Origin of the sequence: Jiangella gansuensis DSM 44835 (assembly GCF_000515395.1) — a bacterium.
GTDB classification, from domain to species: domain Bacteria; phylum Actinomycetota; class Actinomycetes; order Jiangellales; family Jiangellaceae; genus Jiangella; species Jiangella gansuensis.
The window spans coordinates 1,788,729-1,902,523 of the sequence record NZ_KI911782.1; the positions used below are offsets into that span (position 1 = coordinate 1,788,729).

The 113,795-nt window shown below is 71.5% G+C and carries 106 protein-coding genes, 1 pseudogene and 1 riboswitch (2 of these 108 cut by a window edge); of the genes and pseudogenes, 57 read left to right on the forward strand and 50 right to left on the reverse strand.

What is annotated here, in order from left to right:
* Positions 1-173, reverse strand: the 5' end (the start) of a protein-coding gene (locus JIAGA_RS0108720) for a TetR/AcrR family transcriptional regulator (protein WP_026875361.1). 457 nt of this gene lie to the left of the window's left edge; the window shows 173 of its 630 coding nt (coding positions 1-173); the start codon lies at positions 171-173; its stop codon lies beyond the left edge, outside the window.
* 64 nt (positions 174-237) lie between these two features.
* Positions 238-951, reverse strand: a complete 714-nt coding sequence (locus tag JIAGA_RS0108725) for a VIT1/CCC1 transporter family protein (protein WP_026875362.1) — start codon at positions 949-951, stop codon at positions 238-240.
* Positions 952-1,097: 146 nt separating this feature from the next.
* On the opposite strand from JIAGA_RS0108725, the gene JIAGA_RS0108730 reads away from it, so the two are divergent.
* A complete protein-coding gene (locus tag JIAGA_RS0108730) occupies positions 1,098-2,120 on the forward strand; it encodes a DUF6454 family protein (protein ID WP_211239577.1) in 1,023 nt (340 codons plus the stop codon).
* On the opposite strand, the gene JIAGA_RS0108735 is transcribed toward JIAGA_RS0108730, so the two are convergent.
* Genes JIAGA_RS0108735 through JIAGA_RS0108750 form a run of 4 tightly spaced genes read right to left on the reverse strand, consistent with a single transcriptional unit; the run spans position 2,106 to position 5,917 of the window.
* Positions 2,106-2,924, reverse strand: coding sequence for a carbohydrate ABC transporter permease (locus JIAGA_RS0108735; protein ID WP_026875364.1), 819 nt, complete (start codon positions 2,922-2,924; stop codon positions 2,106-2,108). The genes JIAGA_RS0108730 and JIAGA_RS0108735 overlap by 15 nt on opposite strands.
* Entirely contained in the window at positions 2,921-3,781 is an 861-nt protein-coding gene (locus tag JIAGA_RS28510) for a carbohydrate ABC transporter permease (RefSeq protein ID WP_051425882.1), read from the reverse strand. The genes JIAGA_RS0108735 and JIAGA_RS28510 overlap by 4 nt, the downstream gene beginning before the upstream one ends.
* Positions 3,778-5,082, reverse strand: a complete 1,305-nt coding sequence (locus JIAGA_RS28515; RefSeq protein ID WP_035812287.1) for an ABC transporter substrate-binding protein — start codon at positions 5,080-5,082, stop codon at positions 3,778-3,780. Before JIAGA_RS28515 ends, JIAGA_RS28510 begins: the two co-directional genes overlap by 4 nt.
* A 1-nt stretch (position 5,083) precedes the next feature.
* The gene (locus JIAGA_RS0108750; protein ID WP_211239578.1) at positions 5,084-5,917 is read right to left on the reverse strand and encodes an MBL fold metallo-hydrolase; all 834 of its coding nucleotides are present in this window, start codon (positions 5,915-5,917) and stop codon (positions 5,084-5,086) included.
* 170 nt (positions 5,918-6,087) lie between these two features.
* Between JIAGA_RS0108750 and JIAGA_RS0108755 the strand changes: the two genes are divergently transcribed.
* The 6 genes from JIAGA_RS0108755 to JIAGA_RS0108775 all read left to right on the forward strand — a co-directional run bounded on the left by JIAGA_RS0108755 (position 6,088) and on the right by JIAGA_RS0108775 (position 13,762).
* Positions 6,088-6,945 carry a LysR family transcriptional regulator gene (locus JIAGA_RS0108755; RefSeq protein ID WP_026875366.1) on the forward strand — a complete coding sequence of 286 codons (858 nt, stop codon included), beginning with the start codon at positions 6,088-6,090 and terminating at the stop codon, positions 6,943-6,945.
* Positions 6,946-7,013: 68 nt separating this feature from the next.
* The gene (locus JIAGA_RS28520) at positions 7,014-8,024 is read left to right on the forward strand and encodes a methionine synthase (RefSeq protein WP_035812288.1); all 1,011 of its coding nucleotides are present in this window, start codon (positions 7,014-7,016) and stop codon (positions 8,022-8,024) included.
* 180 nt (positions 8,025-8,204) lie between these two features.
* Positions 8,205-8,351: a DUF433 domain-containing protein gene (locus JIAGA_RS36090; RefSeq protein ID WP_425402781.1), complete on the forward strand. Its 147-nt coding sequence runs from the start codon at positions 8,205-8,207 to the stop codon at positions 8,349-8,351.
* A 34-nt stretch (positions 8,352-8,385) separates the two neighbouring features.
* Positions 8,386-8,745 (forward strand): DUF5615 family PIN-like protein, encoded by a 360-nt coding sequence (locus tag JIAGA_RS0108765; RefSeq protein ID WP_026875367.1) that lies wholly within the window; start codon positions 8,386-8,388, stop codon positions 8,743-8,745.
* 66 nt (positions 8,746-8,811) lie between these two features.
* On the forward strand, positions 8,812-11,034 hold the full coding sequence (gene ligA, locus JIAGA_RS0108770; RefSeq protein ID WP_026875368.1) for an NAD-dependent DNA ligase LigA: 2,223 nt from the start codon (positions 8,812-8,814) through the stop codon (positions 11,032-11,034).
* Positions 11,035-11,650: 616 nt separating this feature from the next.
* Positions 11,651-13,762 carry a RecQ family ATP-dependent DNA helicase gene (locus JIAGA_RS0108775; RefSeq protein ID WP_035812292.1) on the forward strand — a complete coding sequence of 704 codons (2,112 nt, stop codon included), beginning with the start codon at positions 11,651-11,653 and terminating at the stop codon, positions 13,760-13,762.
* Here the strand turns inward: JIAGA_RS0108775 and JIAGA_RS28525 are convergent.
* From JIAGA_RS28525 to JIAGA_RS28530, 3 genes are read right to left on the reverse strand one after another with little or no spacing between them, the layout of a single operon-like run.
* On the reverse strand, positions 13,751-14,464 hold the full coding sequence (locus JIAGA_RS28525; protein ID WP_157552909.1) for an ACT domain-containing protein: 714 nt from the start codon (positions 14,462-14,464) through the stop codon (positions 13,751-13,753). The two genes, JIAGA_RS0108775 and JIAGA_RS28525, sit on opposite strands and share 12 nt — an antisense overlap.
* A 46-nt stretch (positions 14,465-14,510) precedes the next feature.
* Complete coding sequence (locus tag JIAGA_RS0108785; RefSeq protein ID WP_026875370.1) at positions 14,511-15,158, reverse strand: response regulator transcription factor; 648 nt, start codon at positions 15,156-15,158, stop codon at positions 14,511-14,513.
* A gap of 45 nt (positions 15,159-15,203) precedes the next feature.
* Positions 15,204-15,764 (reverse strand): PadR family transcriptional regulator, encoded by a 561-nt coding sequence (locus JIAGA_RS28530; protein ID WP_169738840.1) that lies wholly within the window; start codon positions 15,762-15,764, stop codon positions 15,204-15,206.
* Positions 15,765-16,137: 373 nt separating this feature from the next.
* On the opposite strand from JIAGA_RS28530, the gene JIAGA_RS0108795 reads away from it, so the two are divergent.
* Positions 16,138-17,955 (forward strand): LamG-like jellyroll fold domain-containing protein, encoded by a 1,818-nt coding sequence (locus tag JIAGA_RS0108795; protein WP_245597137.1) that lies wholly within the window; start codon positions 16,138-16,140, stop codon positions 17,953-17,955.
* 131 nt (positions 17,956-18,086) lie between these two features.
* A complete protein-coding gene (locus JIAGA_RS0108800) occupies positions 18,087-19,244 on the forward strand; it encodes a lysylphosphatidylglycerol synthase domain-containing protein (protein WP_169738841.1) in 1,158 nt (385 codons plus the stop codon).
* Positions 19,245-19,368: 124 nt separating this feature from the next.
* On the opposite strand, the gene JIAGA_RS28535 is transcribed toward JIAGA_RS0108800, so the two are convergent.
* From JIAGA_RS28535 to JIAGA_RS0108815, 3 genes are read right to left on the reverse strand one after another with little or no spacing between them, the layout of a single operon-like run.
* Positions 19,369-20,580, reverse strand: a complete 1,212-nt coding sequence (locus JIAGA_RS28535) for a sensor histidine kinase (protein WP_051425884.1) — start codon at positions 20,578-20,580, stop codon at positions 19,369-19,371.
* Positions 20,577-21,863 (reverse strand): sensor histidine kinase, encoded by a 1,287-nt coding sequence (locus JIAGA_RS28540; protein WP_035812296.1) that lies wholly within the window; start codon positions 21,861-21,863, stop codon positions 20,577-20,579. The genes JIAGA_RS28535 and JIAGA_RS28540 overlap by 4 nt, the downstream gene beginning before the upstream one ends.
* A complete protein-coding gene (locus JIAGA_RS0108815) occupies positions 21,860-23,029 on the reverse strand; it encodes a hypothetical protein (RefSeq protein WP_026875373.1) in 1,170 nt (389 codons plus the stop codon). The genes JIAGA_RS28540 and JIAGA_RS0108815 overlap by 4 nt, the downstream gene beginning before the upstream one ends.
* 235 nt (positions 23,030-23,264) lie before the next feature.
* On the opposite strand from JIAGA_RS0108815, the gene gatC reads away from it, so the two are divergent.
* The 8 genes from gatC (at position 23,265) to JIAGA_RS0108855 (ending at position 30,531) form a co-directional block, all read left to right on the forward strand.
* Positions 23,265-23,564, forward strand: coding sequence for an Asp-tRNA(Asn)/Glu-tRNA(Gln) amidotransferase subunit GatC (gene gatC, locus JIAGA_RS0108820; RefSeq protein ID WP_026875374.1), 300 nt, complete (start codon positions 23,265-23,267; stop codon positions 23,562-23,564).
* Positions 23,561-25,120: an Asp-tRNA(Asn)/Glu-tRNA(Gln) amidotransferase subunit GatA gene (gene gatA / locus JIAGA_RS28545; protein ID WP_051425885.1), complete on the forward strand. Its 1,560-nt coding sequence runs from the start codon at positions 23,561-23,563 to the stop codon at positions 25,118-25,120. The genes gatC and gatA overlap by 4 nt, the downstream gene beginning before the upstream one ends.
* Positions 25,117-25,335, forward strand: coding sequence for a hypothetical protein (locus JIAGA_RS28550; protein WP_035812297.1), 219 nt, complete (start codon positions 25,117-25,119; stop codon positions 25,333-25,335). The genes gatA and JIAGA_RS28550 overlap by 4 nt, the downstream gene beginning before the upstream one ends.
* Positions 25,336-26,835 (forward strand): Asp-tRNA(Asn)/Glu-tRNA(Gln) amidotransferase subunit GatB, encoded by a 1,500-nt coding sequence (gene gatB / locus JIAGA_RS0108835; RefSeq protein ID WP_026875375.1) that lies wholly within the window; start codon positions 25,336-25,338, stop codon positions 26,833-26,835.
* Between the two features lie 80 nt (positions 26,836-26,915).
* The gene (locus JIAGA_RS28555) at positions 26,916-27,647 is read left to right on the forward strand and encodes a M50 family metallopeptidase (RefSeq protein WP_051425886.1); all 732 of its coding nucleotides are present in this window, start codon (positions 26,916-26,918) and stop codon (positions 27,645-27,647) included.
* A gap of 90 nt (positions 27,648-27,737) precedes the next feature.
* Complete coding sequence (locus tag JIAGA_RS0108845) at positions 27,738-28,829, forward strand: FAD-dependent oxidoreductase (protein WP_051426625.1); 1,092 nt, start codon at positions 27,738-27,740, stop codon at positions 28,827-28,829.
* Positions 28,830-28,858: 29 nt separating this feature from the next.
* Positions 28,859-29,701, forward strand: a complete 843-nt coding sequence (locus tag JIAGA_RS0108850) for an LLM class F420-dependent oxidoreductase (protein WP_051425887.1) — start codon at positions 28,859-28,861, stop codon at positions 29,699-29,701.
* The gene (locus JIAGA_RS0108855) at positions 29,698-30,531 is read left to right on the forward strand and encodes a helix-turn-helix transcriptional regulator (protein ID WP_026875378.1); all 834 of its coding nucleotides are present in this window, start codon (positions 29,698-29,700) and stop codon (positions 30,529-30,531) included. The genes JIAGA_RS0108850 and JIAGA_RS0108855 overlap by 4 nt, the downstream gene beginning before the upstream one ends.
* On the opposite strand, the gene JIAGA_RS0108860 is transcribed toward JIAGA_RS0108855, so the two are convergent.
* Positions 30,515-31,195 carry an NADPH-dependent F420 reductase gene (locus JIAGA_RS0108860; RefSeq protein ID WP_026875379.1) on the reverse strand — a complete coding sequence of 227 codons (681 nt, stop codon included), beginning with the start codon at positions 31,193-31,195 and terminating at the stop codon, positions 30,515-30,517. The two genes, JIAGA_RS0108855 and JIAGA_RS0108860, sit on opposite strands and share 17 nt — an antisense overlap.
* Before the next feature lie 174 nt (positions 31,196-31,369).
* On the opposite strand from JIAGA_RS0108860, the gene JIAGA_RS0108865 reads away from it, so the two are divergent.
* From JIAGA_RS0108865 to JIAGA_RS0108875, 3 genes are all read left to right on the forward strand, one after another.
* The gene (locus tag JIAGA_RS0108865) at positions 31,370-31,762 is read left to right on the forward strand and encodes a hypothetical protein (RefSeq protein WP_157552915.1); all 393 of its coding nucleotides are present in this window, start codon (positions 31,370-31,372) and stop codon (positions 31,760-31,762) included.
* Between the two features lie 490 nt (positions 31,763-32,252).
* On the forward strand, positions 32,253-32,894 hold the full coding sequence (locus JIAGA_RS0108870; RefSeq protein WP_157552918.1) for a hypothetical protein: 642 nt from the start codon (positions 32,253-32,255) through the stop codon (positions 32,892-32,894).
* A 404-nt stretch (positions 32,895-33,298) separates the two neighbouring features.
* Entirely contained in the window at positions 33,299-33,844 is a 546-nt protein-coding gene (locus tag JIAGA_RS0108875; protein ID WP_051425888.1) for a hypothetical protein, read from the forward strand.
* 103 nt (positions 33,845-33,947) lie between these two features.
* Here the strand turns inward: JIAGA_RS0108875 and JIAGA_RS0108880 are convergent, their stop codons facing one another.
* Positions 33,948-34,760, reverse strand: coding sequence for a DUF4097 family beta strand repeat-containing protein (locus JIAGA_RS0108880; RefSeq protein WP_026875383.1), 813 nt, complete (start codon positions 34,758-34,760; stop codon positions 33,948-33,950).
* A 154-nt stretch (positions 34,761-34,914) separates the two neighbouring features.
* The gene (locus JIAGA_RS0108885) at positions 34,915-36,072 is read right to left on the reverse strand and encodes a PQQ-dependent sugar dehydrogenase (RefSeq protein ID WP_026875384.1); all 1,158 of its coding nucleotides are present in this window, start codon (positions 36,070-36,072) and stop codon (positions 34,915-34,917) included.
* 40 nt (positions 36,073-36,112) lie between these two features.
* Between JIAGA_RS0108885 and JIAGA_RS0108890 the strand changes: the two genes are divergently transcribed.
* Together JIAGA_RS0108890 and JIAGA_RS0108895 are read left to right on the forward strand one after the other, a co-directional pair.
* Positions 36,113-37,084 (forward strand): 2-hydroxyacid dehydrogenase, encoded by a 972-nt coding sequence (locus JIAGA_RS0108890; protein ID WP_026875385.1) that lies wholly within the window; start codon positions 36,113-36,115, stop codon positions 37,082-37,084.
* Between the two features lie 50 nt (positions 37,085-37,134).
* A complete protein-coding gene (locus JIAGA_RS0108895; RefSeq protein WP_211239580.1) occupies positions 37,135-38,226 on the forward strand; it encodes a WD40/YVTN/BNR-like repeat-containing protein in 1,092 nt (363 codons plus the stop codon).
* A gap of 57 nt (positions 38,227-38,283) precedes the next feature.
* Here JIAGA_RS0108895 and JIAGA_RS34440 read toward each other — a convergent pair whose 3' ends face one another.
* The 9 genes from JIAGA_RS34440 to JIAGA_RS0108935 all read right to left on the reverse strand — a co-directional run bounded on the left by JIAGA_RS34440 (position 38,284) and on the right by JIAGA_RS0108935 (position 47,697).
* Positions 38,284-38,433, reverse strand: a complete 150-nt coding sequence (locus JIAGA_RS34440) for a hypothetical protein (RefSeq protein WP_157552921.1) — start codon at positions 38,431-38,433, stop codon at positions 38,284-38,286.
* A 285-nt stretch (positions 38,434-38,718) separates the two neighbouring features.
* A complete protein-coding gene (locus JIAGA_RS28560; RefSeq protein ID WP_051425890.1) occupies positions 38,719-40,869 on the reverse strand; it encodes an MGH1-like glycoside hydrolase domain-containing protein in 2,151 nt (716 codons plus the stop codon).
* Between the two features lie 7 nt (positions 40,870-40,876).
* Positions 40,877-41,668, reverse strand: a complete 792-nt coding sequence (locus JIAGA_RS0108905; RefSeq protein WP_051425891.1) for an HpcH/HpaI aldolase family protein — start codon at positions 41,666-41,668, stop codon at positions 40,877-40,879.
* Between the two features lie 14 nt (positions 41,669-41,682).
* On the reverse strand, positions 41,683-42,600 hold the full coding sequence (locus tag JIAGA_RS0108910) for an aldo/keto reductase (RefSeq protein WP_051426626.1): 918 nt from the start codon (positions 42,598-42,600) through the stop codon (positions 41,683-41,685).
* A gap of 26 nt (positions 42,601-42,626) precedes the next feature.
* Positions 42,627-43,457: an ATP-binding cassette domain-containing protein gene (locus tag JIAGA_RS28565; RefSeq protein WP_051425892.1), complete on the reverse strand. Its 831-nt coding sequence runs from the start codon at positions 43,455-43,457 to the stop codon at positions 42,627-42,629.
* A gap of 12 nt (positions 43,458-43,469) precedes the next feature.
* Positions 43,470-44,273: an ABC transporter ATP-binding protein gene (locus JIAGA_RS28570; RefSeq protein ID WP_035813779.1), complete on the reverse strand. Its 804-nt coding sequence runs from the start codon at positions 44,271-44,273 to the stop codon at positions 43,470-43,472.
* Complete coding sequence (locus tag JIAGA_RS0108925) at positions 44,270-45,178, reverse strand: ABC transporter permease (protein WP_026875389.1); 909 nt, start codon at positions 45,176-45,178, stop codon at positions 44,270-44,272. The genes JIAGA_RS28570 and JIAGA_RS0108925 overlap by 4 nt, the downstream gene beginning before the upstream one ends.
* Positions 45,175-46,110 carry an ABC transporter permease gene (locus JIAGA_RS0108930; protein ID WP_026875390.1) on the reverse strand — a complete coding sequence of 312 codons (936 nt, stop codon included), beginning with the start codon at positions 46,108-46,110 and terminating at the stop codon, positions 45,175-45,177. The genes JIAGA_RS0108925 and JIAGA_RS0108930 overlap by 4 nt, the downstream gene beginning before the upstream one ends.
* 3 nt (positions 46,111-46,113) lie before the next feature.
* On the reverse strand, positions 46,114-47,697 hold the full coding sequence (locus tag JIAGA_RS0108935; RefSeq protein WP_026875391.1) for an ABC transporter substrate-binding protein: 1,584 nt from the start codon (positions 47,695-47,697) through the stop codon (positions 46,114-46,116).
* Between the two features lie 155 nt (positions 47,698-47,852).
* On the opposite strand from JIAGA_RS0108935, the gene JIAGA_RS28575 reads away from it, so the two are divergent.
* Genes JIAGA_RS28575 through JIAGA_RS0108950 form a run of 3 tightly spaced genes read left to right on the forward strand, consistent with a single transcriptional unit; the run spans position 47,853 to position 50,963 of the window.
* Entirely contained in the window at positions 47,853-49,091 is a 1,239-nt protein-coding gene (locus JIAGA_RS28575; RefSeq protein ID WP_084469578.1) for a four-carbon acid sugar kinase family protein, read from the forward strand.
* Positions 49,088-50,089, forward strand: coding sequence for a 4-hydroxythreonine-4-phosphate dehydrogenase PdxA (pdxA, locus tag JIAGA_RS0108945; protein WP_026875392.1), 1,002 nt, complete (start codon positions 49,088-49,090; stop codon positions 50,087-50,089). The genes JIAGA_RS28575 and pdxA overlap by 4 nt, the downstream gene beginning before the upstream one ends.
* Positions 50,090-50,102: 13 nt before the next feature.
* On the forward strand, positions 50,103-50,963 hold the full coding sequence (locus JIAGA_RS0108950; RefSeq protein WP_084469579.1) for a DeoR/GlpR family DNA-binding transcription regulator: 861 nt from the start codon (positions 50,103-50,105) through the stop codon (positions 50,961-50,963).
* Here the strand turns inward: JIAGA_RS0108950 and JIAGA_RS0108955 are convergent.
* The 4 genes from JIAGA_RS0108955 to JIAGA_RS32960 form a co-directional block, all read right to left on the reverse strand.
* Positions 50,956-52,023 carry a hypothetical protein gene (locus tag JIAGA_RS0108955; RefSeq protein ID WP_026875394.1) on the reverse strand — a complete coding sequence of 356 codons (1,068 nt, stop codon included), beginning with the start codon at positions 52,021-52,023 and terminating at the stop codon, positions 50,956-50,958. The genes JIAGA_RS0108950 and JIAGA_RS0108955 overlap by 8 nt on opposite strands.
* 69 nt (positions 52,024-52,092) lie before the next feature.
* On the reverse strand, positions 52,093-52,800 hold the full coding sequence (locus tag JIAGA_RS0108960; RefSeq protein WP_026875395.1) for an SDR family NAD(P)-dependent oxidoreductase: 708 nt from the start codon (positions 52,798-52,800) through the stop codon (positions 52,093-52,095).
* A complete protein-coding gene (locus JIAGA_RS0108965; RefSeq protein WP_084469580.1) occupies positions 52,797-53,267 on the reverse strand; it encodes a nuclear transport factor 2 family protein in 471 nt (156 codons plus the stop codon). The genes JIAGA_RS0108960 and JIAGA_RS0108965 overlap by 4 nt, the downstream gene beginning before the upstream one ends.
* A complete protein-coding gene (locus tag JIAGA_RS32960; protein ID WP_084469581.1) occupies positions 53,264-54,196 on the reverse strand; it encodes a helix-turn-helix domain-containing protein in 933 nt (310 codons plus the stop codon). Before JIAGA_RS32960 ends, JIAGA_RS0108965 begins: the two co-directional genes overlap by 4 nt.
* A 213-nt stretch (positions 54,197-54,409) precedes the next feature.
* On the opposite strand from JIAGA_RS32960, the gene ilvD reads away from it, so the two are divergent.
* Complete coding sequence (ilvD, locus tag JIAGA_RS0108980) at positions 54,410-56,101, forward strand: dihydroxy-acid dehydratase (protein ID WP_026875397.1); 1,692 nt, start codon at positions 54,410-54,412, stop codon at positions 56,099-56,101.
* Between the two features lie 66 nt (positions 56,102-56,167).
* On the opposite strand, the gene JIAGA_RS0108985 is transcribed toward ilvD, so the two are convergent.
* The 7 genes from JIAGA_RS0108985 to JIAGA_RS0109015 all read right to left on the reverse strand — a co-directional run bounded on the left by JIAGA_RS0108985 (position 56,168) and on the right by JIAGA_RS0109015 (position 63,349).
* On the reverse strand, positions 56,168-57,046 hold the full coding sequence (locus JIAGA_RS0108985) for an NAD(P)-dependent oxidoreductase (RefSeq protein ID WP_026875398.1): 879 nt from the start codon (positions 57,044-57,046) through the stop codon (positions 56,168-56,170).
* 8 nt (positions 57,047-57,054) lie between these two features.
* Entirely contained in the window at positions 57,055-57,750 is a 696-nt protein-coding gene (locus JIAGA_RS0108990; RefSeq protein ID WP_026875399.1) for an SDR family oxidoreductase, read from the reverse strand.
* Positions 57,743-58,645 carry a cupin domain-containing protein gene (locus tag JIAGA_RS0108995; protein WP_026875400.1) on the reverse strand — a complete coding sequence of 301 codons (903 nt, stop codon included), beginning with the start codon at positions 58,643-58,645 and terminating at the stop codon, positions 57,743-57,745. The genes JIAGA_RS0108990 and JIAGA_RS0108995 overlap by 8 nt, the downstream gene beginning before the upstream one ends.
* Positions 58,642-60,009: an amidohydrolase family protein gene (locus tag JIAGA_RS0109000; RefSeq protein ID WP_026875401.1), complete on the reverse strand. Its 1,368-nt coding sequence runs from the start codon at positions 60,007-60,009 to the stop codon at positions 58,642-58,644. The genes JIAGA_RS0108995 and JIAGA_RS0109000 overlap by 4 nt, the downstream gene beginning before the upstream one ends.
* A gap of 63 nt (positions 60,010-60,072) precedes the next feature.
* A complete protein-coding gene (locus JIAGA_RS0109005) occupies positions 60,073-61,053 on the reverse strand; it encodes an alpha-ketoacid dehydrogenase subunit beta (protein ID WP_026875402.1) in 981 nt (326 codons plus the stop codon).
* Complete coding sequence (locus JIAGA_RS0109010) at positions 61,041-62,021, reverse strand: thiamine pyrophosphate-dependent dehydrogenase E1 component subunit alpha (RefSeq protein ID WP_026875403.1); 981 nt, start codon at positions 62,019-62,021, stop codon at positions 61,041-61,043. Before JIAGA_RS0109010 ends, JIAGA_RS0109005 begins: the two co-directional genes overlap by 13 nt.
* Positions 62,018-63,349, reverse strand: coding sequence for a M24 family metallopeptidase (locus JIAGA_RS0109015; RefSeq protein ID WP_026875404.1), 1,332 nt, complete (start codon positions 63,347-63,349; stop codon positions 62,018-62,020). The genes JIAGA_RS0109010 and JIAGA_RS0109015 overlap by 4 nt, the downstream gene beginning before the upstream one ends.
* Positions 63,350-63,488: 139 nt before the next feature.
* Between JIAGA_RS0109015 and JIAGA_RS0109020 the strand changes: the two genes are divergently transcribed.
* The 8 genes from JIAGA_RS0109020 to JIAGA_RS0109055 all read left to right on the forward strand — a co-directional run bounded on the left by JIAGA_RS0109020 (position 63,489) and on the right by JIAGA_RS0109055 (position 70,627).
* Positions 63,489-64,187, forward strand: coding sequence for a helix-turn-helix domain-containing protein (locus tag JIAGA_RS0109020; protein WP_026875405.1), 699 nt, complete (start codon positions 63,489-63,491; stop codon positions 64,185-64,187).
* 77 nt (positions 64,188-64,264) lie between these two features.
* Positions 64,265-64,822: a pyridoxamine 5'-phosphate oxidase family protein gene (locus JIAGA_RS0109025; RefSeq protein WP_026875406.1), complete on the forward strand. Its 558-nt coding sequence runs from the start codon at positions 64,265-64,267 to the stop codon at positions 64,820-64,822.
* A 211-nt stretch (positions 64,823-65,033) separates the two neighbouring features.
* A complete protein-coding gene (locus JIAGA_RS0109030; protein WP_084469582.1) occupies positions 65,034-66,866 on the forward strand; it encodes an acetolactate synthase large subunit in 1,833 nt (610 codons plus the stop codon).
* A 25-nt stretch (positions 66,867-66,891) separates the two neighbouring features.
* Entirely contained in the window at positions 66,892-67,416 is a 525-nt protein-coding gene (ilvN, locus tag JIAGA_RS0109035; protein WP_026875408.1) for an acetolactate synthase small subunit, read from the forward strand.
* Positions 67,417-67,517: 101 nt separating this feature from the next.
* Entirely contained in the window at positions 67,518-68,546 is a 1,029-nt protein-coding gene (gene ilvC / locus JIAGA_RS0109040) for a ketol-acid reductoisomerase (protein ID WP_026875409.1), read from the forward strand.
* 87 nt (positions 68,547-68,633) lie between these two features.
* A complete protein-coding gene (locus JIAGA_RS0109045; RefSeq protein ID WP_026875410.1) occupies positions 68,634-69,272 on the forward strand; it encodes a LysE family translocator in 639 nt (212 codons plus the stop codon).
* A gap of 30 nt (positions 69,273-69,302) precedes the next feature.
* Positions 69,303-70,205 carry a helix-turn-helix domain-containing protein gene (locus tag JIAGA_RS28585; protein ID WP_169738842.1) on the forward strand — a complete coding sequence of 301 codons (903 nt, stop codon included), beginning with the start codon at positions 69,303-69,305 and terminating at the stop codon, positions 70,203-70,205.
* Positions 70,202-70,627 (forward strand): VOC family protein, encoded by a 426-nt coding sequence (locus JIAGA_RS0109055; protein ID WP_026875411.1) that lies wholly within the window; start codon positions 70,202-70,204, stop codon positions 70,625-70,627. Before JIAGA_RS28585 ends, JIAGA_RS0109055 begins: the two co-directional genes overlap by 4 nt.
* Positions 70,628-70,633: 6 nt before the next feature.
* On the opposite strand, the gene JIAGA_RS0109060 is transcribed toward JIAGA_RS0109055, so the two are convergent.
* The 3 genes from JIAGA_RS0109060 to JIAGA_RS0109070 form a co-directional block, all read right to left on the reverse strand.
* Positions 70,634-71,152 carry a hypothetical protein gene (locus JIAGA_RS0109060; RefSeq protein ID WP_026875412.1) on the reverse strand — a complete coding sequence of 173 codons (519 nt, stop codon included), beginning with the start codon at positions 71,150-71,152 and terminating at the stop codon, positions 70,634-70,636.
* A gap of 24 nt (positions 71,153-71,176) precedes the next feature.
* A complete protein-coding gene (locus JIAGA_RS0109065) occupies positions 71,177-73,123 on the reverse strand; it encodes an anthranilate synthase family protein (protein ID WP_051425895.1) in 1,947 nt (648 codons plus the stop codon).
* 197 nt (positions 73,124-73,320) lie between these two features.
* Positions 73,321-74,229, reverse strand: a complete 909-nt coding sequence (locus tag JIAGA_RS0109070) for a slipin family protein (protein WP_035813785.1) — start codon at positions 74,227-74,229, stop codon at positions 73,321-73,323.
* A 169-nt stretch (positions 74,230-74,398) separates the two neighbouring features.
* Here JIAGA_RS0109070 and JIAGA_RS0109075 point away from each other — a divergent pair, with 169 nt between their 5' ends.
* From JIAGA_RS0109075 to JIAGA_RS0109085, 3 genes are read left to right on the forward strand one after another with little or no spacing between them, the layout of a single operon-like run.
* Positions 74,399-75,004 carry a TetR/AcrR family transcriptional regulator gene (locus JIAGA_RS0109075; RefSeq protein ID WP_169738843.1) on the forward strand — a complete coding sequence of 202 codons (606 nt, stop codon included), beginning with the start codon at positions 74,399-74,401 and terminating at the stop codon, positions 75,002-75,004.
* A 1-nt stretch (position 75,005) separates the two neighbouring features.
* On the forward strand, positions 75,006-76,739 hold the full coding sequence (locus tag JIAGA_RS0109080; RefSeq protein ID WP_026875416.1) for an ABC transporter ATP-binding protein: 1,734 nt from the start codon (positions 75,006-75,008) through the stop codon (positions 76,737-76,739).
* Positions 76,736-78,727 (forward strand): ABC transporter ATP-binding protein, encoded by a 1,992-nt coding sequence (locus tag JIAGA_RS0109085; protein WP_026875417.1) that lies wholly within the window; start codon positions 76,736-76,738, stop codon positions 78,725-78,727. Before JIAGA_RS0109080 ends, JIAGA_RS0109085 begins: the two co-directional genes overlap by 4 nt.
* An 87-nt stretch (positions 78,728-78,814) precedes the next feature.
* Here the strand turns inward: JIAGA_RS0109085 and JIAGA_RS0109090 are convergent, their stop codons facing one another.
* On the reverse strand, positions 78,815-80,401 hold the full coding sequence (locus tag JIAGA_RS0109090) for an ankyrin repeat domain-containing protein (RefSeq protein WP_026875418.1): 1,587 nt from the start codon (positions 80,399-80,401) through the stop codon (positions 78,815-78,817).
* A gap of 269 nt (positions 80,402-80,670) precedes the next feature.
* On the opposite strand from JIAGA_RS0109090, the gene JIAGA_RS28590 reads away from it, so the two are divergent.
* The gene (locus JIAGA_RS28590) at positions 80,671-82,899 is read left to right on the forward strand and encodes an outer membrane protein assembly factor BamB family protein (protein WP_084469583.1); all 2,229 of its coding nucleotides are present in this window, start codon (positions 80,671-80,673) and stop codon (positions 82,897-82,899) included.
* Positions 82,900-82,959: 60 nt separating this feature from the next.
* On the opposite strand, the gene JIAGA_RS0109100 is transcribed toward JIAGA_RS28590, so the two are convergent.
* The 4 genes from JIAGA_RS0109100 to JIAGA_RS0109115 all read right to left on the reverse strand — a co-directional run bounded on the left by JIAGA_RS0109100 (position 82,960) and on the right by JIAGA_RS0109115 (position 85,949).
* Positions 82,960-83,979 (reverse strand): iron-siderophore ABC transporter substrate-binding protein, encoded by a 1,020-nt coding sequence (locus JIAGA_RS0109100; RefSeq protein ID WP_026875419.1) that lies wholly within the window; start codon positions 83,977-83,979, stop codon positions 82,960-82,962.
* A gap of 67 nt (positions 83,980-84,046) precedes the next feature.
* Positions 84,047-84,745 carry a hypothetical protein gene (locus JIAGA_RS0109105; RefSeq protein WP_026875420.1) on the reverse strand — a complete coding sequence of 233 codons (699 nt, stop codon included), beginning with the start codon at positions 84,743-84,745 and terminating at the stop codon, positions 84,047-84,049.
* A gap of 225 nt (positions 84,746-84,970) precedes the next feature.
* Positions 84,971-85,450 carry a phosphotransferase gene (locus JIAGA_RS28595; protein ID WP_051425896.1) on the reverse strand — a complete coding sequence of 160 codons (480 nt, stop codon included), beginning with the start codon at positions 85,448-85,450 and terminating at the stop codon, positions 84,971-84,973.
* 76 nt (positions 85,451-85,526) lie between these two features.
* A complete protein-coding gene (locus JIAGA_RS0109115; protein ID WP_026875421.1) occupies positions 85,527-85,949 on the reverse strand; it encodes a TIGR03667 family PPOX class F420-dependent oxidoreductase in 423 nt (140 codons plus the stop codon).
* A gap of 102 nt (positions 85,950-86,051) precedes the next feature.
* Between JIAGA_RS0109115 and JIAGA_RS0109120 the strand changes: the two genes are divergently transcribed.
* Together JIAGA_RS0109120 and JIAGA_RS35910 are read left to right on the forward strand one after the other, a co-directional pair.
* Positions 86,052-86,276 carry a hypothetical protein gene (locus JIAGA_RS0109120; RefSeq protein ID WP_026875422.1) on the forward strand — a complete coding sequence of 75 codons (225 nt, stop codon included), beginning with the start codon at positions 86,052-86,054 and terminating at the stop codon, positions 86,274-86,276.
* A 4-nt stretch (positions 86,277-86,280) separates the two neighbouring features.
* Positions 86,281-86,892, forward strand: a complete 612-nt coding sequence (locus JIAGA_RS35910; protein ID WP_026875423.1) for a Clp protease N-terminal domain-containing protein — start codon at positions 86,281-86,283, stop codon at positions 86,890-86,892.
* An 86-nt stretch (positions 86,893-86,978) separates the two neighbouring features.
* Here JIAGA_RS35910 and JIAGA_RS0109130 read toward each other — a convergent pair whose 3' ends face one another.
* Together JIAGA_RS0109130 and JIAGA_RS0109135 are read right to left on the reverse strand one after the other, a co-directional pair.
* Positions 86,979-87,419, reverse strand: coding sequence for a nitroreductase family deazaflavin-dependent oxidoreductase (locus JIAGA_RS0109130; RefSeq protein WP_026875424.1), 441 nt, complete (start codon positions 87,417-87,419; stop codon positions 86,979-86,981).
* 45 nt (positions 87,420-87,464) lie between these two features.
* Complete coding sequence (locus JIAGA_RS0109135) at positions 87,465-88,427, reverse strand: GntR family transcriptional regulator (RefSeq protein ID WP_026875425.1); 963 nt, start codon at positions 88,425-88,427, stop codon at positions 87,465-87,467.
* Positions 88,428-88,543: 116 nt separating this feature from the next.
* Between JIAGA_RS0109135 and JIAGA_RS0109140 the strand changes: the two genes are divergently transcribed.
* Positions 88,544-89,155, forward strand: a complete 612-nt coding sequence (locus JIAGA_RS0109140) for a GNAT family N-acetyltransferase (protein ID WP_051425897.1) — start codon at positions 88,544-88,546, stop codon at positions 89,153-89,155.
* A gap of 71 nt (positions 89,156-89,226) precedes the next feature.
* The gene (locus JIAGA_RS0109145) at positions 89,227-90,117 is read left to right on the forward strand and encodes an alpha/beta fold hydrolase (RefSeq protein WP_051425898.1); all 891 of its coding nucleotides are present in this window, start codon (positions 89,227-89,229) and stop codon (positions 90,115-90,117) included.
* 61 nt (positions 90,118-90,178) lie between these two features.
* Here the strand turns inward: JIAGA_RS0109145 and JIAGA_RS0109150 are convergent, their stop codons facing one another.
* Positions 90,179-91,015: an alpha/beta fold hydrolase gene (locus JIAGA_RS0109150; protein ID WP_026875428.1), complete on the reverse strand. Its 837-nt coding sequence runs from the start codon at positions 91,013-91,015 to the stop codon at positions 90,179-90,181.
* A 26-nt stretch (positions 91,016-91,041) separates the two neighbouring features.
* Positions 91,042-91,134: riboswitch (TPP riboswitch) on the forward strand.
* A gap of 87 nt (positions 91,135-91,221) precedes the next feature.
* Here JIAGA_RS0109150 and thiD point away from each other — a divergent pair.
* From thiD to cimA, 9 genes are all read left to right on the forward strand, one after another.
* Positions 91,222-92,043, forward strand: a complete 822-nt coding sequence (thiD, locus tag JIAGA_RS0109155; RefSeq protein WP_026875429.1) for a bifunctional hydroxymethylpyrimidine kinase/phosphomethylpyrimidine kinase — start codon at positions 91,222-91,224, stop codon at positions 92,041-92,043.
* Positions 92,040-92,741, forward strand: a complete 702-nt coding sequence (locus JIAGA_RS28600) for a TenA family protein (protein ID WP_051425899.1) — start codon at positions 92,040-92,042, stop codon at positions 92,739-92,741. Before thiD ends, JIAGA_RS28600 begins: the two co-directional genes overlap by 4 nt.
* Before the next feature lie 97 nt (positions 92,742-92,838).
* Positions 92,839-94,440 (forward strand): phosphoglycerate dehydrogenase, encoded by a 1,602-nt coding sequence (gene serA, locus JIAGA_RS0109165; protein ID WP_026875430.1) that lies wholly within the window; start codon positions 92,839-92,841, stop codon positions 94,438-94,440.
* A 494-nt stretch (positions 94,441-94,934) separates the two neighbouring features.
* Positions 94,935-95,981 (forward strand): 3-isopropylmalate dehydrogenase, encoded by a 1,047-nt coding sequence (locus JIAGA_RS0109175; RefSeq protein WP_026875431.1) that lies wholly within the window; start codon positions 94,935-94,937, stop codon positions 95,979-95,981.
* A 156-nt stretch (positions 95,982-96,137) separates the two neighbouring features.
* Positions 96,138-98,054 carry a Xaa-Pro dipeptidyl-peptidase gene (locus JIAGA_RS0109180; RefSeq protein ID WP_035812311.1) on the forward strand — a complete coding sequence of 639 codons (1,917 nt, stop codon included), beginning with the start codon at positions 96,138-96,140 and terminating at the stop codon, positions 98,052-98,054.
* 225 nt (positions 98,055-98,279) lie between these two features.
* Complete coding sequence (locus JIAGA_RS0109185) at positions 98,280-99,851, forward strand: D-glucuronyl C5-epimerase family protein (RefSeq protein ID WP_026875433.1); 1,572 nt, start codon at positions 98,280-98,282, stop codon at positions 99,849-99,851.
* 107 nt (positions 99,852-99,958) lie between these two features.
* Positions 99,959-100,753 (forward strand): glycerophosphodiester phosphodiesterase family protein, encoded by a 795-nt coding sequence (locus JIAGA_RS28605; protein WP_035813791.1) that lies wholly within the window; start codon positions 99,959-99,961, stop codon positions 100,751-100,753.
* A gap of 45 nt (positions 100,754-100,798) precedes the next feature.
* Positions 100,799-101,893, forward strand: a complete 1,095-nt coding sequence (locus tag JIAGA_RS0109195; RefSeq protein WP_035812313.1) for a branched-chain amino acid aminotransferase — start codon at positions 100,799-100,801, stop codon at positions 101,891-101,893.
* A gap of 368 nt (positions 101,894-102,261) precedes the next feature.
* Positions 102,262-103,854 (forward strand): citramalate synthase, encoded by a 1,593-nt coding sequence (cimA, locus tag JIAGA_RS0109200; RefSeq protein WP_026875435.1) that lies wholly within the window; start codon positions 102,262-102,264, stop codon positions 103,852-103,854.
* Between the two features lie 15 nt (positions 103,855-103,869).
* On the opposite strand, the gene JIAGA_RS34445 is transcribed toward cimA, so the two are convergent.
* Complete coding sequence (locus tag JIAGA_RS34445; RefSeq protein ID WP_157552930.1) at positions 103,870-104,025, reverse strand: hypothetical protein; 156 nt, start codon at positions 104,023-104,025, stop codon at positions 103,870-103,872.
* 232 nt (positions 104,026-104,257) lie between these two features.
* Here JIAGA_RS34445 and JIAGA_RS34450 point away from each other — a divergent pair, with 232 nt between their 5' ends.
* Both JIAGA_RS34450 and JIAGA_RS0109215 read left to right on the forward strand, forming a co-directional pair.
* Positions 104,258-104,479, forward strand: coding sequence for a ribbon-helix-helix domain-containing protein (locus JIAGA_RS34450; RefSeq protein WP_035813793.1), 222 nt, complete (start codon positions 104,258-104,260; stop codon positions 104,477-104,479).
* Positions 104,472-104,819 (forward strand): type II toxin-antitoxin system VapC family toxin, encoded by a 348-nt coding sequence (locus JIAGA_RS0109215; protein WP_035812315.1) that lies wholly within the window; start codon positions 104,472-104,474, stop codon positions 104,817-104,819. Before JIAGA_RS34450 ends, JIAGA_RS0109215 begins: the two co-directional genes overlap by 8 nt.
* Positions 104,820-105,519: 700 nt before the next feature.
* Here the strand turns inward: JIAGA_RS0109215 and JIAGA_RS0109220 are convergent.
* Together JIAGA_RS0109220 and JIAGA_RS0109225 are read right to left on the reverse strand one after the other, a co-directional pair.
* Entirely contained in the window at positions 105,520-108,060 is a 2,541-nt protein-coding gene (locus JIAGA_RS0109220) for a DEAD/DEAH box helicase (protein ID WP_245597139.1), read from the reverse strand.
* A complete protein-coding gene (locus JIAGA_RS0109225; protein WP_026875438.1) occupies positions 108,011-108,712 on the reverse strand; it encodes a Pr6Pr family membrane protein in 702 nt (233 codons plus the stop codon). The genes JIAGA_RS0109220 and JIAGA_RS0109225 overlap by 50 nt, the downstream gene beginning before the upstream one ends.
* A gap of 51 nt (positions 108,713-108,763) precedes the next feature.
* On the opposite strand from JIAGA_RS0109225, the gene lplAB reads away from it, so the two are divergent.
* Positions 108,764-109,813 (forward strand): lipoate-protein ligase LplAB, encoded by a 1,050-nt coding sequence (gene lplAB, locus JIAGA_RS0109230; protein ID WP_026875439.1) that lies wholly within the window; start codon positions 108,764-108,766, stop codon positions 109,811-109,813.
* Between the two features lie 36 nt (positions 109,814-109,849).
* Here the strand turns inward: lplAB and JIAGA_RS0109235 are convergent, their stop codons facing one another.
* Positions 109,850-110,713 (reverse strand): hypothetical protein, encoded by an 864-nt coding sequence (locus JIAGA_RS0109235; protein ID WP_026875440.1) that lies wholly within the window; start codon positions 110,711-110,713, stop codon positions 109,850-109,852.
* Between the two features lie 392 nt (positions 110,714-111,105).
* On the opposite strand from JIAGA_RS0109235, the pseudogene JIAGA_RS28615 reads away from it, so the two are divergent.
* From JIAGA_RS28615 to gltX, 3 genes and pseudogenes are all read left to right on the forward strand, one after another.
* A pseudogene (locus JIAGA_RS28615) lies at positions 111,106-111,750 on the forward strand (serine hydrolase domain-containing protein); the annotation flags it as partial.
* An 85-nt stretch (positions 111,751-111,835) separates the two neighbouring features.
* Complete coding sequence (locus JIAGA_RS0109245) at positions 111,836-112,618, forward strand: fumarylacetoacetate hydrolase family protein (protein WP_026875441.1); 783 nt, start codon at positions 111,836-111,838, stop codon at positions 112,616-112,618.
* A gap of 53 nt (positions 112,619-112,671) precedes the next feature.
* Positions 112,672-113,795: the 5' portion of a glutamate--tRNA ligase gene (gltX, locus tag JIAGA_RS0109250; protein WP_026875442.1), read on the forward strand. The gene runs 412 nt beyond the window's last position; the window shows 1,124 of its 1,536 coding nt (coding positions 1-1,124); the start codon lies at positions 112,672-112,674; the stop codon falls past the right edge of the window.

Genomic DNA, 113,795 nt, shown 5'->3' on the forward strand with positions numbered 1-113,795 from the left:
AACACCTCGAGCTGCAGCACCTCCTTGGACCGGAAGTGCGCGAAGAGACCGCTCTTGGACATGCCGGTGGCCGCGGCGAGGTGCCCGATGGTGAGACCGCCCAGCCCGACGCGATAGGCCGTCTCCACCCCGTGGTGGAGGATGGCCTGCCGGGTCTCGGCACCCTTGGTCATGTCCGCAAAAATAGCACGACCGTTCGGTCGGCTCAACGGCAGGGCCGCGGCGCCGGTGCGCGAGTCACGAGATGCTGACGCCCAGCGCGGAACCGACCGCGTACGTGACCGCCATGGTGAGCAGCCCGACGACGACGGCGCGGGTCGCGGCCCGCGTGCGGTGGGCCTGACCGAGCCGGGCACCGACGTAGCCGGTCAGGGCCAGCGCCAGCACCACCGTCACCATGGTGACCGGGACCCGCGCGGTCGCCGGCGGCAGGACGATCGCCAGCAACGGCAGCACCGCGCCCAGCGCGAACGACACGAACGACGAGAACGCGGCCACCCAGGGGCTGGTCTGCTCGTCCACGTCGATGCCCAGCTCGACCTCGGCGTGCGCGGCCAGCGCGTCCTCACGGGTGAGTTCCTCGGCGACCTGGGCCGCCAGCTGCGGCGTCAGCCCCTTCCGCTCGTAGAAATCAGCCAGCTCCGCCAGTTCCTGCGACGGCATGGTCTCCAGTTCCCAGCGTTCCTTCGCCAGCGCGGCCCGTTCGGTGTCACGCTGGGCGCTGACGGAGGTGTACTCGCCGCCGGCCATGGAGAACGCGCCCGCGACCAGGCCGGCCAGCCCCGTCACCAGGAGCCAGGTGCGGTCGGTGGTCGCGCCGGCCACGCCGACGACCAGTCCGGCAGTGGAGATGATGCCGTCGTTGGCCCCGAGGATGCCGGCTCGCAGCCAGTTGAGCCTCCCGGCCAGCCGCTGGTCGTGCTGCTCACCGGTGTGCGGGGCGTCGCTCATGCCCCGCAGCGTAATGCCCGGGCACAAGCGTCGCCCGATGACCAGCGGCTCTTCACCGAACGCTCGACACCCGGCAACCTGGGTGGGCAACGGTCACCACCAGCGCCGGCGGCACGCGTCGAGCCGGCCCGAACCGAGGAGGACCCATGCCCCTGGTGAGATCGATGCGCCGGCGCGGTGCCGGCCGAGCCATGGTCGCTGCCGCAGCCGTCCTGCTGGCCGCCGGCCCGGCCTGGGTGGCGGCCGGCGCGGCGTCCGACGGGTCACCTGCCGCGACCGGCGACGCATCCGCCGCCCGCCAGGCCGGCAGGCCCGCCAGCCCGGTTCTGGCCGCGGTCGAGAACCTCGACCGGTCCGCCACGTGGACCGTCGTGAACGAGCTGTCGTTGGAGTTCGAGACCCATCACCCGCAGGGGCTGGCCCGCGTCGGTGACAAGCTGTACCTGTCCAGCGTCGAGGTCATCGAGCCGCCCGTGCGCTACCCGGAGCCCGTCGACGGCTACGACCGCAGCCCGGGGCGGGGCGTGGGTCACCTGTTCGAGCTGGACCTGACCGGGCGCCTGCTGCGGCACGTCACCCTCGGCGAGGGCACCATGTACCACCCGGGCGGCATCGACTTCGACGGCCGCGATCTGTGGGTCCCGGTCGCGGAGTACCGGCCGAACTCACGCTCGATCGTCTACGCCGTCGACCCGCGGACGCTGCGGGCGCGGCCGGCGTTCCGCTCGGACGACCACGTGGGCGGGGTCGTCCGCGACGCCGACACCGGCCACGTGCACGGGGTCTCCTGGGGTTCGCGCCGGTTCTACACCTGGACCGCCCGCGGGCAGGTGCTGGACCGCGTCGACAACGAGAGCCACTACGTCGACTTCCAGGACTGCGCGGCCGTCGGTGCCGGTAGCGCGGTGTGCACCGGCCTGGTCGAGTACCGCAACCCTGACGGTGTCCGCTTCGACCTCGGCGGCATCGCCGTCGTCGACCTGCGCGAGGGCACCGTCGGCCACGAGGTCCCGGTGACGACGGTGTCGGCGAACCGGCACGTCGTCACCCGCAACCCCGTGCACCTCGAGGTCGACGGAGACGTCCTGCGGATGTGGGCGGCGCCCGACGACGGCGGCGAGCCCGGCGGGACGACGCTCATGGTGCTGGAGACCTCAGCCGAGTCCTGAGCGCACGAACGCGTCGGTCACCCGGCGCTGAGCGACGACGTAGGCGGCCACCACGGGCGCGGCGACGAGCGTGGTGGCCGCCATCAACGGGCCCCACGCCGTGCCCTGCTCGGTCTCGAAGATCCGCAGCCCGACCTGGACGGTGGCCCGCGACGTCCCGCTGGTCGCCAGCAGCGGCCAGAGGTACTCGTTCCAGGTCTGGATGAACACGACGATGCCGACGGCGGTGACGACCGGCCGCAGGTTGGGCAGCACGATGCGTAGCAGGATCAGCCGGTCCGGGGCGCCGGCCAGTCGGGCGGATTCGATGAGCTCGGCCGGGAACCCCGCGAGGTGCTGGCGCAGCAGGAAGATCGCCAGCGCCGACGATGCGAGCTGCGGCAGCACCAGGCCCGCGTAGGAGTCGAGCAGGCCCAGCCGCGAGACCAGGAGATAGTGCGGCACGACGAGCGCCTGCTGCGGCACCAGCGCGGTGCCGATCAGGGCGGCGAACGCGAAGCGTCGGGCGCGCAACCGGTACTGCGTGAGTGCCCACGCCGCCAGCGTCGCGACCGTCACCTGTCCGAGCGCCACGGCCGCGGACATGATCGCGGTGTTGGCGATCAACCGTACGACCGGCATCGACTCGATAGCGCCGCGGTAATGATCCAGGGTCGGCGCGGCGGCGAACGGGTTGACGTCGTACAGCACCGCGGTCGGCTTGACCGACGTGACCACCGCCCAGACAACGGGGAAGGCGACGGCGACGGCGACGAGCATCAGGGGCAGATGCGCGGCGAACCGCAGCGCGCGACGCCGGCTCATCGCGTCGCTCGCAGCCGAAGGGCGACGACGGCGCCGAAGCCGACGGTGATCAGCACCGACAGGGCCGCCGCCGGACCGCCGTCGAAGAAGCTGAACGCCTGCTGGTAGAGCAGGTAGTAGACGTTCGACGTGGCGCCGGCCGGTCCGCCCTGCGTCAGGACGTCGATGACGCCGAACGTCCAGGGCCCGGCGAACACCACCGTCGCGAACACGACGACTGTCGTCACCGGCCGCAGCAGCGGCAGCACGATGTGACGCAGCAGCCGCCACTCGCCGGCCCGGTCCAGCCGGGCGGCGTCCATGACGTCGGCGTCGATCGTGGCGAGCCCTGCGGTGAAGAGGATGAAGCTGAGGCCGAACACTTTCCAGCCGCTCACCACGGTCACCGCGGCGAAGGCGGTGGCCGGCTCGGTCAGCCAGGCGACCGGTCCGAGGCCGAGCAACGCGAGCGGCTCGTCGGTGATGCCGAGCACCGGGTTGAGGAGCCACTCCCACATCACCGCCCCCACCGCCGGCGGGATGAGCACCGGAAGGAAGAACACCGTCCGGTAGAAGCCGGTCAGCGGGCCGCCGAGCCGCCACACCGCGACCGCGGCGACCAGCGGGGCCAGCACCGACAGCGGCAGGATCGCGACCATGTAGCCGACGGTGTTCCACAGCGCCCGGCCCGCGCCGGGGCTGGTCAGGACCTCGCCGTAGTTGGCCAGCCCGGTCCACGCCGGCGGTCGCGTGGTGAGGTTGAAGTCGAACAGGCTGAGGAGCATGACCGCGACGAGCGGGCCGTACACGGTGAGCCCGACGGCCAGCATGGCCGGGGCCAGGTACGGCCCCGGCCGGGCGCGGGTGGCGGCGGTCATGATCCGAGCAGCTCCCGCATCTGCTCCGCGACGGTGCGCAGGGTCGGCTCGACCTGCGCACCGGACATCATGATGGGCGCGACCGCCTGGTCCTGCATGAGCTCCAGCGCCTGCTGGCCCTGCTGGCCCGGGAGCACCTGGTACGGCACCAGCGAGTCCAACTGCTCGACGGTCGGCAGCAGCCGGTCGTCCTGGGCGAAGAACTCACCGAGGTACTCCGGGTCGTCGATCAGCGCGGGACGCAGCGGCAGGTAGCCGATCACCGAGGCCAGGACGGTGAACCCGCGCTCGCCCGTCAGGAACCTCACGAACTCCCAGGCCGCGCGCTGCTTCTCGGGGTCGTCGGAGAAGACGAACAGGCCGGCACCGGACACCGTCGGTGCGACGTCGTGTCCATCGAACGCGGGCAGACCCGCCGTCTCCAGCTCGAAGACACCCTCGGACGCGGCCGCGAACCCGCCGAGCAGAGCCGTGCTGGAGACCAGCATGCCCAGGTGCCCGGCCTCGAACATGGCCACGGCCTCGGCCTCGCCGACCTGAGGCTGCAAGCCGTCCGCGCTCAACTCGCCCAGCATGCCCAGCGCCTCGACGGCGGCCGGCTGGTCCAACTGCAGCGAGTCGTCGTCGCCGAGCAGGCGTCCGCCGTTGGAGTTGATCAGCGACTGGGTGAGGAAGTCGGACTTGGCCTCACCGGCCGCGTCGACGTAGACGCCCTGGGCGCCGGTGGCGACGATGGCCGCTGCGGCGTCACGGACCTCGGTCCACGTGGCCGGTGGCTGTTGCGGGTCGAGCCCGGCGGCGGTGAAGAGGTCCGCGTTGATGAACAGCGTCGGCGTCGAGACGCTGTACGGGATGCCGGCCAGCTCGCCGTCTCGGCGGCCCAGCTCGACCGAGGCCGGGTACATCCCGTCCAGGTGCGCCTCCAGTTCGCCGGCCGGCGCGATCTCCTCCAACGGCACGTACGGCAGGTTCTCCAGCAGGAAGCCGAACTTGCTCCAGCCGATCTGGGCGACGTCCGGCGGGTTCCCCGCCGCAGCCTGCGCATGGACGCTGCTGTGAATCTCGCCGGCCGGCGTGCCCTTGGGCTCGATGCGGATGTCCGGGTGCTCGGCTTCGAACTCGTCGATGAGCTGCTGGGTGCCCTCCCCGCCGAGGCCCTCCGTCCCGTAGTTGTACGACTCGAACACGATGGTGACGGGCTCGCCGTCGCCGGACGCGGGTGCGCCGTCGGATCCTGCGGTGCCGCAGGCAGCGGCGACGAGGCCGGTGGCGAGCACGATGCCGATCAGGGTGGTGCGCATGTCAGGACTCCTGGAGGTCGGATGCGTGGAACGTGTGGTCGGGGACGGCGACGTCGATGCGTCCGGCGAAATGCCGTGCGGCCCGGCCGGACTGTGCCTCCAGCCAGCCGGGAGTGGTGTGGGCCCAGTGGGTGAGCAGCAGCGCCGACGCACCGTGGCGGGTGGCGAGCTGACCCGCTTCGGTGGCGCTGAGATGTCCGTGGCCGGTACGGTCCGGCTCCTCGAGCGTCGCCTCGCAGACCAGCAGGTCGACACCGCCGGCCAGCCGCTCGAACGCCGGCGTCGCCATCGTGTCGCCGGTGTAGGCGAGTGACCGCGTTCCGGACGTGACACGAAAGCCGCAGCACGGCCGCCGGTGCCGCATCGACACCGGCTCCACCGTCGCCGCGCCCACCGTGACCGGCCGGCCGGGCTCGTACTCGACGACGTCGAACACCTCGCGGAACACGTGGTCGGTCGGGTGGTCGCCGGGTCCGTCGGCGTCCAGCGGGAACAGCTCGTTGAAGTGGCGCAGCGTCCGCGCTGCCCCCGCCGGCACGTACAGCGGCAGCTTGGCCGGCGGCAGCTCGCCCTGGGTCAGCGCTTTGCCCAGGACGAGCAGGTCGAGGCAGTGGTCTGTGTGCATGTGGCTGACGAAGACGGCCGACAGCTCCGCCGCCCGCGCCGCGGCCTTCGCAGCCACCCCCGGGCCGCAGTCGAGCAGGATGTCGCCGTCGGGCAGGTGCACGAGATAGCCGGAGCTGGGCCAGCCGGGCTCCGGCATGCCGGCGCGGCAGCCGAGGACGGTGAGGCGCAGGCCCGCGTCATGGGAACGGTCGTGTGGGTTGGTCGTCACGCGGACGAACGTAGGTAGCGCCGGCATGAACGATCTGACCGAACGTCGACCAGCGCCTGAACGATCGTGCCGGCTTCGGCGAGGATCGTCCCGCGGCCGTTCACGATGACCGTCCGGGCGTCTAGAGTCGGCCCTGCCGAACGTGAGGGATGTCGCCGATGGACCCCAGAATGAGCTGGCTGACCTCGTTCATCGCCGTCGCCGAAGAGCTCCACTTCGGCCGGGCGGCCGATCGGCTGCACCTCAGCACCTCGGCGGTGAGCCGGCACGTGCGCCTGCTGGAGGAGGAGTTCGGTGCGCCGCTGTTCGAACGGACCAGCCGGTCGGTCCTGCTGACCGCCGACGGCCGGCGAGTGTACGGCGAGATCGCGGTACCGGTGGCAGCGCTGCGTGAGGCGTTCGGCCGGGACCGCGCGGGGGTCATGCTGTGCGTCGCGTACGTCAGCGCGCCCGGAGAGCGGATGGTCCCGGCCGCGGCGGCCCGGTTCGGCGCCGACCCGCTCGGCCTGCCGCTGCGGCTGCTGCCCGCCAGCTCCAGCGAGCAGCGAACGGCGCTGGTGGACGGGCGCGTCGACCTCGGCATCCAGTGGGTGCTGCCCGGCGCGCCGGTACCGCCGGACCTGGAGATGACGCCGATCCGCGACGAGCCGCTCACCGTCGCGCTGCCGGCCGGCCACCGGTTCGCCTCCAGCACCTCGCTGCGCCTCGGCGATCTGGCCGACGAGGACTGGCTGATGGCGGTCGACTCCTCGGACCTGGCGCTGCGGCAGGGGTTCGTCGCCGCCTGCCAGCGGGCCGGCTTCCTGCCCCGCGTGCGCGGCGAGGCGACCGGCTTCAAAGCCCAGCTCAGCCTGGTCGCGGCCGGCCGCGGGGTGTGCTTCGCCCCGGCCGTGGCCCAGGATTCCGGTGGGTTTCCGGTCGCGTTCGTCCGGATCCACGACCTGTCGGTGAACCTGGTCGCCATGACCCGGCCGGCACCGGACCGTCATCTGCGCCGCTTCATCGAGTTGCTGCGCGCGGTCGCGTGACGGAGGCGCCGTCGCGTGGCGGGACACGCGGCCGGTCCTGGGGCGGGTCGTCGCCTAGAGTCGGCGGCGTGGCATTTCCATGGGCATCCGCGACGGCGACCGGCATCGGCTCCCTGCCGTACGACGACCGCGACGAGGCCGCCCGCGTCGTCGTCGGCGAGCTGCCGGACCTCCCGCACCTGCCGGAGCTTCCCGAGCGGGGAGCCGGCGCCGACCTCGTCGGCCGGGCCGCGACGCTCCTGGTCGACCTGCACGTCGACCTCCAGCCGTCCGGGTGGCGGCTGATCGACCGGCCGGGCGCGGACGAGCGGCGCGCCGCGTCCCTGCTCGGCGCCGACCTCGATGCGCTCGAGATCGCCGCCTACGGTTACGAGGGGCCGCTGAAGGTGCAGGTGGCGGGGCCATTGACGCTCGCCGCGACGGTCGAGCTCAACCGCGGCGGGCGGGCCGTGGGCGACTACGGGGCCCGCCGTGACCTCGCCGAGTCGCTGGCCGAGGGCGTGCGCGCGCACGTGGCCGACGTGGCCCGGCGGGTGCCCGGTGCCACGGTGGTGCTGCAGCTCGACGAACCGGGGCTGCCGGCGGTGCTGGCGGGTTCCATCCCGACCGTCAGCGGGTTCGGCCGGCTGCGCGCGGTCGATGCCGTCGAGGCGGAGACTCTGCTGGGGACGGTGATCGGTGCTGCCGGTGCTCCCGTCGTCGTGCACAGCTGCGCCGCCGACGCCCCGGTCGGGCTGCTGCACGGGGCCGGCGCCGTCGCCGTATCCCTCGACGTGGACCGGCTGGGGGGTGGCGTTCTCGAGCAGCTCGCCGCGGCCGTTGACGCGGGGTTGGCGCTGTGGCCCGGCGTCGTGCCGGCGCTGCCGCCGTCGACGCCACCGTCGGACCGTGAACTGGCCCAACGCGTCGTCGGGCTCTGGCGGCGCCTGGACCAAGACCCGGCCGCGATGGCCGCGCGCACCGTCGTGACCCCGACCTGCGGCCTGGCCGGAGCCGGCCCCGGCTGGGCGCGGCGCGCCTACGTCCTGGCCCGCACCACCGCGCGAGCCTTCGCCGACGTCGCCGCCGGGAGCGGATGAGCGCACCGGTCACGATGTCGCACCGATGCGACGGCGAAGATGCTGCGGCCGCAGGCACGCACCCGTGATGTGCCATCCGTGGCACACTGGAGGTGTGAACGGTTTTGATCGAATCACCATCGAACAGGCAAGACGGGTGGCCAACCCTGCATCCGCGGGCACCGCTTCACCGTCGAACACCTGCTTCGGCTGATTGGCGCGGGCTGGTCGCTGGAGCAGGTCCAAGAGGAATTCCCGTTCATCGAGGCGGCGGACGTCCAACAGGCCATCGCCTACGCCTCGTTCTCCGTGCGTGAGTGCCACTTGCCGGTGACGCAGTCTGCATGAAGGTCCTGCTGGACGAGAACATCTCCCATCGGCTGTGCCCCTATTTGAAGGCCCGGGCCACGACGCCGTTCACGTCAGCGAGATCGGGCTGGCCAGCACGGACGACAGCATCATCGTCGCCCGGGCCGCGGCTGATGACCGGACCGTCGTGTCGTGTGATCATGATTTCGTCCAGCTCCTCTATGCGTCCGGTGGCACCAAACCGTCACTTCTGCTGACGCGCAAGGTGGACACTTTGACGTCGACGGAGCTCGCCGAGCTCGTCCTGGCTGCCCTCTCACGCGAGCTCATGGATTTCTTGGATGCCGGGGTGATCGCGACGCTCACCCCGGATCGTGTCCGAGTTCGTCCATCGCCGCTCAGACCGACCACGAGCAGCGTTCACAAGAAATGAACGGCGCCCAGAAATGAACGCAGCGCATGCCGGACGTCGTCGGTGGTGGGCAGTACCGTCTGTGCTGTGACCGAGCAAGCCGACATCAACGACGTCCCGGCGGACATCCGCGAGCGCCACGCGACGCTCTCGCAGGAGATCGAGGAGCACCGCCAGCGCTACTACTTCGCCACGCCTACCGTCAGCGACGCGCAGTTCGACGAGCTGATGCGCGAGCTGGAGGGCATCGAGGAGCAGTACACGTCGCTGCGCACGCCGGAGTCGCCCACCCAGCAGGTCGGTGCGCCGGTGGCCGAGCCGGGCGCCGGGGCCGAAGCGTCGTGGCCGCCGGTCGAGCATCTGGAGCGCATGCTCAGCCTCGACAACGCCTTCAATGCCGACGACCTCGCCGAGTGGGCCACCCGGGTCGAGCGTGAGGTCGGCACCGGGGCGCGGTACCTGTGCGAGCCGAAGGTCGACGGCCTGGCGGTCGACATCGTCTTCCGGGACGGGAAGCTGGCCACGCTCGCCACCCGTGGTGACGGACGCACCGGTGAGGACATCACGTACAACGCGCAGTTCGTCGACGCCATCCCGGACCGGCTCACCGGCACTGACGACTACCCGGTGCCGGCGGTGGTCGAGATCCGCGGCGAGGCCGTCTTCCCCAGTGCCGAGTTCGAGGCCATCAACGCCGAACGGACCGACCTCGGCCTCCCGCTGTTCGCCAACGCCCGCAACTCCGGCGCCGGCGTGCTGCGCCAGCGCATGGACCGGCGCAAGGAGAAGCTCGACGCCGCGAAGGCCAAGGCCGACGCCGCCGGCAACGAAGGCCGAGCCCAGGCCACGTACGAGCGCGTGCGTGAGGAGTACGAGCGCGCCCGGCGCAACCTCAACCGGCTCACCCTGGTGTGTCACGGCATCGGCCGCCGCGACGGCTTCGACATCCGGTTCCAGTCACAGGGCTACGAGGCGCTGCAGGCGTGGGGGCTGCCGGTCAGCGACCGGCCGAAGGTCGTCCCCGACCTCGACGAGGTCCAGGCCTTCATCGACCACTACGGCCGGCACCGGCACGACGTCGAGTTCGAGATCGACGGCGTCGTGGTCAAGGTCGACCAGGTCGACCTGCAGCGCCAGTTGGGTTCCACGTCGCGCGCGCCGCGGTGGGCCATCGCGTTCAAGTACCCGCCGGAGGAAGTCACCACCAAGCTCATCGACATCCGGGTGAACGTCGGGCGCACCGGCCGGGTCACGCCGTACGGCGTCATGGAGCCGGTCAAGGTCGCCGGCTCCACGGTCGAGAACGCCACGCTGCACAACGCCTCGGAGGTCAAGCGTAAGGGCGTGCTCATCGGCGACACCGTCGTCCTGCGCAAGGCCGGCGACGTCATCCCCGAAATCCTCGGCCCGGTGCTCGAGCTGCGCGACGGCGACGAGCGCGAGTTCGTCATGCCCACCGAGTGCCCGGCGTGCGGGACTCCATTGGCTCCATCGAAAGAGGGCGACGTCGACATCCGCTGCCCCAACACCCGCTCGTGTCCGTCGCAGCTGCGCGAGCGGCTGTTCTACCTGGCCGGCCGCAGCGGTTTCGACATCGAGGCGATGGGCTGGGAGGCCGGCATCGCGCTGGTCGACGCCGGCGTCGTCGTCGACGAGGGCGACGTGTTCTCGCTCGACGCGGAACAGCTGAAGCGGGTCCCGCTGTTCACCAACGCCGCGGGCGAGCTCACCGTCAACGGCCGCCGGCTGCTGGACAACCTGGAGAAGGCCAAGCAGCAGCCCCTGTGGCGGGTGCTGGTGTCGCTGTCCATCCGGCACGTCGGTCCGACGGCGGCGCGGGCGCTTGCGGGCGCGCTGGGCTCCATGGACGCCATCGTCGAGGCGAGTGAGGAGCAGCTGGCCGCCGCCGACGGCGTTGGGCCCACCATCGCGGCGTCGGTGAAGGAATGGTTCGCCGTCGACTGGCACAAGGCGATCGTCGACAAGTGGGCCGCGGCGGGCGTCAGAATGCGCGACGACCCGTCCACGTCCATGCCCCGCACGCTCGAGGGCCTGACCATCGTCGTCACCGGCTCGCTGCAGGAGTTCTCCCGCGACGACGCAAAGGAAGCCATCCTGGCCCGTGGCGGTAAGGCCTCCGGCTCGGTGTCCAAGAAGACCTCGTTCGTTGTGGCGGGCGAGAACGCCGGCTCGAAACACGACAAGGCCATCGAGCTGAAGGTGCCGGTGCTCGACGAGGCCGGCTTCCGGGTGCTGCTGGAGTCCGGCCCGGATGAGGCCGCGAAGCTCGCCCAGGTCGAGGCGCCATGATCAGGCGGCACGGGGTCCGGACACGCGCGAAGGGCCCGGCAGAAGCCGAACCCTTCGTGTCCAGAAGACTCGTTCGCCGCCGTCGTGGGCGCCGGGCGAGCTGCTCGCTGGATTACCGGAGACCGAAGAGACCTCGGCCGGGGTGTCGCGGGCGTCAGGCCCGGGACAGGAACCGACCGGTGACGGCCGCGTAGGCCTGGACCCGCAGTCTCGCGAGGTACCAGCCGATGTGCAGCCGATTGAGGTGTCTCCGACCGTGATCACGACTCATGGGGGTCCTCTTTCGCTACCTTCGAGGTTCCGGCGAGCCGTCACACGACCACTCGGGAACCTGACGACGTGCCGGTGCCCCGAGTGGGACTCCAGTATTGAGTTGTGCCTCCATGATCGTTCCGGCCGCGACAGCGGTCAAGGGCTTCGCCCGTATGCGTGTTATACCCCGTTCGACCTGGTAGTTCACTGCGTCGAAGGTTCGGCCCAGCGGAACCTCCGCTCGTGATCGGCACCGAGCCGCGCCCTTGGTGGGAACCCGGCGGTCTGTCGATCACCGTGGGTTGTCCACAGCCCGGCGGCAGGCAGTAGCGGGTTATCGGTGCCGCGGGTTACGGTCGCCGGCATGGACCTACGCGACGAGGCCGAGGCGCTGCTGCGGCGCCTGGTCGGTTCCGACACGGCCGAGTTCCGCGACGGGCAGTGGGACGCGGTGCGCGACCTCGTCGAACACCGGCGCCGGGTGCTGGTGGTCCAGCGCACCGGCTGGGGCAAGTCGGCGGTGTACTTCGTCGCCACCGGGCTGCAGCGCGCCCGCGGCGCGGGCCCGACGGTCATCGTCTCGCCGCTGCTGGCGCTGATGCGCGACCAAGTGGCCGCGGCCGGCCGGGCCGGCGTCCGCGCCGTCACCATCAACTCCGCCAACGCCGAGGAATGGGGCGACATCAGCAAGGCGCTGGCCGACGACGCGGTCGACGTGCTCCTGGTCAGCCCCGAACGGCTCAACAACCCCCGCTTCCGCGAGGAACAGTTGCCGGCGCTCGCGGCCAGTGCCGGCCTGGTGGTGGTCGACGAGGCGCACTGCATCTCCGACTGGGGCCACGACTTCCGGCCCGACTACCGACGCATCCGCGACCTGCTGGCCACGCTGCCGGCCGGCACCCCGGTGCTGGCCACCACGGCCACGGCCAACGCCCGCGTGGTGGCCGACGTCGCCGAGCAGTTGGGCAGCGGGGGAGCGGAGGTCACCACCATCCGTGGCTCACTGGCCCGCGAGAGCCTGCGGCTGGGCGTCCTCGCCCTCGACGACGCCGAGCATCGGCTGGCCTGGCTCACCGCGCACCTGGGTGAGCTGCCCGGCAGCGGCATCGTCTACGCGCTGACCGTGTCGGCGGCCGAGGACACCGCGGCACTGTTGCGCGAGGCCGGGCACCGGGTCATCGCCTACACCGGCCGTACCGACCCGGCCGACCGAGTCGAGGCCGAACGTGCCCTGCTGAACAACGAGGTCAAAGCGCTGGTGGCCACTAGCGCGCTGGGCATGGGCTTCGACAAACCCGACCTCGGCTTCGTGGTGCACCTCGGCGCACCGTCGTCGCCGGTCGCCTACTACCAGCAGGTCGGCCGCGCCGGCCGGGCCACCGAACGCGCCGACGTCCTGCTGCTCCCGGCGGCCGAGGACCAAGCCATCTGGCAGTACTTCGCCACCGTCTCGATGCCGCGGCAGGAGCAGGCGGCGGCGGTCATCCGGGCGCTGTCCGCGGCCGGCGACGCCATGTCCACCGCGGCGCTGGAGACGGTGGTCGACGTCCGGCGTACCCGGCTGGAGCTGCTTCTCAAGGTGCTCGACGTCGACGGCGCGGTGCAGCGTGTCCGCGGCGGCTGGCAGGCCACCGGGCAGGACTGGGTGTACGACGCCGAGCGGTACCAGCGGGTGGCCGCGGCTCGCGACGCCGAGGCCCGCTCCATGCTCGCGTACCAGCGCGGCGAGCAGTGCCGCATGTCGTTCCTGCAGGCCGCCCTCGACGACCCCAGCGCCGCGCCGTGCGGGCGGTGCGACGTCTGCGCCGGGCCCTGGTACACCGACGACGTTCCGGCCACGGCGCGAGCGGCGGCGCGCACCACACTCGCCCGGTCCGGGGTGCTGCTGGAGCCGCGGGTGCAGTGGCCGTCCGGAATGGGCCGGCTGGGCATCGACGTGAAGGGCAAGATCGGCCCGGCCGAGAAGCTCGAACCCGGCCGGGTGGTCGCGCGGCTCACCGACCTCGGTTGGGGTCAGCGGCTGCGGTCGCTGCTCGACGGCCCGGACGCGCCGGCACCCGACGCCCTGCTGGCCGCCTGCGTCGACGTGCTGCGCGAGTGGCAGTGGGACCGCCGGCCGCAGGCCGTGCTCACCGTGCCGTCGCGGCGGCACCCGCAACTGGTCGGCTCGGTGGGCCGGCACCTCGCGAGTGTCGGGCGGCTGGTCGACCTCGGCGAGCTGGAGCCGGCCGATGCCGATGCCGGCAGCGGTGGTGAATCCGGCGGCAACAGCGCGTTCCGGCTGGCCTCGGTCTGGAACGGCTGGCGGGTCGGGCCGGCCGCGCGCGAGTCGCTGGCGGAGCTGGGCCCGGAGCCGGTGGTGCTGCTGGTCGACGACGTCGCCGACTCTCGCTGGACTCTCACCGTCGCCGGCCGTGAGGTGCGCCTCGCCGGCGCCGCCCAGGTGTTGCCGTTCGCGCTGGCGTCAGTGGGCTGAGCCCGCCGCGGAAGCGCCGTCGGTCCTCGAGGGCGCGGGGGAGCCGGCCGGTGCGTTGCGGCGGCGGATCACCTGTGCGAGGTCCACCAGATGCACCAGCCGGGCCAGCTCGGAGTCGAGGATGCTCGGGCCGCCGTCCCGGCCGAACACGATGAGCTGGTCGGTGTCGGCCACCGGTACCCCGACGGCCACCACGTCCTGCCAGGCGGTGGGCGCGTCTGCGCCGGTGACGATCCGGCCCGCCTCCGCCATGGGCAGCCACGGCGCGTCGTAGCCGTCCTCCTCCGGGGCCCCGCCGCTGGCACGCAGCACCGTCAGCGTCGACCCGTTCTGCGGCAGCAGCAGCGCCCAACCGGAGCGGAAGATGCCCGGCACCAGGTCGACGAGGATCTCCTCGGCCCGGCTCGGCTCGTCGGTCATCGCCTCGACCGCCTCCAGATCGCGGTGCAGGCCCGCGCCCTGGCTGTAGCGGCCGATGAACTCGACCGTCACGTCCGGCACCGTGCGGCACGCCGTGACCAGGGAGTCGGGCAGTCGTCCGCCGGGCAGGTCCACGAGGAAGTCGTCGACGACGTACCCGTCGCCACGGTGCTCGACGACGTCCACCCCGACGATGTCACCGCCGGCCGCGCCCACCGCCGACGCGACCGCGCCGAGTGAGCCGGGACGGTCCGGAACCACGACACGCAGGAGAAACGACACCAGGACAGGGTGGCACAGAACTGTCACGCGCAGGTTGCCGCGTGGGTCAATGCTCGGCGCGCAGCCAGGCGAGCACGGCCAGGACGCGGCGGTGGTCGTCGTCGGACGGCGGGAGGTCGAGCTTGGTGAGGATCGAGGAGATGTGCTTCTCGACCGCGCCCTGCGTCACCACCAGGAGCCGGGCGATCGCGACGTTGGTGCGACCCTCGGCCATCAGGCCCAGCACCTCTCGCTCCCGCGCGGTCAGTGTCTCCAGCGGGTCGCGGCGGCGGCGGGCGAACAGCTGCGCCACCACCTCCGGGTCGAGCACGGTGCCGCCGGAGGCGACCCGCTCCAGGGCGTCGGACAGGTCCGCCAGCGCGGACACGCGGTCCTTGAGCAGGTAGCCGACCCCGCCGGCGCCGTCGGCGAGCAGGTCGCCGGCGTAGGACTCCTCGACGTACTGCGACAGCACCAACACCCCGGTGCCGGGGACGGAGGCCCGGGCGGCCAGCGCGGCACGTAGCCCTTCGTCGGTGAAGGTCGGCGGCATCCGGACGTCGACGATGGCGACGTCGGGCCGGTGCTCGGCCACCGACTTGACCAGCGCATCGCCGTCGCCGACCGCGTCGACGACCTCGGCGCCCGCCTCACCCAACAGGCGGACGAGGCCTTCTCGCAGCAGCAGGGAATCCTCAGCCAGAACGACGCGCACCCGCATAGCTTGCCAGGTCGCCCGGCCCGCACCGACGTGGCCGTCTCAGGAGGCGGGCTGGGCGGCGTCGCCGGTGGCCGTCGTGGTGCCGAACTCGCCGGCCCTGGCCTCGACGGACTCGACCAGCTTCAGGTCGGCCTGGGTGTGCAGGATGGCCGCCTCGACCGTGAGAGTCGCCAGCGTTCCCGACTGCTGGCCGCGGCGGCTGGCCCGCAACAGTTGCAGGTCGGTCTGCCGGGCCTCGTGCTCGACGCGGCAGACCGCGCGGATGGCTTCTGGCCCGCGGTGGGCGGCGGCGAGCACCTTCAGCAGGAAGTCGTCTCGGTAGCCCGACGCGCGCGCGGTCGGCTTGGCCAGCCACTGGTCCAGGTCGCTGCGTCCGGCGGAGGTGATGAGGTACACGGTCCGGTCCGGGCGGGACTCCTGCGGCACCGTGTGAGAGCTGACCATGTTGTCGCGGTGCAGCCGGTCGAGGATCTGGTAGACGTGCCCGATGTTCAGGCCGCCCCACTGCGGCCCGACGGCCTTCTCGAAGTTGGCCTTGAGCTCGTACCCGTAGCTCGGCCCCTCGGCCAGTAGGGCGAGAACAGCATGCTGAAGCGGCACTCTCACACTGTACGGGCGATCTGCGCCTTTATACGGCATTCGTCAGGCGTGATCGAAGGTCGCGCACATTGTCATGCGGGTAGGCGCGAGTAGCCGGACTCTGGGTGCGTGAGCGTGCTCGCGAGTTCGCCGGGTCGATCGCGCCCCGTCACGTGTTCGCCGTCCGTCGGCCACCTCCGATTGATCCGATATGTCCTGCCCAGCACTGTCACCGGAGGTCCGCATGTCCGAGTCCCGCCCGTCGTCGTCCCCGGGAGAGGGTCCTGTGCCGGAAACGGCCGCGCCGGGGGTGCGTGTTCGTCGTGCCGACGGGCGTGGTGTCGCCCGACGTCGTCTCCTTCAAGGTGCGCTGGCGGCGCCCGCGGCGATCGCCGTGCCCGGTATCGTCGCGGCGTCGACCGGCACGACCACAGGTACCGCGCACGCCGCGCCGGTGATCCCTCCGCGGCCCGGGACCTTCGACCCGGAGAGCCCGCGCTTCGCCATCGCCGTCGTCCCCGACACCCAGTACCTCTTCGACGAGGACCGCTCCGACCCCGAACCGCTGGCGGCGACCTTCCGCTATCTCGCCGAGCAGCGCGGCGTGGCCAACGTGGCGTTCATGACCCACCTCGGCGACGTCACCGAGCACGGCACCGAGGACGAGATCCGCCTGGCCGGCCGGACGTTCGAAGTACTGGACGGAGTGATGCCGTACAGCGTGCTGGCCGGCAACCACGACGTCCCAGGGTCCACCGACGACCAGCGCGGCGACACCCCGTACCTGCGGGAGTTCGGTCCGTCCCGGTTCGGTGGCTCCGACACGTTCGGCGGTGCGTCGCCGGACGGCTACAACAGCTTCCACGTGATCCGGGCCGGTGCCCGCGAGTGGCTGGTGCTGGCGCTGGACTGGCGGGTGTCCGACGCCGGCCTGGCCTGGGCGCAAGGAGTGCTCGACGACCACCCGGCGCTGCCTGCCGTGGTCACCACCCACGACCTCGCGGCCGCCGGCGGCGACGGCGTGGCCGAACTGTCCGGTCACGGCAGGCGGCTGTGGGACGGGCTCATCCGCGGCAACGACCAGGTCTTCCTCGCTCTCGGCGGGCACTACTGGCCTCCTGGCCGCACGGTGCTGACGAACGACGCCGGGCACGACGTCCACGTGCACATCACCAACTACCAGGACCGCTACTACGGCGGTGCCGGGATGATCCGGCTCTACCAGTTCGACCTGGTGCGCCGGACCGTCGACGTCGAGACGTTCGCGCCGTGGTTCCTGACCCGCGAGGCAGGGGAGCGCCCGCCGCTGGGCGCCGAGGTGATCGAGCTGACCGGCGACACCGACCGGTTCAGCCTCCCGCTGGACCCGGCCGTCCGGTTCGCCGGCTTCGCGCCGGAGCCGGCGCCGCCGTCGCGGCCGCCGACACGGGTGATCGGGCGAGACACCGTCGCCTACTGGCGGTTCGACACGCTGGGCCTGCGCGGCCGGGTGAGCGAGGGCGCCGTCGTCACCGACGGGTCCGTCGCCAAGGACCTCACCCGCAACGGCAACGACCTGGTGGTCCGGCGGCTGCACGACAGCGCCGCCGACGTGCTCACCCGGTCGCTGGACCACCACGCCGGGGCGCCGGCACACGCCAGCCTCCGGTTCGACGGCGGACAGTCGCCCAACCGCGGCGCCATCCTGGAGGCCGTCGCCGACGCCCCCGTCAACGCGGAGAAGTTCCTCGGCGGCTACACGATCGAGCTGTTCGTGAAACTGCCCGAGCCGTTCGTCGGCAACCACGCCTTCATGGGCATCCTCAGCTGGCAGGGCCGTGCCGGCGACGCCGGGAAGACCGCCGGTTACTCGCCGCTGGAGCCGACCTGCAGCATCAACGTCTCGGGGGAGCGGTTCCTGCAGTACGTCCTCTACCCGCACGTGCAGGACGCGTCGCCGACGTCGTGGAGCCACGCGCTGCCGGTGGGCCGCTGGTTCCACGTCGCGGTGGTCAACGACGGCGAACGCACGGTCATGTGGGTCGAGGGGTCGCCGATCTCCCGGAACCCCAGCCAGCCGGCGCACGGCATCGCGACGCTCGGACGGCCGTTCACCCTCGGCGCCACCGGCTGGGACCTCGGGTTCGGGCAGGGCTTCTACGGTTTCCTCGGCGACGTGCGAATCAGCGGCCGGGCCCTGGAACCGGCGGAATTCCTGACGCCGTTCGGCTGAACCGGCCGTCGCCACTGGTTCGCGGCCCGAGGGCGTTGACCTGGACTGACGCAGGCAGCTGCGGATGGATAGCCGCCATTTGTACGGCTGCCGACAAGACAGTGGACACCTCCATCGGTCACCATGGGGGCGTGGCGGACCCGACAGATCATGCGGCGGCCCGGCGCAGCGCACCTGCCAGACGCGCTCGCCGGGTCGTTGCTCTGCTGGCCGCCCTCGCCGTCCTGACGCTGGTCGGAGTCCTGGTCGTCCCGGTCGCGCTGCCGAATCTGGCGGCCGCCATGGAGCGCAATCCGCTCATCCCGGTTCTGGTGGCGGCGTGCTGGGTGCTGGCGACCATGTCGTCCATCACCGGCAAGCGGGTCATCGCCGCCGGCCACCTCGACTGGACCGCCACCGCTTCGGCGCACATCGGCGGCACGGTGGCCAACCGCGTGGTGCCGGCAGGAGTTGGCGCGGCGGGCGTCTTCGTCGCCGCCCTGCACCGCGGCGGCGCCTCCACGACGGTGGCGGCCGGGGTGGTCGCGCTGTGGGCGGGCGCCGGTGGGCTGGCACACGGCAGCGGACTGCTTCTGGGCGCGGCCTGGCTGCGCGAGGGTTGGTACGGCGTGCTCACGGTCTGCGTTGCTGCGGCCGCGCTCGCCATCGCGGTCCGGCTCCTCGCGCCGCGGGTGATCGTCGCCGTCCGCGCGAGCCGGTGGGCTCGCCGCCGGGCAGCGCGCCGGTTCGCCCGCGGCGCCCTGCGGTCGCGGCGGTGGAGCGTGGCGCCCGGCGGCCGGATCGACCAGGCACGGACTGCCGGGCGTGACTTGCTCGCGGCGGTCCGGGCCCGGCCGGTGCTCGCGCTGACGGCGGTGGCCGCTCAACTGGCGGCGACGCTGTGCCTGGCGGCCGGGTTCGCGACGGCGGCGTCCGGCCTCGGTGTGCCGGTGAGCCTCGGCGTCGGGATGGCCGCCTACCTGGCCGGGACCGCGATGGCCGCGGCCATGCCCACTCCGGCCGGCATCGGGTCGACGGAGGCCGCCCTGGTGGGAGCGCTGATGCTGGCGGGGTCCGGCGTCGGCGAGGCGCTGCCGGCCGTGCTGCTGTTCCGGGCGGTGGTGCTGCTGGCGCCTGTCGTGACGGCGACGCTGATGGGCGCGGCCTGGCTGGCACGCCGGGCGGTGCGGCGTCTCGCCACGGCGGGAAGCTCGGGTACCGCGGTGGTCCCCGGGGCCGCTCCCGGCCTCGGTCCCGAGATCGGCGGGGGTCCGTACGGCCGCTCCGCGGTGCCGAGCCGCGACGTGTGACGTGTGTTCTGAGCTGCAAAGCCGGTTGACACCATGCTGCTGAACTGCGACACCGCGGCGGTTGCTGGATGGGGCAGCCCGTGGTGACCAGGAATCCGCAGTCATCGGCCGGCCGTCCGCCGGCTCACGAAGCCGCGAGGGGCAACTCCGCGCTCACCGTGGTCCCGTCGCCGGGTGGGCTGGCGATGTCGAGCCGGCCGTCCACACCGGCCAGCCGGTCGGCCAGTCCGGCCAGGCCGTGGCCCTTGCCGAGGTGGGCGCCGCCGCGGCCGTCGTCGGTGACCTGGACGTGCACGCTGTCACCGACCCGCACGACGGAGACCGCGCACTGGGTGGCGTCGCTGTGCTTGGCGACGTTGGTCAGTGCCTCGGTGACGACGAAGTAGGCCGCGTTCTCGATCGGCGTGGGCAGCCGGTCGACGGCCACGTCCAGGGTGGTGGGGACGGGGCAGCGGGCACTCGCCGCGGCCAGGGCGGCGGCCAGGCCGCGGTCGGTGAGGATGGGCGGCGCGATGCCGCGGGACACCGCCCGCAGCTCCGCCAGGGCCTCCTTCGTCTGCAGGACGGCACCCTCGAGCAGCGGCTTCGCGGTCTGCGGGTCCTCGTCGAAGCGTCGCTGGGCCGACTCGAGGTCCATGGTGAGGCGCACCAGGCGTTGTTGCGGGCCGTCGTGGATGTCGCGCTCGACCCGGCGCAGCGTGTCCGCCTCGGCCTGCACCACCGACTCACGGCTGCGGCTCAGCTCCTCCGCCCGCGCCCGCAGCGCCGCCGTCTCGTTCGTCAGCAGCCCCCACACCAGCGACGACTCCAGCGCGGCCACCCCACGCAGGATGTGCGCCAGCACCAGCGGCAGGCCCCGGAAACCGCCGCCGCCGGCCACCAGCCAGGCCAGCGCGATCAGCAGGGAGATGCCGATGGAGAACGCCAGCCACGTCACGGTGACCGACCAGGTGAACACCCGCACCGGCAGGATCAGCACGCAGAAGCCCAGGTCGCGCCACGACTGCCGGTCACGCAGGTGCTTCAGCACCCGGCCGCTCTGCTCGGCCGAGGCGTAATGGACCGGCCCGACCTCGCGCTTCTCCATCCAGCCGACCCGGGTGCGCTCGAGCGCGCTGAACCGGCGGGCCAGCAGCAGCGTCCCGGCCAGGATCGCGACGCCGACGAAGGCGAGGACGGCCAGTCCGACACCGAGCGCCAGCCCGACGATCATGACGACGAAGGCGGCGATGGCGATCGGCAGCCCGGGCAACAGGTAGCCGAGGTCGCGGCCGATCTGCCGCCAGGAGGCCGACGGGCGGCCCGGGTCGGTGGCGGGCTCGTGGTCGACGGTCACGTCGTGCTCGTCGCCGGGATGGGCAGGTCGGCGCTGATGGTGGTGCCGCCACCGGGTGGGCTGGCGATGTCGAGCCGGCCGTCCACACCGGCCAGCCGGTCGGCCAGTCCGGCCAGGCCGTGGCCCTTGCCGAGGTGGGCGCCGCCGCGGCCGTCGTCGGTGACCTGGACGTGCACGCTGTTGCCGACCCGGAGCACCGAGACGTGGCACCGTGCGGCGTCGCTGTGTTTGGCGACGTTGGTCAGTGCCTCGGTGACGACGAAGTAGGCCGCGTTCTCCAGGGCGGTGGGCAGCCGGTCGACGGCCACGTCGAGGGTGGTGGGGACGGGGCAGCGGGCGGTGGCCGCGGCCAGGGCGGCGGCCAGGCCGCGGTCGGTGAGGATGGGCGGCGCGATGCCGCGGGACACCGCCCGCAGCTCGGCGAGCGCCTCCTTGGTCTGCATGACAGCGCCTTCGAGCAGGGGGCGAGCCGTGTCGGGATCCTCGTCGAAGCGCCGCTGGGCCGACTCGAGGTCCATGGTGAGGCGCACCAGGCGTTGTTGCGGGCCGTCGTGGATGTCGCGCTCGACCCGGCGCAACGTGTCCGCCTCGGCCTGCACGACGGCCTCGCGGCTGCGGCTCAACTCGTCCGTGCGGGCCCGCAGGGCGGCCGTCTCGTTGGTGAGCATGCCCCACACCAGCGACGACTCCGTCACGGCCAGCGCACGCAGCACGTACGGCAGGGTGGACAGGAAGACGAGGCCGATGGTGGTGGTCAGCGCGACGTCGGCGAGCCGGCCGTCGCCCATACCGATCAACTCGGCCAGGGTTTCGTTGTCGGCGTCGTTGCGCGGAAGCGACCATTCCCACAGCACGTAGGTGGTTCCGCCGAGCGCGGCAGCGGCCCAGGCGATGGTCATGGACCAGGTGAAGCACCGGATCGGCAGGATGAGGATGCCGAAGCCCCACTCGCGCCAGGCCAGTGGGTCGCGCAGGTAGCCGAAGAGCCGCCCGAGGCCGCTGCCCGTCGGCGAGCGGTGGTGGGCGGGGCCGACCGGGCGTCCCTCCATGGCGGCGACCCTGGCCCGCTCGGCGATGGCGAAGCCGCGTGCGGCGGCGAACATCGTGATCCACACGATGAGGCCCAGGAACGCCAGCACGAACAGGCCCGCGCCGAGCGCGAACCCGGTGACCATGACGGTGAAGGAGGCGATGGCGATGGGGAGGCCCGGCAGGAGGTAGCCGAGGTCGCGGGGGACCTGTCGCCAGCCGGCTCGGGGCCGGTCCGTAGATGGCGTGTTCATGCCTCCACCTTTCCTGTTGCAGTGAGCGTAGACGAGCCGGTCACCTGGTGACTTGGGAGTGGGGTTGTCCCCACCGCGAGCCGTTCGATCCGGCCGGTGACGTGCACCAGCGCGGCGAGCACGACCCCGGCGGCCAGCAGCCGCCACGGTGCGTCGTCGTACCAGGCGGCGCTGAACGGCGGCGGTGGCCGGTAGCCCAGTCGGGTCGACACGCCGGCGACGGCGACGGCCGCCGGCAAGTGCCACAGATAGACGGCCGGCAGCCGGCGCGACAGCCAGGTCAGTCCACGCCGGACGGTGAACGGCGCGGCCCACCGCCGGATCAGCGGCCGGGCGGCGAGCGCCAGACCCACCAGGCCGGCGGTCGCCGCCAGCAGCAGTCCCGCCGACGGGACCGGGCTGACCGCGCGGTCGCTCGCGGCGAGCGCACCCACGGCCAGGGTCACCGCGACGGCGGCCCCGCCGGCCACGGCCAGACCCAGCGCGGCACGCGTGCGCAGCCGGTCCAGCCCGCCGGAACCGGCCAGCATCCCGGCCTGATGGGCGACGACCCACCCAGCGAGGACACCGATGCCGCCCAACGTGTCGGCGAACCGGCCAGCCGTCTCGCCGAGTTGGCCGGCGGTCTCGCCGAACCTGGCGACGGTGCCGAACCGGACGACGTCGACGGCGACGGCCACCGCCGCCAGCCCCACGATCTCGAGGCCGCGCCAGCGGCGGTGCAGCTGACGCAGTGCCGGCGCCATGGCGGCGGTGAGCAGCAGCGCCGCCGGGGCCCACAGCAGCCGGCCGGCACCGTCGACGACGGGCAGGGCGACCGCGGCGAACGGCACCGCGACGACGATGAGCCGGCGGGCCTGCCCGAGGAGGCGCCGCCGCCCGCTGCCGTCGTGCCACCCGCCGGATGCTCCGGCGGCGGGGCTGCCGGCCGCGGCATGTGCTCCGGCTGCGGCGAACGCGAGCGGCGCGGTGAGCGTGATCGTCGTCGCGTCGGCCGCGACGGGGGCGGCGCCGTCCACCGACAACGCCCGCAGCCAGTGCAGGGCGACCAGGACGGCGACGGCCGAGACGGCGAGCACCTCGGCGAAGGCGTCCCGCGCCGGGGCGGCCGGATCCGCGCCGGGCAGGGTGGCCGCCGGGCCGGTCGACTTCGCGGAGGTGCGCACGTTCCACAGCCTGGTCAGCCGAGGCGCGCCGCACAGCAGGGCCGACCGGACAGTTCATGGTGGGGATATCCCCACCATGGACGCGGCGGCCGCGGAAGTCGGCGGACGGGGCGGCCGGCCGGGGCATAGCCTGGCGTAGGATCGCGGGGTCGTCCGGCGTGGCCGGCACGTCGGCGCGCAGGGTCGCGTCGCGCGGCCGCCGCACAGCTCCGACCACGGAGGAGTACCGCCCATCATGCCCTCGATCAGCCGCGAGGAAGCCGCGCACCTGGCGCGGCTGGCTCGCCTCGATCTCGCTCCCGACGAGCTCGACCATCTGGCCGGCCAGCTCGACCAGATCCTCGGCGCGGTGGCACAGGTGACCGAGGTCGCGGCCGACGACATCCCGCCCACGTCGCACGCTCTCCCGCTGACCAACGTGTTCCGCGAGGACGAGCCGCGCCCGTGCCTGTCCGCCGACGCCGCACTGGCCGGCGCCCCGGCCGCGGAAGACGGCCGGTTCCGGGTGCCGCAGATCCTGGGGGAGGAAGCATGACCCTCACCCGCAGGACCGCCGCCGAGCTTGCCGCGGACATCAGGTCCGGCGAGGTCAGCGCCGTCGAGGTCACCCGCGAGCACCTGGACCGCATCGCCGAGGTCGACGGCACGGCCGAGTCCGGCGTCCACGCGTTCCTGCACGTCGACGCCGACAGCGCGCTCGCCGCGGCCGCCGTCGTCGACCAGAAGCGCGCCGCCGGCGACGATCTCGGCCCGCTGGCCGGCGTGCCGCTGGCGCTGAAGGACGTCATCACCACCGCCGACATGCCCACCACGGCCGGCTCGAAGATCCTCGACGGGTGGCGCCCGCCGTACGACGCCACCGTCACCCGGCGGCTGCGCGAGGCCGGCATCGTCATCCTCGGCAAGACCAACCTCGACGAGTTCGCCATGGGCTCGTCGACCGAGAACTCCGCGTACGGGCCCACCCGCAACCCGTGGGACCTCACCCGCATCCCGGGCGGCTCCGGCGGCGGGTCGGCGGCCGCGCTGGCCGCGTTCGAGGCACCGCTGGCCATCGGCACCGACACCGGCGGCTCCATCCGCCAGCCGGCCGCCGTCACCGGCACGGTCGGCGTCAAGCCCACCTACGGCGGGGTCAGCCGGTACGGCCTCATCGCCTGCGCGTCCAGCCTCGACCAGGCCGGACCGTGTGCGCGGACGGTGCTCGACGCCGCCCTGCTGCACAGTGTCATCGCCGGCCACGACCCGCTCGACTCCACCAGCATCGACCAGCCGGTGCCCGACGTCGTCGCCGCCGCCCGCCGGGGCGCCGAGGGCGACCTCACCGGCCTGCGGGTCGGCGTGGTCAAGGAACTCGGCGGCGAGGGCTACCAGGCCGGTGTCGAGAACCGCTTCAACGAGGCAGTCGAGCTGCTGTCCAAGCTGGGCGCCGAGGTCGTCGAGGTGTCCTGCCCGCACTTCGCCTACGCGCTGCCCGCCTACTACCTGATCCTGCCCAGTGAGGTGTCCTCCAACCTGGCCCGCTTCGACGCCATGCGGTTCGGGCTGCGAGTCGGCGACGACGGCGCCCGCAGCGCCGAGGAGGTCATGAACCTGACCCGCGGCGCCGGGTTCGGGGCCGAGGCCAAGCGGCGCATCATGCTCGGCACGTACGCGCTGTCGTCGGGCTACTACGACGCCTACTACGGCCAGGCACAGAAGGTGCGCACCCTCGTCGCCCGCGACTTCGACGCCGCGTTCGCGCAGGTCGACGTGCTGGTGTCGCCGACGACGCCCACCACGGCGTTCCCGATCGGCGAGCGCGTCGACGACCCCCTCGCCATGTACAAGAACGACCTGTGCACCATCCCCAGCAACCTCGCCGGCAACGCGTCGGCGTCGTTCCCGTGCGGCCTGGCCGACGAGGACGGCCTGCCGGTCGGCCTGCACGTCATGGCACCGGTGCTGGCCGACGACCGGCTCTACCGGGTCGGCGCGGCGGTCGAGCAGGCATACGCCGCGCAGTGGGGGGGAACGTTGCTGGAGAAGGCGCCCGCGTTGGAGGGGCGACGGCCGCAGAGCGCAACGGTGGAGAGGGGCTACAAATCGTGAACGTCAAGTACCTGGCCAAGTTCGGTGGCAGCGCGCTCGGGGCAGCCGGTGCCATGCGCAGCCTCACCAAGGCACGCCGCGAGAACGACAAGCTGCGCATGATCGACGCCGTTCTCAGCGTCCTCTCCGTCGCCGTCACCATCGCGATCGTGGTGCGTGAGCTGCGCGAGGAACAGGGCAAGAACTCCCGCGCGATCGACCTCGAGGACCACTAGATGACCGTCGCCACCGCCCTCCCGACCTTCGACGAGGCCATCGCCACGTTCGAGCCCGTCATGGGCATGGAGGTCCACGTCGAGCTGGGCACCGCCACCAAGATGTTCTGCGGCTGCTCGACGCAGTTCGGCGCCGAGCCGAACTCGCAGGTGTGCCCCGTCTGTCTCGGCCTGCCCGGCTCGCTGCCCGTGGTGAACCGGGTGGCCGTCGAGTCCGCCATCCGCATCGGGCTGGCGCTGAACTGCAGCATCGCCGAATGGTGCCGGTTCGCCCGGAAGAACTACTTCTACCCGGACATGCCGAAGAACTACCAGGTCTCCCAGTACGACGAGCCGATCGCGTTCGACGGCTGGCTGGACGTCACGGCCGAGGGCGAGACGCATCGCATCGGCATCGAGCGCGCGCACATGGAGGAGGACACCGGCAAGTCGCTGCACGTCGGCGGCGTCACCGGGCGCATCCACGGTGCCAGCCACTCGCTGCTCGACTACAACCGCTCCGGCATCCCGCTGATCGAGATCGTCACCAAGCCGATCGAGGTCCCGCCGGCGGTCGCACCCGCCGTCGCCCGCGCGTACGTCACCGAGTTGCGTGAACTGATCAAGGCGCTCGGTGTCTCCGAGGCCCGCATGGAGCTGGGCCAGCTGCGCTGCGACGCCAACGTGTCGCTGCGCCGGCCGGGCGACCCGTACGGCACCCGCACCGAGACGAAGAACGTCAACTCGCTGCGGTCGGTCGAGCGGGCGGTCACCTACGAGATCCGCCGCCAGGCATCGGTGCTGGGTGACGGCGGCGTCATCATTCAGGAAACCCGGCACTGGCACGAGGACACCGGCGAGACCACCTCGGGCCGGGTCAAGGAGGAAGCCGAGGACTACCGGTACTTCCCCGAGCCCGATCTGGTGCCGGTGGCGCCGTCCCGGGAGTGGGTCGAGCAACTGCGCGAGACCCTGCCGGAGCCGCCGGCCGCCCGCCGGGCACGGCTGCAGGCCGAGTGGGGCTTCACCGACCTGGAGATGCGCGACGTCGTCAACGCGGGCGCGCTCGTGCTGGTCGCGGCCACCGTCGAGGCGGGCGCGTCCGCGGGCGGCGCCAAGAAGTGGTGGCTCGGTGAGATCGCCCGGGTGGCCAACGAACGCGGCGTCGCGATCGAGGAAGCCGGCATCGCGCCGGCCGACGTCGCCCGGGTCGAGGCGCTGGTGGCAGAGGGCTCGCTGAACGACAAGCTGGCCCGCCAGGTGGTCGAGGGCGTCCTGGCCGGCGAGGGCGGGCCGGACGCCGTCGTCGAGGCGCGCGGCCTCGTGCTGGTCAACGACGACGCCGCGCTCGGTGCCGCCGTCGACGACGCCATCGCCGCGCAGCCGGACGTCGCGGAGAAGATCCGCGGCGGCAACCTCGGCGCCGTCGGTGCGCTGATCGGTGCGGTCATGAAGACCACCCGCGGCCAGGCCGACGCCAAACGTGCCCGCGAGCTCATCCTGGAGCGGCTCTCCTCCTGACCCGTGGGAAATGATCACGTTCGGCATGGGTGCTCCCGCTCCACCAGGAATGCTTGCCTCCTGAGGCGGGAGAACGCATAGTGACCGGCTCCGTCGACGGCGTCCGCGACTGGTTCGCCGAGGTCCGGGTCGACGAGACCGTCGCCACCTTGCCGTCGGCGACGGTGCTCGGCTTCGCACTCGCCGGGGTGGCGGTCGCGGTCTACGGCCCGACCTGGCGGTTCGCCGGCTACCCGGTCACCATCGTGCACGAGCTGGGCCACGTCGTCGCCGCGATGACCGCCGGCTTCCGGCTGCGCGGGGTGACGGTGCGTGGCGACCTGTCCGGTGCCACGAACTTCTGGTCGCACAGCGTCCCCGGCACCCTGTGGACCATGTGGTGGGGCTACCCGGCGCCCGCGGTGGTCGGCTGGGCGCTGGTCTGGGCCGCCACCCACGGCTGGTCCCGCCTGGCGTTGGCGGTACTGGTCGCGTGCCTGGCGCTGGTGTTCCTGCTGTCGCGCAGCTGGCTCACCGTCGCCGTGGTGCTGACGACGGGGGTGGCGTTCGGCCTGGTCGGGTGGTACGGGTCGGCCTGGCTGTGCACGGTGGTGGTGTTCGCGTTCGCGTGGCTGCTGACGGTGGGAGCCGTGCGGGGGCTGTGGGCGGTGGTGCGGGCGCACACCAGCGGCCGCGGCGTCGAGATGTCCGACGCATACCTCATGGCACAGCGGACGGTGCTGCCCGGCGGCCTGTGGCTGTTCACGTTCGCCCTGGTCATCGGGGCGTGCGCGTGGTTCAACGTGATGTCGGTGGTCGACGCCGTGTCGTGATCCGCGTTGATCTTGGACTTCTGGCGGAATCTATCGGACATTTCGCCCTACGATTGCGCCGTTGCTCCAAGATCAACGCTGGTGGGATGGATGGCGCGAGCTTCCGTCGTTGTTGGCCATGACGTGGACGTGGATGTCGTTGTGATCGGGGCCGGGCAGGCGGGGCTCTCCACGGCCTACCACCTGCGGCGGCTGGGCGTGGACTTCGTCGTGCTCGACGGTGCGTCCCGGCCGGGCGGCGCGTGGACCGAGCGGCCGCCGACCCTCACGATGGCCAAGGTGCACGGCGTGTTCGACCTGCCCGGCGCGACCATGTCGCCGTCGTCGCCGTCTGCGCCAGCCTCGGACGTCGTCGGGCAGCACTACGCGGAGTACGAGCGGCGCTTCGAGCTGCCGGTCCTGCGACCGGTCCCGGTGCTGGCTGTCCGGTCGGCGGGGGAGCGGCTGGACGTGTCGACGCCGGCCGGCACCTGGCTGGCGCGGGCCGTCGTGAACGCGACCGGTACCTGGACCCGTCCGTACTGGCCGTCGTATCCGGGCGCGTCGAGTTTCGCCGGCCGGCAGTTGCACTCCGCATCGTACCGGGGACCGTCGCCGTTCACGGGCCGGCGGGTCGTCGTCGTCGGCGGCGGCAACTCGGCCACGCACATCCTCTCCGAACTCGGCGACGTCGCGGCCGAGGTCACCTGGGTGACCCGCCGGCCGCCGGAGTTCCGCGACGGCGAGTTCACCGAGGACGTCGGCCGCTCCGTGATCGCCGAGGTCGACGCCCGCGTCCGGGCCGGCCTGCCACCGCGCAGCGTTGTCAGCGTCACCGGCCTCGCCTACACGACGGTGGTCCGCGAGGCGCTGGCCAAGGGTGTGCTGAACCGGCGGCCCATGTTCACAGTGATCCGGCCGGACGGCGTCGTGTTCGCCGACGGCACGGTGATCGCGGCCGACGACATCATCTGGGCGACCGGGTTCCGGCCGGCACTGGGACACCTGGCACCGCTCGGGCTGCGTGAACCGGGTGGCGGGATCCGGATGGACGGCACCCGGGTCGTCGCCGACCCCCGCGTCCACCTCGTCGGCTACGGCCCGTCCGCCAGCACCGTCGGCGCCAACCGGGCCGGCCGGGCGGCGGCACGGGAGCTCAGGCGGTTCCTGGGCGAACCGTCGTTGCTCGCCTCGGCCAGCTGACAGCGCGCCGGCGTGCTTGACTTGGCGTCGTGCGCTACGGACTGAAGCTGAGCCAGCTAGCACCCCTCGACGAGTTCCGCGCCGTCTGGCGGGTCGCCGACGACGCCGGGTTCGACCACTGCTGGAACATGGACCATTTCGCCACCATCGGCGACGACGCGGCCGGCGACATCTTCGACGCCTGGACCATGCTGGCCGCGATGGCCGAGTCGACCACCAGGGTGCGGATCGGGTGCATGGTCACCGGTAACACGTACCGCCACCCCGGCGTCCTCGCCAAGATCGCCACCACAGTCGACCATCTGTCCGGCGGACGGCTGGAGTTCGGGCTCGGCGCCGCCTGGGCCGAGAACGAGCACACCATGCTCGGCCTGCAGTTCGGCACCGTGGGGGAGCGGCTGGACCGGCTGGAGGAAGCGTGCCAGCTGATCAGGTCGCTGTGGACGCAGCCGCGCACCACCTTCGAGGGCCGGCACTATCAGCTGCACGACGCCGTCGCCGAGCCGAAACCCGTCCAGCGCCCGCACCCGCCCGTCTGGATCGGCGGCAGCGGCCGCAAGCGGACCCTCCGGATCGCGGCGCAGTACGCCGACGCCTGGAACGCCACCGGCGTCTCGGCGGCCGAGTTCGCCGACCTCTCCGGCGTCCTCGACCAGCACTGCGCCGACGTCGGCCGCGACCCCGCCACCATCCGCCGCACCGTCCAACTGCGGCTGCCCGCCGCGGCCGACGACCTGCTGTCCCAGGTCGAGGAGTACGCCCGCGCCGGCGTCGACGACATCGTCCTCGTCACGCACCCCGGCACCGCCGAGGCCGACGCGTCCCGAGCCGCCGAGCTACTGCCCCGCCTGCGCGAGATCGGCCCCGGATGACCGCATCTGCGCCGTGGAGCCCGGCCGGCCTCTCCGACGTCGTCCTCCTGGACGGACCAGCGCAGAGCTACCGAGGCAACGTTCACCGCGAGCTGAAGGTCATGGTGACCGACCAGCCGTACGAGATCACCCGGCGCGACGCGACCCACCTCGTCCCCGCGGGCGCGCTCGTCGCGTTGCACGCCGACGAGGCACACTCCGGCCGGCCTACCGAGTCGCCGCCCGGACGGTGGCGCATCATCTGCGTCCCGCCGGCCGTCGTGGCGGAGGCCGCGGGTGGTTCGGGGCTACGGTTCGATCCGCCGGTCGTCGACGATGCCGGGCTCGCCGGGCTGTTCGCGGCGGTCTTCGACCTGATGACGCAGCCGGTGCCGGCCGGCGAACGGCGTCAGGCGCTGGTCGAGCTGGTGGCGGCGTTGGTACCGCACTCCAGCGACGACCTCATGGGGTCAGGAGATGCGGGACCGGCCGATGCCGCCGTCGACAAGCTGAGGCTGCACCTGGAGCAGAACCGGTCCCGCAACGTGTCACTCGACGAACTCGCGGACCTGGTCGGCATGAGCAAGTACCGGATGGTACGTGCCTGCACCGCCCGCTTCGGCGCCGCGCCGCATGCGCTGCACCTGCAGTTGCGGCTCGACCTGGCACGCGAGCTCATCCGTCGCGGCCACCCGCTGGTGGACGTCGCGCTGGTCACCGGCTTCCACGACCAGCCGCACTTCGGCCGGACGTTCGCACGCGCCTACGGGCAGACACCGTCGCAGTACCGGGCGGCGTGGTCCGGCGACGACGCCCCCAAGCGGGCCGTCGACGTCAGCGAACCACTTTGATGTTGAACCTGGGGCTGCCCACCGCACCCCACAGCCGCAGCCAGAACGCCACATACATTTCCGCGCCCCGCGCCGTCGCGATGTCACCGAGATCGATCACGTCGGTGTGCCCGAAGCTACGCAGCAGTTCCGTGACGCGGGCCTTCGCGTCGGCGTCGTCGCCGGACACGAACACGGAGTGGTCGCCGCCGGCCAGCTGAGCGGGGTTCGCCATCAACGACGCGTTCATCGTGTTCAACGTCTTGACCACATGCGCCGTCGGATGGGCCCGCTGGATCCGCTCGGCAAGCGAGTCGTCGTCCTTGACGAAGAGCGTCGGCGCCGCGCCGGCGGAGAAGTCGAGCGGGTTGGAGATGTCGACGATCGTCTTGCCGGACAGATTCTCCGCACCGGCCGAGGCCAGGACGTCGAGCGCGGTCGCGCCGTTGCCGGCGAGCACCACGAACTCGTCCGCCGCCTCCGCCGCGTCGGCGAAGGTGCCCAGCCGAAGGTTCGAGTGCGAATCGAGCCAGACCGAGAACGGCGCGCCGCTGGCGTCCGGGTCGGTCCGCACCTTGGTGGCATCCGGGTCCCTGGTCCCGACGACGACGTCATGACCCAGCTCGCCGAGCCGCCCAGCGATGGCCCGGCCGACCATCCCGGTGCCGAGAACCGCACATGGCATGTGATCGATGTCCTTCCCTGAGGTGTCAGGTCGAATCTTCACCGGCCGTGGGCAGGCTGTCTTGTAAGAACTTGCCTGAGCTGGCGTGGAATGGTGCCGGAGAGGCGCTGGGCCGCGGCGGAACCGCGGCGGCGCGGGTACGGTGGATCACACGCATTGTGGGAGGTGAGCGCCGTGAGCGCCTTCACCGTGGAGTTCGACAACAGTCCCGGCCGGCTGGCCGCCCTGTGCGAGCTGATGGCTGAGCGCGGCATCAACCTGGTCATTTGCGGCGTCACCCACGGCGACACCGGCACCGTCGCGTTCATCGCCGACGACGAAGCCGCCGCCCGGTCCGCCCTCCAGGACGCCGACCTTGCCGCCACCGAACGACCAGCGCTCACCGTGCGGCTGAAGAACACCCCCGGTGCCGGCGCCCAACTCTTCCGCCGGCTCGCCGACGCCGGCGTGAACGTCGACGTGTTCCTGCCCATTCACGTCGCCGACACGCAGTTCATGGCCGTGCTCTGCGTCGACGACATCGAGACGGCCCGCACGGCGTTGGGCACCCAGATCGTGTCGCGGTGACGCGGTTCGGGAGCTCGGTGCGTGCGCGGCACGGGAGCAGTGACCTTCCGCAGCGGCTTGGCCATGCATCGCGCGTCGCGGTGCGCGTCGTGAAGCTCGCGGCGTCGGATACCGCCCAGGCGAATACCCTCGGGTGCGAGCTCCGACGACGCTAGACGTGGAGGTCATGGGGTAGTGGAGGCGGACGTGGACGTCCGGCAGCCATGATCATCAACGATCCGGCACATCACTAGGCGTTCTCCCGCTGCACCACGCCAACATCCCTGGTGGTGCGGGAGAACGCCCAGTGTCGTCCGCGACTTCCCCTGATGACGACCGCCGCGGCGGCCGGCCCATCGCGCAAACTCGTGGCCGTCACGATTGGTGATCTGTTGCCACCTACAGAGGGTGACAGGAACGTTTCGCCGAGTCCGATGCGCCGTCCGGCAGCCGCGTCATAAGATCATCGGCTCGGTTCTGCACGGACGACAGCCGCTGGGAGACGCACGGAATGACGCGACGAGTACGGTCGGTCCTCGCCTCGGCGATGGCTGTGGTGGTGATGATGGCTGCCGGGTGCGGCGGCACCGACGAACCCGCCGACGACGAGACGTCCTCGGTCCCGGTATCGACGGAGCCCGCGCTGACCGCCCCGCCCACGGTCACGCCGGAGGAACAGGCAGAAGCCGAGATCCTCGCAACCTTCGAAGACCTCATCGCCTCATGGGACGAGTTCAAGGCGAACGCAAGCGATTACGACACCTTCGAAGGTTGGAACGTAGCGCTGGTCGAGCAATGGCCTGTCGAGAGAAGTGCCAGTGCGGATCTGGCCAATTGGATTGCCTACTGGAAGGCGTCAGCGATCGAGCAGATCGGATACGCGGACGTCGCTAGGCATGACGTGACGAGCTTACGCATGGATGTCTCAGATTCAGGAGTGCACGACGCAGAATCATGGGCCTGTCTTGACATGAGCGCGTTAACGTACGTCTCATACGACGGAGAGGCGGCGGAAATTCCTGTGGCGCCGGCTCTGCACCAAACCTGGGACATGGTCTGGGTCTATTCGCCCGTTGCTGAGCCGGACTTCGGAATAGAGGCGCCCGGCTGGTACCTGCAGAAGATCACAGTCTCAATAGATGAACCATGTTAAGAGCGCGCGTGACTCTAGGGCTGTTTTGGCTGCCCGTGCTGCTACTTATGGAGGCAACAGCGTCGGGGGCGGAGATCTCCTGCCCGCCCGGGACCTCTTGGAACGGTGGTTTCTGTCAAGAGAATGAGGTTCCTGACAGTGACATCGATAGCGGGTGTAGCCAGAACCATCCGACCCTTTCCAATATCCCGTGCAGTATTGGTGAGTACCAATATAGTGCTGCACAAGACAGTTTCCTTCGTCCGCTTCGCCCGACCGAGAACGAGCGCTACCGGCCACCCGAGGGTGACCTCAGTCATCTGGGCCACTGGACGGGACCTGCCAATCAAGGTTGGATATTTGAGTGGCGCAAGCTTGCTGCCGTCTGGGGCGCCGGCACATACGCATGGGGTGCGTATGGGTTGATGTGGCTGGCCGACGCGCCTGGCACCGACCAACCGGTGGTCGACCCGGAGGCGGTCGCGCAGTCGATCCTCGACGGCATGGAACGCCGGCCGGTCGAGATCGGGATGGCGCCGGCTCCGCTCGACGCCGACTCGGACAGCATGGGCCTGGTCGGCGCGCCGGTGTGGATGTGGGTGGCCGATGCCGGGCCGACCACCTGGGGGCCGTTGGAGGAGTCCGCCACCGTCGGTGGCGTCACCGTGACCGTCACGGCGAGGGTCGAGCACGTCCGCTGGAGCATGGGCGACGGCGCCGAGATCACCTGCACCACCCCGGGTGAGCCGTACCGGACCAGCTACGGGGTCCGCGACTCACCGAGCTGCGGCCACCGGTACGAACGCACCAGCCGCGGCCAGCCGGGTACCGCCTACGAGGTCAGCGCCACCACCACGTGGACAGCGCAGTGGAGCGCCTCGACCGGCGTCTCCGGCGCGCTGGACGCCGGTTCGCTCACGTCGACGGCCCATGTGCGCATCGGTGAGCGTCAGGTGATCGAAGTCGGCTGACGGCGCCGTCGCCCCATGATCATCCAGAGTTGACCCGGTCAGGGCCGGGTGAAGTCTGGATGATCATGGGAGCCACGCCGAGCCACGCCGAGCCACCCCACCCTCACTGCCGGATGCCGGTCACCAGGACACTTCCGGCGCTGGAGAACGCCCTGATCTCGTGCCGGGCTCCGGACACGGTCGGCACCTCCACTCGGGCGTCGCCGATGCTGGAGTCGGTCTCCACGTCGTAGCGGACGTCGTCGGGGACCTCCACGGTGACGTCGCCGGCGCTGGACTCGGCGTCGAGCGACGTCGGCGCGCTGGTCGCGGAGACGTACACCGGTCCGGCGCTCGACGTGGCCTTGACCACGGACCCGTCCACGCCGTTCAGGTCGACTGAGCCGGCCGCCGAGTGGGCGGTGATCGGTCCGTGATGGTCGGTCACCTGCACGTCGCCCGCGCTGGATTCCAGTACTGCCTCCGCGTGCAACCCCGACACCGACAGGGTTCCCGCCGACACCTCCGCCACGACGACGGCGTCGGCCGGCACGGTGATCGTCACGTCGGACTGGCACCACAGGCCCAGGAACACGCCGGAGTCGCAGCCGCCGGTCACCGTCAACGTCGACCCGCTCACAGCGTCCTCGATGCCGCCGTCGCGCATCCACCCCGACCGCGCCGAGAAGCCCAGGCTCGTCTCGCCGTTCTGCGACCCGACGATCTGGACCCGCCCCGACGCCACCGTCACCTCGACCCGGGTGATGGATTCGGACAAGGTGACGGTTTCGCTGGAGTGGGTGACCCAGTACAGGGCGGTCAGGCCCGCGAACCCGACGGCGACGACAGCAGCCACCGACAGGCCGCGTCGCACCGGCCGGCCGACCGCACGTTCGACAGCTCGCCGGATCGGTCTCGCCCCTGCGTCGTTGACCATGCCGCCTACGTTAGGTCCGGACGCCCGTCCCGCGGTTCCGACTCGATGACGAACGCCCCCTGATTCCGCGACCAGGGTCCACCCTGACCCCGGACGCCCGAAGCGCGCCCGCCCAGGCCGCGACCGCCGGCCCAGACCCCGACCGCCGCCCCGGCTACGGCGACAGTGTCAGCCGGAGGATCCTGTCGTCACCGGCCTGCGGTTCGCCGCGCCCGTCGGTGTTGTTGGTCAGCACCCACAGGGTCCCGTCGGGGGCGACGACGACGTCCCGCAGCCGCCCGTAGTCCTCCACGAACGCCACCGGAGTGCCGGCCGTGCCATCGACGTACGGCACCTGCCACAGCCGCTCGCCACGCAGTGCGGCGACGAAGAAGGTGTCGCGGACGTAGGCCAGCCCGCTCGGCGACGCCTCGGAGGTGGGGCGCCATTCGACGACGGGGTCGACGTACTCGTCGCCGTCCGCGATCCCCTCCACGAACGGCCAGCCGTAGTTCGCGCCGGGCTCGATGCGGTTGAGTTCGTCGGCGGCGCGGTCGCCGAACTCGGACGCCCACAGTTGGCCGTCGTCGTCGAAGGTGAGGCCTTCGATGTTTCGGTGGCCGTATGACCAGACCGGGGAGCCGGGGAAGGGGTTGTCGGGCGGCACCTCACCGGCTGGGGTGATGCGCAGGACCTTGCCGCCGAGGCTCTCGAGGTCCTGGGCGTCGTCGGGGTTGCCGCTCTCTCCGGTGGCGACGTAGAGCATGCCGTCGGGTCCGAAGGCGAGCCGGCCGCCGTCGTGCCTGGTGCCGGCGGGGATGCCGTCGAGCACGACCTCGAACGGCCCGAGCGCGCCGTCGGCGTAGGTGGTGCGTTGCACGACGTTCTGCGAACCCATGGTCGCGTACACGTACAGCGTGGTCGGCGACGCCGGGTCGAACGCGATACCCAGCAGGCCGCCCTCGCCTTCGCCGTCGACGCCGGGGACGGGCCCCACCGGGGTGACCGAACCGGTGTCGTCGACCAGCACGATGGTGCCTTCGTCGCGTTGTGTCACCAGCGCGCTGCCGTCGGGCAGGAACGCGATGCTCCACGGCGCGTCCAGGCCCGTGACGATCTCTTCGACGGCGGTCGGGCTGACCGGGCCCGGGTCGGGGACCGGCGACGACGGCGGCGGCGGGCTACCGGTGTCCAGCGACGGAGACGGCGACGACGTCGACGGGGACGGCGACTCCGACCCCTCCGGCCCGCCGGATTCGCCCTCGTCGGTCCCGCCGCAGGCGGCCAGGACGGCGACGGCGGAGACCGTGACGAGTGCTCGTCGGGCGGACATCGCTCCATCGTGACACGGCACGAACGGTAGGTTCGAGAGCATGGTGGACGTACTCATCCCGTACCCGGCGCAGTCGCTCGCGCTGCCCCCCGGCCTCGACGTACACACGTGGGTCGGCGAGTCGACAACCACGTCCGGGCCCGAACTCCTGACCAGCGCCGACACCACCGGCATCCCGGCGCAGGACGTCCTGGACCGGGTCGAGTTCTACGTCATCCCGTACGGCTTCGCGCCGCCGGCCACCAACCTGATCGAGCGGATGCCGAAGCTGCGCGCCGTCCAGACGCTGACCGCCGGCTACGAGCACGTCCTGCCGCACCTGCGCGACGGCCTGACCTTGTGCAACGCGCGGGGCGTGCACGACGCGAGCACCGCCGAGCTGGCCGTGACACTCACGTTGGCGTCGCTGCGTGGCATCCCGGAGTTCGTGCGTGCGGCACCGTCGGGCGAGTGGTTGCAGGCGTGGTATGAGTCGCTGGCCGACAAGACGGTGCTGGTGGTCGGCTACGGTGCGATCGGGCGGGCCATCGAGGCGCGGCTGCGGCCGTTCGAGTGCGACGTGCTGGCGGTCGCGCGCACCGCGCGGGAGGGCGTCGCCGGGTTCGAGTCGTTGCCGGGCCTGCTCGGCCGGGCCGACGTCGTGATCCTGATCTGCCCGCTGACCGACGAGACCCGCGGCATGGTCGACGCGCGGTTCCTGGCCGCGATGCGCGACGGTGCGCTGCTGGTGAACGTGGCGCGCGGGCCGATCGTTCGGACGGACGCGCTGGTCGAGGAGGTGCGCGCGGGCCGGCTGCGCGCCGCCATGGACGTCACCGACCCGGAGCCGCTTCCGCCGGGACATCCGCTGTGGACGTTGCCGGGCGCACTGATCTCGCCGCACGTGGGCGGGCTGTCGTCGGCGTTCCACCCGCGGGCCAAACGGCTCGTCCAGTCGCAATTGACCCGGCTCGCGGCCGGCGAGCCGCTGGCGAACGTCGTCGTCGGCGATCCTGTCGGTGGTGAGGCGTAGCGTGACCTCCTGACAGCATCGAGGCTGCGCACCACGGGAGGCTGCCCGCCATGAACGACGTCCTACTCGCCGTCGGTACCAAGAAGGGTCTGTGGCTGCTGCGCAGTGCAGACCGGCGGACGTGGTCGGTCGACGGCCCGCACTTCTTCATGAACTCGGTGGCCGCCTGCGCCATCGACACCCGGGGCGGTCGCACCCGGCTGCTGGTCGGGGCCAGCAGCTCGCACTGGGGGCCGGGGGTGTCCTGGTCCGACGACCTCGGCGCCGGCTGGACCGAGGCGCACGACGGCAGCGGCATCCGGTTCCCACCGGGCGCCGACGCGTCGGTCGAGGCGGTCTGGCAGTTGCGGCCCGACACCACCGACCGCCCGGGTGTCGTGTGGGCTGGGTCGCAGCCGTCGGCGCTGTGGCGTTCAGACGACAACGGTGAGACGTTCTCGTTGGTGGAATCGTTGTGGAACCATCCGCATCGGCCCACGTGGGAGCCGGGCTTCGGCGGTCAGGCCATCCACACGGTGCTGCCGCATCCGAGGGACGACCAGCGGGTTCTGGTGGCCATGTCCACCGGCGGCGTCTACGTCACCGATGACGCCGGGGCCAGCTGGAACCCGTCGAACACCGGTATCCGCGCCGACTTCCTGCCCGGCGACTCGCCCGAGTACGGCCAGTGCGTGCACAAGGTGTCCAGGGACCCAACGGATCCGAACCGGCTCTACGCACAGAACCACGGCGGCGTCTACCGCTCCGCCGACGGTGGCTCCACGTGGGATTCGATCGCCGACGGGCTGCCCGCCGACTTCGGGTTCCCCGTCGTGGCGCATCCGCACCGCGCCGGCACCGCGTGGGTGGCACCGCTGGTGGCCGACGCTGAACGGATACCGCCGCGGGGGCAGTTGCAGATCTGGCGCACCGATGACGCCGGCGACACCTGGGCCCGTTCGGTCGACGGCCTGCCCGACGACTTCTACGGTGTCGTGCTGCGCGACGCGATGACCGCCGACGACGTCGACGGTGCCGTCGGCGTGTATGTCGGCACCCGCGACGGGTCGGTGTACGCCAGCGCCGACGAAGGGGAGAGCTGGACCGAAGTGATCCGGCACCTGCCCGACGTGCTCTGTGTGCGGGCGGCCGTCCTGCCGTAGGTGGACGCACGACGGGGCCGACCGAAGCCGACCCCGTTCGCTCCCTGCGGCTCGACCTCAGCCGAGCTGATGCAGGGCAACACCCAGAATCGAGGAGATCACCACCGCCGACGGCCAAAGATCCCGCAGGATCTGGCCGATGATCTCGGTGTGCTCACGCAGCTCTCGTAGCCTGCGTAGCGTTCCTCGCCTGTCGTTGTGGTTCACTCGGGCTCCTCCCAAGTTCTGAGGCCACCGAGGGAACCGCGCTAACAGTCCGCCTGGTAGCCCGTCTCCGGACTACGTCGGGCGGATCCCGATGTAGTTAGCCTTTTAGCTTGACATCGGGACAGTCGCGCCGTCAACGGGGTAATCTGGTATCGGTCGGAGAAGGTGCGCTAACACCGATGATCCCGGCTGGGCCTCGGCGCGTTCTGTTGTGGTTCCGCGCCGGGGCCTCTCACGTCAAGGGGCGGACGCCGGCTCGCTGCCCAGCACCCCTGCCGGACGCGCCTACGTGACCGGCTGGTCGAGGGTTACCCGCAGGGGGCCAAGGCCTGGTGCGGCCGCGACCTGCGCGCCGTCCACCGTCACCCGCAATCCGTCCGGCTGGGAGAACGTCACGTCGACGCGTCGCCCGCCCACCCGCACACCGCTCAGAGCGAACTCCGTCAGCCCGATGTCCAGCGGGTCGACGATGAGGCCGCCAGCCTCGTCGATCTCGAGCCCGGCGACGTGCCGGACGATGAGGTCGATGACGTAGGAGTGCAGGTAGTCGACTTCATCGCTGATCGGTTCGCCGGTGGAGCTGTCGTAGTGCTCGACGAGGTACGGGGTGCGGCCGTCGCGGTGGCGGAAGTGAAGCAGCGCGTAGGAACGCAGCAGCCGGCCGAACTCGGCGTCGTAGCGGTGCCCGAAGCGCCGGCTCGTCTCGGCGACGCCGTCGATGACGACGCTGTTGGTGTACGGCCAGGTGGGTCCGTTCCAGGAGCAGCCGTTGCGGCCTTTGACGTAGACACCGCGCCAGGAGCCCGTGGGGCTGTACACGGGGCAGTCCGGCGCCACGGACGGTAGCGGCGCGCCGGTGTCGAAGAGCGCGAGCGCGGCCTCCAACCCCGGCAGATGTGACTCGTCCACCAGGCCCGCCCAGTACGGGTAGAAGCCGACGACGTTTCGGACCATGGCCTTCTGGTCGGTCCGGTGGTGCAGGTCGTAGAAGAACCCGGTGTCGTCATCCCACTGTTTCGCCAGCACCTCGCCGGCGACGGCGTCGGCGAGAGCGTCGAACTCGTCGGAGCCACCCTGCCCCAGCAGCCGCGCCAGCCCGGCCACGCCGCGGGCGTTGCGGTAGTGGTAGACGGCCCGGTCGACCCTCTTCAGCGGGGTGTAGCCGGACCGGTCGCGGGGGTCGTCCGGATACGGGTGGAAGGCCCAGTAACTGGGCTGGTACTCCTTGCCGGTGAGGATGTGTTCGGACTCGATGGGCAGTTCGTCGCCGCCCGTGGCCAGCAGCCTGCGCTCGCCACGGAGCTGCGAGGCCAGTGACTCCAGCATCGGTGCCGCGTCCGGGAGGTCGCGGTGGACCAGCGCGAACTGGTAGCTCGCCCAGCCGAGGAAGTTCGCGTAAGCATGGAACTGCGCACCGACCGTGCGGCTGCGGTACAGCCCATCGGGATCCTGGGCCGCGCGGAGCGTCCGCCATAGCCCGGTGCCGAGCGACGAATCGGGGTGCCAGCGAATATCGAGCAGATGCATCGGGCTGGACAGCGGGATCAGCTTGCTGAACTCCCAGCCGATCGGCTCCCACGGCTGTTTGGTCATCTTGTGGGCACGGCCCTCGTAGAACAGCGGCCCGTTGAGCCCACCGAAGCGCGGCACCGCGAGGTTGTGCCGGAGCAGGAACCACCGGTACGCCCACACCCGGTCGAGGACTGGGTCGCTGCTGGTGAACGTCGGAGCGTGGTCGAACCACTCCTGATACTCGCGCACCTGCCGCTCGACGACGCCACCGACGGCGACGGCAGCGCTGCCCGTGCTGTCCGCACCGTCTGCGCCGCCCGCGCTGGGCCGGCCATCGCCCCCGGCGATCGCGTCCAGCCGCTGCTCCAGGTCCGCCGGAGCGTCGGTCTCGGCCAGCCCGAGCGCCGCCGCCACGACGAACTCGATCCGCCGGCCCGGCGGGACCACCAATCCGGTCCACAGCAACGGCTCCGATGCTCGCACCGCCGCCATCACCGTGAAGCCGTGCCGTTCGACGAACCGCGAGCCGGACCCGTCGGCGCCGATCCACGACGAGTCGACGGTCAGCCGGAGCGTCACCGGCTCCGGGCCGTCGTTGACCCAGACCTGCCGCGATACCGCGCAGTCGGACCAGGTGACGAACTTGTCCTCGGTGAACTCCACGCCGCTGGCCGACGACGCCCGGACCGACAGGTGGCTGGGCCGCCAGTCCGCCTCCCAGGGAGCCGGCAGCTCCACCCCGGTGACGGTGAAGAGCATGGGGATGTTCAGCTTGTGCACCAGGTCGATGGCGCCGACGAAGCCCGGCCGAGGCTCCAGGTAGTCGGCCCAGAGCCGGGCGCCCGTGGGGCCGAGCAGGAACGTGCCCGGCCGGGTGCGCAGACCTCGTCGGCCGGTGGCGAGGACGTCGTCGATCGACTCCACGGTGTGGTCAGGTCCGGGCGGTGTCGGTGCCGCGGGCGGTGCGGAGGTGCGCGGCCGCTGCCTGCTCCAGATGAACGAGATCGGAGCTGACGGTGGCGAACGTGAACCCCTGGCCCAGCCGGCGATGTGCGGTGGCACCGTCGGGGCTGTGGATTCCGGCCGCGATGCCGGCCGCCTCCGCTGCCGCGACGACCTTCAGCGCGGCCTCGTCGAGCGCGTCGGCAAGCGCGGGGTCGGTGGACGACGCTCCGCCCAACGCGAGGGTTAGATCGGATGGCCCGACGTAGACGCCGTCGAGACCAGGGGTAGCGGCGATGGCCTCGACGTTGTCGAGTGCGGTCAGTGTCTCGATCATCACCGCACAGAGCACGTGTGCGTTGGCCTGCGCGGGAGCCGGCCCGATGCGAAGTCCGGCGCGCATCGGGCCGTAGCTGCGGCCGCCTTCGGGTGGATAGCGGCAGGCGCGCACCGCCGCGGCGGCGTCATCCGCGGTGTCCACGAGCGGCACGATGACGCCGTGCGCCCCGGCATCGAGCGCTTGGCCGATGTAGGTGAGGTCGTTGGCGGGGACACGCACCAGGCCGGCGCTGCGGCCGCCGGCTTCGATGGCCATCAGCGCGGCCAACCAGCCCTTGTAGTCGAGCAGGCCGTGCTGGGCATCGATGCCGACGTAGTCGTAGCCGAGGCGGGCGATCCGCTCGGTGCCGACCGGGTTGTCCAACGCGATCCAGTACCCGATCGAGCGTTCCCGGCGGCGGATCCGTGCGACGGCGTCGAATGCGGCGGTGGTGTCTCCCACGGTGTCTCCTACTCTCAGCGGTTGTACGCAGGCATCGGTCCGCGCAACTCTCGGCCGACGTCGTCACAGCGTTCGACGATGTCATCGGGCAGCGGCCCGCGCGCCAGTGCCTCGAGGTTGGCCGCCAGGTGTGCTGGCCGGGACGCCCCGATCAGCACCGAGCCGACCGCGGGCCGGGAGGCCAGCCAGCGCAGCGCCAGTTCCGGTAGCCCGATGCCGGCGTCGGCCGCGATGGCCGACAAGGAGCCGACCGCCGCGAACATCCGCTCGTCCCAGTACCGCTGCCGGTACATCGGCGACAGCTTCGAGGTGGCGAACCGGCCCTCCGCCGGTGCCGCCTCGAACGTGTACCGGCCGGACAGCAGCCCGCCGCCGAGCGGGTTGTAGACCATCGTCTCAATGCCGGTGGCCTGCGCGAACGCGATGTACTCATCGTCGATGCGGCGCGCGACCAGGTTGTACAGCTGCTGGGCGACGACGGGACCGGGCAACCCGGCCGCGGCGAACAGGTGGCGCAGTTCGGCGATCTGCCAGGCGGCGAAGTTGGAGACGCCGACCCGCCCGACCAGCCCGGCCACTACCAGCTCCGCGAGTGCCTCGACCGTCTCGGCGAACGGCGTCACCGGGTCGGGCTGGTGCAGGTAGAACAGGTCGACCCGGTCGAGCCGCAGCCGCTTCAGGCTGCCCTCCAGACAGGACCGCAGCGCTGGCGCCGACAACGGTGCGGCGCCGCCGGCGTCCGGGTGCGGGATGCCGGCCTTGGTGGCGACGGAGAACGCCCCGGGCCGGTCGGCCAGCAGCGCGCCGAGCATCTCCTCCGTCGCGCCGCCGGCGTAGCCGTTGGCGGTGTCGAGCTCGGTGACGCCGGCGTCGCGGGCCAGGTCGAGCATGCCGGCGGCGGCGCCACGGTCGACGGTGTCGCCGAAGGTCATGGTGCCCAGGACGGGGCGGGGATCGGTCACGAGGCTGCTCCGGGGGCGGATGCCGTGGCGAACAGCCGCGGCTTGCGGCCGGTGATCAGCGCGGGGTCGAGGGCGGCACGACGCAACTGCTGCGTGTACTCGTGCTGGGGCCGATTCAGGACCTGTTCGGTGGGCCCGTGTTCGACGAACCTGCCGCGGGACATGACGGCGACCTCCTGACTGATCTCGCGGACGACCCCGAGGTTGTGCGAGATGAACAGGTACGCGATGCCTTCGGCCTCCTGCAACTCGCGCAGCAGGTCGAGCACCTGCGCCTGCACGGAGACGTCGAGCGCGCTGGTGGCCTCGTCGCAGATGAGGATCTTCGGCCGGCTGGCCAGTGCTCGGGCGATGCCGATGCGCTGGCGTTGCCCGCCGGAGAACTCCGGCGGACGCCGGTCGGCGTGCTCCTGCTTCAGCCCGACCCGGGAGAGCAGTTCGATGGCCCGCCGGCGGCGTTCGGCCCGGTCGGACACGCCGCGCATCCGCAGCGGCTCGGCGACGATGGCGGCCGCGGTCAGGTGCGGATCGAGGGAGCCATAAGGATCCTGGAAGATCATCTGGATGTCGCCGCGAATCGGCCGCAGCTCGCGCTCACCGAGGGTGGCGAGGTCACGGCCGGCGTAGCGGATGGAACCGGCTACCGGTGTTTCCAACCGCACCAAGGTCCGGGCCAGGGTGGACTTGCCGCATCCGGACTCGCCGACGACGGCCAGGGTGCGGCCGGCCGCAAGGTCGAAGCCGATGCCGTCGACCACCCGGTTGCGGTGGCCGTCGACGACGAAATCGACGGTGAGATCGCGCACCGCCAACAATGGGACCGTCATACTGTTCATCGCTTACGCCCCTTCGGTCCAGGCGCCCAGCCGGGGGACAGCGTCGAGCAGCCGGCGCGTGTAGTCCTGTTGAGGCTCGTCGACGACGGCCTCCACCTCGCCGCTCTCGACGAACCGGCCGTCGCGCATGACGTGCACCCGGTCGCTGACGAGGCGGGCGACCCCGATGTCGTGAGTGATCATGAGGATGCCGGCGGAGGTGCGGTCCTGCAGATCCATGAGCAGGTCCAGGATGCCGGCCTGGACGGTGACGTCCAGTGCGCTGGTGGGCTCGTCGGCCACCAAGAGCTGCGGGTCGATGGCCAGCGCCATCGCGATGAGCACCCGCTGCAACATGCCGCCGGACAACTGGTGCGGGTAGGCGTCGAGCCGGCGGCGCGGGTCGGTGATGCGAACCGCGTCGAGCAGTTCGGTGGCGCGGTCGCGCCGGGCGCGGCGCGAGAGTCCCGGCTCGCTGCGGCTCAGTACCTCGCCGAGCTGCCGGCCCACCGTCGACACCGGGCTGAGTGCGGTCATCGGGTCCTGCGGGATCATAGCGATGGTGCGTCCGCGCAGCGTGGCCGCCTCACGCGGCCGGGCCACCACGTCCACACCGTCAAGCAGGCACCGGCCGGACACCACCGCCAGCCGCTGCGGCAGCAGCGCCTGCACCGCCATGGCCGTGGTGGACTTGCCGCTGCCGGACTCGCCGATCAGCGTCACCGTCTCGGACCGGTCGACGGTGAAGGAGACTCCGTCGACCGCTCGGACGACCCCGGCGGCGGTCATGAGCTCCACCTGCAGGTTCTGCACGTCGAGCAGGGTCATGCGGACGCTCCCTTCGTGCCCTTCGACCGCGACACCCGGTCGCGCAGGCCGTCGCCGAGGAGGTTGACTCCGACAACCAGCAGCACGATGACCAGACCGGTCAGCGTGACCAGCCACCACGAGGTGGTGATGTAGCCCTGGCCGTCGGCGATGATGCGCCCCCAGGTCGGGTGCGGCCGCTCCACACCCGCGCCGAGGAAGCTCAGCGCGCTCTCCAACAGCACCGCCTGCGCCAGGAGCAGCAGCATGACGACTACCACCTGGTTGACGATGTTCGGCACGACATGCCGGACCAGGACGGCCGCGCGGCGTAGACCGAGCACCCGGGCCGCGGCAACATACGGTTTCTCCCGCTCGACCAGCACCATGGCGCGGGTCAGCCGGGCCGGCTCGGGCCATTGCGCGAACGCGATGACCAGCGTGATCACCGTGATCGACGGACCGAAGAGCGCGACCACCAGCAGCAGCAGGAGCAGCAACGGCACGGACATCTGCGCCTCGAGCAGCCGGGAGACGACGGCGTCGACCCACCGCCCGTAGTACCCGGCTGCCGCACCGGCGACGACGCCGACGACCCCGGACACCAGGACCGCGAGCACGCCGATGGTCAACGACACCTGGCCGCCGTGCAGGACGCGAGAGAGCAGGTCGCGGCCGAGTTGGTCGGTGCCGAAGAGGTGGCCGTCGGTGAACGGCGGCAGGCGCCGCTGGGAGAGGTCCTGCTCGAGCGGGTCGGGGAGCGGCAGCACGTTGGCCAGCAGGATCGGCACCACGACGATGCCGGCCAGCAGCGCGCCCAGGACGATCTTCAGCCGGCTGGCGCGCCGCCGTAGTGCCGCGGCCGAGCCTTTGAGCCGGTCGGCCGTCACGGCACTCGGCCGGGCGGCCTGCATCTGGGACGTCATCGCGACACCGCCTTTCCGACACGCACGCGCGGATCGAACAGTGGGTACAGCAGGTCGACGAGCAGTTGCACGCCGATGGCCAGCAGGCTGGTCACCAGCACGGTGGCCTGGATGAGCGGGTAGTCGCGGGTCTCCAGGGCCCGCACCACCAGCGATCCGATGCCCGGCCAGGCGAACACCACCTCGACCACGACCACCCCGTTGAGCATGGCTGCGAACCGGGTGCCCAGCGCGGTGAGCACCGGAATGGACGAGTTGGTGAAGGCGTACCGCCAGGTCAGTGCTCGTTCTCCGGTACCGCGGGACCGCGCCACCGTGACGTATGGCGCGGCGAGGTTGGTGGCCATCTCGCGGTGCACCAGCCGTGAGATCAGCGCGACCTGCAGCAGGGCGATGGTGACCGCTGGTAGCACCAGGGCCGGCCACGTGGTGAATCCGGACGCCGGGAAGATGGGAACCACCACGGACAGCAGCGTCAACAGCATGATGCCGGTCCAGAACTCCGGCATGGACTGCCCGGCGATGGTGCCGATGTTGGCGCCGAGATCCCAGCCGGTGTTGGCCCGCCGGGCGGTGAAGACCCCGAGCGGGATGGCGATCAGCGCCGTCAGCAGAATCGCGGAACCGGCCAGGGTGATGGTGTAGGGCAGCCGGTCGAGGACGACGTCGAGCGCCGGCTCGCGGAACGAGTACGACAGGCCCAGGTCGCCCTGGAGCAGTCCGGTGATGAAGTGCCAGTACTGCTGTGGAACGGAATCGACCAGCCCCATCTCTTCCCGGATGGCCTGCAGGTCAGCCGTCGTGGCCGTCGGGCCGCCCACGGCGGCCGCCGGATCACCGGGTGCGAGTCGGACCAGGACGAACACGGTCGAGACGATGAGGAAGACGGTGAGCAGGCTCTGCGCGACGCGGAGCGCAAGGTATCGGGCCACGGGTCAGCCCTCCTCGAGCCGCACGGCGGCGAGGTCGTAGGAGTTGATGGGCAGCAGGTCCAGGCCGCTGGCCGTGTCGCGGTGAGCCAGCAGCACGTCCTGGGTGAATGCCCACATGGCCGGCCAGAGATCCCAGATGGAGCGCTGGACATCCTCGAGCAGCACCGCGCGCCGCTGATCGTCGGTCTCCGCGGCGGCCGCGGTGATGCCGCCGGCGATGTCGTCGTAGACGAAGCCCATGAACGCGTCGCCGGTGGCCTCCATCTGCGGCGTGCCGGCGAACAGGCCCTGCAGGCTGGTCAGCGCCAACCCGGTCTGGTTGCCGTAGCCGTTGCCGATGATGTCGAAGTCGCCGCCGCGGCCCTGCCGCCAGGTGGGGAGGTCGCCGCCGGGCTCGAACTGGCGCAGGTGCACCCGCACGCCGATGTCGCCGAGCATCTGGGCGACCGCCTCCATGACGTAGGCGTCGGAGGCGAACTCCCCGGACTCCCAGATGATGGTCAGTTCGAGGTCGTCGACGCCTTCGGCGTCCAGCATCTGCCTGGCTCGGCGCGGATCGAACTCGAAGCTCCCGACCTCGACCGCGCCGTCCAGGCTGAGCGGGACCACGCCGTTCGTCGGCGTGACGCTGTCGAGCAGGACGTCGCGCACGATGCTCTGGCCGTCGATGGCGAGACTCAACGCCTGCCGGACCGCTGGGCGGGAGAGCGGGTGCTCCGGCGGCTTGCGGAAGTTGTAGAAGAGCTGCACCAGACGGGTGCCCTCGGCCTGCAGGAGGTTGATGCCGGGCAGCCCGTCCAGTTGCTCGGCGGAGTCCGGAGAGATGGAGTCGATGATGTCCACCTCGCCGCCGCGCAGCGCGAGGACCCGGCTGGTCTCCTCGGGCAGGAAGCGGATACGGACCCGTTCCACCCCGGGTGCCGGCCCCCAGTAGTCGGGGTTGGCCCGCAGCGTGTAGTCGCCGGTGCCTCGGTTCGCCTCGGTGACCAGATAGGGGCCGGAGCCGACGCCGTCGGACAACTCCTCGGGCAGGTTTGCCGCGGCTGGGCTGATGAGGATGTTGCTCATCAGCGAGTCGAGGCCCACCAACGGGCGCTCGGTGACGAGGTCGAACGTCGCCTCGTCGATCTGTTCGACCCGGGGCCACTCCGGGAACTGGTTGCCGACGAAGGATGCGTCGACCTGCTGGTACATCTCCAGCGCCGTGGCGACGTCGGCGACGGTGACAGGCGTTCCGTCGGAGTACACGGCCTCGGGCCGCAGCCGGACCCGCCACGTGGTGGGCGAGGCGAGCTCGAAGCTCTCGGCCAGCACGGGCTCCGGCCGCAAGCCGTCGCCGATGCGGGTGAGTGCCTGCCGCACCGCTCGCTGGACGGTGACGTGCGCGTCGAACTGGTTGAGCTTGTTGTCCAGGCTGACCAGCGACCGGTTCAGCGCCAGCGTCAGGGTGCCGGCGCCGGACGTGCCGGTCGGGCCGGCGCACGCCGCGAGCACCGGGCCGAGCGCCAGGCCGGCGCCGGCCGCGAACCCGGTCCGCAGGAGATCGCGCCGGCTGATGCCGCGCCGCGACCGTCCGCTGCCGTCCATCGTCACCTCCGGAAGTCCGAAAAGTCGTGCGGGTCACACTCGCACTTTTGCGCGAAACACGCAAGTAACGTACCGTTCACTCTCGGCCGGAAGCATCCTCGGATGCTTCGGCCAGGTGCGGGAAGGTGCCAGCTGAGCAGGAAGGGGGCCAGGTCATGGCTATTCCGATGCTCCTCATCGCCGACGACTTGACCGGTGCGGCTGAGGCGGCAGCTGCCTTCCTGCCGCGCGCTGTGCGCATTCTGCCCTTCCACGAACTGCGCGCGGCGCGCGATCTCCGTGCGACGGCGTTCGACGGCCTCACGGGCGCGGCCGGCCGCGACGGGGGCACGGACGACGGCCAGGTGCTCGCCGTGGACACCGATTCACGCTATGCCACCGCCGCCGAGGCGGCCCACCGGTGCGGCGCCGCGCTCAGCCTGCTGCCATCCGGTGGCACAGTCGTCAAGAAGATCGATTCAACGTTGCGCGGCCCATTGTCCGCTGAGGTGGCGGCGCTGCGCGGGGACGGCGTCCCGCTGGTCGTAGCGCCCGCGCTTCCGGCGTTGGCCCGGTCCGTCGTCGGGGGAGCGGTCCGGGTCGGCGGCGTGCCGCTGCAGCGCAGCGCTGCCTGGGCTGCCGAGCCGAAGCCCGCGCCGGCGACGGTGGCCGAGGCGCTGCAGCCCGCGCCGGTCGCCGTCGCCGGTCTGGACACGGTCCGTGGCGCGCCGGACGCGCTGGCAGCAGCGATGACGGAAGCAGCCGCCACCGGGTCGCTGCTGGTCTGTGACGCGGAGACAGATACCGACCTCGATCTCATCGTTCACGCCGGCACGCTGACCGGCGGGCCGGTGCGATGGGTGGGGTCGGCCGGGCTGGCCCACGCGCTGGCCCGCACGAGCCGGGCGCCGGCGGCCGGGACGACCCCGCCGGCGCCCACGGCCCGCCCGCCCGCGCTGTTCGTGGTGGGCACGGCGGTCGCGTCGGCCCGTATCCAGATCCGGCGGCTGGCCGGGTGGGCCGACACCGTCGTGGAGCTGGATCCTGCGCGGCTGGCCGATCCCGGTACAGCCGCCGAGCTGGCCGCCCGTACGGCGGGCCGGAGCGCCGTCGTCCACCTGACCGCGGCGCACGGTGTCGCCCGCTCCCCGGACGTCGTCGCGGCGCTGGCCGCCGCGGTCGCGCCGTCCACCGCCGAGCACCCAACACTGGTGCTCACCGGCGGCGAGACCGCCCGTGCCGTTCTCGCCGCCATCGGCGCCGGCGAGCTGGTGGTCCGAGCCGAGTGGGACGACGGCGTCGTCGTCAGCACGGTGCCGGACGGGCACGTCGTCGTCACCAAGCCGGGCGCCTTCGGCGATCCGGACACGCTGCTACGGGTCGCCCAGCGGCTTACGCACGAGGAGGACACATGACAACACCCCTGGTCGCGGTCACCATGGGCGACGGCGCCGGAGTCGGGCCCGAGGTGGTCGTCCGGGCGCTCTCCGGGCCCGAGGTGCGCGCCCTGTGCCGGCCGGTGGTGGTCGGCGACCTCGCGCGGCTGCGCGACGCCGCCCGCATCTGCGGCGTTGACGTCGAGCTGCGGGCCGTCGCCGGGCCGGAGGATGCCACGTTCGCCGACGGCGTCATCGAGGTGATCGACCTCGGGCTGTTGCCCGCCGGCCTGCCGTACGGCGAGCTGTCCGCCGTCGCCGGCGACGCCGCCTACCAGTACGTGAAAGCCGCCAGCGAGCTCGCGGTCGCCGGCCGGGTGCAGGCCATCTGCACCGCCCCGCTGAACAAGGAGGCCCTGCACGCCGGCGGGCACCCTTACCCCGGGCACACCGAGCTGCTGGCCGAACTGTGTGGCGTCGACGAGGTCTCGATGATGCTCTCCACGCCCACCGTGAAGGTCATCCACGTCACCACTCACATCGGGCTCGTCGACGCCATCGAGCGGATCGACGTGCCGCTGGTCGAGCGGACCATCCGGCGCGGTCACGCGACCATGGTCGGTGCCGGGATCGAGAACCCCCGTCTCGGTGTCTGCGGAATCAACCCGCACGCCGGTGAGAACGGCCTCTTCGGCCGTGGTGAAGAAGAAACCAAGATCGTCCCGGCGGTGGAGCGGGTCCGCGCCGACGGCATCGAGGCCCACGGGCCGCTGCCCGCCGACACCGCGTTCTTCCTGGCCAGCCGTGGCGACTACGACCTCATCGTGGCCATGTACCACGACCAAGGGCACGGACCGGTCAAGGTGCTCGGCCTCGAGGCGGGCGTCAACATCACTGTCGGGCTGCCGGTGATCCGCACGTCCGTTGACCACGGCACCGCCTTCGACATCGCGGGCAGCGGCGTTGCCGACGCCGGTAGCATGATCGAGGCATTGCGCCAGGCCGCCGCGCTCGCGCCGAGCCCGTCCGGACCGTAGGAGTCGAGGTGGGATGAGCGAGCATACGACGAGCGGGCGCTCGATCGAGCAGCGTCTGCAGCGGCTGATCGAGGCCAAGGGCCGCGACCGGCTGTCGGCGCGCGAACGCCGCAGCGCCATCGTCGATGTCGCCTGGAGCGACGGCAGGATCGAGGTCGACACGCTCGCCTCCCACTTCGGCGTGACGGCGTCCACCATCCGCCGCGACCTCGCGTTGCTGACCTCGCAGGGCAAACTCGCCCGCACCTTCGGCGGCGCCATGGCACACGCACCAATGGGTGAGACGTCGCTCGGTCAGCGCAGCCGCGAAGCGTTCCGGCAGAAGCACGCCATCGCCGGCTGGGCCGCCGAGCAGATCGGCGCGGGCGAGACCGTGCTCCTCGACGCCGGTACCACCACCGGTCACCTCGCCCGGGCGCTTCGGCACCGCGACCACCTCACCGTCGTCACCATCGGGCTCACCGTCGTCACCGAACTGGCCGACGCCGACGGTGTCGAGGTGCTCTGCCTGGGCGGCCGGCTGCGGCACATCAGCCACGGCCTGGTCGGGCCGATCGCCGAGGCCGCGCTGGAACGGGTCACCGCCGACCGGGCGTTCCTCGGTGCCGACGGCATCACCGTCGACGAAGGCATCTGTGAGGCGAACCTCGAACAGACCCGGCTCAAAGAACTGATGATGGCCCGGGCCGGCACGGTCTACGTGCTCGCCGACGGCAGCAAGCTCGGCCAGCGCCCCTTCCACGCGTGGGCCCGGATGCCACCGACGTGGACACTCGTCACCGACGACGGCGCCGACCCTGCCGAGGTCGATCGCTTCCGCTCCGCCGGCATCGAAGTGGTCGTGGTGGACGACCGCTCTCGGCCGGTCACCTGACCGGGCGCGCGGCGATCGACCAGGCGTCGAGCAGGCGAGCGGCCGAGCCGCCGACCGGGCCCACGACGTCGGCCAGGGTCTCCGGGTCCGGCAGCGACGCCGTCGCGACCGCCTCGACCGCGTCGGCGGCGGACGAGATGGACGACGAACACACCCGCAGCAGGTAGTCCGGCACCACCAGCGCCGGGTCGACACAGCCCACCACGGGCACGCCGGCCGCGACGATCAGCGGGAACACCGTTCCAGGGATGCCGATGGCCGTTTCCGCGCGGGCCGACGCCTGGAGCGACGGCACGGCGCTGATCTCGTAACGGCTCCACAGCTGCGGGTTCTCCCGCGGGTGCAGGCCGACCAGGATGCGCTTACCTGCCGCCTCGAGCGCGGCCGCGGCGTCCAGGAGCAACTGCGTTCCCGGCGCGGCGCCGCCGGTCTCGTCCGGGTAGGTCACGCTGGTCAGGACGAGCACGGTCCCCGGCTCGGGAGCGGGCGTGGGCAGCGTGTCCGTCTGCGGCGAGCCGACGACGCGCACCCGCCGCCGGGTGCCCAGGTGTCCGCCGAACGCCCGGCCCTCCGCCGGCGACGACGACGTCACCACCCGCAGCCGGTGACGCAGCTCGCGGGCCCGCGGTGCTTCGGCGGCGTTGAGATACGCCAGCGACGTGGCCGCCACCGGGACGAACCGGCCGAGGGCCGCAGCGCAGTCAGCCGGCCAGTCGGTCGCGCCGGTGACGACGAGCAGGTCGGCCGCGGCGCGGTCCCCGCGGCCGGTCTCGGCGCTGAGCTCGTCCAGCGTCACGACCGGGACCTGCTCGTCCGGGGCGAGCTGCGAACGGTCGGGCACGAGTTGCCGCACGTCCCAGCCGCGTGCCGCGATCTCGGGAAGCAGCGGGCGCACGTGGTACGTCCCCCACGGCTCATTGGTGGCGACGAGCACCCGCGGCCGCGCCGCCCGAACTGCCTGCGCCGGGGCGGCCGCCGTGAGACCCGCGGCGGCGATGCCGGTAGCGGCCAGGGCGCCGGCGACGAAGGAGCGACGGCTCGGGAGAGATCCAGCATGCATGGCGGCGACCGTACCCAACCGGGACAGCCCGGACATGAACACCGGGTGAAGCCATCCGCACCGCAGCGGCTACCAGGGGACGGGCCGGCCGTCGCGGAAGAAGCCGCCGGTGGGGCCGTCGTCGGGCAGCGTTGCCGCCCAGACGATGCCGGCCGCGCCGTCGCGTACCGGCCGCCCGCCGGGACCGCCCATGTCGGTGGCGACCCAGCCCGGGCAGATCGAGTTCACCAGGACGCCGTCACGGCGCAGCTCGGCGGCCAGCATCCGGGTCACCGCGTTGAGCGCGGCCTTGGTGAGGCTGTAGGCGGGCGTGCCGCCGCCCATTCCGGCCAGCGACCCGCTTTCGCTGGAGACGTTGACGACGCGGGGGTGGCCGCTGGCACGCAGCAGCGGTATCAGGGTCATGGCCAGGCGCCACGCGCCGTAGACGTTGGTCTCGGCCGCCTCCCGGACCACGTCGACGTCGGCGTCGGTGGCGCGTTGCCAGGTGTCGTAGTGGATGGCGGCGTTGTTGACCAGGGCGTCGAGTCGCCCGTACTCGCGCGACAGGAAGCCGGCCAGGGCGGCGGCGTCGGACGCGCGGGTGACGTCGAGCCGGAACGCGACGACGGTGCCCGGCAGTCCCTTCGCGGCGGCCTGCGCTGCGGCGAGGTCGCGCGCTGTCAGCACGACGGTGTGCCCGCGGGCGGCGAGCTGGCGGCAGACCTCGAGGCCGATGCCGCGGTTGCCCCCGGTGACGACGGCGACTCGGCCGGACCCGTCGACGCGGTCGGTCACGCCGCGACCCGCCCGCCGGTGCCGGCCGCGCACCGGGCCGACGCGAGCTCCGTCAGGGCGCGGTCGCCATCCTCGTAGGTGGCGTGCAGGGTGATCGCGGTGATCCGGTCGTCGGTGACCCGGATGTCGTACCGGCCGGCGACCATCCAGGTGCCGCGGAGATCGCCGTCGGCCAGGTGGTGGTAGCCGCGCACCGTCGTGACGCACCGCACGCCGCCGTCGCCGTCGGGAGCCGGACTCGTCAGCACCGGGCCGGTGAGGTGCTGGGTCGCGTCGAAGCCGGGCAGCAGCCCGCGCCAGCGCGACACGACCTCGGTCGCGGCGACGGACTCGACCTCGCCGCCCCACAGGGAGGTGTAGTCGAGCCGGACCTCGCGGGCGAGGACGGCCAGCACGCCGTCCCAGTCCAGGGTGTCGACGGCGTGCAGCAGGGCGGTGACGGCGTCGGCGGCCGTGGAATCGCTCATGCGCCCAGCTTCACCGAACCCCGGCCGTCGTGGGAGGGTCCGATCCTGCGGTTCTCGTGCGGGCGCAGGTCGGAAGGCAGGAAGCCGGTGTGCCGGCGGAACATCCGCCGGAAGTGGCTCACGTTGGACAGGCCCACCGAGTAGGCGACCTGCGGGACGCTCAGCCGGCCGTTCACCAGCAGCGTCTTGGCGCGTTCCATGCGCCGCGACGTGACGTACTCGTGCGGCGCCAGGCCGGTGGTCGCCTTGAACGCGCGGGCGAAGTGGAACGGGCTCAGCGCGACGGCCGCGGCGAGGTCGTCGACGGTGAGCGGGTCACCCAGCCGCGCCTCGACCAGGTCGGCGACGCGGGACAGCAGCACGCGGTCCAGCCGGCCGGTCAAGGCGCGCGACGGCGGCGCGATGCCGGCGTAGTGGCCGACGACGTGCTCGGCCAGCCGCCGGGCGAGGCTACTGGCCCGGACGGTGTCGACGTGCGCGGCGCCGACATGTGCGCGCTTGAGCAGCGACGCCGCACCGAGCACGACGGCGTCGCGCACGCCCCGCAGCGGCTCGATCTCAGGCGTCCGCGACGACCCGGCCGCGGCCCGCAGCAGGTCGTCGTAGGGGTACATCTCGACCAGCTCGTCGGGGCGCACGACCTCGCTCCAGTACACCCGCGACCGGCCGTTGGCGAAGACGTCGCCGGGCCGGATGTCGAACCGGTCGCTTCGCCCGCCCGACTCGATGACGACGCCGTGGTGCTCGGCGAACGACACCCCGATCTGCTGCTCGCCGCTGACGGTGACCGCGCCGGTGGGCGGGCTCCAGCAGTACACCGACCGCAGCCCCGGCCAGCGCAGCTCCGAGCGGCGGGCAGCCGTCCGGGCCGTCGCGGCCGGGCCGGTCATGCCCGCGCCGCCACCACCGCCGTGCACTGCAGGGACCATGCCGCCAGTATCCGTGCCTCGTCCAGCCCCAGCGGCGAGCCAGCGAACGTTCACGTGGACCGGTGCAGGCTGATCACAGCGCCGAGCAACAGCACCGCCGCGCCGTCGACGTCGAACCCCGAGGCGGCCCGCCACCGGCCCACGTGCCGGAACCCGTGTCCGGATTCCGGACCTCGCGTCTTTCCGGCCGGACGACGGGACTAGCGTGAGTGCATGACCGTGACTCCCTCCAAGCCCGATCTCAAGCCCCACTCCCGGGCGGTCACCGACGGTCTCGAGCGCGCCGCGGCTCGCGGCATGCTCCGCGCCGTGGGTATGACCGACGACGACTGGGAGAAGCCGCAGATCGGTGTCGGCTCGTCGTGGAACGAGATCACCCCCTGCAACCTCTCGCTGGACCGCCTGGCGAAGGCGTCGAAGGAGGGGGTGCACGCCGGTGGTGGTTTTCCGATGGAGTTCGGCACCATCTCGGTGTCCGACGGCATCTCCATGGGCCACGAGGGCATGCACTACTCGCTGGTGTCGCGCGAGGTCATCGCCGACTCGGTCGAGACGGTGTTCGGCGCCGAGCGGCTCGACGGCGCCGTCCTGCTGGCCGGCTGTGACAAGTCCGCGCCGGCCATGCTGATGGCGGCCGCGAGGCTCGACGTCGCCGCCACCTTCCTCTACGCCGGGTCGATTCTGCCGGGCAAGGTCGGCGACCGCGAGGTCACCATCATCGACGCGTTCGAGGCGGTCGGCGCCTGCGCCCGCGGGCTCATCACCCGCGAGGAGGTCGACGAGATCGAGCGGGCCATCTGCCCCGGCGAGGGCGCGTGCGGCGGCATGTACACCGCCAACACCATGGCCAGCGCGGCCGAGGCGCTCGGCATGTCGCTGCCGGGCAGCGCCGCGCCGCCCGCCGTCGACCGGCGCCGTGACGGGTACGCCCGCAGGTCCGGCGAGGCCGTCGTCAACCTGCTGCGCCTCGGCATCACCACCCGCGACATCCTGACCAAGGAGGCGTTCGAGAACGCCATCGCCGTGGTCATGGCGGTCGGCGGCTCCACCAACGCCGTCCTGCACCTGATGGCCATCGCGCACGAGGCCGGCGTCAAGCTGGAGCTGGACGACTTCAACCGCATCGGCGACCGCGTCCCGCACCTGGCGGACGTGAAGCCGTTCGGCCGCTACGTGATGACCGACGTCGACCGCGTCGGCGGTGTGCCGGTCATCATGAAGGCGCTGCTCGACGCCGGACTGCTGCACGGCGACACCATGACGGTCACCGGCAAGACCATGGCCGAGAACCTCGCCGACATCGCACCGCCGGACGTCGACGGCAAGATCATCCACGCGATGTCCGACCCGATCCACAAGACCGGCGGGCTGACCGTGCTGCGCGGCTCGCTCGCGCCCGACGGCGCCGTCGTCAAGTCCGCGGGCTTCGACACCGCCGTCTTCGAGGGCACCGCGAAGGTGTTCGACGGCGAGCGGGGCGCCATGGACGCCGTCGAGAACAACACGCTGGAGAAGAACGACGTCATCGTCATCCGCTACGAGGGCCCGAAGGGCGGCCCGGGCATGCGCGAGATGCTCGCCGTCACCGGCGCCATCAAGGGTGCCGGCCTCGGCAAGGACGTCCTGCTGGTCACCGACGGCCGGTTTTCCGGCGGGACGACGGGGCCGTGCATCGGGCACGTCGCGCCGGAGGCCGTCGACGGCGGCCCCATCGCGTTCGTCCAGAACGGCGACCGCATCCGGCTCGACCTCGCCAACCGCACCCTCGAGCTGCTGGTCGACGACGACGAGCTGGCGCGCCGCCGGGCCGGGTGGACCCCGCCGGCGCCCAAGCACGAGCGCGGCGTGCTGGCGAAGTACGCCAAGCTGGTCGGCTCGGCCGCCAACGGAGCGGTCTGCGACTGAGCTCTCCGAACGCGAGGTGATCAACAGGCCGTCGCTATCCCCAGAGGGGTCGGCACGGCCTGTTGATCACCGGGGTGGGTGTTCCAGGAAGCCGGCCAGCGCGCTCATGTCCTGCGAGCCGAGGCCTGCCTCCAGCGCGGCCTCGACGACGTGCTGGTTGGTCGCCGCCTGCGGCATCCGGGTTCCGGTGCGTTCCGCGAGCCTGAGGATCAGCTCCAGGTCCTTCGCGACCAGGTCCAGGCTGAACGCCACCGGCGTCTCGTCCGGCCGCTCGAACGCCGCCCGCTTGTAGAGCACGAACGGTGCGGCGACGGCGCTGCCGGCGAACACCTCGTAGGCCACCGACCGCTCCACCCCGGCGCGCTCGGCCAGCACCAGCGCCTCCGCCAGCGCCTCGTTGAGGGCGTGTACCAGCGCGTTGACGGCGAGCTTCATGGTGGCACCGGCGCCGGTGTCGCCGACGTGGAAGATCTGGCGGGCCAGCCGGTCGAGCACCGGTCGGGCCCGGTCCAGGTCGGCCGCCGTCCCGCCGGCCATGACCGTGAGCTCGCCGCGCTCGACCAGGGGCACGCTGCCGGACACCGGCGCGTCGAGGAACCCGCCGCCGCGCTCGCGCACCGCCGCGGCGAGCGACCCAACCGTTCGCGGGTCGACGGTGCTGGTGTCGGCGACGACGGTGCCCGGGCCGACGCCCGCGGCCACGCCGTCCGGGCCCGCGTAGGCCGCCTGGCAGGCAGCGTCGTCGGCCAGCGAGACCAGCACGACGGGGCCGGCCGCGGCCGCCTCCCGCGCCGTCGGCGCGACTCGCGCTCCGGTGGCCTCCGCCACCGCGTCCGCGCGCGATGCCGTCCGGTTGTAGACGACGACGTCCGCCCCGGCCGCTCGCAGCCGGCCCACCATCGCCGCGCCCATCCGGCCGGCGCCGACCACTCCGACCCTGCCCATCACACCGCTCACGTCAGCAGCCAGCCGCTGTCGACGGCGAGGTTCACGCCGTTCATCGAGCCGTTGCGCAGCAGGAAGTCCGCGGCGTCCGCGACGTCGGCCATGGTGGCCAGCCGCCCGGTCGGGGTGCGGGCGCGCACCGCGTCCAGCGGTTTGCCCCGCCAGTAGGGGCTGTCGCCGACGATCCCCGGATGGATCGCGTTCACCCGGATCGGGGCCAGCTCCACGGCGAGGGTGTGCACCAGGCCGCTGATGCCGCCGTTGATGGTGGAGACCGTGGTCGATCCGGGGTACGGGCGGTCCTTCGCCAGCCCGCCGAACAGCACGATGGCGGCGTCGGGAGCCAGCCGCGGCAGCAGCGTGTGGATCACCTCGGTGTACCCGACCAGCTTGAGCGTGACCAGCTGGCTGGCGCTCACGGCGTCGTACCCGGCGGCGGTGTTCTGGTCGCGGTCGATCGCCGCGACGACCAGGTGGTCGACCCGCTCGACACCGGCCAGCGCCGGACCGATGGCGGCGGGGGCGGCGAGCTCGACCGCGACCCCTCGGACGTGGTCGCCGATCTCCGCGGCCACCTTGGCGGTCCGCTCAGGGTCACGGCCGGTGATGACGACGTCGTCGCCGCCGGCGGCCCGGCGGGCGGCGAGTTCGCGGCCGATGCCGGACGTACCGCCGACCACCAGCAGCGTCCTGCGATCACTCACCGGAGCCTCCCAACACCTCGCGCAGGTAGTTCCAGTCGCGCGCGAACCGGTACGAGTACCGGGGCGGCGGCTGCGGTGCCTGTGTTTCCAGCCAGCGCACGATGCCGTCGCCGGCGTTGGCGAACGCGTGCGCGCAGCCGACCCCGGCCCACGCGATGTCGCCCGGTTCCAGCAGGTAGGTCTGGCCGTCGAAGGACGCCTCGACCGTGCCGTCAAGGATCAGGTACGTCTCCTCGAACGGGTGGTCGTGCGGGCTGGCCGCGCCGGCGGGGTCGTACTGCACCATGAACATGGTGGTCAGCTGGGCGCCGAGGTCGCTGTCGACCATCTGCTTGACGTTGATGCCGCCATAGACCAGCAGGGCGGTACGCATGCTGGCGGAGACGGCGAGCAGCTGCTGCGACTGCTGGGCAGGGTCGAGGTGCGACGGCCGGATGTTCCCGAACCGGTGGGTGCGCGGATCGCGGACGTCGACGGGCACGGCGTCGCTCACCGGCAGCTCCGGCACCAGGAACGTGTCGTCCTCGAAGCGCAGCCTCGGCTGCGGACCCTGCATCTCCGCCCAGCGCGCGACATCGCCGCCGTCGTTGCGCCAGGCGTGCGGCAGCGCCACCGGGATCAGCCCGTAGTCGCCGGCTGTCACCCGGTGCGCGCCGTCGGGAGTGACGACGACGGCTGAGCCGGACAGCAGGTGGAAGGACTCCTCGAAGGAGTGAACGTGCGACGGCACCGCTCCGCCGGGGTCGAGCTCACACAACCCGAACCCGGTGTGCACGGCGCCGGTGTCCTCGCCGACCACCGTCCACCGCCGGTAGCCGGTGGCGCCCGCGGCCCAGCCGGCCGGCTCGTCGTAGCCGGCCTGGGCCGCGGGGCGGACCAGGTGCCGCGACGTCACGCCGCGTCCGCCTTGCGCTTCGCCAGCTCGGTGACCAGGTGGTCGCGGGCGCCCTCGACCAGCTCCCGGGCCCGGACGGTGTCGGCCAGCAGTCGCCCGTCCCGCTTGCGCACGATGCCGTCGACGATCACCGTCTCGACGTTGGACACGTCGGCGGCCAGGACGACCGCGGCCACCGGGTCGATCACCGGTGCGACGTTGAGCGCGGTCGCGTCGATGAGGACGACGTCGGCGCGTTTGCCCGGGGTCAGCGAACCGGTGCGGTCCTCCAGGCCGGCCACGTGCGCGCCGTTGATCGTGGCCATCTCCAGCACTCTGCGTGCGGTCAGCATGGTCTCCGGCACGGTGGTGTCGGCCTCCCAGCTGGTCGCGTTGATGCGGGCCCGGTCGCCGGCGAAGGCCGCCCGCATCTGCGTGAACATGTCGCCGGGCACGGTCGTGACCACGTCGATGGACAGGCTCGGCCGCAGCCCGAACTGGTAGCTCTTGGCGATCGGCGGCCAGCCGTGCCCCATCTGCAGCTCGACCTGGGCTGCGATGGAGACGGTGCCGCCGGTGTCGGCGACCCGGCGCCACTCGTGGTCGCTGAAGTAGCAGCAGTGGACGTACGTGGTGTCCGGCCCGAGCAGCCCGAGCCGGTCGAGCTGCTCCACCATGGCGAACCGGCCCGCGAGCCGCCCCATGCCGACATGCACCGTGATCGGTATGCCCAGCTCGCGGGCCAGGTTCCATTCCGCCTGGACGACCTCGTCCTGGCAGAAGCCCGGGCCGCGCGTGGCCAGTGCCATGGTGAGCAGTCCGTCGTCGCCGGGAACGTAGGTGTCGCGCACCCGGCGGACGTCGTCGCCGGGGATGACCTCGGCGCTGTTGAACCAGTACGTCGCCAGCGACGTGTTGGCCGAGCCGTACGCGTACTGCGCGCGGATCCCGCTCTCGCGCAGTCCGGCGATGGCGGCGTCGGGATGCTGGCTGGTGTTGTTGATGTGCGACCAGTCGACCAGCGTCGTGATGCCCGCGTTCAGGCACTCCAGCGACCCGGCCAGGTTGCTGGCGTAGACGTCGTCGGGCCGGTACAGCGGTGCGAAGCTGTCCAGCACCTCGACGAAGTAGTCGTCGAGCGTCGCGTCCGGCGCGCAGGTGCGGATCGCAGTCTCCCAGGTGTGCCGGTGCGTGTCGACGAAACCGGGAACGACGATCCGCCCGGTCGCGTCGATGACGTCGGCGTCGGTCACCTCGGCGGCCAGGCCTGCCCCGACGGCGACGATGGTGCCGTCCTCGATCAGGAGGTCACCGTGCGGCAGGTCGCCGATCTGCGGATCCATGCTGATCACGTGACCGTTGCGCAGCAGCAGTCGGGTATTCATGGACCATCCCTCCGTCGCGATGGTGCAGGGAGCCTCGGGTCGGTAGTCGGATCAGTGGTCGAGTCAGTAGTCGACGAGCGCCCGGACGGCGTCGACGACCTTGTCCACGGTGGGGATCACCTGCTCCTCCAGCGCGTCGGCGAACGGCAGCGGCACGTTCGCGCCCGCCACCCGCCGGATCGGCGCGTCCAGCAGCTCGAATCCCTCCTCGGCGACGACGGAGACGACCGTGCCGCCCCAACCGCCCTGATACGGGTTCTCCTCGACGACGACCAGCCGTGAGGTCCGCTCCAGCGACCGCAGCACCGACGACACGTCCAGCGGGACGAGCGTGCGCAGGTCGAGCACGTCGGCCCGGACCCCCTGCTCGGCCAGCCGGTCCGCGCCGGCCAGCGCCAGCGGGACGGTGGAGGCGAGCGCCACCAGGGTGACGTCGGCGCCCTCCCGGAGCAGCGCCGCCTGACCGAACGGCACCTCGTGGCCGTCCGGTGCCGGCGCGCCCTTGCTCGCGAACAGCCCCTTGTGCTCGAAGAACACGACGGGGTCGTCGCTGCGGATCGCCGTGGCCAGCAGTCCGACCACGTCGGCCGGCGTCGACGGTGCGGCGATCTTCAGGCCGGGAACCGTCAGCACCCAGTTCTCGACCGATTGCGAATGCTGCGCGCCGAACCCCAGGCCGCCGCCGTTCGCGGTGCGGATGACCAGCGGCACCGTCACCTGCCCGCCCGTCATGTACCTGACCTTCGGGATCTCGTTGGCCAGGTAGTCCCAGCAGCAGGCGAGGAAGTCGCTGAACATGATCTCGGCGACCGGCCGCATCCCCGTCATCGCCGCGCCCATGGCGGCCCCGACGATCGCCTGCTCGGAGATCGGGGTGTCCCATACCCGCCGCGGGCCGAACTCCTCGAACAGCCCGGCCGTGGTCTTGAAGACACCGCCGGCCGCGCCGATGTCCTCGCCCAGGCACACGACGGTGTCGTCGCGGCGCATCTCGCGGGCGATGCCCTCGGCCACGGACTCCCGGTACGTCGTCACGTCCGCCATGCCGCACCTCCGTCCGCCCACACGTCGGTGAACGCCTCGGCCAGGTCGGCGTCCGGCGCGGACTTCGCGGTGTCGACCGCGTCGTCCACCAGGGAGGCGGCGCGATCCTCGGCGGCTTTGATGTCGTCGTCGGTCAGGCCGAGCGAGCGCAGCCGGTGCGCCGACACCGTCAGCGGGTCGCGCTCGAGCCAGGACTCCAGCTCGCCGTCGGGCCGATAGCTCGCCGGATCGGTGCGGCTGTGCCCGTAGTGCCGGTAGGTCCGTGCTTCCAGCACGGTGGGTCCGTCCCCGGCGCGGGCTACCTGCGCCGCGCGGACGACGGCGTCCTGGACCGCCACCACGTCGTTGCCGTCGACGAGTTCGGCCGGCAACCCGTACGCCGAGGCCCGGTCGGCCGCCGGGTTGGCGACGGCGGTGACGCTGCCGATCGGCGTGTACTCCATATAAAGGTTGTTCTCGCAGACGAAGAGCACCGGGAGCTTCCAGACCGCGGCGAGGTTGAGCGCCTCGTGGAACACGCCGATGTTGGTGGCGCCGTCGCCGAAGAACGCGACGGCCACTTGACCGGTGCCGCGAAGGCGCGCGGACCAGGCGGCCCCGACGGCCATCGGCAGGTGGGAGCCGACGATGGCGTACGAGCCGAGCATCCCGCTGGCCGCCTTGGTCAGGTGCATCGAACCGCCCTTGGCCTTGTTCAGCCCGGTCGCGCGCTGCATGAGCTCGGCCAGGCACTCCGCCGGGGTGGCGCCCCAGGCGATGGCGTGGTGGTGCCCGCGGTAGGTGGCGAACGCGTAGTCGCCGTCTCGAAGTGCCGCGCGGGCGCCGACGGCGACGGCCTCCTGCCCGGCGGCCAGGTGCGTCGTCCCCTTGACCAGGCCGGACATGAACAGGTCATGGGCGGCCTTCTCGGTGCGCCGGATGACCGACATCGTCTCGTGCAGCCGCAGCAGCTCGGTGGCCTCGGTCATGGGGCGACTCCGTCACCGGCGGGGGCGCCCGCCGCGGTGTTGAGGTGCGACTGCGACTCGCGCAGCGAGGTCAGCGGGCCGCCGACGGTCCAGTACCTGCGCCCGGCCACCAGCAGCTCCTCGGCCGGGAACTTCGTGATGACCTCGCAGCCGTCGGCGGTCACCACGACCTCCTCCTCGATGCGGGCCGCGGACCAGCCGTCAGCGGCCGGCCAGAACGTCTCCAGGGCGAAGACCATGCCTTCCTCGAGCACCTCCGGGTGCTCCAGCGAGACCAGCCGGGAGAAGATCGGCTTCTCCCAGATCGACAGCCCGACCCCGTGGCCGTACTGCAGCGCGAACGCCGCCTCCTCGTCGGCGAAGCCGAACTCCTGCGCCCGCGGCCACAGCGTGACCACGTCCGCCGTCGTGGTGCCCGGCTTGACGGTGGCGATGGCCTGGTCGATGAACTCGCGGCAGCGGGTGTAGGCGTCGCGTTGGGCCGGCGAGGCGCTGCCGACCGCGAACGTGCGGTAGTAGCAGGTGCGGTAGCCGTTGTAGCTGTGCAGGATGTCGAAGAACGCCGGGTCGCCGGGGCGGACGATGCGGTCGCTGTAGACGTGCGGGTGCGGCGAACACCGCTCGCCGGAGATCGCGTTGACGCCCTCGACGTACTCGCTGCCCAGGTCGTAGAGGACCTTGCTGACGACGCCGACGCACTCGTTCTCGCGCACGCCCGGGCGCAGGAAGCCGTACAGCTCGTCGTACGCGGCGTCGACCATGGACGCGGCCTGCGTGAGCAGGGCGATCTCGTCGGCGGTCTTGATGCGCCGGGCGTCCAGGAACACCTGCTGTCCGTCGACGACGTCGACGTTGCGGGCGGCGAGGGCGGCCAGCACCGGCATCTCGGCGAGGTCGACGCCGACGGGGTCGTCCTGCAGCCCGTGGTCGGCGAGCACTCGCGCGATCTTCGCGGCGACGTCGTCGGCGATGCCCGCGTCGGGGTGGAAGGCCCCGCGCAACGTCGAGATGCCCGCCCGGGCCCGCTCGGTGCCGTCCAGCCAGGGGTTGTACAGCTGGTGGTGGCGCGCGGCGGAGCCGAAGTCCCACACGATCGGCTCGCCGCCGCGGGGGAGCAGTGCGAAGCGGATGAGCTTGTCGATGGCCCACGTCCCGATGTGCGTGGAGGTCATGTAGCGGATGTTGGCGAAGTCGAAGGCCAGCAGCGCGCCCAGGTCGGAGCGGTCGAGAGCGGCGCGCAGGCGGTGGAGTCGCTCGGTGCGCAGCCGGTCGAAGTCGATGCGCTGTTCCCAGTCCACCGCGTTGGGCCCGTACGTCCGGATCGACATGGCGCGGCACCTCCCCGGTGACTCGCCGAGTGGCAGCGCCTGCGACGAGGACCTGTTCAGTTACACTTACCGCCGAGTTAAGCTGAGCTGACCAATCACGTCAAGATGGCCAGCGGCACTAAACGCAGCCGGAGGTCGTGTGAGCCCGTCGTCCGCGCCCGCGATCGGGGAGCGCCTGCGCCAGGAGCGGACGCGTCGCGGCGTCAGCGCCCGGGCGCTGGCGCGCGAGATCGGGGTGTCGCCGAGCCTCATCTCCCAGATCGAGACCGACAAGAGCCAGCCGTCGGTCAGCACGCTCTACGCCATCACCACCGCGCTGGGCATCTCGATCGAGGACCTCTTCGCCGCCGACGGCGCCGGCTCGGACGGTCCGGTAGTCCCCGGCGACGGCGCTGGTGGCGGCGCTGGCGGCGGTGAACTCAACGCGGAGCCGGCGGTCGTGTCGGAGACCATCAGCGCGCTGCGGGTGCTCGGGTCCGACCGGCGCCGGGTCGGGCCGGTGGTGCGCGCGGCCGAGCGGGAGGTGCTGACCCTCGACTCCGGCGTCACCTGGGAGTTGCTCGGTCAGGTGCCGGACGTGCACACGGAGTTCCTGCGTATCACCTACGAGCCGGGTGGGTCGTCGTCGAGCTCCGGGCTGCTGATGCGGCACACGGGCACCGAGTACGGTCACGTCCTCAGCGGTGAGCTGATCCTGACGCTCGGGTTCGAGGAGCACCACCTGGCGGCAGGCGACTCCGTCTCGTTCGACTCCACCACGCCGCACGGGTACCGCAACGACGGCGACGTCCCCGCGGTCGGCATCTGGTTCGTGTCCGAGCGCCCCACCTCCCCATGATCATCAAGACTTGACGCGGCTATGACCGGGAAAACCCTTGATGATCATGGCGAATGGGACGTGTAGGGTCGTTTCACGTGGGAAAAGTGCATGAGTCCATCAGCGGCCGGCTGCGGGAGTTCATCGAGGCGCAGCAGATGTTCTTCGTCGCCACCGCGCCCAGTGGTCCAGGCGGCCATGTGAACGTCTCGCCCAAGGGCATCGGCGGCTCGTTCGTGGTCCTCGGCGAGCACTCCGTGGCGTATCTCGACTACACCGCCAGCGGTGCCGAGACCATCGCCCACCTGCGCGAGAACGGCCGCATCACCATCATGTTCTGCGCGTTCACCGGCCCGCCCAACATCGTGCGGCTGCACGGCACCGGACGCGTCGTCTCCCTGTACGACGCGGAGTACGCCGAGCTCGTGGAGCTGTTCCCCGAGCGCCGGGGCGCCCGCGCCGTCATCGTCGTCGACGTGCACCGGGTGTCCGACTCCTGCGGTTTCGCCGTCCCGCTCATGGACTACGTGGGCGAGCGCGACATGCTGCCGGCGCACGCCGACCGCAAGGGCGTCGAGGGCCGGGTCGAATACCGCCGTAAGAAGAACGCCGTCAGCCTGGACGGCTTGCCCGCCTTCGACTACGACCCGGCCTGACCGCGGCGTCCGGGCGCCCGGGATGCGGACGGGTGTACCGGATGCTGAGACATCTGGGCATCTGCCTTGACGGGCGCCCGTCGGCTGAGGGATGTTGCATTCGTGCGTTTCGGCATTCTCGTACTTCATTAGCGCGTAGGCGGTTCCTCGCCGACGCGCTACCCCTCGTGAGCCCACCCGGGCCGAGGGGTTTTTTGTTGCACGGGACAGGTTGAGACGGGCGAAAGCAGATGTGCCCACCGATAGGCACACGAGGCAGAGAGGGCCGGCTATGCCGCAGGGAGAGTCCATCAAGGACAACGGGACGACGATGTCGGGTGCCGCGAGCCTGATTCGCTCGCTCGAGGCGGTCGGCGTCGACACCGTATTCGGGATTCCCGGCGGAGCGATTCTTCCCGCCTACGATCCGATGTTCGACTCCCGGCAGATCCGGCACGTCCTGGTCCGCCACGAGCAGGGTGCCGGGCACGCCGCCGAAGGCTACGCGCTGGCCACGGGCAAGGTCGGGGTCTGCATGGCGACGTCCGGGCCGGGCGCCACGAACCTGGTGACGCCCATCGCGGACGCGCACATGGACTCCATCCCGATGGTCGCCGTCACCGGACAGGTCGCGAGCGCCGCCATCGGTACCGACGCGTTCCAGGAAGCCGACATCCGCGGCATCACGATGCCGATCACCAAGCACAACTACCTGGTCACCGACCCCGCCGAGATCCCGCGCACCATCGCGGAGGCGTTCCACGTCGCCAGCACGGGCCGTCCGGGCCCGGTGCTCGTCGACGTCGCCAAGGACGCGATGCAGGCGACGACGACGTTCCGGTGGCCGGTCGAGATGGACCTGCCCGGCTACCGGCCGGTGACCCGCCCGCACGCGAAGCAGGTGCGCGAGGCGGCCCGGCTGATGGCCGCGGCCAAGCGGCCGGTGCTCTACGTCGGCGGCGGGGTGCTGCGGGCCCGGGCCTGGCAGGAGCTGCTGGAGCTGGCCACGAAGACCGGCTTCCCCGTGGTCACGACGCTGACCGCGCGGGGCGTGTTCCCCGACAGCCACCCGCAGCACCTGGGCATGCCGGGCATGCACGGGAGTGTCGCGGCGGTCACCGCGCTGCAGAAGTCCGACCTCCTGATCGCTCTGGGCGCCAGGTTCGACGACCGCGTTACCGGCAAGCTGTCGTCGTTCGCGCCGGGTGCCACCGTCATCCACGCCGACATCGACCCGGCCGAGATCAGCAAGAACCGGGTTGCCGACGTGCCGATCGTCGGCGACTGCAAGGAGGTCATCGGCGATCTCATCCCGGCGGTCGAGGCCGAGTTCGCCGCGGGCACCCGCGCCGATCTGACCGGCTGGTGGCGGCAGCTGGACCAGTGGCGGGACAACTACCCGCTCGGTTACACACCGGCTGAGACCGGCGAGCTGATGCCGCAGTACGTGATCGAACGGCTCGGAAAGATCGTCGGCTCCGACGCCATCTACGTCGCCGGCGTCGGGCAGCACCAGATGTGGGCCTCGCAGTTCATCTCCTACGAGAACCCCAGTACCTGGCTGAACTCCGGCGGCCTCGGCACCATGGGCTTCGCGGTCCCGGCGGCGATGGGCGCCAAGGCGGGCCGGCCGGACGCCACCGTCTGGGCCATCGACGGCGACGGGTGCTTCCAGATGACCAACCAGGAGCTGGCCACCTGCGCGATCGAGGGCATCCCGATCAAGGTGGCGGTCATCAACAACGAGAGCCTCGGCATGGTCCGGCAGTGGCAGACGCTCTTCTACGAGGGCCGGTACTCGAACACCGACCTGGGCAGCCGCCGCATCCCGGACTTCGCCAAGCTGGCCGAGGCCTACGGCTGCGTGGGCCTGCGCTGCGACACCGCCGAGGAGGTCGACGCCACCATCGAGAAGGCGATGGCGGTCGACGACCGCCCGGTCGTGGTCGACTTCGGCGTTCACCGCGACGCGATGGTGTGGCCGATGGTCGCCGCCGGCACCAGCAACGACGAGATCCAGATCGCCCGGGGAATGGCCCCGGAATGGGACCGTACGGACGACTGAGACCAGAGAATCGGAGCATAGAACGATGACCAAGCACACGCTGTCGGTGCTGGTGGAGAACAAGCCCGGCGTTCTGGCCCGGATCGCCGCACTGTTCTCGCGGCGCGGCTTCAACATCGACTCGCTCGCAGTCGGGCCGACGGAGCATCCGGCCGTCTCGCGCATGACGGTGGTCGTCCACGTCGAGGACCAGCCGCTGGAGCAGGTCACGAAGCAGCTCAACAAGCTGGTGAACGTGCTGAAGATCGTGGAGCTCGACCAGAGCCAGTCGGTCCAGCGCGAACTCCTGCTGCTGAAGGTCCGTACCGACAACGAGACCCGCCCGCACGTCCTCCAGACGGTCGAGCTGTTCCGGGCCAAGGTGGTCGACGTCGCCAACGACGCGGTGACCATCGAGGCCACTGGGTCCTCGGACAAGCTGGACGCCCTGCTCAAGGTGCTGGAACCGTACGGCATCCGCGAGCTGGTGCAGTCCGGCGTGGTGGCGGTGGGGCGCGGACCGCGCTCGATCACCGACCGCGCCCTCCGGCCCGTCGACCGGGTCGCCTGACCCTCAAATGATCACGTTAAGTTGGTGTGCTCCCGCTCCACCACGCATGCATGCCTGGTGAGGCGGGAGAACGCCTGCTGAACCTCAGAAAGGAAGCCCTCGTGGCAGAGATGTACTACGACGACGACGCCGACCTCTCGGTGATCCAGGGGCGCGTCGTCGCCGTCATCGGATACGGAAGCCAGGGCCATGCGCACGCGCTGAGCCTGCGCGACTCCGGCGTGGACGTCCGCGTCGGCCTGAAGGAGGGCTCGTCCAGCCGGGCCAAGGCCGAGGCCGAGGGCCTGCGTGTCGTGACCCCGGCCGAGGCCGCCGCCGAGGCCGACCTCATCATGATCCTGGCGCCGGACCACGTTCAGCGGCACATCTACGCCAACGACGTCGAGCCGAACCTGCAGGACGGCGACGCCCTCTTCTTCGGCCACGGCTTCAACATCCGCTTCGGCTACATCAAGCCGCCGGCGAACGTCGACGTCGCGATGGTGGCGCCGAAGGGCCCGGGACACCTGGTGCGGCGCGAGTTCGCCGACGGCCGGGGCGTGCCGGTGCTGGTAGCGGTCGAGCAGGACGCCAGCGGCTCGGCGTGGGCGCTCGCGCTCGCGTACGCGAAGGGCATCGGCGGGCTGCGCGCCGGCGGCATCAAGACGACGTTCGCCGAGGAGACCGAGACCGACCTGTTCGGTGAGCAGACGGTGCTCTGCGGTGGCGTGTCGCGGCTGGTCCAGAGCGGCTTCGAGGTCATGACGGAGGCCGGCTACCAGCCGGAGGTCGCCTACTTCGAGGTGCTGCACGAGCTCAAGCTGATCGTCGACCTCATGTACGAGGGCGGCATCGCCAAGCAGCGGTGGAGCGTGTCCGACACCGCCGAGTACGGCGACTACACCACCGGGCCGAAGGTCATCGACGACTCCGTGAAGCAGCGGATGCGCGACGCCCTGACGGCGATCCAGGACGGCTCGTGGGCGGCCGGTTTCATCGCCGACCAGGACGCCGGCGCGCCGGAGTTCAAGCGGCTGCGCGCCGAAGGTGAGGCGCACCCGATCGAGGCCACGGGCCGCGAGCTGCGCAAGCTCATGAGCTGGGTGAAGTCGAGCGACGACGACTACACCGAGGGCACTGCCGCCCGCTGATTCACCCGGTGATCGTCAGGGGGTTGCTGCCCGTCCAGCGGTACCAACCCCCTGTCGATCAATCACCGTCGGGGCCCAGGAGGCGCCGTGATCTCGACCGCTCATCTGCTGACGTTCGTCGTCAGTTCGTTCGTGCTCATTGCCGTTCCCGGGCCGAGCGTGCTGTTCACCGTCGGCCGGGCGCTGGTCCTGGGCCGCCGCGGCGGGGTGGCCTCCGCGGCCGGCAACGCCGCCGGCGCCGGCGCCCTGGTGGTGGCGGTGGCCTTCGGACTCGGCGCGCTGGTGGAGCGCTCCATCGTCGTCTTCACCATCGTGAAACTGGCCGGCGCGGCGTATCTCATCTACCTCGGGGTCCAGGCGATCCGGCACCGCAGGTCGTTCGCCGCCGCGGCCGCCGGGACGGTCCGTGTCACCAGCGCCCGCCGGGCGGCGCGCGAGGCGTTCGTGGTCGGCGTCACGAATCCGAAGGTCATCGTGTTCTTCGCCGCCGTCCTCCCGCAATTCGTCTCCCCGTCTGGCGCGCCGGCCAGCATCCAGATGCTGCTGTTCGGTGCCGTGTTCACGGCGATGGCGTTCGCGATGGACAGCTGCTGGGCGCTCGGCGCCGGCGCCGCTCGCGACTGGTTCGCCCGTTCGCCTGCGCGGCTGGGCACCTTCGGCGCCGTCGGCGGCGTCGCCATGATCGGCCTGGGCGCACGGCTGGCGGTCACCGGTCGGCACGACTGACTGTCGGTGGCCGTGGGTACGGTCGTCGATGTGTTGACTCGACGGCCCATCCCCGCGCTGGCGGCGTTCGTCGACCATCTCTGGTATGTCGACGAACCGCTTCCGCCCGGCCGCGACCGCACGCTCCCGACGGGCGCGGCTCAGCTCGTCGTCAACCTCGCCGCGGACAGCCTGCGCTGGTACGACGGCGAACGGCTCGACAAGCCGCACTCCGCGGCCGGTGCCGGGCTGTGCGCCGTGCTGGCGAGGCCCATCGGCGTCGACACCGCCGACCAGGCCGCGACCGTCGGGCTCGTGTTCCGTCCAGGTGGCGCGGCCGCGTTCGTCGACCCACCGGTCGCGGTCCTCACCGATCCGGTGACCGGCCTCGACGAGCTGTGGGGACGTTCCGGAGCGACGCTGCGCGAGCGAGTGCTGTCGGCGCCGACGCCGCAGGCGCGGCTGGCGGTGCTCGAACAGGTGCTGCTGGAGCGGCTGGTCGGCGCCACCGGCCCCGTCCGCGTGACGGGCCAGGCTCGCGCCATCGGCTCGGCCCGCCCCGCCGATCCGGCCCACGACTCCGCGCTCAGCTACGCCGTCCGGGCCCTCGACCGCGGCGCCGCCGTCGCCTCCGTCGTCGACCGGCTGGGATTCTCGGCGTCGACGTTCCAGCGGCGGTTCCGTGCCGCCGTCGGGCTGTCGCCGAAACAGTTCGCCCGGGTGCGGCGGCTGCAGCGGGTGCTGCCGGACGCCACCGGGGACGATGTCGAGTGGGCGCTGCTGGCGGCGGCGCACGGTTACGCCGACCAGGCCCACCTCATCCACGAGTTCCGCGCGCTGACCGGTGTCACACCCGGGCGGTACCGGCCGCGCTCGGTCGATGCGCACAATCACGTGCCGTTGACCGATTCTTCCAATCACCAGCTGCCCGGGCGCGCCATTATGGTCACATGAGTGAGATCAGTGTGACCCCGAAGCTCGTCGTCGACGGCGCGGACCGGGCCATCGAGTTCTACCGGCAGGCGCTCGGAGCCGAACAGCTCGTCCGCTACGAGGGCCCCGACGGCGCCGTCGTCTACGCGGAGCTGCGCATCGGCGGCAGCCTGCTGTCCATCAAGGACGCCGACCAGCACGACCCGTCCGCAGCGGCCATCGGCGGCTCGCCGGTGCTGTTCACCCTGGACGTCGACGACCCCGACGCCGTCGGCGCCGCCCTGGAACGGGCGGGTGCGACTGTCGTCTTCCCGATCGACGACCAGCCGTACGGCATGCGGCAGGGACGCTTCGCCGACCCGTTCGGCATCCAGTGGATCGTTTCGCGGACCTCCGAGGACCTCAGCGCCGACGAGGTCCAGCAGCGGCTGGACGCGACCTGAGCGGCGTCAGCGGTCCGTCGCGTACTCGGCCCGCCACCGGTTCTCGCGGCGGTCCAGCGAGAACGTGACCCGGCCGCCGAGCGCGACGAACTCGGCGGTCGTGGCGGTGGCGTCGTGGTGCCGCTGGTCGTAGGCCGACCGGACGTAGCTGGGGTACTCCTGCGGAAGCCGCTGGTCGAAGTCGGGCAGCTTCTCGATGACGTTGGCCCAGATGTCGTCGCCCTGGTAGGCGTTGAGCTGGTCGAGAATCGCCTCGCCCTGTTCCCGCGCGACGAGATCGCCGATGATCGGGGCGAGGGATTCGGTGAGCCTGGCGGCCTGCTCCTCGTCGTCCAACGGCGCGGAGCCGGCCGCGGGACGCCAGCTGTCCAGCCGCTGTGAGCTGTAGAGGTGCTCGCCCTCGACGACTCCCTCATGCGCCCGGCGGACGAGCAGCCGCCCGCCGCCGGCGTAGACCAGGTCGGCGTTCGGGTAGCCCGCGCGCAACTGCCGTACCAGGTCTGCGGTGACGATCGGGACATCCATACGCACAGCCTACGGCTGGGATGGTCAGACACGCGCCGTCGCCGTGTCCCGTATCGAGTCCAGCACGTGCGCCACCAGGCCGGCGAGCAGGTCGACACCGTCGGTGGACAGGATCGACTCCAGGTGGAACTGGACCGACGCGAACCCCTCGCCGCGCAGCGCGTGCACCTCGCCGGTGCCGGGATCGGCGGCGATCTCCAGCCCCTGCGGCCGGAGGCCGTCGGCCGGCATTCCGGCCGCGAACGTGTTGTAGAAGCCCGCAACGGCTGGCCGCCCGAACAGGTCGATCGTGCGCTGGGTGCCCTGGTGCGGCTGCGGCAGCGGGCCTACCGGCAGGCTGAGCACGTCGGCGAGCACCTGGTGGCTCAGGCACACCGCCAGCAACGGCCGCCGAGCCGCCAGCCGGCCGGTGACCAGGCCGCGCAGGTGCGCGATGCGGGGGTCACCGGTATCGCGCGGGTCGCCCGGCCCGGGACCGGCCAGCAGCAGGTCGTAACCGTCGTCGTAGCGGGTGAGCGAGCCGTCGACGGCGGGATCGTCCCACCGGCGCACCTCCGCGGCCATGCCCAGGCGGCGCAGCAAGTGCGCGAGCATCGCCGTCCACCGGTCCTCGGCGTCGACGATCAGGGCTGTCCGTCCGGCCAGCCCGGGGCGCACGTCCGGGCCCTGCGGCCGCAGCCAGAACGGCGCCAGGGTGGCGTTGCGTGCGCTCAGCGCCGCCGTGACCCCGGGGTGCTCGGTCAGTGCCGGCGCCTCGGGCCCGGTGGGGACGCTCCCGCGACGCGCTGCGCCGAGGCCCAGCGCGGCCAGGATGCCGGCGGCCTTCGCATGGGTCTCGTCCACTTCGTGCCGGGCGACGGAGTGCCGCACCAGCGTGGCGCCGACGGGAACCGTCACAGTGCCGTCGGGCCCGAGGTGGGCGGCGCGGATCAGGATCGGCGCGTCCAGGGTGCGCCGGCCGTCGTCGTCGCGGCCGATCAGAGCCGCCACGCCGGCGTAGTAGCCGCGCCCGGAGGCCTCATAGCGCGTGATGACACGCGCGGCGTTCTCCAGCGGCGAGCCGGTGACCGTGGGCGCGAACATCGTCTCGCGCAGCACGTCGCGGACGTCGAGCCTGGTGGTCCCTTCCAGCAGGTACTCGGTGTGCACGAGGTGACGCATCGGCTTGAGATACGGCCCGAGCACCCGGCCGCCGTCCTCGCACACCTGCGCCATCATCTTCAGCTCCTCGTCCACGACCATGAACAGTTCCTCGGTCTCCTTGGGGTCGGCGAGGAAACGCAGCAGGCCGTCGACGGTGGCGCCGTCGTCGGGCGCGCGGTAGGTGCCGCTGATCGGGTTCATGACGACGGTGCCGCCCGCCACGCTGACGTGCCGCTCCGGGCTTGCGCCGACCATGGTGACGTCGCCGGCGTGGACGGCGAAGGTCCAGTACGCGCCCGGCTCGCCGGTCAGCAACCGCCGGAACAGCCGCAGTGCCGCATGCGGTACCGACCCGTGCACGCGGCTCACGTAGTCACGGCGGATGACGAAGTTGGCGCCCTCACCGCGGCCGATCTCGTCCCGGATGACCCGCCCGACGATGTCCGCGTAGGCGTCGTCGTCAATGTCGAAGCCGCCTGGCTCGACGTCGACCACGTCGTCCGGGATGGCGGCCAGTGCCTCGTCGATACTGAGTACGACGCGGTCCCGGACGACCAGGCAGCGCAGCGCAGCGCCGTCGTCGTGGTGGTCGAAGCCGCGCTCGGCGACCTGGCGGTACGGCACCAGGGCGAGCACCTGCGGCCCGGCCGGCCCGCCGTTGCCGTCGCCGTCGTCGCCGTCGTCGGCGTCGTCCTCGGGGAGTGGGATGTCGGCCAGCCGGTCGACGTCGACGACGTCGCCCAGCAGCACCTCGACCCCGGGACCGTCGGCGCGGGCGAGTACGGCGAACGGCGGGGGAGTGGGGTCGCGGAGCAGGGAGCTGAGCACGGTGGGTTCCTTCCGGTCAAGCCTCGACCGGAGAACGGGCCGCACAACGACGACGACCGCCTCGGACGAGGCGGTCGCTTCTCGTGGGTGAGTACGCGAAGGGGGCGCCGCCTAGGAGGCGCGCCACCAAGTGCCGAGTGCGGTCGCGTACATGGCGCAGACGGTAACCGACGCCACCGTCCGGGCACAAGCGCTTCTCAGCCGTCGTGCGCTACCGCGCCGGGACGCACCGGGGGCGGCGGTGGCGGCGGTTCGGCCACGGCGCGCCGCTGCGGTATCGCCTCCGGCTCTGAACGACCCGGCTGCTCGGGTACGGCGCGCCGCTGCTCCGAGGCCGGCTCGTCGGCGACCTCGCGGGTGGAGCGCTCCAGGAAGCGCAGCAGCTCGACCGGGAACGGCAGCACGACGGTGGAGTTCTTCTCCGCCGCCACCTCGACGATGGTCTGCAACAGCCGCAGCTGCAGTGCCGACGGTGTGTCGGACATGGTAGCCGCGGCCGAGGCCAGTTTCTGTGACGCCTGCAACTCGCCGTCCGCGGTGATGATCCGCGAGCGGCGCTCCCGCTCCGCCTCGGCCTGTCGCGACATCGAGCGCTTCATGGTCTCGGGCAGGGCGACGTCCTTGATTTCGACCCGGTCGATCTCGACGCCCCAGCCCACGGCCGGGCTGTCGATCATGAGCGCGAGTCCCTGGTTCAGGGCCTCGCGGTTGGAGAGCAGGTCGTCCAGCTCGCTCTTGCCGATGATCGAGCGCAGCGACGTCTGTGCCACCTGCGACACGGCGAACTCGTAGTCCTGCACCTCGACGGTGGCCTCGACCGGGTCGTGGACGCGGAAGTAGACCACGGCGTCGACTCGGACGGTGACGTTGTCGCGGGTGATGCCGTCCTGCGCGGGGATCGGCATGGTGATGATCTGGACGTTGACCTTGCGCATCTGGTCGACGAACGGCGCCATCCAGCTCAGGCCCGGTTCCCGCGGCGGCCCGTGCACCCGTCCCAGCCGGAACACGACGCCCCGTTCGAACTGCCGGACCACGCGAGCGCTGGCGAGCCCGACGACCGCCACGACCATGAGAACGGCGAGCGCCACAGCGAGCGCACCCATGCTGACCACCTCCGTCAGCCGTTCTCCTTCGAGAGTACGCCCGTTCGCCGCGCCCCTTCCCGATGATCATCAAGACTTGCCCCGGCTATGACCGGGCCAAGTCTTGATGATCAAGGGCAGGCGCGAAACCCACTTGTGAGTGAGAACTCACTCACTTATGCTGTCGCTCGTGTCCACACCGACCAAACGGAGCAGGGCGGCGCCGATGTCGCCCGATCAGCGTCGCGAGGCGATCATCACCGCCACCGTGCCACTGGTGCGTCAGCACGGCCTGAACATCTCCACCCGGCAGATCGCCGAGGCCGCCGGCATCGCCGAAGGCACCATCTTCCGGGTCTTCGACGACAAGAATTCGCTGCTGCGCGCAGCCCTCGAAGCGGCCGTGCATCCGGGCGACACGGAGCGACGGCTGTCCGCCATCGACATGGACCAGCCGCTCGAACAGCGGCTGCTGGCCGCCACCGAAGTCCTGCACGAACGGCTGACCAGTGTGTTCCAGCTCATGGCGGCCATCGGCTTCAACCGGCCACCGGGCGACGACGGCCGGCACGAACCGCCCCAGCACGCCGGAGTGCTGGCCATCCTCGAGGCGCTCGTCGAGCCGGATCGCCACCGGCTGCGGCTGCCCCCGGCCGAGGTCGCCCGGCAGTTGCGCGTCCTCTGCTTCGCCGGATTCCACCCCCTCATCAACGAGCACCAGCCCCTCGCCCCCGCCGACGTCGTGGACCTGCTGCTGCACGGGGTCATGGCCGACGCCGACTCACCGGAGTACTGAGATGCTCATCCGCCTGTTGCGGACCTACCTGCGCCCGTACCGGCGGTGGCTCGCCGCCGTCGTCGCGCTGCAGTTCGTCGGCACCCTGGCCTCGCTCTACCTGCCCAGCCTCAACGCCGACCTCATCGACAACGGCATCGCCCGCGGCGACACCGGATACATCATGTCCACCGGCGGCTGGATGCTCGCGGCCACGGTGGTGCAGATCTGCTGCACGATCGGTGCCGTCTATTTCGGCGCCCGAACGGCCATGGCGTTCGGCCGCGACGTACGGGCGGCGCTGTTCCACCAGGTGGGTGCGTTCTCCGCCCGTGAGGTCGGCCGGTTCGGGGCGCCGTCGCTGATCACCCGCAACACCAACGACGTCCAGCAGGTCCAGATGCTGGTCCTGATGTCGTGCACCCTGCTGGTGACGGCGCCCATCACCGCCACCGGCGGCGTCATCATGGCGCTGCGCGAGAATGTCGGGCTGTCGTGGCTGCTGCTGGTCTGTGTTCCGGCGCTGGTGCTCGGGATCGCGCTGGTGGTGCGCCAGATGGTGCCCGCGTTCCGGCTCATGCAGGAGCGCATCGACGTCGTCAACCGGGTGCTGCGCGAGCAGATCACCGGCATCCGGGTGGTGCGAGCGTTCGTGCGGGAGCGCTACGAGCAGGCCAGATTCGCCGTCGCCAACACCGCGCTCACGGAGACCGCGCTGCACGTCGGACGGCTGATGGCGCTGATGTTCCCGTACGTCATGCTCGTGCTCAACGTGTCCAGCGTGGCCGTGCTGTGGTTCGGCGCGCAGCGCATCGACGCCGGCGAGATGGCGATCGGCTCGATGACGGCCTTCCTGGCCTACCTCATCCAGATCCTCATGTCAGTGATGATGGCGACGTTCATGCTGGTCATGGTTCCACGTGCGTCCGTGTGCGCGGAACGCATCGGCGAGGTGCTCGACACCGAGTCGTCCGTGGTGCCGCCGGCGACACCGGTCGCCGCGCCGTCCGGGCCGTTGTCGCTGGAACTGCGCGACGCGAGTTTCGCCTACCCGGGCGCGGAGGTCCCGGTGCTGCGCTGGGTGAGCTTCACCGTCGCGCCAGGCACCACGACGGCCGTCGTCGGCAGCACCGGATCGGGGAAGTCGACACTGGTCAGCCTCGTGCCGCGGCTCATCGACGTGACGGCGGGCGCGGTCCTGGCTGGTGGCGTCGACATACGCGACATCGACCTGGACGTCCTGCGCTCGCGCATCGGGCTGGTGCCGCAGCGCGCCTATCTGTTCTCCGGCACCGTCGCGAGCAACCTGCGCTACGGCAACCCGGATGCCACCGACGACGAGCTGTGGCAGGCCCTGGAGATCGCGCAGGCCCGGGACTTCGTCGAAGAACTGCCCGAGGGCCTGGACGCACCGATCGCGCAGGGCGGCACCAACGTCTCCGGCGGTCAGCGCCAGCGCCTGGCCATCGCCCGGGCACTGGTCCGCCAACCCGACATCTACCTGTTCGACGACTCGTTCTCCGCGCTCGACCTGGCCACCGACGCCCGGCTGCGAGCCGCGCTACGGCCACGGACGAGAGACGCCGCGGTGGTGATCGTCGCCCAGCGGGTGTCCACCATCGTCGACGCGGACCAGATCGTCGTGCTCGACGACGGCGCCGTCGTCGGGCTCGGCCGCCACGACGACCTGCTCGACACCTGCCCGACCTACGCCGAGATCGTCGAGTCCCAGCTGACCGCGGAGGAGGCGGCATGAGCGCGTCCAAGGCCACCACGACGGCGCCGGCCCGCCCGGCGGTGGGCGTCCGCGGCCCCGGTGGCGGCGGTCCCGGAGGGTTCGGCGGGATGGCCCCCCCGCCGCAGAAACCGATGAACTTCGGTCCGTCCGCGAAGCGGCTCATCGGCCGGCTGCGGCCGGAACGCACCGGCGTGTTCCTGGTGATCGCGCTGGCCGTGGTCAGCGTGGCGCTGAACGCCATCGGCCCGCGCATCCTGGGCCACGCCACCGACCTCGTCTTCGCCGGCGTGGTCGGGCGGCAACTGCCCGACGGGGTCACCAAGCAGCAGGCGGTCGAGCAGCTTCGAGCCGGCGGGCAGGACACGTTCGCCGACATGGTGTCGGCCATGGACGTCACACCCGGGCAGGGCATCGACTTCGTCGACCTGCGGTGGGTGCTGCTGGGCGTGCTGGCGCTGTACGTGGGCGCGTCGGTGTTCATGTGGATCCAGGCGTACCTGCTGAACACCATCGTCCAGCGCACCGTGTTCCGGTTGCGCTCCGACGTCGAGGACAAGATCCACCGCCTGCCGCTTCGGTACTTCGACGCGAACTCCCGCGGCGACGTGCTGAGCCGGGTCACCAACGACATCGACAACGTCTCGCAGAGCCTGCAACAGACCATGAGCCAACTGCTGACGTCGTTGCTCACGGTGCTCGGCGTGCTCACGATGATGGTCTGGATCTCGCCGCTGCTGGCGGTGATCGCGCTGGTCACCGTCCCGCTGTCGATGATCGTGACGGCGCTCATCGCCAAGCGGTCGCAGAAGCAGTTCGTCGCGCAGTGGGCGCACACGGGCGCGTTGAACGGGCAGATCGAGGAGGCCTACACCGGCCACACGCTGGTGCGGGTGTTCGGCCGGCAGCGCGAGGTGGAGCAGGCGTTCGGAGCGAAGAACGAGGAGCTGTACAAGGCCAGCTTCGGCGCCCAGTTCGTCTCGGGCATCATCATGCCGGCGATGTTCTTCCTCGGGAACCTCAACTATGTCGCCATCGCGGTGGTCGGCGGGCTGCGGGTGGCGTCGGGCTCGATGAGCCTCGGCGAGGTGCAGGCGTTCGTGCAGTACACCCGCCAGTTCACCCAGCCGCTCACCCAGCTGGCGTCGATGGCGAACCTGCTGCAATCGGGGGTCGCGTCGGCCGAGCGGGTGTTCGAACTGCTCGACGAACCGGAGCAGGTGCGCGAGGCGGCGACGCCGGCGACTCTTGGCCCGCAGCCGCGCGGCCGGGTGACGTTCGAGCACGTCTCGTTCAGCTACGACCCGGACACGCCCCTGATCGACGACCTGTCGCTGGTGGCCGAGCCGGGCCAGACGGTCGCCATCGTCGGCCCGACCGGGGCCGGCAAGACCACGCTGGTGAACCTGATCATGCGGTTCTACGAGCTGAACAGCGGCCGCATCACCATCGACGGTGTCGACATCGCCGACCTGCGCCGCGAGGAGCTGCGCTCCAGCATCGGCATGGTGCTGCAGGACACCTGGCTGTTCGGCGGCACCATCCGCGACAACATCGCCTACGGCAACCCCGATGCGACCGAGGAACGCATCAGGACCGCCGCGGAGGCCACCTACGTCGACCGCTTCGTGCACTCGCTGCCCGACGGCTACGACACGGTGATCGACGAGGAAGGCGACAACATCAGCGCCGGTGAGAAGCAGCTGCTCACCATCGCCCGGGCATTCCTCGCCGACCCGTCCATCCTCATCCTGGACGAGGCGACGTCGTCGGTGGACACCCGGACGGAGGTGCTGGTGCAGCACGCGATGGCGGCGCTGCGCAGCGATCGCACCAGCTTCGTCATCGCGCACCGGCTCTCCACCATCCGCGACGCGGACCTGATCCTGGTGATGGAGGACGGCGCCATCGTCGAGCAGGGCTCACACACCGAGCTGCTGGAGCGGCGCGGCGCCTATCACCAGCTGTACAACAGCCAGTTCGCCGCGCCGGAGGTCGAGGAGGCCTGAGGCGGAAATGATCACGTCCACCATGGGTGTTCCCGCTCCCCGAGGCATGCTTGCCTGGTGGAGTGGGAGGACCCATGGTGGACGTGATCATTTCGGGGCGGGGTCGGGGATGAGCACCTCGGCGACGTCGTCGGAGAACTCGTAGCCGTCCTCGGGCCGCGGTGCTGGCATGCCGTGATCGAGCAGCGCCTCGGCGCAGCCGGCCCAGTCGCCGTCGCCGTCCCCGTTCAGTGACGCCCAGGACAGGGTGCCGACGACGGTGTCGTCGTAGCCGTGGCGGGTGGTCCAGTCCGCGCCGTGCTCGAGCAGGAAGCGGGTCAGGCCGGCGTCGCCGCGGAACACGGCGTGGTTGAGGGCGGAGGCGTCCCAGTCGCCGCCGCTGACGTCGACCGGCCAGCCCGCCGTCACCATGAGCCGTACCGCGTCGCCGGAGCCCGGGCCGCCGGCTGCGGCCCGGTCGGGCAGCAGCCGCAGTTGGCTGGGTGTTAGCGCGCCGACGATGCCCGGGTGCTGAGCGAGCAGCCGGTGGGCGACCTCGGCCTGACCGGCCGCGCACGCCGCGACCAGCATCTCCGGGATGTCGACCGGTTCCACCGCCCCGGCGGCGTGCAGCAGTTCCGCGACCTCCGGCAGGCCGAACCGCAGCGCCAGCCGGTACGCGCCGACGCCATCGGGCGTCCTGGCGCGCGGGTCCGCGCCGGCCGCCAGGAGCGCCCGGACGTGCTCGGCTGAGCGTCGCCGCCGGATCGCGAACAACAACGGCGTGCCCCACGTGGGCGACGGCTCGTTGGGGTCCGCACCGTGGTCGAGCAGCAGCCGCAGCGTGCCGGCGTCGTCCAGGTCGAAGACCCGGTAGATCGCGTTCGTGCCGGTGATGCGAGCGCCGGCCTCCAGCAGCAGCCGGGTGCAGGCGGGGTTGTCGAGGGAGTGGTAGAGCGATTCGCCGTCGTCGGGGCCGGCACCGGCGACCAGCAGCAGCCGGGTCAGCTCCGGGTCGTGGTTGGCTCCGGCGGCGCCGTGCAGGGCCGACAGCCGGTGCCCGTCGGCGGTCACGAACGTCTGGTCCGGGCTGGCGCCGGCGTCGACGAGCAGGCGCGCACACGCACGCACACCGTCGGCGAAGGCCGGCAGCCGCAGCAGCGCCGACTGCGTGACGGCGACCAGCGGTGGCAGCCCCAGTGGGCCGCCGGGGCGGGCGGGCCAGCCGGCGTCGGTGGCGATCGCCCGGCCGACCGCTGTGTCGTCGCCGACGGCGCAGCTCAGGTGCGGATCGCGGGCAACGGTGGCGGCCAGGGCGGGTTGTTCGGCCAGCCAGCGCGCCGCCACGTCGGGCCGGGCGGCCTGGTTGCCGCCGGTCACGTCGCCGGCGTACACCAGGCGCAGCCACCGGTGGACGACGACGTCCGGCCCGGCGCCGCGGCCCGGCAGCGCCTCGACGTGAGCGCGCAGTTGCGCCCAGGACGCGAAGCCGTACTCCCGGGCGACGCATGACTGGGCGTCGCGCAGCCGCAGGCTGAGCCGTCGCAGCTCGTCGTCATCGCGGCCGGCCGCCGCCGGCAGGCCGGCCCGCAGCCGCTCCAACGCGCCGGGCGAACCGGCCCGGTAGTCGCGCAACAGCTGCTTGGCCTGCTTCTTCAGGTGGTCGAGGTGAGGGTGGTCGGGTAGCTCGGGCATCGAGACCTCCGTGCGCCAGGCGCCGAGGTCCGCAGGATCGGCCGCACAAAGGCTCGAACGATGACCTGTGATCACGGAGTGGGTTCGACCCTGCCCGCGGACCCGGGCGCGGCTCCGACCGCGCCCTGTGAGGGTAGCGCACGACGTTCCGGCCGAGTCGCGACGCGACTTCACCGGGAGGTTCGTGGGTGTTCATCCGAAGGGTTCCGTTCGCTCGTCGATGACCCCTAAAGTGACCGGACCTGACCGCCGGCGAAAGGGTTTCCGGGATGTCCAAGACTCCGACCAGGCTGCTCGATCGTCGGCGTTTCCTCACCCTGGCCGGAGCCGGGGCAGTGGGCGGCCTGGCGGCGACGACGGGGTTCGGTGCCGTGGCCGGCTCGGCCCGTGCCAGCTCGACCGCGACGTCCGGTGCCGGCGCGAACGCGACGCCCGCCGCGGCGGCGCTGCGCTTCGCCGTCATCACCGACACCCACGCCAGCGCGGAGGAGCCGGCCCGCCTGCAGCTGTTGCCGCGGGTCTTCGCGTCGATCGCGCAGGGCGACCCGCACGTCGTCGTCAACTGCGGCGACATCACCGACTACGGCGGCGCGCCCGAGTTCGACGCGTACCTGTCGACCATCCCCGACACGCTGTGGGAGCGGATGCGCCACGTCCCGGGCAACCACGAGATGCGCTGGGACGTCAACGCCGGACAGCTCTACCGCGACACGTTCGGCCCCGCGCCGTACACCGTGGACGTCGGCGGGGTGCGGATCATCGGCCTGGACCCGACGCAGCTGCTGCAGGAGCCGGGGCACTTCGGTCCGGACCGGCTGGGCTGGCTGACCGGGGAGCTCGACCAGGACGCGCCGGTGCTGCTGTTCCAGCACTTCCCGTACGGCGCCGACTACTACTACGTCAACGACCAGGACGCGTTCTTCGAGACGGTCGCCGGGTCACCCGTCCGAGGCCTGTTCGCCGGCCACATCCACAGCGAGGGCGTCCACCGTTTCAACGGGTTCACGCAGGTGACCGGCGCCGCGACTCGTAACGCTGCCGTCTACCAATGGGTGGAGAAGCACGACGACGCCGGCCATCCGGTGCTGCGCGTGTGGGCGGTGTCGGTGGCCGTCGACGGCGTGGAGACCCGCCGCGAGCTGACCACCGTCCCGCTGTCCGGGAACGGCGAGGGCCGGCTGCTGCGGCCGGGCAAGGTGGTGATCGACCTGGCCGCCGGCGGCTCGCTCGACCTTCGGGTCGAGGTGCCGCGCGACGGCGCGCCCGCCGGGGTGCGGGCCCAGGTGTATCCGCAGCACGTCTTCGGCGGCCGCAGCGCCGGTGCCTGGGCCGACCTGGCCAGGTCCGGCCGGGGACGCTGGTGGTCCGGCTCGGTGGACGCCTCGGCGCTGCCGCCGGGCCGGCACCGGGTGCAGGTGCGTGTGGTCGGCGCCGACGGGTCCACGCACGAGTCGACCGCGCCGTTCGAGGTGCCCGCCACGGACGACACTCCGGCCCGGCGCTGGTCGGAGTCGTTGGCCGGCAGCGTGCAGGGTGCGCTGGCGGTCTCCGGCGGGCTGGTGGTGGCCGGCTCCACCGGCGGCGACGTCGCACTGGTCGACCCGCGCCGCGGCCGGGCACGCTGGCGACGCTCGGTCGGCCCGGTCCACCGTGCCGCCGGTGTGGCGTCCGGCGTCGTCGTGGTGCCGTCGGCCGACCACCACCTGTACGGGCTGGCCGCCGACGACGGAACGGACCGCTGGAGCGTCGACGCCGGCGCGCCCGTGCTGTCCACCCCGCTGGTGACGACCATCGGCGACACCGAGGCGGTGGTCTTCTCCGCCGGCACCACGCTGCACGCCGTCGCGGCCGCGGACGGCTCACCGCTGTGGGCGACGGACCTGGGCGGCTTCTTCGCCGGCCGGGCGGCCTGCGACGGCGAACGCGTCTACGCCGGTAGCGGCGACGGCAACGCCTACGCCTTCGACGCCGCCACCGGTGAGCGACTGTGGGCGTTCCGGACCAATACCCGCACCAACACCTACGGCCGGTTGATCTACAGCTCCTGGGACGACATGGTCGAGCTGCTGCCCGGTGGGCTGGTGCTGTTCGCGACCGTGGCCAGCACGTTCGCCGTCGACGCCGCCACGGGTGAGCTGCGCTGGCAGGTGGCCAGCGGCTGCATGTACCCGCCGTCCGGGCTGACGCCGCACGGGCTGCTGCTGGTCGACGAATGGGGCCGGTTCCAGCTGGTCGACCCGGCGACCGGGGCGCAACGCTGGTTCACCGAGCTGGGTGCGCGAACCCTCAACGCGGGGCCGGTCATCGACGGCGACACCGCCTGGGTGGTGGCCACGACGGGTCTGCTGGCCGGGGTGGACGTCCCCACCGGCGCGGTCGCGCACCGGCTCCAGGTCGGCCCGGCGAACACGTTCAGCACCCCGGTCGTCGTCGACGGCGTCCTGGTGACCGGTGACCAGGACGGCGGCCTGCACGGCATCGACCTTCCCCACCCATGATCATCGGCGATCCATCCCGCCATGACGGGGCCGATCGCCGATGATCATGGGGCGGGCCGTTCAGCTGGCTGCCTCGGCGAGTTGGGGAACGTAGTCGTCGAGCATCCACGGGATGGACAGCACCGACGGCGCGGAGCTGGCGGTCACGTACGACTCGCCCACGACCGGCACGAACGCGCCCGCGGCGACCGCCGGGATCTGCGCGTACGCCGGATCGTCCCGGAACGCATCGGCGGCCTGCTGGTCGTTGAACCAGGCGATGAAGATGTCCGACTCAACTTCGGCGGCCAGTTCGGGGCTGACGCTGTAGTAGACGGAGTCGCCGGTGGCGTTCTCGTCGGCGTACGGCGCGAGGGCCATGCCGATGTCGGTGAGGAGCCGGACGCGGACGTCGTCGCTGGTGTAGAGGGCGAGCTGACCGGCGTCCTCGGTGCCGTAGAGGAACGAGGCGGCGGCGAGCTGCGGGTACTCGTCCGCCTGCTCGTCGAGGTACGCCTCGGTGTCGGCGACCAGCTGCTCGGCCTCGTCGTCCAGTCCCAGTGCCTCGCCCACGAGCCGGGTCTGTTCCTGCCACGGCGTGCTCCACGGCCCGTCGGGGTAAGCGACGGTCGGAGCGATGGCGCTCAGCGTCTCGTACTCGGCCTCGGTGATGCCGGAGTAGACCGCGAGGATGACGTCGGGGTCGGTCTCCGCGATGGCCTCGTACGGGATCTCGGTGTCCGAGGCGTTGGGCAGCAGCGTCGGCAGCTCGTCGTCGCCGAGCGCCTCCCGCCACCAGGGCAGCACGCCGTCGCCGTCGCCGCCGTACTCGAACTCCGGGATCGCCACCGGTGTCACGCCGAGGGCGAGAACGGCGTCCTGGGTGGACGACCCCCAGGTGACGACGCGCTCGGGCGCGGACTCGATGGTGGTCTCGCCGAGCGCGTGCTCGACGGTGACGGGGAACGCGCCGCTGGCACCGGCGGAGGTGGCGTTGCCGCCGTCGTCGGTGCTGTCGTCGCTGGCGGTGTCGTCGCTGCAGCCGGCGAGGACGACGAGGGCCGCGGTCAGGACGGCGAACGTGCGGAACCGGGAAGACATGCCGCAAAATTAGCTGAGGCATGCCTAACAACGCACGCCGGGGTCACTGACCGCGGTCGGCGCGCCCTCAGACGGTGCCGGTGAGCCGGCAGGCGGCCGCCCAGCGCTCCGGGTCGGCCTCGTGCCGGTGCTGTGGGCTGGACAGCTGAGCGCAGTCGGCGATGGTCAGCTCGAGCAGCTCGTGCAGCCGGCGGTCCGGGTCCGGAACGCACGCGTTGGCGATGCCTTCGATCGCGCAGCGCACCGCCGTCGGCGCGGCGTACCGGCGGAACCCCTTGAGCGTCGTCTGCTCGCCCTCGGCGAACTCGCGCGCCCAGGCGGCGGCGATCGGCACGTGATCCAGCGCCTGCCGGCTGCGCTCGGTGAGGCTGCCGGCCGGGCGGCCGTCGAGGTCGTCGAGAATGCGCTCCGCCGACAGCAACGCGACCGCGAGCACCCGCTGGCGCTCGGCGGAGGCCACCGGCAGCGCGGTCGTGGCGACCCGCAATGCGATGACCACGTCCATGCGTGGGTCGCTGGAATCGACGCCGATGACCCGCGGCACCAGTGGTGCGAGCTGGGGCCGATGGTCGTCGGCGATGGCGTCGTTGACGAGGCGGGCGACCGCCGCGAGCAGCGGGTGCGTGCACGCCGGGTGGTCGCTCCAGCGCTCACCGGCCAGGTAGGACGCGAACTCCATGAAACAGGCGCCCTTGCGTGCGTTGCGGTGTTTGCCCTTCGAGAGCACCGGGAGCAGTCCCGGTGCGTCGGTGTGGAAGCCGGACATGGATGCTCCCCGAGAGTGTTCGGCGAGTGGTGTGCTCACCAGTCTGCCCTCATCCGTGCCCGGAATCCACTGCTTTCATGCGGGTTCGTCGGCGGCGGCAGCGTGCGCTTCAGGGCGTGCCGGCGAGCGCCTCGACCAGCGCTACCGCCTGCGCGAGCTGTTCGATCTCGATGCGGTCCAGGGTCGGGTCGGCTCTGCGGCGGTGAGCGGCTGGCCCGGCCATGGTCACTGGCCCGACCCGTCCGGCGAACTCCGTGAGCAGTGATCGCCCGGTAGAGCGAGCTCCGAACCGGGGTGGACAGCCACTTGGGCGAGGATCAGCGCGGACATGGCGACGTCGAGTTCGGCTTGCCCGTCGGTGGCGCTGGTCCAGTCCAGTAACACCGGCCCGGTGGGCGCCATAATGACGTTGTCGGGGTGCAGATCGAAGTGGACCACGACGTGGGTGTCGTCGCTTCCCGGGTGAACGGGTCCGATCATGTGCAGCCGTTCGTGCAGCTCCGCGAGGATGGCCGCGGCCGCAGGTGCGCCGATGTCGCCGGCGAGCAGGGCAGCGAGCATCGTCGGCCCGGTGACCTGTTCCATGACCAGGTCACGACCGTCCGCCTTGTCGACCCGCGGTGCGGGGAAGCCCTGCGCCCGCACGTGCTCGATGACCTCGGCCTCGGACGCGGTGTCCTTGTCGATGCGGTAGCGTCGCAACACCCGGCCATTGCCGAGGTTTAGACGTCCGCTGTGCGGCCCGTGCCGAGCGGACTTCCGAGCCGGTGGCCGTCGGTGCTCAGAAGCCGCGCACCTTGCCGACGCGGACCAGAACGGCGACGGAGTACCGCTCGCCGAACGCGGCCAGGCTGCCCACCACGCGCTCGATGTCCGCGCGGTACTTGGCGACGTACTCCGCGGAGTCCTGGGGGAGTGGCGCGTCGTCGACGATCTCCGCGCGGCCGGTCAGCACGACGACGTCGCCACCGTGATCGTCGCTGTTGAGGTGGAGGCCGACCCGGGGCCGGTCGCGAAACCGGTCGATGCGGGTGGCGCGGTTGTCGTTGTGGATGAGGATGTCGTCGCCGACCCGGACGAACCACACCGGGAAGGGCTGCGGCGTCCCGTCGGCGGCGACGACGGTGGTCAGCCAGATGGCTCGCTCGTCGCGCAACCGGTCCTGCACTTGGCGGCCGAAGAAGGTCGAGACGTCGGGGAACACTCCTGCGGTCAGGGTCCAACCCTACGAGCGGCCCGCACGGGCCGGCCGGACCAGCGTCAACTGAGGTTGACATCTGCAGCAGTGTCAGCCTAGGTTGACAGCATGACCAGTTCCGATGCACGAGAAGCCCTCGACGCCGCCACCGCGGCCGTCGACGGCGACCCGCGGGTGGGCCTGCGGGCGGTAGCGGCGTTGCGCCGCCTGGTGGAGCGGCTCGAGGCGCTGCAGGTCGGCAACGCCCGCGACCAGGGGTGGTCGTGGGAAGAGATCGGGGCCGCTCTCGGTGTCAGCCGGCAAGCCGTGCACAAGAAACACGCGAGGAGGTAGCCCGATGTTCGAGCGGTTCACCACACAGGCCCGCGACACCGTCGTACAGGCACAGCAGGAGGCGCGGGAGCTCCACCACCGCTGGATCGGCACCGAGCACCTGCTGCTCGCCCTGCTGCGCCAGCCGGACGCACCCGGCGTCGCCACCCTGACCCGCCTCGGTGTGACCGCGGACGCCGCGCGCTCGGCGGTGACCACCGTCGTCGCCGCCGATGCCGGTGGCCCGCTGGACGGCGAGGACGCCGAAGCGCTGCGTTCGCTCGGCATCGACCTCGACGAGGTGACGCGGCGAGCCGAGGCGACCTTCGGCGAGGGAGCACTGGACAGCCCGCCGGAGGCCGATCGCGGCCGGCGCTCCGGGCTGCTGCGGCGGCTGCTGCCGTCGTCGGACGCTGCGTACGGGCACATCCCGTTCGTACCGCGAGCCAAGAAGGCCCTCGAACTGTCCCTGCGCGAAGCGATCGCGCGGAAGGACAAGGAGATCGGCACCGAACACCTCGTGCTGGCGCTGTTGCGCGGCGACGACAAGCTCACCCTCGGGGTGTTCCGGCACCTCGGCCTCGAGCCCGGCGTCGTCCGCGACGAGGTGGCCAGCGACCTGCGCCGGGCGGCCTGAGCCAGCGACCTGCGCCGGGCGGCCTGAGCCCGGGCGGCCTGAGCCCGGGCGGCCTGAGCCCGGGCGGCCTGAGCCCGGGCGGCTGGTCAGACGTCGACCGGGTCCAGCCGGAACACCGGGTGGCGGCCGGCCTCGGCGGCGAACCGCTCCGGCGGGTCAGCGGGCTTGGCGTCGAAGTACGGCCTGGTCACCGGCTCGAGGCGGGCGTAGCGCTTGAGGACGGGGCCGCTCTGCGCGGCGTCGCACTCCACGGTGACGTAGGTGTCGCTGCGCCGGCCGCGGGTCAGCGTCACCCGGCCGGCCGCGCGCACGTTGCGCACCCAGTCGACGACGCCGTAGGGCGCCACCAGCCAGCGCTGGCCGCCGCTGCGCATGACCCGCACCGGAGTGGTGCGCGGCTGCCCGGTGCGCCGTCCGGCGACGGTCAGCAGTGCATACGCCGACGGCGCCACGCCGGCCCTCAGTGCCACCGTGATGGCCGCGTTGCCGGCCCGGCGCAGCGCCGTCGTCCGATACATCTTGGCCATGCCCACACACTATGCGGCGTGGCGTGGGTCACTCCGGCTGACGCATCAGCGTTGCCGGGAACGCACCAGTACCGCGAACCCGTCGAGATGCCGGGCGAGGCCGTACTCGAACAGCCCGTCCAGGTCCGCCGCGGCGTCGCCGGGAACCATGGACAGCAGCGGAAACTGTCCGCTGTCGAGGAGTTCGTCGGCCCGCCGTCGCTGGCCGGCCCACCAACGGTCGAGGCTCATGCCGGTCTCCTGCTCGGCCTCGACCTCGTCGGCCAGTGACAGCGCGACGGCGACGACGAAGGTGGGCAGGGTGAGCGCCTCGCGGATCCGGATGGTCATAGGCAGCCCGAGCCCGTCGAGCGCGCGCAGCGTCCACTCGGTGTACGCCGCCAGGTTGGGCATGAGCAGCGGGCGCGTGAACGAGATGGCCCGGGGCAGCCAGTGGTGGCGCTGGCACAGCTCCCACTGCAGCCGGGAGATCAGTTCGAGCTTGGCGCGCCAGCCGTCGGGTCCGGGGTTCGGCAGCTCCCGCTCGCCGAAGACCTCGTCGACCATGTGCGTCACGAGTTCGTCCTTGTTCGCCACATGCCGGTACAGCGACATCGGGCCGACGCCGAGGTCTGCCGCGACCCGCCGCATGGAGACGGCGTCGAGTCCTTCGACGTCGGCGATCGCGATCGCGGCGCGCAGCACATGCTCGCGGCGCAGCGCCCGCCGGGACACGGTGCCGGCCGGTCGGGGGCGTGGCCGTCCAGGTGCGGTCGGGCGGTCCGGCCGTGTCCGGCCGGAGCCCGAGCTCACCACCGTGCCGGAGCCGACCGCGGTCTCGACCAGGCCGTCGTCGCGCAGAGCGGCCATCACCTTGGTCGCGGTCGCGACGGCGACGCCCCACTGCCTGGCGATCTGGCGGATGGACGGCATCCGCTCGCCGGGCCGCAGGTCGCCGCTCAGGATGCGGGCCCGGATCTCGGCGGTGATCTGCAGGTAGGGCGGATCCGGTCGCTCTTGTGCCGACATCGAGCCTCCAGTGGTGTGTTCGTGCCAATCTAGTGTACTAGTTCAATCCAGATGCACTAGTGCACTTTACGCGACGTTGACGAGCGTTCATCCGCCGCCTGATCTACGCTGTACGCATGACATTCAGCACGCCGTACGCGTCCGTGCGGCCGGCGGGTGAGGCGGAGCATGGGACGGTGGTGAGCGTCCTCGTCGAGGCGTTCACGCACGATCCGCTCGTCCGCTGGCTGTTCCCCGAGGCAGCCGAGCGAGGCCGCCTCCAGTCGCTGTTCCACGGTTCCCAGCTCGCGCACCCGGCCGCCGAGGCCTACCTGGCCGGCGACGGCGACGGTGCGGCGGTCTGGCTGGCCCTGGCCGCCGGCCAGGCGCCTCACGATGAGCGCCCGGTGCCGGCCGCGGCGGGCGAGGAGCCGTCCTTCGGCGCGAGCGGCTCGCGGCTGCGAGCCCTCGGCGACGCCCTGGCGACGCGGCACCCGATCGTCAAGTCGCACCTTTACCTGCCGTCCATGGGTGTCGTAGAGGGCCGGCAGGGCGCCGGCCTCGGCTCGGCGATGCTGCGGCACCGGCTGGATCGCGCCGACGCCGACGGGATCGGCGCCTACCTGGAGGCCAGCTCGCCGCGCAGTCGCGCCCTTTACCAGCGTTACGGGTTCGAGGACCTGGGCGCCCCGGTGCGAGTTGCCGACAGCCCGCCGCTGTGGCCGATGTGGCGACCGCCGGGCCGATGACGCCCACCGGACGGCCCGGCCCGACGACCTCGACCTCCGACACGATCCACCCTCCAGAGGAGAGAACACCGATGACGACGAACGACACACGCACCGGCGGCAGCGGTGACCGCCGACCGCCGACCCTGGTATTCGTCCATGGCACCCACGTCTCGGCGTATTCGTGGTCGGGACTGACCAACGAACTCAACCTGCGCGGGCACCGCAGCGTCGCGGTCGACCTCCCGCGCCACGGCGATGACGGCTTCTTCCCCCGCGGGTACCAGGCGCCGCAGGACATCGAGGCGCTGGCGACCGACCCGTCCCCGCTGGCTGAGCTCACCCTGGACGACTACGCCGACCACGTCATCGAGGTGGTGCGCCGCGCCCGCCGGCACGGGCCGGTGATCCTGATCGGCGCGAGCCAGGGCGGCGTGACCGTGAGCAGGGTCGGCAACGCCATCCCCGACCTGCTCGAGCGCGTCGTCTACGTCGCGGCGTACTGCTGCGTCGAGCTCGCGACGATGACCGACTACCTTGCCACGCCGGAGAACAGCGAAAGCCTGGTCGGCGAGGTGACTGCCGCGGTCGTCGGAGACCCGGCGACGCTCGGGGTGGCCCGGGTCAACTGGCGTACCGCCGACCCGTCGCTGTTGAAGGGGATCCGGGAGTGCCTGGCGGCGGGGTTCACCGACGAGGAGCTGCGTCAGTTGCTCAACATGTTCCAGCCGGACGAACCTGTCAGCATCCCGCGGTCGGATGCGCGCGGGGAGGCGCATACCTGGGGTCGCATCCCGCGCACCTACGTGCGATTCACCGAGGACCGGCTCATTCCGCCGGCGCTGCAGGACCGGTTCATCGCCGAGGCCGACCGCCTCACACCATCCAACCCGACCGACGTCCGCAGCGTGCCCGCACCTCACGTGGGGCCGATGCATCGGCCGGAGCTGGTGGAGATCTTCTCAGAGCTCGCCAGCCGCTGAGCCGCTGGGCACCATGATCATCAAGGGTTGACCCGGCCCGGGGCGTATCAAGTCTTGATGATCAAGGGGAGGAGGGCAGCCAGCGGTGCAGCACGCCGGCCAGCGCCACCGGGGCGTCCAGCTGCACCAGGTGCCCGGCCTGCTCGACCAGCTCGAGCCGCGCCCCGGGGATCGCCGCGGCCAGCCGGTGCGCCCGGTCCACCGGGATCCAGGCGTCCTCGGTGCCCCAGGCGACCAGGACCGGCAGGTCCAGGGACGGATACAGCGGCTCGAGGACGTCGGTGTGCGCCTGGTCGGCCTGGGCGATCTGGCGGTAGAACGCGGCCTGCCCGACGGGGTCGAGCCACGGCCGGGTCAGCATCCCCAGTGTGTCGTCGTCCAACGGCCGGTACGCCGCGCCGGAGACGTAGGCGCGCAGCATTCCCTCGTGCATGGCCGCCGGCACCGCCTCGAACACCGGCGCATGCTCGCGGACCAGCCGGAAGAACGGCGACCCCCACGGCGCCAGCGCCACCACGTCGATCAGCGCCAGCGACGCGTATGGAGCGCCGTGCAGCAGGTGGGTCCGCAGGGCCACGGCGCCGCCGATGTCGTGCGCGACGACGTGCGGCGCCGGTGCGCCGTCGTCGCCGGTGAGGCCCCAGTGCGCGAGCAGGCCGGCCAGCAGCTCGCCCTGGACCGCCAGCGACACCTCGTGCTCGGCGTCCTTCGACGAGTGGCCGTAGCCGGGCATGTCCCACAGGTGGACGGTGTACCGCGCGCTCAACGCGTCGGCGAACGGCGCCCACAACGCCGACGACCACGGCGTCCCGTGGCAGAACACCACCGGCGGGCCGCTTCCGCGCCGTCCCCACCGCACCCGCCGCCCACGCCAGAGGTACTCCTCGTCCAGCTCCATCCGGAGCAGTCTAGGATCGGTGGCGTACCGATCGGCCGGGGTGCCCGCGAGGGCTGAGATCACACCCGCCGAACCTGATCCGGGTCATGCCGGCGCAGGGAGACCGAGACGGTGCCGCACGGCCGGAGCACCTCAGCACCACCCCGGCAGCCACCGTGCGGCGAAGTGTCGGCGTCCCTCCCGGCGGGAGGAGCTGACGGCAGCACATGGCGACACCGACGGTCATCACGGTGGCGGGGTCCGACCCGTCCGGTGGGGCGGGCATCCAGGCCGACCTCAAGACGTTCTCCGCGCTCGGCGCCTACGGCGGAGCGGTCATCACGGCACTGACGGCACAGAACACCCGCGGCGTCAGCGGGGTGTTCCCGGTGCCGGGCGCCTTCGTCGCCGAGCAGTTGGCGCCGCTGTTCGAGGACCTCGACGTGCGGGCGGTCAAGACGGGCATGCTCGGCGGCCCCGACGTCGTCGAGGCGGTCGCCGACGCCGTCGTCCGCTACGCCGTGCCGAACGTCGTGGTCGACCCGGTCATGGTGGCGACGTCGGGGGACCGGCTGGTCGACGACGCCACCGTCGAGGCGATCCGCGACCGGCTGCTGCCGCTGGCCACCGTCGTCACCCCGAACCTGCCGGAGACGGCGACGCTGCTCGGCCGCGCCACCGTCACACCGGACGACCAGGCAGCCGCGGCCGCGGACCTGCACGCGCTGGGACCGGCCGCCGTCGTCAAGGGCGGGCACGGCGACGGGCCCGACGCCGTCGACGTCCTGGTCGACGACGACGGCACGGTCGAGCTGCGGGTGCCCCGGGTCCGCACGGCGAACACGCACGGCACCGGCTGCACCTTCTCCTCGGCCATCGCCGTCGGGCTGGCGCACGGACGCTCCCTGCGCGACGCCGTCGCCGACGCCAAGGCCTACCTGACCGAGGCGCTGCGCGCGGCCGACCAGCTCCACGTCGGCGGCGGGCACGGCCCGGTGCACCACTTCCACGCCTGGTGGGCCCCGGCGACGACGGAGGTGGACGCGTGAACTTCTCCGCCGACGCCTGGGCCGCCGCCCGCCCCTGGTACGACGCGATCCGCCGGCACCCGTTCCTCACCGGCCTCGCCGACGGGACCCTCGACCGGACGGTGTTCCTGCGATACATCGTCGACGACGCCCACTACCTGTCCCGCTACGCCCGCGCGCTGGCCACGACGGCGGCCCGCTGGCCGGAGCCGGCCCACGCCGCCGCGCTGGCCCGGTTCGCCGCCGGCGCCGTCGACGCCGAACGGCTGCTGCACGCGACACTGCTGGCCGACGACGGGCGCGACATCGACGCCGTCGACGAGGAACCCACGCCCACCTGCCTGGCCTACGTGAACACGCTGCAGTCCGACGCCGCGCTGGCCCCGGCCGGGGTGGCGCTGGCCGGGCTGCTGCCGTGCTTCCGCGTCTACACCGAGATCGGCCGCGAGCTGGTCACCGTTCTCGACGGCGACGACGGCAGCCACCCGTACGCGGCCTGGCTGCGCACCTACGGCGACCCGGCGTTCGCCGCGGACACCCGGCTGGCGGAGAGCTTCGCCAACGACCAGGCCGATCGCCACCCCGGGACCGTCGAGGCGATGCACGCGGCCTACGCGCGGGCGACCCGATTCGAGTGGATGTTCTGGGACGCGGCATGGCGTGGCGAAACCTGGCCGAAACACGGGAGCCCGGTGGAATCGGAACAGACCAACATATAGAGCGGCGGGTGCACTTTGGGTTTACGTGGCGTTACACTCGGTCGCAGCCCGGGCCCAGTGTCGCGCTCGTCACACTCGCAAGCCCGACACCCGGAGGATGAATCCCACCGTGACCAAGCCCGTCGTACTCATCGCCGAACAGCTCTCGCCCGCCACCGTGGACGCCCTCGGCCCGGACTTCGAGATCCGGCACGTCGACGGCGCCGATCGTGCGGCCCTCCTGCCGGCCATCGCCGACGTCGACGCGATCCTCGTCCGCAGCGCCACCAAGGTCGACGCCGAGGCCATCGGCGTGGCCAAGAAGCTCAAGGTCATCGCCCGGGCTGGCGTCGGCCTCGACAACGTCGACGTCAAGGCCGCCACCCAGGCCGGTGTCATGGTGGTCAACGCGCCGACGTCCAACATCACCAGCGCCGCCGAGCTCGCCATCGGGCTGTTGCTGGCCACCGCGCGCAACATCGCACCGGCCAACGACGCGCTCAAGGGCGGCGAGTGGAAGCGCAGCAAGTACTCCGGCGTCGAGCTGTACGAGAAGACGGTCGGCATCGTCGGCCTGGGCCGCATCGGCGTCCTGGTCGCGCAGCGGTTGTCGTCGTTCGGCATGAACGTCATCGCCTACGACCCCTTCGTGCCGGCCGCCCGCGCCGCGCAGATGGGCGTGCGCAGCGTCACGCTCGACGACCTGCTGGCCGAAAGCGACTTCATCACCGTCCACCTGCCGAAGACGCCCGAGACCCTCGGGCTCATCGGCGAGCAGGCCCTGCGCAAGGTCAAGCCGTCGGTGCGCATCATCAACGCCGCCCGCGGCGGCATCGTCGACGAGCACGCGCTCGCGGTCGCGCTCAAGGAGGGCCGGGTCGCCGGTGCCGGCATCGACGTGTTCGCGTCCGAGCCCACCACCGAATCGCCGCTGTTCGACTTCGAGTCGGTGGTCGTGACGCCGCACCTGGGTGCGTCCACCGAGGAGGCACAGGAGAAGGCCGGCATCTCGGTGGCACGCTCGGTGCGGCTCGCGCTAGCCGGCGAGCTGGTGCCGGACGCCGTCAACGTCAAGGGCGGCGCCATCGCCGAGGACGTCCGGCCCGGCATCCCGCTGGCCGAGAAGCTCGGCCGCATCTTCACCGCGCTGGCCGGCGGCGTCGCCTCCCAGCTCGACGTCGAGGTCCGTGGTGAGATCACCACCAACGACGTCAAGATCCTGGAGCTGGCCGCGCTCAAGGGTGTCTTCGCCGACGTCGTCGAGGACCCGGTCTCGTACGTGAACGCCCCGGTCATCGCCGCCGACCGCGGCGTCGAGGTCCGCCTGGTCACCGACGAGGAGTCCGACGACTACCGCAACCTCGTCACGTTGCGCGGGGTGCTCGCCGACGGGCGCGCCATCTCGGTGTCCGGCACGCTGTCCGGCCCGAAGCACGTCGAGAAGATCGTCGAGGTGCTCGGCTACGACATCGAGGCGCTCCCGGCCGAGCACATGGCGTTCCTCCGCTATACCGACCGGCCCGGCGTGGTCGGCACGATCGGCCGGGTGCTCGGTGAGGCCGACGTCAACATCGCCGGCATGCAGGTCAGCCGGCACGGCAAGGGCGGCCCGGCGCTGGTGGCCATGACGGTCGACCAGGCCATCCCGAGCCAGGTCCTCGACGACATCGTCGCCGCCGTCGGCGCGGAGTGGGGCCGCAGCGTCGACCTCGACGGCTGACACCACCCGCCGTCGTCGGCGGGAAATGATCACGTGGACTATGGGTGCTCCCGCCGCACCAGGAATGCTTGCCTGGTGCGGCGGAAGTTCGCCGTGACCCGGGCCAGGGGAAGCGCTGTCTCAGAGTGCGGGACAAGGAGCCAGTTCGCGAGACGGTCATGACGTCGCGGGCGTAGCGTGGTTCGCATCATGCAGTGGGCGGTACGCATTCTTGGCTGCCGCGACGGGGTCCGATAACGGCCGGCGCCTCGTCGCGGTGTTCGGCGTACCCCGCTGGCCGCCCCGTTCTCTCCGCGGAGCAGTGTGATCATGAGCGACGAACAGCAGGACCAGTCCCAGCAGACCCAGAGCGCGATCCAGGAAGCAATGGATCGCCGTGACAACGGCGGCGCGGCCGGTCGCTGACCAGCGCCGTAAGCACACCACCTCGGCGACTGTCCGGATGGCGGGACGCTGGTGCCATCATATGGACAGCCGCCGTACGGTAATGGACCATGTCGCGCAGTCTCAACTTGGCAGTGATTCCCGGTGACGGTATCGGCGACGAGGTCGTCACCGAAGGGCTGAAGGTGCTCGACGCCGTGCTCGCGGGCACCGACGTCAAGGTCGGCACCACCACCTACGACCTCGGCGCCCGTCGTTGGCACGCAACCGGTGAGACCTTGCCGGACAGCGTCCTCGGCGAGCTGCGCGAGCACGACGCCATTCTGCTCGGCGCCGTGGGCGACCCCGGTGTGCCCAGCGGCGTTCTTGAGCGAGGCCTCCTGCTCAAGCTCCGGTTCGAGCTGGACCACTACGTCAACCTGCGCCCGTCCCGGCTCTTCCCGGGTGTCGCCACCCCGCTGGCCGACCCGGGTGAGGTCGACTTCGTCGTCGTCCGCGAGGGCACCGAGGGGCCGTACGTCGGCAACGGCGGCGCGCTGCGCGTCGGCACCCCGCAGGAGGTCGCCAACGAGGTCAGCGTCAACACCGCGTTCGGGGTCGAGCGGGTGGTGCGCGACGCGTTCGCCCGGGCTCAGGCGCGGCCGCGCAAGAAGCTCACCTACGTGCACAAGCACAACGTCCTGGTGCATGCCGGCCACCTGTGGCGGCGCACCGTCGAGCGGGTCGGCCAGGAGTACCCGGACGTCGCCGTCGACTACCTGCACGTGGACGCCGCCACCATCTTCTTCGTCACCGACCCGGGCCGGTTCGACGTCATCGTCACCGACAACCTGTTCGGCGACATCCTCACCGACCTGGCCGCGGCCATCACCGGCGGCATCGGGCTGGCCGCCAGCGGCAATGTCAACCCGGACCGCACCGCGCCGTCCATGTTCGAGCCGGTGCACGGCTCGGCGCCGGACATCGCCGGCCAGGGCATCGCGGACCCGACGGCCGCGGTCCTCTCGGTGAGCCTGTTGCTGGAGCACCTCGGACTGGCCGAGCAGGCTGCGCGCATCGTCGACGCCGTCGCGGCCGATCTCGGCGAGCGGGGAGCGGCCAAGCGGCGCACCGCCGACATCGGCGACGCACTCGCCGCCCGCGTCACAGGCGGGTAACCAGCGCGTTTCACACCTCTGACACCGCCGTGGGCCAGCGCGCCCGCGGCGGTGTCGCGTCTCCGTAGCCATGTGGCCGATCTTGACACCCCTGTGCCGGGACCCGTTGTATGTGACATAGCACAATTCGGACTCCTTCGGACAGGGGAGACACACGTGGTCAGATCCCGCAGGTTGCTCGCGGTGCCCATCGCCCTCGCCATCACCGCCACGACGGCGGTCGCGACCAGCGCCGGTGCCGGCGCCGACGAGCCCGACATCGCCGCCGAGCCCGGCATCGTCGTCGAGAACGGCGTCACCCAGCCCGTCTTCGGCTACGACGACGCCATCCGAGAGCGCGTGTTCATCACGTCGCCGTACGACTCGGACAGCGACGGCGAGCTCGACATCGTCACCGTCGACATCATGCGCCCCGCGGCCAGCGAGCAGGGCCTGAAGGTGCCGGTCGTCATGGACCCGAGCCCGTACTACTCGACCCTGGGCCGCGGCAACGAGTCCGAGCTGAAGCTGGACCAGGACGGCGACGGCCTGCTGGACCGCTGGCCGCTGTTCTACGACAACTACTTCGTGCCGCGCGGCTACGCCGTGGTCCTCATGGACATGATCGGCACGAACAACTCGACCGGCTGCCCGACCGTGCACGAGGCATCGGACAACCTCTCGCCGAAGGTCGTCATCGACTGGCTGAACGGCCGCGCCACCGGCGTCGACAAGGACGGCGACGAGGTCGTCGTCGACTGGCACAACGGCAAGACCGGCCTGATCGGCAAGTCGTACGACGGCACCCTGGCCAACGGCACCGCGGTGTCGGGCGTGGACGGGCTGACCACCATCGTCCCGATCAGCGCGATCGCCAGCTACTACGACTACACGCGCAGCAACGGCGTCGTCCAGCGCGGCAACAACTACCTCGCCTACCTCGCCAACATCGTCACCAACCCGGAGCGGCGCGACTACTGCCAGCCGGTGCGCGACTGGCTGTCGGCCAACGACGGCGACGAGCACGGCGACTACACGCCGTTCTGGCACGTCCGCGACTTCACCCGCGACATGGACAAGATCGAGGCGAGTGTCTTCCTGGTGCACGGACTCAATGACGAGAACGTCCGGCCCGACCACTTCAGCAAGCTCTGGTACGGCCTGGCCGAGCACGACGTCCCGCGCAAGCTGTGGCTGACCCAGACCGGCCACATCGACCCGTTCGACTTCCGCCGCGCCGAGTGGGTCGACGAGATCCACAGGTGGTTCGACTACTGGCTGCACGACATCGACAACGGCATCATGGACGAGCCGAAGGTCGACATCGAGCGGGCTCCGGACGTGTGGGAGACCGCCGGCGACTGGCCGATCCCCGGCTCCCGCGAGACCCGCCTGTGGCTGCAGCCCAACGCCGGCGCCGCCGGGTCGCTGTCGGTGACCCCGAACCGGCCGTCGGACCCGGTGCTGAGCTTCGTCGACGACCCCAACCAGCGCGAGAGCACCATGGTCTCGAACGAGCTGGCGGTGCAGCCGAACCGGCTCGCGTACGTGTCCGAGCCGCTGAAGGCACCGCTGCACCTGTCGGGGACGCCGTACATCTCGCTGAGTGCCACCGTCGACGCCACCGACACCAACTTCGGCGCGATCATCGTCGACTACGGTCCGGCCGAGCGGGTCCAGCGAGCCGGCGACGGCGTCATCACCGGCACCGCCGAGGACTGCTGGGGCGAGACCGCGACCTGGGGCGGTTACGCCGAGGACGCCTGCTACAAGGAGGTGCACAAGCGGGTCGCGCTCACCGACCGCGAGGTGGTGACCAAGGGCATCGTCGACGGCGTCAACATCGACGACTACAGCCAGCCCACCCCGCTGGTGCCTGGTCAGCAGTACGACGTGCGTTTCCCGCTGCTGCCGGAGGACTACGTGTTCCCGGCCGGGCACCGCATCGGCGTGATCATCGTCGGCAGTTACCGCGACTACGGCAGCCAGCCCGACCCGAACCGGGCGACCATCTCGATCCTGCCCCGGCGCAGCGTGATCGAGCTGCCCATCGTCGGTGGCACGGCCGCCGCGGTGCGAGCCGGCCTGAGGTAGGAACCGGCGAGTCCGGGCCGCCGCGCGCGTTCTGCGCGCCGGCGGCCCGGACCCTGTGCCGCCCGGGCGAACGTGCCGCCCGGGCAATCCGGGCGACGGGCCGCTGGCACACCGGTCCGTCGCCCGGGCTCGCCGTGCGGCACGCTCCTGCCCATTCCGCCTCTTCCGCCCGTGCAACCGCGGCCCATGGCCGTGGCGTCCTTACGGTGACGGAGGGAGTCACCCATGGGTGGGCGGTTGGCGGTCCTGGCGGCCGGCGTGGCGGTCGCGGTGGCGGCGGGTTTCGTGGGGTGGCTGGTGGGCCCGGAGCGGGGCTCCGGTCCGGGCAACGGCGGCGCCGTCGCCGAGGCTCCGGACGTGCCGCCCGGCGACGAGGCCGGTGACGGCGAGGGTGGGGTTCCCGACGACGACGGCGCCACCGCCGGAAGCGCCCACCATCCCGACGGCGACTACGCCATCACCGGGTTGACCCTCCGCCTCGGCGAGGAGCTGCCGCCGTATCCGGGCGCTTCGGCGGCCGGCCGCGAGGACGACGGCGACCACGACGAGCACGGTGTCCGGATGGTCGAACTGGACGGCGTCCTGCACGACCACCCGGTGGCGCAGGCCCAGTACGGGTTGCGCAACCTCACCGCCTACCAGCAGACCGGCGATCCGTTCTTCCTGGACCGGGCGGTCATGCAGGCGCAGCGGCTGGTGCACCGGCGGGTCGTGTCGCGCCAGGCGTGGTGGTTCCCCTACCAGTTCGACTTCACCGTCCAGGGTGACGTCGACTACGTCGCGGAGGCGCCGTGGTACTCGGCGATGGCGCAGGGACAGGCGCTCAGCCTGTTCGCGCGACTGGCCGACGCCACCGGCGACGCGCGCTGGCGGGAGGCCGCGGACGCGACGTTCGCCGGTTTCCTGGTCGAGCCGCATCCGGACGAGCCGTGGGGGACCTGGGTCGACGACACGGGCAGCCTGTGGCTGGAGGAGTATCCGCGCTGGCCGGCTTCCAGCAGTTCTCGGGTCCTCAACGGCCACATGTTCGCCGCGCTGGGGTTGTACGACTACCACTGGCTGACCGCGTCCGCACAGGCCCGGGAGTTGTACGACGGCGCCCTGACCACGGTCCTGGAGACGTTCGAGACCGGCTTCCGCCGGCCCGGCTGGGTGAGCGAGTACTCGCTGTTCCACGCCCGGCCGAACGCCCGGTACCACCAGATCCACATCGGTGAGCTGCTCACCCTGTACCGGCAGACGGCACACGTGGCCTTCGCCGCCATGGCCGACGAGCTACGCGCCGACTTCCCGGCGCCGGCGCAGAGCGGCACGATGCAGCTGGCCGCCGGCGCCCACGTGCTGTACCGCTTCGGGCGGGACGGCAGGATCGCCGAGCATCGCGAGATCGAGCTCGACGACGCCTCATCCGCGCCCGTCGACACACGGCAGCGCATCGAGGGCCGCGGCATCCACCTGCGGGTGTCCGGCGGACCGTACGACGGGTGGTGGCTGGAGGAGCGGGCCGGCCAGCGCTACGTCATGGGGCCGGTCGTCGTGCACGACTACGACCCGCCGCGCCGTTTCACCCTCGAACCGGGCACCTACACCGGCGTCAGGTACGACGGGGACGGTGTGCGGTCCGGTGAACAGACGGCCGCGTTCGCCGAACGCACGGCCGCCACGTTCGACGCCAGCGCCGTCGTCGACGGGACACCGTCCATCCGGGTGGCCGACGGGGTCCTGGCCGGCCACTGGCTGCCGGTGACCGCCGCCGTGACGCTGGACGCACCGGGCGAGGCCGGCGGTGGCGGCTGACCGAGCGGCCACCGCCGGTTGCCGCACCGATGAATCCTCCATGAACCCTGCCTCGAACAGGCACTTCGCTGTCGATCTTCGCGTTGTGCCCTGTCACCGTGGAGGTCGTGACGGAGTCGCGGTACGGAGCCGAACCCCGATTGCTGGCCATCGCCCACCGGGGTGGGGCGGGCCTGGCACCCGAGAACACCCTGGTGGCCTTCGAGCGTTCGTACGCGCTCGGGCTGCGGTACCTCGAGACCGACGTTCGGGTCACCGCCGACGGTGTCTGTCTTGCCTTCCATGACGCCCGGCTGGACCGGGTCACCGACGGACACGGCCCGGTCCGGCGGCGTACCTGGGCGGAGGTCAGCCGGCTGACGGTGCTGGGCACGCAGCCGGTGGCCCGGCTCGACGACGTGCTGACAGCGTTCCCGGACGCCCGGTTCGTGATCGACGTCAAGGACGAGGCCGCGGTCGGGCCGCTGGCCCGTGTGTTGCGGGAGACCCGGGCGGTGGACCGGGTGTGTGTGGCCGGGGCCTGGGACGGCTGGCTGGCGGCGCTGCGCGCGGAACTCGGCCCGGGGCTGGCGTGCGCGCTGGGCTGGCGGTCGCTGGTCTCGTGGCTGGCCTGCTCGCACGGACGGGTCGCGGCGCCGCGGCGGCTGGCGAACGGTGGCTTCGTGCACGTTCCGCTGCGCTGGGGTAGGCTGCCGGTATTCATCGACCGTCTGGTCGGAGGCGCCCATGACCTGGGGCTGCGCCTCATCGTATGGACGGTCGACGACCCAGCTTCGATGCGCCGGCTGATCAGTGCGGGCGTCGACGGGGTCATCACCGATCGGCCGGATGTGCTGCGGGAGGTGATGATCGCCGAGGGTCGTTGGCCACGCACCGTTTACGCGGACAGCGACGATCGGTAGCGTTGGTTGGACGTCCAACTAGTTTCGCGAAGGGAAGCACCCGCCATGGCAGCGACCGCACCGGCTCTGGAGTTCTCGACGACGCTCGCGTCGAACCCGGTACCGGCCGAGCGCCGGTCGCAGATCCTGGCCAGCCCCGGGTTCGGCACCAACTTCACCGACCACATGGTCACCGCCACCTGGACACCGGACGGCTGGCACGACGCCGGGCTGCGCCCCTACGCGCCGCTGGCACTCGACCCGGCCACCGCCGTGCTCCACTACGCGCAGGCGATCTTCGAAGGGCTCAAGGCGTACCGGCACGACGACGGCTCCATCTGGGCGTTCCGGCCGCGGGCCAACGGCGAGCGGATGCGCGCCAGCGCCGCCCGGATGGCACTGCCGGACCTGCCGGCCGAGTCTTTCGTCGAAGCCATCGAGTTGCTGGTGCGGGCCGACGCCGACTGGGTGCCGTCCGGCGGCGAGGCCAGCCTGTACCTGCGGCCGTTCATGTTCGCCTCCGAGGTGTTCCTCGGCGTGCGCCCGGCCAAGCAGGTGACGTTCTGCGTCATCGCGTCGCCGGCCGGTGCGTACTTCTCCTCCGGGGTCAAGCCGGTCGACATCTGGCTGTCCGCCGAGTACACGCGGGCCGCGCCGGGCGGCACCGGCGCCGCCAAGTGCGCGGGCAACTACGCCGCCAGCCTGGTCGCCCAGCAGGAGGCCATCGAGCACGGCTGCGACCAGGTGTGCTTCCTCGACGCGGTCGAGCGGAAATGGGTCGAGGAGCTCGGCGGCATGAACCTCTACTTCGTGCACGCCAACGGCACCATCGTGACGCCGGAGCTGACCGGCACCATCCTCGAGGGCATCACCCGCGACTCCATCATCCAGCTCGCCGCCGACCGCGGCCACAAGGTCGACGAGCGCCGGGTGTCCATCGACGAGTGGCGCGAAGGCGTGGCGTCCGGCGACATCACCGAGGTGTTCGCATGCGGCACGGCCGCCGTCGTCACCCCGATCGGACGGCTCGCCTGGGACGGCGGCGACGTCTCCACCGGCGCCGAGCCCGGCCCGGTCACGCAGGAGATCCGCTCCGCGCTGCTGGACGTCCAGTACGGCCGCGCCGAGGACCCGCACGGCTGGATGCACCGCATCGTCTGACCGCCGGCGTCCACCAAATGATCACGTCCACTTGGGGTGCTCCCGCTTCACCACCCATGCATGCCTGGTGAAGCGGGAGCACGGCTTGGTCCCGCAGGTGAGATCAGCCGGACGGCCAGGACATGGCCGGCCTCGTGATCGGCCGGACCACCGGGTTCGCGGATGCCACCTGCACCGACCGGGGAACCTGTGCCATACTGCTGGACGATGAATCTCTGTCTGATTATTTCGTAGGCGCGCCGGCACCAGCTCCATGCCAGGCGCGCAGACCTCTCGCACCCGCGAGGGGTCTTTTTGTTTGTCCGCCCACCAGCCCAGCCCCCGCCCAGCCCATCAGCTCGTCAGACAGCCAGGATGAGGACCGACCAGTGACCGACCTCGAACGCTTCCACGTGTACGACACGTCCCTGCGCGACGGCGCCCAGCAGGAGGGCCTCTCGCTGTCGGTGCAGGACAAGCTCGCCATCGCCGCGCACCTCGACGAGTTGGGCGTGGGGTTCATCGAGGGCGGCTGGCCGGGCGCGGTGCCGAAGGACACGGAGTTCTTCCGCCGGGCGCGCACCGAGCTGGAGTTGAAGACGGCGACGCTCGCGGCGTTCGGTGCCACCCGCAAGGCCGGTGGCCGAGCCGCCGACGACCCGCAGGTCCGGGCGCTGCTCGACGCCGAGACCTCGGTGGTCACGCTCGTCGCCAAGAGTCACGTCGGCCACGTCGAGCGCGCGCTGCGCACCACGCTGGACGAGAACCTGGCCATGATCGCCGACACCGTGACCTTCCTGGTGGGCGAGGGCCGGCGGGTCTTCGTCGACTGTGAGCACTTCTTCGACGGCTACCGCACGGACCCTGAGTACGCGCTGCGGGTGGTCCGGACGGCGACGGAGTCCGGCGCCGACGTCGTCGTCCTGTGCGACACCAACGGCGGCATGCTCCCGGACGACGTCCGCGCCACCGTCTCAGCGGTCGCCGAGCAGACCGGGGCCCGGCTGGGGATGCACGCCCACAACGACACCGGCTGCGCGGTCGCCAACACCGTCGCCGCCGTGGACGCCGGGGCAACCCACGTCCAGGGCACCGTCAACGGCACCGGTGAGCGCACCGGCAACGCCGACATCGTGACCGTGGTGGCGAACCTGGAGCTCAAGCGCGGGATGCGGGTGCTGCCCGACGGCGCGCTGCCGGAGGCGACCCGGATCGCGCACGCCATCTCCGAGCTGACGAACATCGTGCCGTACTCGCGCCAGCCCTACGTCGGGGCCAGTGCCTTCGCGCACAAGGCCGGCCTGCACGCCAGCGCCATCAAGGTGGACCCCGACCTCTACCAGCACACCGACCCGGGCCTGGTCGGCAACGACATGCGGCTGCTGGTGTCGGACATGGCCGGGCGGGCCAGCATCGAGCTGAAGAGCCGGGAGCTGGGCTTCGACGTCTCCGGCGACCGCGAACTGGTCACCCGCGTCACCCAGCGGGTGAAGGACCTGGAGGCCGCCGGCTACACGTTCGAGGCGGCGGACGCGTCGTTCGAACTGCTGCTGCGCGCGGAGGCGGAGGGGCAGCGGCTGAGCTACTTCGACGTGGAGTCGTGGCGGGTCATCACCGAGTCACGGCCCGGTGGCGACGCCGTCAGCGAGGCGACGGTGAAGCTGCGGGCCGGTGGCGAGCGCGTCGTCGTGACCGGTGAGGGGAACGGTCCGGTCAACGCGCTCGACCACGCCCTGCGCACCGCGATCGGCGCGCTGTACCCGGAGATCGACAAGCTCGAGCTCATCGACTTCCGGGTACGGATCCTCGACGCGGCCCACGGCACCGACGCGGTGACGCGGGTGCTGGTGGAGATGACGGACGGGAAGACGTCCTGGGAGACCGTCGGTGTCGGCGCCAACATCATCGAGGCGTCGTGGGAGGCGCTCGTCGACGCCGTCACCTACGGACTGCTGCGTCAGGGGGCCGCGGCGATCAGCTGAGGCGACCGGCTGGAATCAGCTGACGAGGCGGAACGCACTGGTCATGACGGCGGAGGCGTCGGCCCACGATGGGAGTGCGTCGATCTCGATGATGGTGCGGCGCAGAGGTTCGGTGTCGTACAGTTCGACCCGCCAGCCGTTGTGGTCGTGGTCGAGGATCCCCCGGATCACGCTCAGTCCTTTCCTGTGCTTGGTTCGTTGGGGTGCTGACAACGTGAAGTCTGTCACTTTCCGCGCCGCATGTCGCACTGAATTCCTGCGTGTCGAGCAAGATCAGCCGTTCGGCTCAGGCGGGATCGTCCGGTTCGTCCTGCCAGGGGCTGCCCCTCTCCAGCGGGTTCTTGTGGTCGCTCAGGAGTCCGATGTGCCCAGGTGGTAACGCCGCTGATGTATGCTGTGCTGTATGTCGGCCACGAGGACTCAGATCTACCTCACGGAGGAGCAGCGCAGACGCATCGACGAGGTTTCGCTCGCCGAAGGGGTGACGCTCGCGGAAGTCGTTCGGCGAGCGCTCGATGCGTATCTCGACCGGGAGGTCGTCGCGTCCGGCGAGGTGCTCGCGTCCACGTTCGGAGCGGATCCCGAGGCCACGTACCCAGCTCGTGACGAGTGGGATCGTGGCTGACGTCCTCGTCGACACCGACATCTTCATCGACCATCTCCGCGGGGCCGCTGCACTGGCGCCGGGAAAGCACCGGCTGCACTACTCGGTGGTCACCCGTGCCGAGCTGTTCGCGGGCACCTCCGCCACCGAGGCGGTCACCCGGCTGCTGTCACCGTTCCGCGAGGTGCTCGTGACCCGCGACGTGGCGGAGCGTGCGGGACGGATTTGTCGGGAGTGTGGCGTCCGGCTGCCGGATGCCCTCATCGCGGCGACGGCGCTCGAGCACGGCCTGGCTCTCGCAACGCGAAACCGAGGCGATTTCGACAAGGTCAGAGGCGTACGCATCCGAACGCTACGCTGATTGTGGGTGGGTGGAGACTCGACCCGGGCGTTCTCCCGCCACACGGGGCAAGCATTCCTGGTGGAGCGGGAGGACCCATGGTGGACGTGATCATTTTGGGCTCTTCTGACGCATCCGTGGGCGTCACGTCCGGGGAGCCGATCGCCTGCCTCGTCGCACACTCGGCGAGCTTCACATCGTCGTTCCCGGTGGTGGCTCACAGACCAGGTTGCCGCGCCTACTGTGCAGCGTTTCGGGTCACGTCACTCGCAACGCGGCCGGACTCTGGCGTTTTCACCGTCCGGTACGGCCTCCGAGGCGAGTGACGTGACCTGAAGGCCCAGTACGTGACCCGGCGACGACGCATGTGGGCGGGGTGACCCGGCTGGCTGGGGGACCCCCGCAGGCGTCCTCCCATGCCCTGGGAAGGAGTCGCTTGAGCTGAACCGCGCAGCGCACCTTGGCACGCGAACTCACCGCTCGAGGCTCCAGTTTGTCCCGGTTCGGAGAGCGATATCGCGTACCACGGCGCGAGCCGTGCGATCGGTCCGCCGCAGCCCGTATCCGCGCCTCGGCGTCACGCGCCCCGACGGCAACACTCCAGCCGGGCAACCGTCGCACGCGGCCAGGCGGCCGACGGCAGGCGTTCTCCCGCTACACGGGGCAAGCATTCCTGGTGGGGCGGGAGGACCCATGGTGGACGTGATCATTTGGGACTGGTCTAGAGGCGGCCGGCGTCAGTGATCGCGACGACGGGGTGGCCGGCGGCGTTCGACTCGGCGAGGTCGACGACGGCGGTGAAGCCCCAGTCGTGATCCCCGGCGGGGTCGTCGAGGATCTGCCGGACCTCCCAGCGGTCCGGGTGCTCGGTGACGATGAGCAGCGCGGCGCTGCGGGCGTCGGGGCCGATGCCGATGTCGTCGTGCTCGTCGAAGTACGGCTCCAGCGCGTCGGCCCAGGCGTCGGCATCCCAGCCGGCCGCGCCGTCCAGCTCGCCGAGCTCGTACCACTTCTGCCGGGCGGCCAGCTCGACCCGCCGGAACAGCGCGTTGCGTACGCCGACCAGGAACGCCCGGCGGTTCTCGGTGATCGGGCGGGGGGTGTTCTCGACCGGCGGCGCGCCGGCCCCGTCGGCGACGACACCGTCCGGCGACGGGTCGCGCAGCGCCTCCCACTCGTCGAGCAGGCTGGAGTCGACCTGCCGGACCAGCTCGCCGAGCCATTCGATGAGATCGCCGACGTCGTCGGTGCGGGCGTCCTCCGGGACGGTCTGGCGCAGCGCCCGGTAGGCGTCGGCGAGGTAGCGCAACACCAGGCCCTCGGAGCGGGCCAGGCTGTAGAAGGCGACGTACTCGCCGAACGACATGGCGCGTTCGTAGAGGTCACGGGCGACGGACTTGGGCGACAGCTCGTGGTCGGCCACCCACGGGTGGCTCTGCCTATAGATCTCGTAGGCCGCCGACAGCAGCTCCTCCAGCGGCTTGGGGTGGGTGACCTCCTCCAGCAGCTCCATGCGTTCCTCGTACTCGATGCCCTCGGCCTTCATGGCGGCGATCGCCTCGCCGCGGGCCTTGTGCTGCTGCGCGGACAGCACCTGCCGGGGGTCGTCGAGGGTGGCTTCGACGACGGAGAGGACGTCCAGCGCGTGCGTCGGGGACTCCGGGTCCAGCAGATCGAACGCGGCCAGCGCGAACGGCGACAGCGGCTGGTTGAGCGCGAAGTCCGGCTGCAGGTCGACGGTGAGGCGGACGGTCCGGCCGGTCTCGTCCGGCGGATCGAGCCGCTCGACCACGTCTGCCGCCAGCAGCGCGCGGTAGATGGCGATGGCGTTGCGGATGTGTGCTCGGCTGCGCGACGGCGGCTCGTGGCTGTCGGTGAGCAGCTTGCGCATGGCGGCGAACGCGTCGCCGGGGCGGCTGATGACGCCGAGCACCATCGCATGGCTGACCTCGAAGCTGGAGGTCAGCGGCTCGGGCTCGGCGGCGATGAGCCGTTCCATGGTGGATTCGCCCCAGGAGACGAAGCCCTCCGGCGGCTTCTTCCGCACCACACGGCGCCGCTTCTTCGCGTCGTCGCCGGCCTTGGCGAGCGCCCGCTCGTTCTCGATCTCGTGCTCCGGCGCCTGGACGATGACCTCGCCGAGGGTGTCGAACCCGGCCCGGCCGGCCCGCCCCGCGATCTGGTGGAACTCCCGCGCCGACAGCTGCCGCATCCGGACACCGTCGTACTTGGTCAGGCCGGAGAAGACGACCGTGCGGATGGGGACGTTGATGCCGACGCCGAGGGTGTCGGTGCCGCAGACGACCTTGAGCAGGCCGGCCTGGGTGAGACGCTCGACCAGCCGGCGGTACTTGGGCAGCATGCCGGCGTGGTGCACGCCGATGCCGTGGCGCACCAGCCGCGACAGCACCTTGCCGAACCCGGAGCTGAACCGGAAGCCGCCGATCTCCTCGGCGATCCGGTCGCGTTGGGCCCGGCTGGCGACGTTCACGCTGACCAGTGCCTGGGCCCGTTCGACCGCCGCGGCCTGGGTGAAGTGCACGACGTACACCGGTGCCCGATGCGTCGACAACAGTTCGGCCAGCAGGTCGTGCGTCGCCTCCCGCGAGTACGAGTACGTCAACGGCACCGGGCGCTGGCTGGACATGACGACGGCGACCTCGCGCCCCGTGCGTCGTACCAGGTCCTTCTCGAAGAAGGCGACGTCGCCCAGCGTCGCGGACATCAGCAGGAACTGGGCGTTCGTGAGCTCCAGCAGCGGGACCTGCCACGCCCAGCCGCGCTGCGGGTCGGCGTAGAAGTGGAACTCGTCCATGACCACCTGGCCGACGTCGGCGGCCGCGCCGTCGCGCAGCGCGATGTTGGCCAGGATCTCCGCGGTGCAGCAGATGATGGGCGCACCCGGGTTGACGCTGGAGTCGCCGGTCATCATGCCGACGTTGGCCGCGCCGAAGATCTCGATCAGCGCGAAGAACTTCTCCGAAACCAGGGCCTTGAGGGGAGCGGTGTAGAACGTGCGCCGTTCGTCGGCCAGCGCGGCGAAGTGCGCGGCGACGGCCACGAGGCTCTTGCCGGAGCCGGTCGGGGTGCTGAGGATGACATGGGCGCCGGAGACCAGCTCGATCAGCGCCTCCTGCTGGGCGGGGTAGAGCTCGAGGCCCTGCTCACCGGCCCACGTGGTGAACGCGTCGTAGAGGGCGTCCGGATCGGGGTCAGCGGCGGTCAGGTAGCTCGTCAGCTGGCTGGGTTCCGGCACGGTCACCGAGCCTACGGTCGCCGGTCAGGAACAGCCAGCCAACCCCGAGCAGGAGGACCGTGACGCCGGCGGAGTTGACCAGGGTGCGGGCGTAGCCGAGCTCGCCCACGTCGATGAACGGATACGGATACCAGTCGACGATCTCGCCGCGGACCAGCGTGTACGCCAGCCAGGCGACCGGCCAGGCCAGACTGACCAGCAGGACGCGCCGGTCGAACCGCGGCCACGGTCCGAACAGCGCCCAGCCGATGGCACCGAGCAGCGGCGACAGGTAATGGAAACCGACGTTGGTGACTGCCGCGGCACCCTCCAGGTCGACGAGGCCCCGCAGCAGCGTCACGTACACGACGCCGGTGACGCTGATGCCGATGAGCCCGGCGAGGCGCACCACCCGCCAGAGCCGTCCGCCGTCGAACCCGGGGTCCTTGGCCAGGACGGCCGAGCCGGCGGCCAGCAGGATGTTGCTCTGCACGGTGAAGAAGCTGAAGAAGTTCACCACCCGCATCGCGGCCCCCGGTGCCTCCTCGCCGTCCTCGACCAGGACGTTGGTGCCCTGGATCACGAGCACCAGTTGCACGCCGAGGGACGCGGCGATGACCAGCACAGTCGCGATGTGCCACCACCGGGCCGCCGCGGGGTTCGACCGCCACGCTCGCATGGGCGGAGCGTAGCGGGGAACAGGGCGGCTCGGCCGGAGGTTGGACCGATCATGCATGGTGAGTACAAGGTGCCCGGTGGGAAGCTCGTGGTCGTCGACGTCGAGGTGGTCGACGGTGTGCTGCGCGACGTGCGGGTCAGCGGCGACTTCTTCCTCGAGCCCGATGACGCACTGGAGCGCATCGACGCGGCGCTCACCGGTGCGTCGGCGGACGCCACCGCGGCGCAGTTGAGCGCGCGGGTGGAGTCGGTGCTCGGCGACGGCGTCGTCATGCTCGGCTTCTCCGCCGACGCGGTCGCGGTGGCGGTGCGGAGGGCGCTGGCGGGTGCGACGTCGTGGACCGACCACGAGTGGCACTTCCTGCACGAAGGCCCGCAGGAGCCGGCACTGCAGATGGCGCTGGACGAGGTGCTGGCCGAGCAGGTCGGCGCGGGGGAGCGGCCGCCGACGCTGCGGGTGTGGGAATGGGCGTCGAACGCGGTCATCATCGGCAGCTTCCAGTCGCTGCGCAATGAGGTCGACCTCGACGGCGCGGCCGCGCACGACGTGACGGTGGTGCGGCGCATCAGCGGTGGCGGCGCCATGTTCGTCGAGCCTGGCAACACCATCACGTACTCGCTGTACGTTCCCGAGTCGCTGGTGTCGGGGCTGTCCTTCGTCGACTCCTACGCCTTCCTGGACGAGTGGGTGGTGGCGGCCCTGCGCGAGCTAGGCATCGAGGCCACGTACCAGCCGATCAACGACATCACCTCGCCGGCCGGCAAGATCGCCGGCGCGGCACAGAAGCGGTTGGCCGGCGGCGTCGTCCTGCACCACGTGACCATGGCGTACGACATCGACGCGGGCAAGATGCTCGAGGTGCTGCGCATCGGGCGCGAGAAGCTGTCGGACAAGGGCACGAAGAGCGCCAACAAGCGGGTCGACCCGCTGCGTTCGCAGACCGGTCTGCCGCGTGCGGAGGTCATCGAGCGGATGGTGTCGACGTTCCGGTCCCGCTACGGCCTGGTCGACGACAGCCTCGACGACAAGACGCTGCGGCTGGCCGAGGACCTGGTGGCCTCGAAGTTCGGTACGGATGAATGGCTAGCCCGCGTCCCCTGAGCTGAGCCCTCGCCCCGGGTGATCGACAGGGAGTCGCTACCCGTGGAGGGGTGCCAACTCCCTGTCGATCACGGCGAGGAGGCGGTCGCGGACGACGGCGCCGCGCTCGGCGAAGGCGCGCTGCCGTTCGACGTACTCACGCTTGCCCTCGGTGGTCTCGATGCGCACCGGCTCGTAGCCGAGCCCGGACAGGTCGTACGGCGAGGCGCGCATGTCGAGCTCGCGGATCTCCGCCGCCAGCTCGAACGCGTCGGCCACCAGCTCCGACGGCACCATCGGCACCAGCTTGTAAGCCCACTTGTAGAGGTCCATGCCCGCGTGCAGGCAGCCCGGCTGTTCCAGCCGCGGCTGCAGTTCGCGGGTCGGGGCGAGCGTGTTGCGCGGCCGGGCCTCGGCGGTGAAGAACCGGAACGCGTCGAAGTGCGAGCAGCGGATCTGGTGTGTCTCGACGACGGCGTCGGTGCCGTCGTGGCCCAGCCGCAGCGGGTACGTCTCGTGCCGCACCTGACCGGGCCTGGTGCGGTAGACCATGGCCCACTCGTGCAGCCCGAAACAGCCCGTGTGCGCCGGCCGCGATGCCGTCGCGGTCAGCAGTGCGTGCACCCACTCGATGGTGGCGTGGCGCCGCTCGGCCACCCCCGGCGCGACGCGGACCCCGTCGGGACCCCGGACGTAGCCGGACCACGCGGCGTGCGGCGGGTCACCGGCCAGGACGACCCCGCGGCCGGGATGCCAGCGGCGCAACTGTGCCGGTTTGAAGCTGTAGTAGGTGAAGAGGAAGTCGTGGACGGGGTGGGCCTGCCCCTCCCGGCGCCGCGCCACGTGCGGCCCGACGAGCGCGTCGACGCGTGCCTCGTGCGCCGCCAGCCTCGCCCGCCACTCCTCTTCGGCCAGAATCACGCATCCCAGCGTAGGCGCACGTGGGCGCGGGTTTGTCGGTGGTGCGCCGTACGCTGCGGCAATGCAGCTGCACGCCTGCGCGGACGAGTCGATCCGGCAGGGGTACCTGCTCTGCGTCGTCACGCTTCGGCCTGCCGACGCGGATGATGTGCGGCGCGCCATGAGATCGCTCGTCGCGCGGGGAGCGGACAGACTCCACATGAACGACGAGTCCGATCCTCGTCGCCGGAAGATCCTTTCCGTCGTCAGCGCTCAACCGGTCGAGGCAACCGTCTACCTCACCCGCCGCAAGCCGATGCGCGAAGGGCGTGCCGAGATTATCAGAGCGCTGGTTCCCGATCTTCTCACGCGAAGCGTGAACACCCTGGTGTTCGAGTCGCAGGTCGGCCAGGGCGCTACCGCCGCGCCGGCAGCCGGGGGAGGCCGTCGAGTACTCCTCGCAGGGGCTGATCCTGCTGGGCCTCATGGCCGAGGCGGGGGCGTCGTCGACGCTGGACGCGCTGGTGGCGACGTACGTGGCCGAGCCGGCCGGACTGCGCGAGACCATGTTCCGGCCCGGTCCGGCCGAGCGGGAACGGTGCGTCGCCACCGAGGACTGCTCGTGGCGCGGCCGGGTCGTCGTCGGCGAGGTGCACGACGAGAACTCCGTGGTGCTCGGCGGGGTCACCGGCCACGCCGGGCTGTTCGGCAGCCTCGACGACCTCGCCCGGCTGGGCCGCGCACTGCTGGTCAACCCGACCGAGCGCGTACTGCTGCACCCGGTGACGTTCGCGGCCATGATCCGCAACCGCACGGGCCACCTCGGTGAGGCCCGTGGACTGACCTGGCAGGACTACGACGACACCGGCTCACCCGCCGGCGACCTCGTCGGCCCCGCCACGTTCGGCCACACCGGGGTCACCGGCACCAGCCTGTTCGTCGACCCCGGCCTCGGGCGGTACTTCGTGCTGCTCACCAACCGGGTGCACCCCAGCCGCGACGGCACCGGCATCGCCACGGTGCGGCGGGCCTTCCACAACCTCGCGGTGCTCGTCTGACCGCTCCCATGATCATCGGCGATCCACCCCGCCATGACGGGGCCTATAGCCGATGATCATGGGGATGGGGGATACGCTCACCGTCGTGCGTATCGCAAGGTTCACCACCGGGGACGATTCCCGCTTCGGCGCCGTGGGCCAGGACGAGAGCGGCGAGACCGTCATCGCCGTCCTGGACGGCGACCCGCTCTACCGCTCCATCCAGCTCACCGGCGAACGGCTGTCACTGCCCGAGGTCCGGCTGCTCGCGCCGGTCATCCCGCGCAGCAAGGTCATCGGCGTGGGACGCAACTACGCTGCGCACGCCGCCGAGCTCGGCAACGAGGCGCCGGCCGAGCCGCTGCTGTTCCTCAAGCCCAACACGTCCGTCATCGGGCCGGACGACCCGATCGTGCTGCCGGAACAGTCCGCCGACGTGCATCACGAGGCCGAGCTGGCCGTCGTCATCGGGCGCATCGCCAAAGCCGTCCCGCGCGACCGGGTCCGCGACGTCATCTTCGGCTACACCTGCGCCAACGACGTAACCGCGCGCGACCTGCAGAAACGTGACAACCAGTGGGCCCGGGCCAAGGGGTTCGACACGTTCTGCCCGCTCGGGCCGTGGATCGAGACCGACCTCGACCCGGCCGACCTGGCGGTGCGCTGCCGGGTCAACGGCGAGGAGCGGCAGGCCGGGCGGACCTCGCAGCTGATCTTCGACGTGCCGACCCTGATCGAGTACATCAGCGCCGCGTTCACGCTGCTGCCCGGCGACGTCATCCTCACCGGCACACCTGCCGGGGTCGGGCCCGTCGTCGCCGGCGACCATGTCGCCGTCACGGTCGAGGGCATCGGCGCCCTGACCAACCCGGTCGTCGCGGCCGAGTGACGGTAACCTGCCGTGCATCCACCCATGACTTCGAGAACCCAAGGTGATCTGCTGTGACTGACGGCGCCGGCTCGTCGGACGCTTTCGTGCTCGGTGACGTCGCGCCCGGCGACGTCCGGGTGCGTTTCTCCCCGTCGCCGACGGGGAACCCGCACGTGGGCGTCATCCGGACCGCCCTCTACAACGCCGCGTTCGCCCGGCACTTCGGCGGCACGTTCGTGTTCCGCATCGAGGACACCGACGCCGCCCGCGACAGCGAGGAGTCCTACGAGGCGATGCTCGAGGCCCTGCGCTGGCTCGACCTGTCCTGGGACGAGGGCCCCGACATCGGTGGTCCGTACGCGCCCTACCGGCAGTCGCTGCGCCACGACATCTACACGGACGTGGCGGCTCAGCTGCAGTCGGCCGGGCACGCCTACCACTGCTACTGCACGCCCGAAGAGCTCGACGAGCGCCGCGAGGCCGCCCGCGCGGCCGGCAAGCCCAGCGGTTACGACGGCAAGTGCCGCACCCTGACCCCGTCACAGGTGGAGCAGTACCAGGCCGAGGGCCGGCAGCCCGTGCTGCGGCTGCGGATGCCCGACCAGGACATCACGTTCGTCGACCTCATCCGCGGTGAGATCACCGTCGACCGGTTCAACCTGTTCGACTACGTGCTGGTCCGCGCCAACGGCCAGCCCCTGTACCCGCTGGTCAACCCGGTCGACGACGCCCTCATGGGCATCACCCACGTGCTGCGCGGCGAGGATCTGCTGTCGTCCACCCCGCGCCAGCTCGTGCTGCACCGGGCGCTGCGCGAGATCGGTGTCGCGTCCGGACCGCTGCCGCGGTTCGCGCACCTGCCGCTCGTCACCGGCGAAGGCAACCGCAAGCTGTCCAAGCGCGACCCCGAGTCGTCGTTGGCGCTGTACCGAGAGCGCGGGTTCCTGCCCGAAGGCCTGCTGAACTACCTGGCGCTGCTCGGCTGGTCCATCGGCGAGGACCGCGAGGTCTTCTCCATGACCGAGATGGCCGAGGCCTTCGACGTCACCCGGGTCAACTCCAACGCCGCCCGGTTCGACCTGAAGAAGGCCGAGGCCATCAACGGCACCTGGCTGCGGCGGCTGTCCCCGGACGACCTCGCCGCGCGGATGACCCCGTACCTGCAGGCAGCCGGCGTGCTTCCGGCGGAGGTGCC

Bases quoted from the DNA above. Each gene is read 5' to 3' on its own strand.
- JIAGA_RS0108725 (WP_026875362.1), bottom strand. From the start codon at position 951: ATGAGCGACGCCCCGCACACCGGTGAGCAGCACGACCAGCGGCTGGCC.
- JIAGA_RS0108730 (WP_211239577.1), top strand. From the start codon at position 1,098: ATGCCCCTGGTGAGATCGATGCGCCGGCGCGGTGCCGGCCGAGCCATG.
- JIAGA_RS0108735 (WP_026875364.1), bottom strand. From the start codon at position 2,924: ATGAGCCGGCGTCGCGCGCTGCGGTTCGCCGCGCATCTGCCCCTGATG.
- JIAGA_RS28510 (WP_051425882.1), bottom strand. From the start codon at position 3,781: ATGACCGCCGCCACCCGCGCCCGGCCGGGGCCGTACCTGGCCCCGGCC.
- JIAGA_RS28515 (WP_035812287.1), bottom strand. From the start codon at position 5,082: ATGCGCACCACCCTGATCGGCATCGTGCTCGCCACCGGCCTCGTCGCC.
- JIAGA_RS0108755 (WP_026875366.1), top strand. From the start codon at position 6,088: ATGAGCTGGCTGACCTCGTTCATCGCCGTCGCCGAAGAGCTCCACTTC.
- JIAGA_RS0108775 (WP_035812292.1), top strand. From the start codon at position 11,651: ATGGACCTACGCGACGAGGCCGAGGCGCTGCTGCGGCGCCTGGTCGGT.
- JIAGA_RS28540 (WP_035812296.1), bottom strand. From the start codon at position 21,863: ATGAACACGCCATCTACGGACCGGCCCCGAGCCGGCTGGCGACAGGTC.
- gatC (WP_026875374.1), top strand. From the start codon at position 23,265: ATGCCCTCGATCAGCCGCGAGGAAGCCGCGCACCTGGCGCGGCTGGCT.
- gatA (WP_051425885.1), top strand. From the start codon at position 23,561: ATGACCCTCACCCGCAGGACCGCCGCCGAGCTTGCCGCGGACATCAGG.
- gatB (WP_026875375.1), top strand. From the start codon at position 25,336: ATGACCGTCGCCACCGCCCTCCCGACCTTCGACGAGGCCATCGCCACG.
- JIAGA_RS0108845 (WP_051426625.1), top strand. From the start codon at position 27,738: ATGGCGCGAGCTTCCGTCGTTGTTGGCCATGACGTGGACGTGGATGTC.
- JIAGA_RS0108855 (WP_026875378.1), top strand. From the start codon at position 29,698: ATGACCGCATCTGCGCCGTGGAGCCCGGCCGGCCTCTCCGACGTCGTC.
- JIAGA_RS0108860 (WP_026875379.1), bottom strand. From the start codon at position 31,195: ATGCCATGTGCGGTTCTCGGCACCGGGATGGTCGGCCGGGCCATCGCT.
- JIAGA_RS0108870 (WP_157552918.1), top strand. From the start codon at position 32,253: ATGACGCGACGAGTACGGTCGGTCCTCGCCTCGGCGATGGCTGTGGTG.
- JIAGA_RS0108875 (WP_051425888.1), top strand. From the start codon at position 33,299: ATGTGGCTGGCCGACGCGCCTGGCACCGACCAACCGGTGGTCGACCCG.
- JIAGA_RS0108880 (WP_026875383.1), bottom strand. From the start codon at position 34,760: ATGGTCAACGACGCAGGGGCGAGACCGATCCGGCGAGCTGTCGAACGT.
- JIAGA_RS0108885 (WP_026875384.1), bottom strand. From the start codon at position 36,072: ATGTCCGCCCGACGAGCACTCGTCACGGTCTCCGCCGTCGCCGTCCTG.
- JIAGA_RS0108890 (WP_026875385.1), top strand. From the start codon at position 36,113: ATGGTGGACGTACTCATCCCGTACCCGGCGCAGTCGCTCGCGCTGCCC.
- JIAGA_RS0108895 (WP_211239580.1), top strand. From the start codon at position 37,135: ATGAACGACGTCCTACTCGCCGTCGGTACCAAGAAGGGTCTGTGGCTG.
- JIAGA_RS0108910 (WP_051426626.1), bottom strand. From the start codon at position 42,600: ATGACCTTCGGCGACACCGTCGACCGTGGCGCCGCCGCCGGCATGCTC.
- JIAGA_RS28565 (WP_051425892.1), bottom strand. From the start codon at position 43,457: ATGACGGTCCCATTGTTGGCGGTGCGCGATCTCACCGTCGATTTCGTC.
- JIAGA_RS28570 (WP_035813779.1), bottom strand. From the start codon at position 44,273: ATGACCCTGCTCGACGTGCAGAACCTGCAGGTGGAGCTCATGACCGCC.
- JIAGA_RS0108925 (WP_026875389.1), bottom strand. From the start codon at position 45,178: ATGACGTCCCAGATGCAGGCCGCCCGGCCGAGTGCCGTGACGGCCGAC.
- JIAGA_RS0108935 (WP_026875391.1), bottom strand. From the start codon at position 47,697: ATGGACGGCAGCGGACGGTCGCGGCGCGGCATCAGCCGGCGCGATCTC.
- JIAGA_RS28575 (WP_084469578.1), top strand. From the start codon at position 47,853: ATGGCTATTCCGATGCTCCTCATCGCCGACGACTTGACCGGTGCGGCT.
- pdxA (WP_026875392.1), top strand. From the start codon at position 49,088: ATGACAACACCCCTGGTCGCGGTCACCATGGGCGACGGCGCCGGAGTC.
- JIAGA_RS0108950 (WP_084469579.1), top strand. From the start codon at position 50,103: ATGAGCGAGCATACGACGAGCGGGCGCTCGATCGAGCAGCGTCTGCAG.
- JIAGA_RS0108955 (WP_026875394.1), bottom strand. From the start codon at position 52,023: ATGCATGCTGGATCTCTCCCGAGCCGTCGCTCCTTCGTCGCCGGCGCC.
- JIAGA_RS0108965 (WP_084469580.1), bottom strand. From the start codon at position 53,267: ATGAGCGATTCCACGGCCGCCGACGCCGTCACCGCCCTGCTGCACGCC.
- JIAGA_RS32960 (WP_084469581.1), bottom strand. From the start codon at position 54,196: ATGGTCCCTGCAGTGCACGGCGGTGGTGGCGGCGCGGGCATGACCGGC.
- ilvD (WP_026875397.1), top strand. From the start codon at position 54,410: ATGACCGTGACTCCCTCCAAGCCCGATCTCAAGCCCCACTCCCGGGCG.
- JIAGA_RS0108985 (WP_026875398.1), bottom strand. From the start codon at position 57,046: ATGGGCAGGGTCGGAGTGGTCGGCGCCGGCCGGATGGGCGCGGCGATG.
- JIAGA_RS0109000 (WP_026875401.1), bottom strand. From the start codon at position 60,009: ATGAATACCCGACTGCTGCTGCGCAACGGTCACGTGATCAGCATGGAT.
- JIAGA_RS0109005 (WP_026875402.1), bottom strand. From the start codon at position 61,053: ATGGCGGACGTGACGACGTACCGGGAGTCCGTGGCCGAGGGCATCGCC.
- JIAGA_RS0109010 (WP_026875403.1), bottom strand. From the start codon at position 62,021: ATGACCGAGGCCACCGAGCTGCTGCGGCTGCACGAGACGATGTCGGTC.
- JIAGA_RS0109015 (WP_026875404.1), bottom strand. From the start codon at position 63,349: ATGTCGATCCGGACGTACGGGCCCAACGCGGTGGACTGGGAACAGCGC.
- ilvN (WP_026875408.1), top strand. From the start codon at position 66,892: ATGACCAAGCACACGCTGTCGGTGCTGGTGGAGAACAAGCCCGGCGTT.
- JIAGA_RS0109055 (WP_026875411.1), top strand. From the start codon at position 70,202: ATGAGTGAGATCAGTGTGACCCCGAAGCTCGTCGTCGACGGCGCGGAC.
- JIAGA_RS0109060 (WP_026875412.1), bottom strand. From the start codon at position 71,152: ATGGATGTCCCGATCGTCACCGCAGACCTGGTACGGCAGTTGCGCGCG.
- JIAGA_RS0109070 (WP_035813785.1), bottom strand. From the start codon at position 74,229: ATGGGTGCGCTCGCTGTGGCGCTCGCCGTTCTCATGGTCGTGGCGGTC.
- JIAGA_RS0109080 (WP_026875416.1), top strand. From the start codon at position 75,006: ATGCTCATCCGCCTGTTGCGGACCTACCTGCGCCCGTACCGGCGGTGG.
- JIAGA_RS0109085 (WP_026875417.1), top strand. From the start codon at position 76,736: ATGAGCGCGTCCAAGGCCACCACGACGGCGCCGGCCCGCCCGGCGGTG.
- JIAGA_RS0109090 (WP_026875418.1), bottom strand. From the start codon at position 80,401: ATGCCCGAGCTACCCGACCACCCTCACCTCGACCACCTGAAGAAGCAG.
- JIAGA_RS28590 (WP_084469583.1), top strand. From the start codon at position 80,671: ATGTCCAAGACTCCGACCAGGCTGCTCGATCGTCGGCGTTTCCTCACC.
- JIAGA_RS0109100 (WP_026875419.1), bottom strand. From the start codon at position 83,979: ATGTCTTCCCGGTTCCGCACGTTCGCCGTCCTGACCGCGGCCCTCGTC.
- JIAGA_RS0109105 (WP_026875420.1), bottom strand. From the start codon at position 84,745: ATGTCCGGCTTCCACACCGACGCACCGGGACTGCTCCCGGTGCTCTCG.
- JIAGA_RS0109120 (WP_026875422.1), top strand. From the start codon at position 86,052: ATGACCAGTTCCGATGCACGAGAAGCCCTCGACGCCGCCACCGCGGCC.
- JIAGA_RS35910 (WP_026875423.1), top strand. From the start codon at position 86,281: ATGTTCGAGCGGTTCACCACACAGGCCCGCGACACCGTCGTACAGGCA.
- JIAGA_RS0109130 (WP_026875424.1), bottom strand. From the start codon at position 87,419: ATGGCCAAGATGTATCGGACGACGGCGCTGCGCCGGGCCGGCAACGCG.
- JIAGA_RS0109135 (WP_026875425.1), bottom strand. From the start codon at position 88,427: ATGTCGGCACAAGAGCGACCGGATCCGCCCTACCTGCAGATCACCGCC.
- JIAGA_RS0109140 (WP_051425897.1), top strand. From the start codon at position 88,544: ATGACATTCAGCACGCCGTACGCGTCCGTGCGGCCGGCGGGTGAGGCG.
- JIAGA_RS0109145 (WP_051425898.1), top strand. From the start codon at position 89,227: ATGACGACGAACGACACACGCACCGGCGGCAGCGGTGACCGCCGACCG.
- JIAGA_RS0109150 (WP_026875428.1), bottom strand. From the start codon at position 91,015: ATGGAGCTGGACGAGGAGTACCTCTGGCGTGGGCGGCGGGTGCGGTGG.
- thiD (WP_026875429.1), top strand. From the start codon at position 91,222: ATGGCGACACCGACGGTCATCACGGTGGCGGGGTCCGACCCGTCCGGT.
- serA (WP_026875430.1), top strand. From the start codon at position 92,839: ATGAATCCCACCGTGACCAAGCCCGTCGTACTCATCGCCGAACAGCTC.
- JIAGA_RS0109175 (WP_026875431.1), top strand. From the start codon at position 94,935: ATGTCGCGCAGTCTCAACTTGGCAGTGATTCCCGGTGACGGTATCGGC.
- JIAGA_RS0109185 (WP_026875433.1), top strand. From the start codon at position 98,280: ATGGGTGGGCGGTTGGCGGTCCTGGCGGCCGGCGTGGCGGTCGCGGTG.
- JIAGA_RS0109195 (WP_035812313.1), top strand. From the start codon at position 100,799: ATGGCAGCGACCGCACCGGCTCTGGAGTTCTCGACGACGCTCGCGTCG.
- JIAGA_RS34450 (WP_035813793.1), top strand. From the start codon at position 104,258: ATGTCGGCCACGAGGACTCAGATCTACCTCACGGAGGAGCAGCGCAGA.
- JIAGA_RS0109225 (WP_026875438.1), bottom strand. From the start codon at position 108,712: ATGCGAGCGTGGCGGTCGAACCCCGCGGCGGCCCGGTGGTGGCACATC.
- lplAB (WP_026875439.1), top strand. From the start codon at position 108,764: ATGCATGGTGAGTACAAGGTGCCCGGTGGGAAGCTCGTGGTCGTCGAC.